We start from the raw sequence: 104,013 nt of genomic DNA, 5'->3' as shown, positions 1-104,013 counted from the left end.
GTGAGCAGAGTTACCAGGAATATATGCAGCCGGGCGCCTATCGATCAGCTCCGCTGGGGCAGCCAAAGGATGATGCTTATCGCTCGGTGCCGTCATCCTCCTATCCAGCTCAGCCTGCGGGAAGAAGTCCGTACACGCCTCTATCCCCCACGCCAGGCACCTTTGAGCATGAGCAGGCGCGGCCAACTTATCAGAATAGTTACCGGCAGGGTGGATATATTACGGGTGATAATAGTGGGGCGCCGTTTGGTCCTCCTCCTGGCGCTGGCCAACCGGGCCCGAAGCGCAAGCGCAATGGTTTGCGCACCGGCGCGATTATGGCTCTGACGCTGGTATTGGCGATGGTCTTTGGCGTCGGGCTTTTTGCTGGCTGGCAGTTTGGACGCACCAACAGTAGTACATCTACGGCGACTGTGCCCAGCAGTAATAATTCATCGCTGCAGCCTGGAACGGTGCCGCAGCCGACCGTGCCCGCGTTGACCAACAATAATATGCAGGCGGTTCGTGAAGCGGTGGTGGCCAAGACGCGACCGGCCGTAGTTCAGATTAATGTGCAGACACAGAAAGGTACGGCACTGGGTTCGGGTGTCATTATCGACAAGCGCGGCTATATCGTGACCAACAATCACGTGGTTGATGGTGTTACCACCGTTGATGAGGTCGTCTTATCGGATGGTACCCGTATCCGCAATGCCCAGGTCGTAGGTACTGATCCCGCAGATGATCTGGCGATCATCAAAATTAATCCGCCGACCAATATGGCCGTCATCTCGCTGGGTGATTCCTCCCAGTTGCGGGTAGGACAGGATGTGCTGGCGATTGGTAACCCGTTGGGCAACACTCAAACTGTTACCAATGGTATTGTCAGCGCCCTGGGACGTAATGTCAGCGAGGGCAATGGCGCTATCATTCCAAACGCCATCCAGACGGATGCGCCGATCAACCCGGGCAATAGTGGTGGTGCGCTGGTCGATTTGCAGGGAAACCTGATTGGTATACCGACGTTGACCGCAGTTGACCCGGAATTTAACTCTCCGGCCAACGGTGTTGGTTTCGCTATCCCATCCAATCGTGTTCAGTTTATCGCGACCCAGTTGATTAACAACGGTAGGGTGCAGCATACTGGTCGCGCGGCGATCGGCATTAGTCCCACACAGGTTGATCCGACTCTGCAGATGCAGGATAACCTGGCCGTTGATCACGGTGTCTATGTAACCAGGCTGACAGCGGGTGGGGCCGCTGAAAAGGCTGGCATTAAAGCTGGCGACGTTATCGTCCAGATCGACAATAAAGCCATCGATTCTATCCCTTCACTAGAAGATGCGCTGATTGCCAAGAATCCTGGCGATAAAGCAACGGTCAAAGTCTATCGCGGTACACAGCAAATAACCTTTACCGTTACGCTGGGTGAGCTAAATGCGGGCTAGTAGTTGATAGCTAGCTTCTCACAAAAAAGAGATGCCCCTTTATCACGAAGGGGCATCTCTTTTTTGTGTGCCTGAAAGCCAGATGGGACGCGCCTTCAAGCTGAGGCAAGGAGGAGGAGATCATGCCCCCGGCATGCTCGTCAGCACCTATGACACTACGCTCCTGCGGAGCTCAAAAGAAGTTTTATGTCAGGTGCAAAACGTATGCAAAGCGCACGTTTTGCACCTGACATAAAAAAGATTGGGGACGCCTGCGTTCCCAGGGGTGCTCTGATTCCAACATGCCGGGACTCAGACACTGAGAGGGACGTGTCCAGGTTGAAATTGCTCTTTATCATCTCTTGTAGGTATGTTTTGGAGCGTGAAGCGGGGAAGCTCCCGCAAGGGGAGCACCTACGACATGGCGTGAGCGCCGGCTGGCCAGCAAGACGCCCAGGAAGAGCACGATCCAGCCCAGGGCCATAATCAACCAGAAGATTGAGTCGAGCCCGAGAAAACGGGCCAGGGTGCCCGCGGCGCCATTCAAAATGGCGCCTGTAAAAATAAAGATATTGGCCCAGAGAATATTGCTGGTCTTTGCGCCGCCCATACTGGCCTGCTTTCGCAGCATTTTCCAGCCCGAGAGCAACGCCACTCCTGCGACCGCGACCACTCCCAGCGTATTGAGAAGAATGGTCATTACCAGCCAGGGGCCTGGATGTAGCGTGCCTGTGCCGGGGGTGCCCGCAATATGGCTGAGTCTGGACATATCGATGGTGGCATCCAGAACAAAGGTTGCGGCTATCAAACTGAGCAACAATAGAAAGCCCACACAGGCCCGGGAGACGCGCGGTTTACTGATCAGGGCAATACTTCCCATCCCCAGCCAGGAAGGCATGATGGCGCCTCCTAGAGCGTAATAGAGGCGGAAGAAATAAGTGCCGGGTTCTGAGGTTGGTCCCACGATGAGCATGGCTATGTAGGCCAGTGTTGCCACAAAGGCCATTAGCAGGGAAATGGACCAGTATAGCTGATAACTGTGGCGGCGTCCTATATATTGTCGTAGGATGACGAAGGCAAATATTCCAGTTACCAGCACATTAATTAAAGGCGGCACTAACAATAAAATTGTGTTCACTAGCTATCTCATTTTCTGAAAGTGGAGCTCTGACAATGATGGCATTGCGCATTGGATATGATTGCTGATTGGTTGCCATCCTTTACCGTATTCCTTTACTCAGAATATAGCATAAACTGCGTTCTTCGACAGTAGTAAATATGGCCGAAATGTCTATGGAGCGTCACAAAAAAGTGGCACCCACTGCGGATGCCACTGATTTCAGCTCTATCTGCTATCTCCACCGGTGCCGGTACTTTTGTTTAAAGATATAGAAGCCCAGAGCACCAACGATTACTAGTAAGAGGCCCAGACGCAGGCGACCCGGGCTATTGTCGATGCCGAAGAAGTGCAAGAATTGGAGCGGATCAGACTGCGTTGTATTTGGTTGTGCGGTCGTCGATTGAGCGGTGGACGGTTTCGCGCCGGGTACAGTACCGCTTGCTGGTGGGTGTGTTGTATTTGTCGTTGAAGACGTAGCATGCCCACCAGGTGGGTTAGTGGCAGATGGTCTGCTCATAGCGCTATTTGATGAGGTACCGGTAGCACTTCCTCCAAAGTGAGGCAATTGCAGCGTCGATAGCATAAAACAGATGCCGACGACGGCCACCAGGCTGCTGATCAGGCGTAGCGTGGGGCGCCAGTCGCGACCGGTGCTGGTGCGCCTGGCCTGTTGCAACCGCCGCTGGGGCAGCGAAATGGGGGACGACGCGACCGCATCTTCTTGCGGGGTAGCGGGCTCCTCATCTACCTCGGGGACCTCCCACGAGATATCGGCGGGCAAGGCGAACGAGCGCGGCAGCGTTGGTGCTGGTAACGAGCGTAGCAGCTTTACGGTCTGTCGCAACTCGGCAAACTCCAATTGACATTGCTCACAGGACTGCAGGTGCGCATGATACATGTTTTCTTCTGGTTCTCCCATGGAGAGCTGGTTGTCGAGCAATGCAGAGAGTTCTTCTGTTGTCAGATGCCGATCAAGTTCAGACACGCGTATACTCCGTTATATTATCCATCACTACTACTATTGGTGAGACGATAATTACGTGGTAAAAGTTCCTTATGTTGTTGTAAGTAGGTGCGCAAACGGGCGCGACCGCGAGAGATGCGTGAGCGAACCGTACCCATATTGGCCTGTATCGCCTGGGCGATCTCTTCATAAGAGAGTCCTTGAATATCGCACAGGACGACAGCAGTGCGCTGCTCAAGTGGAAGCTCCTCCAGGCCACGCTGGATAAGCTCCTGTAGCTCTTGCGTTAACATATATTCTTCTGGATTGTCCTCAGGTCCACTGACTGAGAGTGTATCCAGAGAGCCCGACGCATGTGGTTCTGTTTCATCGGTGAGTGATTCGAGCGAGGCGGTCGGATGACGTTGGACGCGACGCCAATGGTCGCATGCCAGGTTAGAACCGATGCGTAGTAGCCAGGCACGAAACGAAGCTCCTCCACGATAGGTGCGGATCGCCCTGAACGCAGAGATAAACGCGTCCTGGGTCACGTCCGACGCCGTATCGTAATCTCCGAGCATGCGAAAGACAGTACTGTACATGATGTGCTGGTACTGTTCAATGAGCTGATTAAACGCTTTGATGTCTCCTTGCTGGCTACGGGCGATGAGTTTCTCCTCTTCGTCTCGCGCAAGCTTATCCATGGGGCCCCTCGCTTATTGCTATTTGCGTCAGTTTACCATATTTTACGCGCCAGAGCTATTGTTTTACCCATTAAATCTGTAGGTTCGACCTTTACGGTCGATTGGTTTCCGCACCAATGCGTGACATTTGCCACATATATCCTCGCCGGAGGCGAAATTTTGGATTGTTAGCTGGCTGACGCGACACTTTACGTGTGGCACGGTATAATAGCAACGAATACCAATTATGAACAACACATGTTTACTACACCATGGGCATTCCAATCGATCTGGATACGCCGATTTTTGCCTGCAGCTGTGTGGCTGGCTGGACCGCCCATGTGCTGGAACAATATGCCCACAACCGTTTGATTCGTCCGCGTGCCGAATACGATGGTCCAAAATTCATACCCTATATTCCCCTTGAAGAGCGGAGCTAATAAGTCATCCTGCCAATAAAAAGCAAGAAGTGCAGCGTCTATGGTAACAGGCGCTGCACTTCTTGTTTTAGTTCCTCATAGCTCTGATAGCGTAGCGCTATATCTTCGCTCAATGCCCGGCTCAAGATCCGCTCCAGAGCTGGCGAGATAGTGGAATTCAATAAGCGGACCGGCGGATAAGCTGGATAATGGGGTGGGGCCACATTGGTCAGGGCGTGATGCATACTGGCCGCGAGCGCATAGATACAGGTACGCTGATCATAAATTTTGTCCTGGATTGGCAGGTAGGGTGAAACGGCCAGTTTGCGTGTGGTGCGCCTGCCGCGTCCATTGCGCTGCGGTTCTTTAGGTGGTGGAGGTGGAGGGACCTGGAAGCCGGTTAAGAAGACGCGGCCGCGCTGGGCTTCGATCAAGATCGTGGCGGGCGAGATATCATAGTTGCGCAGCGGTGGGCGCTGTTTTTCCAGGGTCATCAGGATATTGAGCAGGCTATTGATATAGCCCAGAACCTCGCGCTCTGGCAGAGGATGCAAAAGTTTGGCGAGGCGTTCGCCCAGGCTCTCGCTATCGATATAGTTGAATACCGCATAGTAGTGTTTTCCCTCGGCAAAGCGATCGAGCATATGTGGGAGCAGCGGATGATTGAGTCGGGCCAGCGGATTGGTAGCCTGATCATAGTATGCGACATCCCTGGCGCGCTGTGATAAGGGCTCATCGGTGCATTCCCAGCGTTTAAGGACAACGCGCTGCCTGGTCTGGGCATCGATGGCTACCGCGGTCATGATGCCTGTCTCCTCGGTCTGCTTCAGGAGCCGATTGATGGTGTAGCGGCCCTGGCGTACGGTGATGCCGATCAATGGACTGCTCTGCAATTTCGTGGGCGGCAGGGTGAGACGGCCGCAGTTGGAGCAGCAACGCTGACCAAAGCGGACCTGCGCATCGCAGTACTGGCAATAGCGATTGTCGTATTCCGCACCACAGAAAGTGCAGCGGCGCGCACCAGTGCGATTCTGTTGTCCGCAGATCTGGCACACGTAGCGCTGTTTGGCCGTGTTGACAGCCTGCGTATAGTGTTCAGCGAACTCGGTAATGCTGGCATAGCGCTGGCGATAATCCTTGGATAGAGCGCGGAGCAGGACGGCTGAAACCTCGACGGGAATGCGTGGATTCCATTTCTGAGGTGATGGTGGCGGCTCTTTCATGTGGGCGTTCCAGATATCCTCCAACAGCCGATAGACAAACGGTGGTCGCCCGCTCAAGAATTCATAGCAGCAGACCGCCAGAGCATACTGGTCGGAGTGGCGTCTGGGTGCGCCCTGCCACTGTTCCGGCGGCATATAAGCAGCGGTTCCGGTAATCTCACCCAGCGAAGCGTGGGTTTGCATACCCAGATAATAGGCGGTACCAAAGTCGGCCAGCAGGATCTGCCCATTGCGTCCAATCAAAAGATTTCCCGGCTTCACATCCTGATGCACCAGGCCATTCTCATGCACATAGCGCAGCGCATCGGCGGTCTGCTGGATATAGGGGATCAGCTCTTCCGCGAAGGTCTGGCGGCGACTGCCATCGGATCGGCGGAAAAGGTCATTAATCATGTGGGGCGCGTATTCCATCACAAAATATGGTTGTTGACTGCCGCTAATTTGACCAAAGTTATAGATTGGCAAAATATTCGGGTGCTGCATGGTCGCAATGCGGCGCGCCTCCTGAAAGAAACTGGCTTGCGCCTTCGCATTAAACTGATCCATACGTAGCACCTTGAGAGCCAGAATGCGGCTAAGCGGATTCGGCTCGCGCACTTTGTATACATAACCATAGCTGCCTGCACCAATAAAGTCCATTACTTCGTAGATACCAATCTGTGCGCCTTGAACCAGGAAATCGCAATATTGGCAGCAGACGGTGCCAGTGGGATTGTCATGTTTTACATGTGGATTGAGACAGCGGGCCAAATTTTTGTCCTACCCCTTCTGCTTAAAAATGAGAGCTGTATGAGAATGGTATTTACATCCACTCTCACTGTATGTACGTCTATTCGAGGTTCTGGTTACGCTTTCGGCCAAACCGCTTTTTCTGCCAGCAGGAATGGCTCGTTTCGTGGCTGCTTAGCGTATCACAAATAGAGCATAGATATTTTTTCATTATCGCCATAGGAAAGAGGTTGTGCAATGATCGAGCAAAATGATGAGAATTATCGTAGTATCGCCAATCCACAGGGACAGCTTGTGCGTATCGGGGCGGAAGCCATCGGCTTGAACGGCATCTTACATATTCCGCAGGATGCGCGCGGCTTAATTATCCTGGCCCATGGCATTGAGGATAGCCAGAAGAATCCCCATCAGAATGTAGTTGCTCTGGCTTCAGCCTTCCAGCAACATGGTCTGGCCACACTGCAGTTAGATCTGTTTTCCAGCGACGAACTGGCCCTGGATGAGCGTACAGCTTTTTTCCGCCAGAATATTGATATCATGCAGCAGCGTATAGTCGGGGCGGCCGAATGGTTTTTGGAGAATCCATCAACGGATAATCTGTCGATTGGTTATTTTGGCATGAATGAGGTAGGGGCGGCGGCCATCGCGGCGGCCACTACGCGTCCCGATATTGCGGCGGCCGTGGTTGCGGTTGGCGACTCGGGCGACCTCGGTAATGAGTATGCACCACGCGTGCTGGCTCCTACCCTGTTGCTGGCGGCCGAGGGCGATAAAGATGCGGTCGAACATAACAGGCGGCTGCTGGACCTCCTGACGTCCGAGAAGAAGCTCGAGATCGTTCCTGGTGAGGCGGCCCTGTTTGAGAACCAGCACGGCTTTGATGAGGTAGCACGCCTCGTAGGTGGCTGGTTCGCTCACTGGCTGGTCCCGATCGTGTAGATACGGCCTTTACGACGCTTCCTGCCTCGCCCCGCGCATACGCAGCCCAAAAAAGGAAAATCCGCTTTTGGCACCGCACTGCGTGGGGCGAGGTGTGTGACCACGAGGGATGTTTTCGTGAAGCAAGGGGAAATCGGGCGCGAGGCCCGAACCTACGATTTGTCGATCATGATTTCGGTTGATTTGACAAATCGGGCGCGAGGCCCGAACCTATGGGTTTTTGCCAATCATGACCTCGGTTGACTTGACAAATCGGGCGCAAGGCCCGAACCTATGGGTTTTTGCCAATCATGACCTCGGTTGACTTGATAATGGCTACCGCCTCATCGCCGTTTTTCAGATTGAGGGATTCGGCCGAGTGGCGCGTAATAGCCGAAACGATCTCCTGTCCATCCGGCAACGTTACGACAACTTCGGCCATCACGCTGCCCAGGGTGATGGATGTGATTTTGCCTTTGAGTTGGTTGCGTGCGCTGATCTGCATTGATGTGCTCCTTTTCAAATGGAATCTACAATTATGAGCAACTGACAATTGGTTGGCTAATTACAGAATAGCTGGCCTCCCAATATGAGAGGCCAGCTATTCTGGTTAGCAACGTAATACAAATCACGAGCAACAAAAGCTAAGGGTTTTCTTCTAAGAACTTGTTGATCTGCTCCATTTCAGCGTCGGTTAGACGGAACTCAGCGGCTATGATCATTTCCTCAATCTGCTCAACGGTGCGCACACCGACGATGGCGCCACTTACTGTTGGATTATGCAGCGTCCAGGCGACCGCTACGACACCAGCCGGGACGTTGTGAGGGAAAGCAATATCATTGAGCAGGTTGGCCAGCGCCAGGTTACGCGAGAGGCGTGGTTCCTGAAATTCACTATCGCGCTGGCGCCAGTCATCCTCAGGCATGTTGGCGATGCGCTCTTTGGTCATGCGACCACTCAGCAAGCCAGAGGCCATTGGCGAGTAAACGATGACGCCTATATCGTATTCCTGACAGTAAGGCAAGATCTCTTTTTCGGCTTCGCGATTGACCAGTGAATAGGGTGGCTGTAGCGTTTCCACCGGAGCAATCTTTTCGGCACGCTTCATCTGCTCAACATTAAAGTTTGAGACACCAATGTGGCGTACCTTGCCCTCTTTTTTCAATTTAGCCATCGCGCTCCAGCCCTCTTCGATATCGGGATCAGGATTGGGCCAGTGCATCTGGTAGAGGTCGATCGTATCGATTCCCAGGCGCTTCAAACTGGCCTCGCACTCGCGCTGGATCGAATTGGGATCGAGGTTATTGCTTACCCTGCGGCTGTCATCCCAGACTAGCGAGCATTTGGTAAAGATATAGGGCTTCTCTCGACCTTTAATCGCCTTGCCAACGATTTCTTCCGAGTGACCAAGACCATATACGGCTGCAGTATCAATCCAGTTGATACCCAGTTCCAGGCCACGTTTAATGGTGGCGATCGACTGTGTGTCGTCCTGGCTACCCCAGCCGAATTCCCAGTTGCCACCACCCATAGCCCAGGCCCCAATGCCGATGGGGGTAATTTGCATGTCTGTTTTGCCGAATTGGCGTGTATGCATACTACATCCTTTCGTGTCTATATCCATGATAATTATTTGTCTGTTTATTGTTATACGTAGCACTTTGCTATCAAGTGACAGCTGAAACGGCGTTTTGCCGCACCAAGACTCTTCAATTGTAGTATAATATTCCCGCCTGATGCAGCTATATATCAGAGGTTCTCGTGATACAATGAGCTGTGCCGTTTTTCAATTTCAAATATCCTCGGAGGATTTTATGCTCAACATTGATGCCGTGCGTACGCATTTTCCAGCGCTTGCTTCAGGAGCGACCTTTTTTGATAATCCCGGTGGCACTCAGGTGGCGCAAGAGGTGATCGAGCGCATGCAGCGATATTTCTTGCATTCCAACGCCAATCATGGTGGCGCTTTCCGCACCAGCCAGGCTTCGGATGCCGTGGTATGGGAGGCGCGTGAGGCGGTGGCTGCCTTCTTACACGCAGCCCGTCCAGAAGAGATTATTTTTGGTCAGAATATGACGAGCCTGACGTTCCATATCAGTCGCAGCATTGCGCGTCTGCTGGAGCCTGGCGATGAACTGGTAGTGACGCGCCTGGATCACGATGCCAATATCGCGCCCTGGCTCTTAATCGCCGAGGATCGCGGCTGCCAGGTGCGCTGGGTCGACTTTCATCCCGAGGATTGCACGCTGGACATGCAGGTGCTGGAGGAGGCGATCTCGCCGCGCACGAAGCTGGTGGCGGTCGGCTATGCATCGAATGCCGTGGGCACGATCAATGATGTCCAGAAGGTGGTCCAAATAGCCCACAGTGCGGGCGCGCTCTGCTTTGTGGATGCCGTGCAGTATGCGCCACATAAGAGTATCGACGTACAGGCTCTGGATTGTGATTTGCTAGCCTGCTCGGCCTATAAGTTCTTTGGACCCCATACAGGTATCCTGTATGGCAAATATGAGCTGCTGGAGCGCCTGACGGCCTATAAAGTGCGGCCAGCAGAGAATCATACACCGGATAAGTTTGAGACCGGCACGCAGAGCTTTGAATCGATCGCTGGCGTGCTGGGAGCACTGGAGTATCTGGCCTGGCTGGGAACAACCTATGGACCCGAGGACGGTGCGCAAGGATCGACACGCGAACAGGCGCTGAGAGCAGGTATGCAGGCGATTGAGAATTATGAGAGCTCATTGAGCCTGGCTCTGCTAGAGGGTCTGCAAACGGTACCAGGATTGCATATATGGGGCATTACAGATGCCGCGCGTATTGCATCTCGCGTCCCTACCTTTTCCTTTACTTTGCCTGGCTGGGATCCCAGCGCGGTGGCGGAACGCCTGGCCCGCGAAGAGATCTACGTCTGGAGCGGAAATTTCTATGCCCTGGCCGCCCTCGAACGTCTGGGACTGGATGAGCAGGGAGGTATCGTGCGCGTCGGCCTGGTCCATTACAATACGCGCGCTGAAATTGACCGCCTGATCGCTATTTTGAAAACTCTATAACGACCTCCCCATCATGTATAGAAAAAGGGAAGAGGATGGGCCTGGTAGTAAGCCTATCCTCTTCCCTCACGTGATCGAATGAGATGGTTGTTTAGTTGCCGAGGGCTTCCAGGAGCATGTCTCCTTCTTCGGGGGTGATGCGGCCTTCGGCGATCATGCGCAGGATGGCTTCGCGCTCCTGCTCGATATCGACCGGAGGCGTAGTCCCGCTGGAGGCTGGCTGGAGGTCTTCGGCGGGTGCGACCGGTACCTCAGGCTGGGCGCGCTCGTCAAAGCTTTGAGCCTGACTGGTGGCTGGTGTCTCCTGGGGCTGTCGTGATGGCTGTCCCTGAACAGGTGGGACCGGTGGAACCGGCGGTGTTGGCGGCATCGGCGGTCGCGCTGGTACATTCATGTTTTTGAGGGCCTGCTCAACAGCTTCCAGGGCGCCCTGAACCCCTTCGGAGGCGGCACGCTGAGCCTGATCGACAATGCGATTGATGCGCTCGGGGTCCATGCTCCATTGGCGCTCGTTGATGCGAAAATGGAAGCGGGCGGCTCGCTCGCGATCACGCTGGGCACGCTCGTAAGCCCGTTCACGAGCGCGCTGAGCCTGTCGCTCAGCCTTCTGACGTTGCTTCTCTGCTTTGAAGATGATCTTCTGATGCTCTGCCTGGTTGGCGACCTCGTTGACTATATCCGCGCTGATCGAGGCGGTGGCGCTATTGACGGTGGCGCTGATCTCGGCGCCCAAGTCGCGACCAATGTTGCCCATCTCACGGCCGAAATCGGCCATGCTACGGCTGAAGTCGTTCCACCAGGCACCGCCCTCGCTGCTACTGCTGCGTGGACCCTTCTCGCCGCGCAGGTGCAGGTCGCCTCCGACCATCAGCTCCAGGTGCGCGGCTCCATCTCCATAGACCAGTGTGGCGCGATTGCCGATAGAGTTGGATACGATGGAGCGACCGGTGATGTCTCCACCAATCGTGCCCTGGATGGTGACGTTAGGCTCGGCGGGCAAGACAACTGTGGCGTCGCTACCTACGCGCAGGTAGGAGGTGCTGCCCGGCTCAAAATCTGTCTGCAGGTACAGGTCCGAGCCGACGTTGCCAGTGTTGACGGGGCCATGCACATTTTTGAGTACCGCGTCCGAGCCGACTGATCCGGCACGAACTTCACCACCAATATTGGTGAGTGCCACATCGCTACCTATATTGCCCAGCGTCACGTTACCCTGTACGTTACTGATGCGTGCATCGCTGCCGACGCTGCCCAGCGTCACCTGGGCGACGTCCTGAATATTGAGATCGCTACCGATACGGCCAAGCGTAACGTCAGCCTGGGGACTCTGGCTGATCCGGCAATCGTTGCCGACGTTATTGATGGTCAGGCCGGCTACCTCCTGAATGGTCAGGCTATTACCCACATTGCCCAGCGTGACGGTGGTCTCTCGCTTGCCCGTGATCTGGGCATCATTTCCAACGTTGTCGCAGCGCAAAGTATTGATGTCTTGCCCGCCCAGATCGTTGCCGACGCTACCAATAGTCGCTTCCTCGACCTCCTGAAGCCAGAGATCGTTGCCAATTGCCTGCAAGTACGCGCCAGTGATATTGCTCAGGGAGACATCGCCATGCAAGCGCTCCTCAGAACGAATCTCCGCCACATCTTTGGCCGCTACGTCGCCATTGATGGTTTCCAGTGTCACAGCGCCACGGATATTTTCCAGGCTGACATCGCCATCGATATGGGTGAGCGTAACCTCGCCCTGAATCTCTTTCAGGCTGAGATCGTCGTGAATATTGCGTGCGATCACCTGGCGCACCTGCTCTATATTCACTCCATCGTGAGCTTCTACTACAGTCACGATGCTCTCAAAAGGTACCGACACCGTCAGGCCCTCCTGAGCATCCGACAGGTTGAAACTGGTATCGGACTGATCGTCAACGGCATAGTCGCCGTCGCTTTCGACCTCGATAGAGGACTGGTCCCAGCCACGCACATGTAGAAACTCATGGATGTTTGAAAAATTGACATATTCGATGCTGTTAGCAGAAAAAGACTTCTTCACAGCTATTTCTCCTTCGCTTTTAGGTTAGAGAGTAGAAAGCATCATTTATTCAACAAAGACTTCGAGACGTTCGCCCTGTTCCAGGTCCTGAATATCGAGCAGACGGCCAGTACTTCCATCTTCAATGGAGCGCAGGACATCCGTGATGGTGCGGGAGTCAAGCTGGGGAAGCAGATAGCCTCCCAGACGTACACTGGTTTTGAGCAATTGTACTGGCATACTGGCAATAACATTTTTATGCTGTTTATTCTGATTAAGGCTGGTGGCGCGAATACGCAGTGTGCGTTCACGGACAACTTCTGGCGGTCGGATGATCTCGGTTTCCAGTGTATCTAAGAGTTGGGCCGCCTCGACCGCACTGATCCGGCCGGATTCCACCAGCGCCAGGATGCGATTGCGTTCCTCTTTGGATAGCGCCATAGTCTTAGCCTTTCAACAGCTTCATGGCCTCTTCGACGCTGATCTCTTTGGCGGCCAGCTTATCCAGCACGGCCCGCCGATCGACGCGCCCATCAAATTCGGGGGTGCCTCCCAGGGCGGTCACGATATCGTCCAGGCGACTGCGAGCCGTATTGTAAGCAATGTTCATTTCAGCGGCCAGCTTCTGGATATTGCCACGATATTTTACAAGTAGCTCGACGAAATCCAGTTGCTCACGGGTGAGCCGACCGATCCAGCCCAGGCTAAAGCGTCCTTCAAGGGTGACGCCGCTGGCCGGGCACTCCAGGCGGGTGACAATCAATTCCTCGCCACTCACTGGATCTCTAGTAATCAATGGATACATACCGCTGTTTCTCCTCATCGTTGTGTGTTTAGAAAGACAAAGGTTACAAGCGCAACAGCAGGGCTGTCGCCAGACGCTCAGGCATGTAACTGCCCGGTTTTTGGGCCATGGAAAGCTGGTTTTTTAGGTTGGGCAACCTGTTCCAGTTGTTGGCCCAGATTGACCAGAGAGTGACCAACCTTGCTAATCATCCTGGCACCCAGGGTAGGCTGTGAAAGATTGCTGACCAACTGATTACGTTCAATGTCCTGACGGATCTCTCTATCCCGGTGAGCAGTTGTTGCGTTGAGCAGTTGTAATTCGGTATACATATCGTTTTCTCCTTTTCGGTAATAGCTGTCCGGCAGGTCAGCCAGCCCTTCTCATTCATCCGTCTTGCGTGGCTCACTACCGCCGCCCCACATACTGTTCAGTTTGGTAAAATTTGCCTTCAATTTGGTGGTTTTTTATTGATATGAGGAATGATACCATGTGATTTGATAAAAATCAATAGTTTTGTGGGGAATATTAATAATTGGTTGCATAAAATTACCTTTTTGGCTGCACTTTTTTGTAAGAGGGAAAAATAAGTGGGTCGTGCATATCAGCGATGGATAGTTTTTGCGAGTCCAGGAAATTGATAGCAGAGAGTATTGATTAATGGATAGCAAGAGCGTCGTAAGAGATGGTATCCTTTTTTAAATGATACTGCCAGGGAAGGGAAGTGGACTGTGACTGGCTGTTCATCTGTTGCGTCTGGCGGCAGGGGAAGCATGGGCAGATCATCTCACTATTTCTACTTAGAGTGAAGGGAGTCCGGCTATGTATCCGCATCTTCCAGATGATATCTCTCTCGAATGGCTGGTCAGCGAGGCGCGCAGGGGCAATCAACAGGCAGCCGACCGGTTATTTGATACCTTTTATCGCAGGATACGCCACTTTTTTCTAAAGGATCTGCATGTGAGTATCGAGACCGCCGAGGAGTTGGTGCAGGATACCTTTGAGAAGGCCTGGCGTAAATTGCCGACGTTGCATGAGTGCATTCGGTTTGAAGCGTGGCTGTATGCAATTGCGCGCAACGTGGCCCTGGACCATGTGCGAAAGTTGAAACGGCGTAAGGTACCGACCCCGATTGATCCAGACTTTGATCTGGCGGATGGTTCGCCACAGGTAGAGAGTGTGGTGCTGGCAGAGATGCATATCCGCGAGATGTGGGATGCCATGCCTGCCAAGCAGCGCGAATGCCTCTACTGGTACTATATGGAGAATTTAACGATGGAAGAAGTTGCGGTGCGTTTGCAGCTGGGAGCTGATACTGTCAAAGCATATATTAGTAAAGCTCGGGTAAAACTACGCGAAGGGCTTTATTCTTCAGAGGAGGAGCAAGTCAATGTCAAGGCAAAACGATGCAGGGCATGATCCGATGGAGGATGTGTTCATGCACGTCATGTGTGATCGCTGGGCTGAGAAGCTTGAGGTAACACGTGTAGAGCACCTCTCTGAGGAAGATCGCCACGCTTTTGATCTCCACTTACAATCGTGTTCTCGTTGTCAGGAACTGGTTGCGCAGTATCGGGTAGTTGACGACTATTTTTATCGTCTCATATTATCAGAACAAATGTCGGTAGCTGCGAAGGCACCGCCGCTCCCGACACCTGTGAGTCGCAAACAGCGGACCACGCATATCCTCGATACATTGCGGGACGTGTTTGGCCAGCGCATGTCTGCGTTTCAACAAACTTTTTCACTCCTCCTACAGGGTTCAGGCTTACTCTTGCTGCTGTTGATTCTGGGTACGATTTTTTTTCAGGTTCAGCTTGGGGGCAACCTGATGGTGCCGCTGGCCCTGCTGACGCTGGCCTTTGCCCTGATCATGCTGGGTTTTCTCAACAATCAGCAGCAATTCAAGGATGCTGGCCAGCAGCACTGGCGGCGCTCGGATCAGCAGCCCAATAATACATTGGCGTGGCGAGAATTCTCCTTGCCGATGCCAGCAATGGATAAAGATGGGCCGGTGCATATGAGCCATCGTTATCGCGCACAGCAGCGCTGGCGCGATCGACTGCTGCGCGACAAGTGGATCTGGGGTGTGACGGTTTGTTTGCTGCTGGCCATCAGTGTGGCCTCGCTGGGATGGCTCTCGCCGCTATCACGCCCCAATGATAGTGGTGGTGCGGTCGCCAGCGGTGCCCCGGTGGGGATTAGCGTGGATGGGAGCAGGGTATTTGATACCAATCGGGAGGATGGGGACCTGAAGCGGCAGGCGGCCAGCAAATTATTGGAGGGGGATGTTGATGGCGCGAAAGAGCTGTGGAAGCAGGCTCTGGCTCTGGATAGCAATGATGCAGAGTTGCTGATCTATCAAGAAAATCAGAGCGTCAAGGAATCCTTACAGCCTTACTTTACGCTGGTGGTGGGGACCGTATTTTCGCAACAACATATCGGTGGTGCGCGCGATATTTTACAAGGGGCCTACGTGGCACAGAAAGAATATAATACCCAGGCTGCGAAGAGCCACCGTCCGCTGTTGCGGCTGATGGTTGCTTCTGCGGATGTGGATGCTGCGAGTCCTACCACTACGGCCGAGGAAGTGGTGCAGGCCGCCCAGAAAGATCATTCCATCGTTGGCGTCATAGGATGGTCCACCAGCCGGAGCGTTGTTTCTTCTCTGCAGGAACTGGCGGCCGCCCACCTGCCCATGGTGTCGCCGACTGCCACCAGTGATGTGCTCTCTGGCCGTTCGCCCTACTTTTTCCGTGTCGTGCCACCCGATACGCAACAGGCGGCCCTGGCCGCCACCTATGCCAAACAGGTACTGCATGCACGCCGGGTTGTGCTCCTGAGCGATCCCGACGACACATATAGCGAGAGTCTGGCACAGGCATTCAGACAGCACTATGAGGATAGCACCCATAAGCTTATACACGCGCCGTATGACTACACCAAAGGCGATCTCAGTACCGTTGATCGGCAGATGGATGATATACTGCAGCAAAAGCCTGACCTGATCTATTTTGCCGGCTATGTCAACGAAGCCAGCGTGATGCTCAAGCGGCTCCCGTCCTGTCAGGCCGGTCAACCCTGTCTATCAGTATTGGGTGGCGACGCCCTCTATGTGGAAGGCGACTACTCGCTGGATGCCTTTAAGAACTATGGGCGGTTAAGCTTTACCTCCTTTGCTGCCCAGGAGCGCTCACAGCCGCAGCATCCTCAATTCTTTGCCGATTATGCCAAAGATTTTGATCCAGCGGGCCAATATCGACCAGGCACATACGGCTATAACGCGACCGATGCGGACGTGATTCTCGGTTATGATGCAACGCTGGTCTTGCTCAAAGCTTACGGACAATTGCAGGCCCGGGGCCAGTCGCATATAACGGGGGCGCAGATCCAGCAGGTCCTGCAGACGATCACCGTCAATGGCGTCAGCGGTGAGATTCATTTTGACCGCAACGGCAACCCGATTGCGAAAGATATTGTCATCTTGAAGGGCAGTGAAAATGGACATACTACGATCGACCATTCATTAGACAAATCGAAATAGAAGACAAATTGAAATAGACGGTAAAATTCCATAGGTTCGGAGCTTGCCTCCGATTTTCCGCTCGCTGCACGACAATGCTCTATTAAAGGCGAGTATGCCGGGAGCATGATTATAGATTCGGGGCTTGTCCTCGATTTGTCGCCGCTCTGAGGAGAGCGACAAATCGGAGGCAAGCTCCGAACCTATGAGGTTTCCGCTTTTCTTGTTGCGTTATATTGTGATATGCCGGTGGATGTTATGCGTATGTATAGACAGTGGCGAGTAAAATAAGAGAAATATTCGCTGGAAAAAAACATTGTTGTATTTCTATGCATTATGTTATGCGAATACTATTTTTTGATCGATTGTAGAAAATTAGCCCGATTTCACAGCGAAAAAAGGAGTTAGTATGCCGGACCCTATTGTTCTTTGCGATAACCTTGTAAAAATATATAAGGTCGCGGATCTGGAGGTGGTCGCGTTACAGGGTCTTGATTTAGAGGTGACGCCCGGAGAGGTGATGGCCATTGTGGGCGCTTCTGGTTCAGGAAAAAGTACGCTTCTGAATATTTTGAGTGGCCTGGATGTGCCCAGCGCCGGTAGTTGTATTGTGGATGGCAATGATCTGACCCGTCTATCTCAAGGCCAGCGCATCAATTATCGACGCCGCATTGTGGGACAGATCTGGCAGCAGAGCGGACGCAATCTGCTGCCGGAATTGAGCGCGCAGGCGAATGTTGAATTGCCGCAGATGTTGAGTGGTGTGAGCTCTTCACAACGTGTCAAGCGGGCCAGGGAGTTGCTAGAACTGGTTGGCCTGGCCGGAAAAGAGCAGAAGAAGCCAACGCAGCTCTCCGGTGGTGAGCAGCAGCGTACAGCGATCGCGGTAGCCTTATCCAATAATCCTAAAGTGTTGCTGGCGGACGAGCCGACTGGAGAACTGGATTCGGTAACTGCGAGCGAGATTTTTGAGCTCTTCCGCCGCCTCAATAATGAACTGGGCTTGACGATTATCACGGTCACCCACGATGCCACGATTGCGGCTGCGGTTGATCGCACGATCGCCATTCGTGATGGTCGCACCAGTACTGAGACGATACGCCGTGAAACCATGCTGGAGACGATAGAATCCCACATGCCGGCGGCCAGTGCGGTGATTGGTCTTTCCAGTAAGACGCATCGGGAGTCAATTCTGATCGACCGTGCTGGTCGTCTGCAGCTGCCAAAAGAAGCCATTGAGACGTTACCCTTTAATGGTCGCGCCGAAGTAAGGATCATCGGCGACCATGTCGAGCTCTGGCCGATTCTGGATCATGTGAATGGCAACGGTAATGGTAATGGCGCCAGTTATAAAGAGGTTCCACTAAATGTTCAGAGTGGCAAGAAGGAGCGGTAACATGGATTCAGCAGTTGCAACGGAGACTATCGTTGAGGCACATGGCATTACGCGCAACTATCCTTCGGGCGAAGGGGTGGTACATGCTTTGCGCGGCATTGATTTGGAGATCAAGGCAGGCGAGTTTGTGGCTTTGCGTGGTCGTTCCGGCTCTGGTAAAACGACCCTGCTCAATATATTGATCGGCCTGGATAGTCCCACCAGCGGTAGCGTCTTTATTCTGGGCAAAGATCTGTTGAAAATGGGCGAGACAGAACGCGCCCGCCTGCGCCGAGAGAGCATCGGGATGATGTTCCAGAATGCACACCTGTTCCCTTCTTTGACGGCTCTGGAGAACGTGGAGATTCCGCTACGCCTATCGCGCTTGCCGTCAGCTCAGCGCAATAAGCAAGCTATCGAAGCCCTGGAGCAGGTGGGTCTGGGGAAGCGCGCCAGGCACCGTGGTATGGAGCTCTCGGGTGGCGAACAGCAGCGTGTGGCCCTGGCGCGCGCCCTGGTGCATAAGCCCCGCTTCATCATCGCTGACGAGCCAACTGGCAACCTGGATTCGCTGACCGGTCGCGACATTACCTTCCTGCTGCGCGATATTTCGCATCAAGGTAATATCGGACTCCTGATCGCTACTCACGATCCCGTGGTCTTCAATACTGCTGATCGCCTGGTACGCATCCAGGATGGACAGTTGTCTGAGGGGTCGCTGGAAGAACATAGCTAGCAGCGATCAACCGACACAAGAACTGCAGGGGCACAGCGTCGTGTCCTTTCATATTTTAGAGCGTGAAAGAGAGCAGATCGTAGCCAACCTGGAGTGTGCCGTTGTAGCCGCGCTGGCGGGCCTCGTGTTGAAGCTGAGGACCATCCAGAGTGCGATAGAGATGTGAACAGATGATGTGTCGGGCCTGCGTGGCGACCGCCAGTTCAACAATCTCAGCGTCACTGATATGTCCGGCATCGATAATGGCCAGATCACTATTTTTGAGCAGATCAATCTCCTGTGCGTGGAAGTGTGAGTCCCCGGTGATAGCGTATGTCTTATTCCCCCACTGGAAGCGCAGCCCATGATTGCCAGCTGGCGGCAGACTAAGGAACTCAAAGTGATAATTGCCAATTGAGAAGCGCTCAGTGGTGATCTCATGGACCAGTACCTGGTAGCCGGGCTGCTGGAAGCTACGTGGCCCGAAGAGCTGCATCAAACCGTCTATTAACCGCTGGACGCCCGCCGGACCGTAGATATGCAGGTCGCTGCCGCGTGGATCGCGCTGCGACCACGCGCCGGCCTGGAGTATAGGGATGAGGTCCGACACATGATCGGGATGAAAATGCGACAGGATGATATGGGAAAGCTGGTGGTGGCGAACGCCAACCTCTAGCAGACGTTGCGCGATACCATGTCCACAATCGAAGAGAATAGGGGTCTGGTCCAGCTCTAGCAGCACACTGGAGGCCCGGCGCTCGTATTCGATCTGACAGGTACCCGTACCCAATAATGTCATACTACTCATAAGTTAATATCTCCTTTTTTATCATCAATACAGAAGCGTTGACCACCATTTTACTATACAAGGGACCTCTGAGCATCTATACTATAAACGAGTAAGATTCTCGTGCGGGAGAGGGAAAATTGGCCGCAAGAGCCGAACCTACGGGGCGTGCCTGGAAAGGAAAGGTCTCGTGTGAGGGGGAAATCGGCCGCAAGGGCCGAACCTACGGGTTGGCGCATATGTTGATTGGCATGTTATCGAGAGGATTGGCGATGCTGTTTCTGACTGAGCCGAGCGCAAAATATAAGGAGAGCTTCCTTGAGGGGCTGCGAGAATTTCAGGAGGAAGGAACACTGCTGCAATATAATCTTCCACGCCTGACGGCTGATTTTGATGATTATTTGCGGCATGTGAACAGGGTCTATAATCGGGCATCGTTGCCTCCGTATGTTGTGCCGGATACGCGCTATTGGCTTATCGAGGGGGATGGCGATAATGGGGTGTATGTGGGCAATCTGACTGTGCGCCATGAGCTGAACGAGCTGTTATTGAAGGTTGGTGGACATATTGGGTATCAGATCCGCCCCTCCTGGCGGCGTCGGGGTTACGGAAGGCAGATCCTGCGTCTGGGCCTGCAGAAGGCGCTAGACCTGGGAATTACCAGGGCTCTGGTTACTTGCGATGAGACGAACATCGGGTCCAAAAAAGTGATTGAATATAATGGTGGGCAGTTTGAAAATGCTGTGTATATTGAAGGCTCTACGGTGAAGAAGCTCCGCTATTGGATCGATATTGCTTGATCGACTGTAGGTGCGATCTTCCTCGTGTGTTAAGCGGGAAATCGGGCGCAAGGCCCGAACCTATGGTTTTTCGAAGAAAGGTGTAGGTAGGCACGTGTTGGATGTATCTCCCCTGGTTCCAGAGGCGCGCCCAATTGCTAGCGCGGCGGCACAGATATACTTGAAGCACCTGGAAGCGGCATGCATTGGTATTTTGATCCATGGTTCGGCCTTGAAGGGAGGCTTTATCCCTGGCTGTAGTGATATTGATTTTCAGTTGTACCTGGATGGCTCGATTCTGGAGGCGAGTGGGCAACTACCGCTGTCTCTGAGCATGGCTATTCAGCGCGATCTGGCCACGCTTGATCCAGCACCATTTCAATATATCCAGGCGTATGTGAAGTCTCCCCATGTCAAAACAGCGCGGGCGGCGCAGCTGGTCGGGCCAATCGCGGACACCTATCATATGCTCTATGGCCATTTGCCTGTGCCCGAGGCGACTGTTGAGCAGATTGTGCAGGGTTCCAGGCGCAGCGTTGAGCGGGTCCCGGCCGTGATTGCGGATACCTCAGAAGATTTGCTCAGCGCTGGCGGCGGACGCCTGGAAAGAAAGGTACGCTTTATGTGTACCGATGTCTGGCCGACCCTCTATAGCGTCCTGACGCTGCAGTCACAGCAGCCGCTGGCCATCTGGCGTCTGTCCAAGGATTCGGCCCTGCATCTGCTGCCGGCCCATACCCCGATGGGCCGTGGCATCCGGCGTTTCCATCAATGTGTGACGCTCTATTACAGCCATGAACATGTACTGGAGGAGGCGCTGGCCGTACTCGAAACCGGCGTAGCCTTCCTGCAGGCGGTTGAACAGTGGTATGAGGGGTATCAAGCGGCTCGGTAAGAAATCGGGCGCGAGGCCGGAACGTACGAAGGGACGTTTTCGTGCGTGGAAGGGAAAATCGGGCGCGAGGCCGGAACGTACGAAGGGACGTTTTCGTGCGTGGAGGGAAAATCGGGCGCAAGGCCCGAACCTATGTATAAATAATTATGGAGAATACGAGATGACGAAGACTGTTTTAATTACGGGTGCCGGAGGGTTGATTGGGACTGCGCTGCGCCAGGCGCTGGAGCCAGGGTATGCGATTCGTTGTTTCTCTAAACATGAGATTCCAGATGTGGATACGGTGGTGGCGGATATCAATGATATGGAGGCGCTGGTGGCGGCCTGTGAGGGCGTGGATAGCATTATTCATCTGGCTGCCAATGGCTCGCCTCGGGCCAGTTGGGAGAGCGTATTACATAACAATATCTCAGGTACCTATACCGTGTATGAGGCCGCGACCAGGGCGGGTGTAAAGCAGGTCATTTTTGCCAGCTCAAACCATGCCGTTGGCAACTATGATCTGGAGCATGCGCCGGATATTTATCGTAGCGGCCAGCCCGTGATTGATCATCTGATTCCGGTGCGTCCCGATAGCTATTATGGTGTGAGTAAGAGTTTTGGCGAGTCGCTGGGCCGCTACTACGCGGAATGCAAGAACCTGCGCGTGATTTGTTTGCGCATTGGCAGCGTGACGCGCCAGGATATGCCGCCCCGTCAGGTTCCGATTCCTCACCACTATCCTGAATCTCCAGAACGCCTGGCGGCGCTCTGGATCAGTCAGCGCGATCTGGCTCAACTCGTAGAAAAGAGTCTGGAGGCTGAGCAGATCACCTTTGACATTTTCTATGGTGTTTCGAACAACACGCCGCATTATTACGATCTCGATCATGCACGCGCCGTGCTGGGCTACCAGCCCCAGGACGGTGCGGATGTGCATGATGTTTTCGCGTCCTCATGAGATGGTGACGGTGCGTTGCTCGCGGGCGCTGGTCTGGGCAGCTTCTATGACGCGGATGACTTCGAGCACGGAGTTAGGATCGACAGGTAGGGGCGTGCCTTTGGTGAGGGCGTCGCGGACCCCGGCATAGTAGCGTTCGTAGGCGCCGGGGACGGTTTCAATCGGGCCGTCGAAATGGACGCCGTCCTCGCTCAGGTTGGTTGAGAGATGGCCCCAGCGCTCGCGTGGTTCACGACCCCAATCTGGATCTCCGGGCTGTTTGCCGGTCCGCAGTGCATCCTCCTGCGGATCGAGTCCCCATTTTTCGTAGGTGCCGTTGAGGCCGCTGACGCGCATGCGCTGTCCGGCGATGCGGGCGACCTGGCTCATCCAGAGGTGGGCAGTGATGCCACTGGCAAATTGTAGGGCGACAAAGCTATCATCGTCGACCTGAGCCCCCGGGCGGCGCTGGAACATTTCAGCGTAGACGCGCTTGGGTTTGCCAAAGAGGTAGAGTGCCTGATCAATCAGGTGGCTGCCCAGATCATAGAGCTGCCCTCCAGCCGCCTGAGGATCGGCGGACTCGCGCCAGACTCCCTGCCGGGGCGTGGGACGGTAACGCTCGAAGCGGGACTCAAAGCGGATGATAGGTCCGAGCAGGTTGGCGTCCAGTATCTTCCGCACGGTCAAGAAGTCATTATCCCAGCGCCGATTCTGGAAAACGGTCAGAAGCTGGCCCGTTTCGTGGCTGACCGTCAGCAATTGCTGGGCATCATTGACCGTCGCAGCCATCGGCTTATCGATCACTACCGGTAGCCCGGCGCGCAGCGCGGCGATCCCGAGCGGCACATGCATATTATTCGAGGTGGCCACCACCGCCAGATCATAGTTGCTGGCGTTCTGCCACAGGTCCGCTACCTGGCTCAGTATTTTTGCATTGGGATAACGTTTACGGGCGCTCTGCTGGCGCTCTTTATTGCCGGTCACGATCGCGGCCACCTTCATATCTGGTGTTGCGTCGACCAGGGGCGCATGAAAAACGGAGCCGGCCAGTCCGTAGCCGATGATCGCGACCCGTACGGGAGACGTGCCAAGGGATTCCTGGAATGCCATAAAGTTCTCCTTCAGTACTGATGGTTGTATCTATGTTCTAAATGTATTAAGCTGATGCTGGTCAGGTGTTCGCCAGCCTTCATCTCCACATGGTAGCACGAAACAGGAGGTATTTGTTACCTGTCGTTTGCCCCACAGAGCGTTTTAGCATGTATCATCATGATCATTTGTATAGCTATCTGTGCAAAGCACACTAGAGCTAGTGTATAATAGTAATATCAAAATACATAATATCTATGGCGTTATATGCATATATGTTATTTGATGGTTATTTGATGGCGAGCCAAATCATTAAGAATGGATATTTCATTGATGTGTAGTGGTATTTGTGCTGTGTGTAACTTCTGGTTCAGATCATTGCACCTGCTGTGCTGATCCAGTTAGCGATAAAGCATCCTCAAGACGGCGCAGAGACCGGCTCGCCTTTGCGTTTGCTAAGCTGTGGGATAGCGGTGACACATCAGGTTTAACTCATCTTGCAGAAATAGAATTGAAAGGTTACAGTGCGTACGGAACAAAAATTTCTAGATGAGCTATATATGTTGCGCGCGCGCGTAGCTGAGTTAGAGCGCGAGCGCGATGAGGCTCTGGAGTACGGGCAGAAGCAACGCATACAGCTCGAAGGCGAATTAGAGAGTTTACGGCAAGCCACGGCTCTCGGCCGGACGTTTTCGACCGATGAGCAGATAGTGGCGCTGAATGCCGTTTTTGGAACAATTGCCGATGGGGTGGTGATGTATGATCGTGCTGGCAAGATTATTTGTGCTAATCAGGCTTTTCATCAGATGATGGGAATCACTTCGCCCGCCAACTACTTGCAACTATCTATGCATGAGCGCTGCGCACGTATTCAGTTGCGGGATGGGCAGGGGGAATTGCTGCCTGAGGAAGCGTGGCCGCTGACCCGGCTAGCGCGCGGTGAGGTGATTGCCAGCGGAGAGCCGGTTGATCTGACCTTTGTGACCCTGGATGGTCGTGAGATCCAGACCGATGTCAGTGGTGCTCCGATACTGGATGGGGCTGGCGAGATTGTCGGTGAGGTGATTGTCTTTCATGATATTACCGCGCGTAAGCGATTGGAGAAGCGTACCAACGATGTCCTGCAGACTCTGCTGGAGATGGCGCAGGTGCTGGTTCAGGGCACGGATCGCACAGCGACTGATGAGCTGCAGTTGCCATCCTCTCTGCATAGTGTGCTACAGCGCTTGATGAAATTGGGGCAGCGGGTCCTGCGCTGCACACGCATGGGAGTGATGCTGCTTAATCAAGATCTGGAGTCGTTGCAACCAGTGGCGGTAGTGGGAACGTCCCCTGAAGAGATGGAGCAATGGCTGGCGACCTTTGCGGGCACGCGCCTGGATGAGCATTTGAGCGCCGAACAGATTGAGGCCATGCTGAGTTCTGGCCTACCGATTAAAGTAAATATTGCGCAGCTGTCTCCCTCTGGTCGCCAGCATTTTTATCAACTGATACCCATTATTATGCATGATCAGATTATCGGGATCATGGCGCTGGATGGTGGACAATATGGACAAGATCTGTCGGCGGATGAACTGGTGCTGATTCTGGCGGTTTCCAGATTGGTGGCGCTGGTATTAGAGCGCGAGCAGTTGCTGGAGGAGCGGGCTGCATCTCAGGCTAACGAACTGGCCCTGCTGGAGGCGAATCGCCGTATGGATGAGTTTTTGAGCATCGTCAGCCATGAGTTACGGACCCCATTAACCACCATCAATGGCAATATTCAGCTGGCAAAACGTCGCGTTGATACGCTACCCGTGCCCGATGGGGCGCCGGCCGGGTATCACGAAAAGTTGAAGCTCATACATGAGCTGCTCAGCAGGGCAGAGCGGCAGGTACACATCCAGAATCGGCTGGTGGGGGATCTGTTGGATGTGTCACGTATCCAGGGCAATCGTTTGCAGCTTGATATGGATGATACGAACCTGGTAGAGATTGTCCATAATGCTGTGGAAGATCAGCGTTCTGCATCTCCGGGACGCGTCATCCTGCTACACGACAACGTTGGAGATGCGCGCTCTTTACCTGTGCATGCGGATGCCGATCGCATCGGCCAGGTGATCACCAACTTTTTGACCAATGCTCTGAAATATTCGGCTTCCGATCGCGTGGTCGAGGCAAGCATCGAGGTCATCTCTTCATCTGTGAAAGTGTCGATTCGGGACGAGGGGCCTGGCTTGCCACCCGAAGAGCAGAAGATGCTGTGGGAACGCTTCTATCGCGTGCCGGGGATTGTAGTTCAGAGTGGCTCGGGCGTTGGGCTGGGATTGGGCCTGCATATCTGCCAGACAATCATTGCACGCCATGGCGGTGAGGTGGGTGTGGATAGCGAGGTGGGGAAGGGCTCAACCTTCTGGTTTAAGCTGCCGCTGGCCTCAGATTTTGTAGCAAGCAAACAATAACAACAACGACATAAAAAATGCGGCACCACAGCGGTGCCGTATTTTTTATGTCGTTGTTGCTTACCTATCTGGATTCCGATCTTGTTCCTCTTTGTTGGGCTCGTGACTGCCATACATATTGGTGCGCCAGGGCGATTCAATCTCTACATCGGAGACCGCCGGCTGTTCGGACGATGCTTGCACCCTGGGCGAGCGGGCCAGCATCGGGTCCTCGTGATGCTGTGGATAGCGCTCTGTGCGCGCATCTTGATCGCCCAGCGGGGTGCGATCCATAGCGGCGTTGCGGCCACCGATGGTGTCGTGGACCGGATCTAGCTCGTGTGCCACGGGTGCGCTGGGATTGGCCTGCGCTTGAGAGGTGGCACGGTCGTGCTCAGCCTGCGCCCTCAACGCGTCGGCCTGCTGTTGAGCCGCCTGGCGCGCCAATTCCTGCTGCTGCTGGCGCGACGCCTCGCTCTCTCGCTGCGCCTGCTGATCGCGTGCCGTTTCCTGCTGGATAGTCTGCTGGCGCGCCTGCAACGCCTCCTCATTCATCATCGGGTCTGACTGCATCGACGCGGTCTGATTGGCCGTGGCCTTATTTCTGGCGACCGCGCTCTGCTCGTGGAACAGATAGTGTGACTGCATCGGATCAAGGGCCCCCTGGGGTGCCTCTTCAACCATGCGCGCAAAGCGTTCCATATCTTCTTGCAGCGATTCCTGGAAACGCTGATCAATGCCCAGGTTATTCACAACCTTACCCGCCACGCCGGCCGGTGGAGTATAGGAGATGTAGACATCGATTCGCGTGCGATCGGGTCCCAGGGGAGTAAAGCGTACCAGGCCAGAGTTTGCCAGGCCACTGGTGGAGCGCCAGCCGACCTGCTGGTTCGGGATCCAACTTTCGTTGACGGCATCCCATTCATGGGTGCCGGCGATCTGCGCTACCCAGTGGCTGCGCTGCTCATCATAATACGTCACTTCTTTTACAAAGCTCATAAACTTAGGAAAATCATTGAAATGTGTAAAGAGCGCGTATACCTGCTCTACTGGTGCATGAACGGTTACAGATACATGATGTTCTGACATAACTTTCTCCTCCTTACACCCACATAGCAATTGGACATCTTAACCGATAGTTGGGTTTTATCCTGATAAAGAACGAAGTGACCAGGCATGCTTGTCTGCTGTGCGTTAGCATACCTGGTCAAAAACTTTTTCGCAGATGATTTCCGCCTGGTGCAACCACGTCTACCCTGTATACGAAATAGCTACCAAAACGGATGTTTTTCTTAACCTATTGCGCGGTAGGTGGTTTGGTAGAGGGTGGCTTAGCGGAGATGTCAGATTTGCTGCCCCGGCGCGCGGTCATTGGATCTTGTAACCAATTGGGGTCGCGTACCCGTAATCCATCGCGATCGCCCAGGCCGTGGGCCCTGGCTGCATACGTATGGAGTGGATCAAGCGGGATAGTGGCCGCCTTGCGTAGCGCGGCATCTCTTTCTAAGCGCTCCTGCTGCCGTTTCTCTGCTTCACGGGCCAGAATAATTTCTCGTTCACGCTGGAGCTGACGTTCGCGCTCTCGTTTGCGTTTGAGCTCGGCCTCCTGCTCCGCTTTCAGGCGCTGACGGCGCTCGGTCTCTTGCGCGATCTGCGCCTTGCGCTCAGCCAGAGCCTGCGGGCTCATCATCGGATCTCTCTCCATCGCCGCTTTCTGACGAGCAGTAACCTCTCCTCTATGGGCCGCGCTCTCGGTATGGAAAAGATAATGAGAAGACATGGGATCGAGCGCTCCAACTGGAGCCTCTTCAACCATACGTGCAAAATTACTCATATCCTTTTTGAGTATCGAGTCAAAGTAGGTATTAACGCCAAAGCGATCGCCCAGCTCACCTAGCGAACCTGTGGGCGGCGTATAACGAATATAGACATCAACCGTAGTACGCTCAGGACCCAGTGCACGGAACTTGACACGGCCAGAATTCCTGAGGCCACGCGTTGACCGCCAGCCAATTTGTTGATCCGGTATCCAATCCTCGTTAACAGCATCCCACTCATATTGTCCTACAACTTTGACAACCCAGTGGCTGCGCTGTTCATCGTAGTAGGTAACCTCTTTAACAAAGCCCATGAATTTTGGAAAATCATTGAAGTGTGTAAAGAGTTCGTAGACCTGGTGTAAGGGAGCTTTAACAATAACCGATGCAGAATGTTCTACCATAATTGTTCTCCTTTTTTAGAGGGAGATGCACATTCTAATATGAGACGTTCTACCTGGTTACTATATCCGATAATGCCACAGAATCCTTTGTTTTATGAATGTTGACAGGTCTGATATGCCATCAACAGTACTAAGGATTTCTTAGTATAGCATATTGATTCAAGATAATCAATCATGTCTATTTTTGACCACCTCTACCACCGTTCTAACACGTATAAGAATAATCGTCGGGCGTGATGGTGGAGGATACTTTACAAATGAGATGGAGAGAATTACACTTTATTTGTAGGTGATTGGTTGCTTTTTATTTGTCGATTTGCTGGTGCTTTTGCGAGGTGTATTTTGGGCTATGATGAGCGGAAGGATCTGTTCGACGATGAGTTCAAGATTGTGGATCTGGATAGCCTGGATTCGTCCAGGGGCGGACTGCTGCATGGACGGTATTTCTCGGGGCGCAGTCGTTTTTTCCTGACCATTCTGACGCTGCTGGGGGCGGTCGTGCTGGTGCTGGCTCTGTTGTGGCCGAATATTATGGCGCTCTCGCAATCGCTGATCAGTTCACCCACAGCGCGGGCTACGACACCAGTTACCCATATCGTCGATCGCACGCCGCCGATGGTGACTATCGCCACTTGGGGCTCGATTACGGTAATGAGGGGCGCGCCAGGATATAATGCCGATCAGGGTCGCCTCTTTGCCTTTGAGACCCGTACGGGGCACGTGCTATGGCGCAGCAATCAGGATATCCGTACGTTTGGGGTGGCGGACGCTATGGTGTATGTGCAGTGGAGCGATTATTCGCTGCATGTGTTGAATGTGCGCGATGGTTCTCAGATCTGGCAGCAAAAGTTGGTGAGTGGCGCTGCCATCACCTCGGAGGCGAATGGGCTGCTCTTTGTAGCGCCCGATTCCGCAACGGTGATGGCCTACCGACTGAATGATGGTACCCTCGTCTGGAGCCACCAAGGCGTTGGCTCACTGTTGCAGGTTGAGGCTGGCCTGGCCTATACCTTCACCAACGGGCCTGCCTCCAGTGGCATTATTTCAGCCTTCCATGTTAGCGATGGCAGCCTGGCTCGGCGCTATCCGGTGGCCGATAGTGCGCCGCGCGCCATTATCATTGAGCAGGGCGTTATCTATACCCTCCAGAACAACCTGCTCCTGGTCGCTGTGCGTGTGGCCGATCAGCAGCGCCTCTGGCAGCGCCAGATGGAGAGGAACGCTGACCTGGCGCGCATCGCTGATGGGCAGATCTACCTCAACGTATACGACGGACAGGGCAGAGACAACTGGATCGATGTCTGGAGCGCTACCGATGGGTCCTCGCTGTGGAGCTACCATTACGGCTTTGTGGCCTTCTCAGATGAGCAGAATGGTATCGTTTATGCCAGCGCACACAGCAGTATCAGCGCGCTGCGCGCCAGCGATGGCAGCCTGCTCTGGCACCGCGAGACCAAATTTTTGGACCCCGATATCCAGATCAACGATGGCACCGTCTATATTAGCTCCTTTAGCGATGGTATCTTTAATGCCCTCAATGCTAGCAGCGGCCAGATGCGCTGGAGCTACTCCATTGCCTACAACGGGGATGTGCAGCTGGATGTGCTCGGCTTTATTGCCCATATCGAACATGGCATTGTCTATATCGTATCGATGAATGACTTTTCTATCAAGGCCATGCGCGCCAGCGACAAAGCATTGCTGTGGAGCAGCCATATCTCTCTCATTCATCAATAAACGCGCCTACCAGTGACCTTCGGGCTATAGGCGAATGAATTTTGCACCTGCCGAAAAAGTTGCTTTTTGCGCTTCCACCAGCCTTCTCAAGTCGCTTCAAGCTGTTGCCTCCCAACGGTCTCAGCACGAAAAACATGCTATAGTTTTCATGTATTGCATTGTTATCGGATTGCATAGTATGAAGTAATCGCTGCGGATCACTCACCAGGCAGTAGAAATGCATTGCATCTAGCTGTTAGGATAGAAGAGCTTGAGAGCAAGTATCGCATCGCATAGAGAAGAGGATTATCCATGACCTGGCAAGGAGCTTTTCGCGTTTTTATCCGCGTAATTTTTATTTTTGCGTATATTGCGTTCCTGGCGGCATCGATCCGGCATGTCGCCACTTTTTTTCATAATTTTGAGTCTGATCCTACCGATTGGATTAACCCCTACACATTGGCTGTGAGTATTGATTTGACCGCCCTGGTATTGACTGTCGGGGTGATGTTCTTTCGCGGCAATATGCCCTGGTATGCCCAGATGTTTACCTGGCTCTTTATTGTTGCCCTGACCGCCTTTAGCTGGTTTGTGAACTGGGAATACGCCATGACGTATCAGGGGAACGACCTGCGCGTCAACGATACATTGAGGTTGCTAAATCCAATTCTGGCCTCGTCGTTCGCCTTTCTGAACCTGGCCTACTCAGTGGTGGCGGAGTTCTTTAACTCCAAGGGTGAGACCGCCGCTGAACTAGCGGCGAAGGTGGATGAACTGGAGCTCCTGGAGGAGCAGCAGCGGCGCCTGGCCCAGTATAAGCAGCGCACGAAGCAGCCCAGCGTGATTGAGCGCGTGAAGAACACAGCCCTGGAGGCGCGAGCGGCCGTCAATGAGGTCTGGACGGCGGAGCAAGCAGGCAAACAGCAATCTGTACGCAACGGCGTCAGCGTTGAAGAGAGGGCGGTGGCCGCTAGAGGCGCGGCCCAGGTGGCGGCGCAGCCTGTGACGATGGCGGCTGAGCCGGAGGTGGTCGAGCGGATGGCCAGCGAGCCAGCCGCGGCGGTTGAGCCGCAATCTGTGGCTGAGGATGTTGAGCAGGTGACCACTGCGGCCGCCTTTAACCAGCCCGAGGCCATGCCATCCGTCGAAGCGACTACACCCGGCGAGGAGATGATTGAAGAGGTGGCGCAGAGCAGAGAGAATGAGCAGCAGCATACTACTGAGCCCCTGGCTGAACCTCTGGCGATTGAAGCAACACAATACAGCATTGATGGGAGTCAGGATAGTGGCCCACTGGTGGCCGAGGGCGCTAAAGCGGGCGCATCTGGCAACGCTTTTCTTCCGGCCTGGGCTGGCGGAGACGACGCCAACGCCTTCCTCACGCTGGAGGATATGCCGCCCTACATCCCCTCTAATGACACGGGCTCGTTCCCAAAACTATCGTCAAACACCGGCAAATTGACGCGCCGCAAGCCGATGACGGTCGCGGAGGCCGCCGAGGCCCTGGCACTCTCCGAGCGGCGCGTGCGCGAGCTGCGCAGCCAGGGCGTGCTGGTCTCCGACGAAACCAATAAGATCAGGGTAGCCAGTGTCAACGCTTATCTGAGTAAGCGCCGAGCCAAACAATAGGTACCGCCTCTCGCAAGGCAAGAAATCACGGAGATGATTTTCGAGCGTGGAGAGCAAATCGGGCGCAAGGCCCGAACTTATGTGGCGGCGTACGCGCCGCCACGAGGGTGTCGCTATGACTCCCAGACCTCATCCAGGTGCTGCGAATAGTACGTCAGGCCGCGCTTGAAGTACTGGAGCTTTTCATCGGTAGTAGTCTCCAGCAGGTTGGTCAAGACGATCTCCATGGCCTCCCTGTATTGCTGCGAATTGTACAGAGCCATGGCCAGGAAGGTCTGCAGGGCTCGGTTTGCGGGGAACTCCCTCACACCTCGGCGCAGCGTTTCCACTGCCTCCTGATATCTGCCCAGCCCACGGTACGTACTGCCCAGGCCAAGTAAGCACCTTTCCAGGTCTGGACCCGCCAGTCCCAGGTCGATGGCGCGCACGTACAAAGGAATGGCCCCCTGTTCAAGCCCCAGATTATCATGCGCCACACCCGCCTGGAAGGTGATTTCGGCATCATCTGGATAGGCCGCAAGCAACTCCATGAGGAGCGTCCGTGCTCGCTCCAAAATCTCCTGGTCCTGTTTGGCCCGGCCCTCCTCGCGCAATTGAATAGCCTCTGCTAAACGATCTCGTTGTATCATGTTCGATTTCTTTCTTTCTTTCTTTCTTTCTTTCTTTCTTTCTTGCTGTGTTTGCCTGCCAATTTTAACATGGATACTTTGCGATGTATAGTTCAGCTTTAGCTGCGGCCCAATGCAAATTTGAAACATGACGCGGCAAGCTTTTATTTATGAAAGAAGCAACAGAAGAGGAAAATGAGGATAGGTGAAAAACTTAGATCGAGTGCATTGTTTCTCGAATTTCCCGATAGCTTGACGTTCTGAGGCACTATCACGGTTTTTCCTCAGCGCATAGTGGTAACGTAAACCAGAACGTTGTGCCGTGACCTGGTTCGCTTTGTACCCCAACACCACCTTGATGATGCTCAATGAAGGCTTTACACAGAAAGAAGCCCAGGCCCAGGCTCAGGTCAAGTTCCTGCTGGACCGCACTCCCTTTGCCACGGTAGAAGCGGTCCCAAAGGCATTTTTGCTCCCTGTCAGGAATACCTGCTCCTTCGTCATGAACCGAGACGTGTACCATGCTCTCCTCGACCCTGAGTCGCACCATCACTGGCTGATCATTTGGAGACGAAACCAGAGCATTCTCGAGGTATGTGTCTACAACCTGCTTGATGCGCTCAGGATCAGCCACAACAGGGGCCGTTTGCGCCATCGGGAGCATATCGAGAACAATGGGATGCGTGGGAGCTGATGGCTGATGTTCGGCCACAACCTCCCTTATAAAGGTAAGAGGAGCGTGCTACACCACCACACCATACAATACCTGTGAAATGGAATATGGTATGTAAAGATCCTGAATGCAGTGAAAAATATAGTATCTTCTGAATATAATCGGTAATTTTTTATTAATATATGTATATTCAAATTTACTATTTCTATGCTTTAGTATACTATGTATAGGTATTAACCGTATTACGATACGATATTTCGTAAGAGAGCTACGGAGAGTGCAATGTGCCAGATGGATAACGGAAAAAATCCGTCAATTCCGTATTTGGAACTGACATCTGCTATATTTCTCTTCCAGATGCATAATACCGTATCAACCACGTCTTGGTGAAGAAAGAAAGAGTATTGTTATGAACAACATTGAGCAAGACTATCGTACATCTTTGACCAGCGAAGAGCAGGTTGAGCTTCCGCAGCATCCGAGTAGCGTACGTGAATTGGCAGAAGAGGAACTTGCTGGAGTCCATGGTGCCTTTGGGCCATACGGTCCTAACTACGGTGGAGGCTATGGCTACGGTGGAGGTGGCTACGGTGAGGGCTATGGCTACGGTGGAGGTGGCTACGGTGAGGGCTATGGCTACGGTGGAGGCGATGGTGGTGGCATAGGTATAGGTCTGGGTCTAGGCATAGGCTTAGGTGACCTTTTATAGTCCTTGATTGCAATTACTCGATAGCGCGCGGATTAATCGCGAAGCATAAGCAATAGTGGATACGTCCATTGCAAGGGACCCTCCCAACATGGGGAGGTGCCCCTTTTTCATTATTGACTAGTTCTTAATCCAGCCCCAATGTTATTGTGTTGGCTTTAATCCTCTACCCACTCCAGGCTTACGCTTAATGAAAGGGCAGCTCTTGACCCTGGCTGACCGTGAGATAGAGGAAATCTTCCTGATAGCTTGGAGTGTCACTTGCTCTGTACTCAATCAAGCTGGCATGTTCACGATAGACAGTGTCTTGCAAAGGAAGATGGTTCGAGATCAGAACAGTGTAGGGACCAGGTGCGGACAGAAATTTCTGTAAATAACGTGAAGCTCGTAGAGCAATCATTCAAAGAGAAACGTCCCCGGAATCCACAACATGCTGGGGACGTTTCTCTTGTCAAATCACTCTTGACGACGAATGGCGGGTACGATCAAGGCTATGAGCGCAAGCAAGATGTTTCCCAAGCTAGCAACAAGAAACACGAGGCTGGGGCCAAAGCGATCCGTTGCTACGCCAGTGAGGGCATATCCCAATGGGAGAAGGCTCCAGGCCCCAAGCTGATCAATGCTTGAAACACGTCCCAGCAATTCCTTCGGCACAAGCTCTTGCATCAGTGTGACCCAAATGAGACCAAATGTCCCCAGTCCAAAGCCGATCAATGTATTTGCAAGGATGGCAAGCCAAGGCGCGTAGGCTTGGGGAATAGAGAGACCCAGGAGAAGTTCAGCACAACTCGCCAGTGCGACGGCACCATACATGACGGTTCCTCGTTTGGGGATGTGCCGTAGCTGCCCCAGAAGAAGCGAAGCCAAAATGGAACCCAATGCCAGGGCCATCCCCAAGACGCCAAAGAGCCAGACATTGCCATGATACGCCGTCTGAACCAGCTTCGGAAGCGTAACCTCAAGTGGACCTGAAAAAAAGATGTTGCCTAACGTCGCAAGAGGAAGCCCCACCAGAAACCAGGGCGAGTTCACAACAAAGCGCCAACCTTCGCGCAAATCATCAATGATACTTTGCAGTGGATGTGTGTTGCTTGCTTTCTCTTGAGAATCCTCTGCTGTCCCTCCCCGTGAGGAAGAGGCGAGAGAAGGCATCGAGAGCAAGCAAACAGCAGAGAAGATAAATGAGAGTCCATCAAAGGCAAAGGCTCCCATAGGACCTACCAGCGCGACGATGCCCGCGCCAAAGGCTGACCCTAGTAAAGTGCTTACGTCACGGCTAAAAGCTGTGAGTGCATTGATTGGATGCGCTTCCTCAGCAAAACCAAATTCAAAGAGCAGATTTCCCTTAAAATAAAGGAGTTTTGTATTATTAGGTCGCAAGAGGCACATGCCGCGCAACTTAAAAAAGAAGGAAGCTTTTCCGGAAAGCAGTCCCTGTCTGAGAACAGTACTCTAGATCCAAAGAAATTGAACATAAGTCAAGATGGTAGAACACAAGCATGACTACTACTGAGCTGTTAGAAGTCCCTATCACAACTGGGCGCAGCAATATGTTAGCAGCACGCGTGCTGTGCTGGTCTATGCTCTTGAGCCTGCCTGGGCGGATCTGTTTGGCTATCCGGCAGGACAGGGATTGAGTGGAGCTTGCCTGGATTGGTTGTGCCTGTATCTTCCTGGGCATGATCGTAGGTGGTCTGCGCCTGCGTACACAGGTCAAGAAAATGCTCACCTCAGCTTGACTGATCTGATTTGACTGACTTGCCTGGTTCATTGACCACGCATGATGAGTGAGAAAGGAATGCATAGTGATCATGGAAAACAACTTTGGTCATCGCTCAATTGAGAAAGAACTGTTCATTAACGCCACCCCTGAGCGTGTCTTCCAGGCCCTGACCGAGAAAGCTGAGCTGGAACGCTGGTTTGCGCAGACCGCCGAGCTTGATTTGCGGCCAGGGGGTGCGATCAGCTTCTATTGGGGTCCGGGCGTGTTTGAATCTGGCCAGATGGTCGCGCTTGCCCCGCCCCATCGCCTCAGCTATACCTGGGAAGCCATGGAGCCAAGCCCGGTCACGATCACCTTTCAATTGAACGCGGAAAACGATGGCACGCGTCTCCGCCTCGTCCAGACGGGCATCGGCGAAGGCAAGGATTGGGATCACTATTACCATCTCAGAAACAACGGCTGGAACGTTCATCTCACCCATCTGACCACCTGGCTCGAAACCGGTATCTGCCCTTCCCCTGGGCCCATCAAGCGTCCCTCGTAACATGCTTTACGCCTGTGGGGAGTCCAGCCTGGCAAAGAGGCGCGCTCGGATGAGCCGTTTTTGAAATGCAACTAAAAAGAAACACTGATATTCAAAAAAGAATTAATGAGGATCGGTCTGGGTCCAGGTGGGACGATGGTGACCTTAGCGAGAGCAATTCTCTACTTGCTAGATGAGAACAAGAAAAACAAAGAAGAACGGGATGAATACTTCACTCTTTCACAATAGTGCGAATAGGGACTAACAGGACCTTCTGCTTCAAGAACTACGCAGATTAATGCTCCGTCCCTCAAAGATGGTGGAATGTCTGTGCACATCGTTCATTCCCTTTCTCGTTCGTTACCCGCCAACCACGTTCCAGTCTATTTTTCCTGTGGCCGACCAACGTTTCTCTGTCAGAGGCGTCTACTGCACGGCGCTCGGGTGTGTGCTTTGAACCGGAGGACGCCCTTGCTTGGGGAGAGCGAACGCATTCTTCCTGAAGTCGAGGACATTCCACCAGATTGATGCCGCTGTCGGTAAATCGTTTACCAGTTACTTCTTGATGAAGGAGACGTTTTCTAAACATGTATGCATTATCTTCAATACATGCATGTTTCATATTCGAAGAATGAGAGGAGAATTCTCATGAAAGTTGGTTCCTTTGTCGTTGCAGCGGTTGGAATTCTTGCCATCATCGTTGGCATTGTTCTGAAAGTGACTGGCCAGGCGCATGGTCTCACAATCCTGGGAGTCGGCGCTGTGCTGTTGATCCTTGGCCTGGTTGGCGCTTTTGTTCTCAAGCCCAAGGCTCAGGGGTCCTAACAGCCTCTCAGTTCACGAGGAAGCCTTCCCCACTACTCACAAGAGGCAGGAGGAGGGCTACCTCTTGTAACAGGGAAGGAAGACTGGACCCCACAGGATACGCAACGTGTAAAAGCTAAAACTCTCAGTGTGAAATCTGTACCATTCTTCGGGTAAGCAGGCAATCTAGGCGAAGCGGCATGTGTGGGTGAAGCTCTCTTTTATTAGGGGGAATAAGTGCCCACACAATTTCGCGTCTCAAATTTGCACTTACTACTAGTCTCGTGAATTTATCTTGTCGGTTTTATTCCTCTTCCAGTACCAGGTTTACGCTTGATAGGATCACGGAAATCTGTATGTGGTGCTTTTCCCGCAGCCATACCATTAAAAGGGACGTTGTCGCCAGGCGAGAACTTGCGTTTTTGCTCCTGGATCAAGGTGTCGTTGAGATGCATGTACTGTCTGATGGTGGCCATATCCTCATGCTCCAGCAGTTCTTGCAAGGTGAAAATGTCGCCGCCGAGCATCAGAAGAAAGCGCACCGCGAATGTATGACGGAAGATGTGCGGGCTAATTCGTTTATCATGCGGCAGATCGCTTCGTGTCAATGTGCTTGAGAATTGGCTTCCAGAGCAAGGGGCGCGCCCAGCAGGATTCGAACCTGCGGCCAACCGCTTAGAAGGCGGTTGCTCTATCCACTGAGCTATGGGCGCGTGTAAGAAAGAGGATACAAATACATTCTCTGAGACTCCATGATAGCAAGGATGCTTGCGGCTTGTCAAGTACCTTTGGCACCACTTTTATCGCCTCTTTCCGCTTTGCTGCGACTGGTTGCGTATTATGTTGTTGTCGCTGGTGGTCCTGGAGGAGAGCTGAGTGAGAGCTTGATAATTTCGCGCTGTGAGGGGAGCAGGCCTGCCGGGAGCTCATCTGGCTTGAAGAAACGGGCCTCAAGCACCTCGCGGTTATCGAGCTGCTCCCGGCCCCCGAGGAAGGTGCCGCGATAGCTGGCCTCGAGGCGCAGGCGGTAGCCGCTCACCACGCGAATCAGGGAGGTCACCTGGATGCTGTAGCCGGTCTCCTCGAGCACCTCGCGGCGCAGCGTATCCTCCAGGCGTTCATTTCTGTTGGCGTAGCCGCCGGGCAATCCCCAGGCCGCCTGCATCCAGAAGCGGTGGCGCAGCAGCAGGATGCGTCCCTGCTCATCGAAGATCACGCCCGACACCCCGACAATAAATTTGGAATGCACAAACCAGAGAAAATACCACTGCGGTCGGCCCCGCAGCAGTTTCCACAGCCTTAACAGCAGCTGATTTATCATAGTATCTCCAGCCATTCTATTTTGGGCGCAACCACTTTATGCTATACTGATGAACATTACCACCAATTGCACCCTCTTTCATTCTATTTTGACATACCCTCAGAGAGTTGCAAAGGGTAGCAACCACCAGAGGCGGCAATCGCGCATATCTGCCGCACCGCAGGCGGGCCGATCACAGCTTAACGGGAGCCTGCTGATCCCGTTTGAGCCTGGTGAGCCTTGACATCGGTTGTGAAACCACATATAATACAATTAAATCCGAGTACACAAGTAAGGATTAAAACTTTCGAAGAAAGCGATCGGCTTTCTTTGAACACTGATAGAATCAGCCAGCAAGTGGAGTGAGTCATGAGTCAAGCATTTGAATTGGAACAGGGTAACTACAGTGCTGGGTTCCATGTAGCAGAAAATTATACATATAAGTCCCAAAAAGGACTGACCCGCAAGGTCGTCGAGCAGATCTCTGAAATGAAAGGCGAACCCAGTTGGATGCGCGACTTCCGCCTCAAGAGCTTCGATCTCTTTGAGAAGCGCCCAATGCCTACCTGGGGAGCTGATCTGTCGGCCATCGACTTTGATGATATCTATTACTACATCAAGCCAGTCGCCCAGCAGGGTAAGACCTGGGACGATATTCCTTTAGAGATTAAAGACACTTTTGATCGCCTGGGTATTCCACAGGCTGAGCAGAAGTATCTGGCCGGCGTCACCGCTCAATACGAGAGTGAGGCCGTCTACCACAAGATGCGCGAAGACCTTGAGAAGCTGGGTGTCATCTTTACCGATATGGATACCGCTCTGCGTGAATATCCAGACATCGTCAAGGAGCACTTCGGCTCGATCATCCCGCCATCCGACAACAAGTTCGCGTCGCTGAACAGCGCCGTCTGGAGTGGTGGTAGCTTCGTCTACGTGCCCCGCAACGTTCGTGTTGAGATCCCGTTGCAGGCCTACTTCCGCATCAACGCCCAGAACATGGGCCAGTTCGAGCGCACACTGATTATCGCCGAGCCAGGCTCCTACGTCCACTACGTTGAAGGATGTACCGCCCCCAGCTATACCAGCGACAGCCTGCACAGCGCAGTCGTAGAGATCAAAGCCATGGAAGGTGCTCGTGTCCGTTACACCACCATCCAGAACTGGTCGAAGAACGTTTACAACCTGGTCACCAAGCGTGCCGCCGCCTATCGCGACGCCACCATGGAATGGGTTGACGGCAACCTCGGCTCAAAGGTCACCATGAAGTATCCGGCCGTCTTATTGATGGAGCCAGGAGCTCGCGGCGACGTCTTATCGGTCGCCTTCGCTAACGATGGCATGCACCAGGATGCTGGCGCCAAGATCACCCATCTGGCACCGCACACCACATCGCAGATCCTGTCGAAGTCCGTCTCGAAGGGCACCGGCCGCGCCTCCTATCGAGGGCTGGTCCGCATCAATCCAGGTGCGCACCACACCAAGTCCAGCGTACGCTGTGACGCCCTCCTGCTCGACGAGAACGCCCGCACCGACACCTATCCAACCATTCGTGTCGAAGAGAACCAGACCGAGATTGGTCACGAAGCCACCGTCTCTAAAGTCGGTGAGGACCAGCTCTTCTACCTGATGAGCCGTGGTCTCGACGAGTCAGAGGCCTACTCACTGATCGTCAACGGCTTCATCGAGCCAATCACCAAAGAGCTCCCCATGGAGTACGCGGTCGAGCTCAACCGCCTCATCCAGTTGGAGATGTCCGGTAGCGTAGGCTAATCGGTGAGCGGTCAGACCGTCAAAACATCAAACACATGTGAGAGCTTACCACCCCTGGTAAGCTCTCATTTTGATTCCACCCATACGAACCCCATGGGTTCGGACCATGCGTCCGATTTGCCCCTTCCCACACGATCCCCATCCCCCACACGACGCAATAGGTTCGGACCTTGCGTCCGATTTGCCTCTCCACGCACGATCCCCATCCCCCATAGGTTCAGACCTCGCCTCCGATTTGCCCCCGCCCGGGGCCGCATCGCCCCCGATGATTCCGGCCACGTAATATGGTGTTGCGAACGTTGTCGTGCGGGGAGGTATAAATCGGACGCAAGGTCCGAACCTATGGGTTTCGTGTATATTGTTCAAATCCGATTTGGGGCTTGCGGTGGGTTACATTTTGTTTTGTTTGGTTTTATACTAGAGGTAAATAACATATTTGTGTGTATTTGCGAAGGAGCAAGGAGTTGATGGTTTTTTCTTCTGATGCGAGTTGGATCTGGGATGAGGGTGAGGTGTCGCCGCGCAATTTCTGGTTGCGTGTGCGGCGGTCGTTCCGCGTTGCGTCCGCGCTGAGGCGGGCGACGCTGTTGATTACGGCGGATAGTCGCTATGAGTTATTTGTGAATGGGGAAGATGTCGGTAATGGGCCGGTGCGCTCGTTTCCGTGGGCTTATAGCTATGATGAGTATGATGTGACGGCCTGGCTGCGGGGCGCCGGAGAGGAGAACGTGCTGGCGGTCCGCGTCGTGCATTGGGGTGATCATACGTTTCAATATATTCGTGGTCGCGGTGGTTTGTTGTGTGAACTGGTGCTGGAGTTCGCGGACGGGCGCAGCGAGCGCATCAGCAGCGATGCCAGCTGGCTGGTCGCGCCTGATCTGGTATTTGATCGCCATACGCCGCGTATCGCGGTGCAGCAGGCCTTTGAGGAGCAGTATGATGCCCGGCAGGAGGATGGCTGGCAGCTCGCCGGCTATCAGGCCGAGGATTGGCGGCCTGCGACCATCATTGGACCGGTGGGTACGGCTCCCTGGCATGAGCTGGTGCCGCGCGGTATTCCGTTTTTGACGCGCGATGTCGTGCTGCCCACGCAGGTGCTGGCGGCCGAGCTGGCGCAGCCGCCAGCTGGCTATCGCTGGAGCTTTGATCTGCGCCACCGTGTACGCGATCTGGGGCTGGGACTGCGCGGCGAGGACCTGGGGACGCGCGGCGTCGCCTTCGTCACCGAGATCGTGGCCGAGCAGGATTGCCGGGTGATGCTGGTCCAGATGAGCAATGCCGATTATGAGGGACGCGGCAGCAGCTGCAATGGTCAGCTACTGGCGGGTGAGCTGGAGCTGCACGCGGGACGCAACCTGTTCGTCGTCGCCGGTACCGAATGGCCAGCTCTCTATTTCCAGACCGATGCCGCGCTGACCTTTGATGCCTCGCGTCTCCTTCCCGCTGATCATGAGGCGCCCTGGGCTTATTTAGGACCCTTCGATGAGCGCGACGCCACCTACTCCCAGTTACTGGCCGCCAGCAGCCCTGAGCAGTTGCCTGCGGTTCAGGCGACCGCGATCGCGGCCAGCGAGAGCATGGAGGATATTGCCCTGCTGACGCGTGGCCAGCACTTTGCCCTGCCGCCAGCTGGTTTCTGCGCCGCCAGCATCGCCGGACCCCAGCCGCGTCAGCAGCTAGCATCTTCAGGAGACGTGCCGCTGGTTGAGTATACTTCTGCCCTGCTGCACCAGAACGCCGACTATACCCTGCTCTATCCGCAGCAAGAGGGCGATGTCCATCTGATCGTCGATTTTGGTCGTGAGCTGGTGGGCTTCCCCGTCCTGGATCTGGATGCGCCCGAGGGAACGATAGTGGATGCCAACTTCTTCGAGGGCATTGACGCCAGCGGCATCTTCTGGACCGACATGCTGCGCAATACGTTCCGCTACACCTGCCGTTTCGGTCGCCAGACCTTCAGGTCGCACCAGCGCCGTGGCTACCGCTATGCCTCTCTCACCTTCCGCTTTCCCGCCTCGGCCAGCGCTCCACTCAAGCTGTATAATGTGCGCACCCTGCTCAACACCTATCCAGTTGAGCGCCGTGGCAGCTTCGCCTGCAGCGACGCCTTGCTCAGCGACATCTGGGACGTCGCTGCCTATACCGTTCAGCTCTGTATGGAGGACACCTATGTGGATTGTCCCGCCTATGAGCAGGTCTTCTGGGTTGGCGACGCGCGCAACTCAGCGCTGATCAATGCCGTCGCCTTTGGTGCCTATGACCTGACCACGCGCTGCCTGCTGCTGACCGCCCAATCGCTCTCGCGCAACCTGGACAGCATCAAGCCGGAGCATCTGCGCAAGCGGGCCCACCTGACCACCGATCATGTGGCGAGCGGCTGGTTTAGCGAGATCCCCATGTGGACCTTCCTGTGGATCTGGAATGTGCAGGAGCACTATCAGATCACCGGCGACCACGACGTGCTGGCCCAACTCTATCCGGCAGTGCGCGAATGCCTGCAGCGCAGCCTGGAATTCCTCTCGCCCCGAGGCCTGCTCAACCTGCCAGATGTCTGGAACCTGGTTGACTGGTCGGCCATGGACCTGACGCGCGACGGCGAGGTCACCTCCTCCAATGCCCTGCTGGTCGAGAGCCTGCGCCGTGCCGCCGCGCTGGCCGAGGTCCTCGCCGCCACCCGGCCAGAGCAGGAGGCCGAACTGCGCAGCGACGCCACCAGCTATCGCAACGCCGCCGAGCGCATTTACCAGGCCATCAACGCCTACTGCTGGTCCGAGGAGCGCGGTGCCTACGTCGACACTGTGCGCGACGAACAGGGCTATACATATCATCAGGCGCTGGCCGCCGAGTATGGAACCGCCCTCGATACCTGTGAGCGCTTCCTGGCCCGCACCCGCATCAGCGAGCACACCAACACTCTGATACTACTCTGCCACTGCGCGCCCGCCGATCGCCGCGAGCGCATCCTACCGTTGGTCGAGGCCGCCCGGCAGGGCAAATTCATCGGCAGCTCACCCGCCGAAGCCAGCAAATTCCCGGCCGAGCAGATCGTACCCGTGGGCAGCCCCTGGTTCCTCTTCTTCACCGCCGAAACGCTCTTCGCGCAGCAAAGGCTCGATGCTGTCATCGACCTTATGCGCGAACAATGGGGCCGCATGCTCGAAAAGGGCGCCACCACCTTCTGGGAAACTTTCCCGAACCTGACCAGCCCACACTGGAGCCGCAGCCTCTGTCACGGTTGGTCCGCGGCCCCCGCTTACTTCCTCTCCACGCAGGTCCTGGGCATCCAACCCGCCGCCCCCGGTTACAGCCAGGTGCGCATCGCCCCCCAGACTTCCGGCCTTCAATGGGCCCGTGGCACCGTTCCCACCCCTCATGGCGACATCTCCATCAGCTGGACCCACCACAACGCCACCCTGGACCTCGATGTGCACCTTCCTCCCGGCACCACCGGCGAAATCGTCCTCCCCGACGCCAGCTATCCTATCACCCCCGGCCAGAGCCGATATAGCCTTCCTCAAAAAATATAAATATAAGAAACACGGGCTGAACATCCTCTTGATGTTCAGCCCGTGTTTCTTGTTATTGCTCACAAGTAAGATTATTGGAGGCCGTAAGAGTGTTTGAGGCGGCTCACTCCTGAAGCATTATTGTTAGTGAGCGTGAGCGCGGTCCCGCTACCATTGAGCGTCTCCATGCTATAGCCATCTCCATTGCGTAGTCCTGGCCAGTACACCGAGCCCAGATGCCAGGAGTTCATGAGGTCTGTGCCAGCCTGTACATAGGCGATATAGCCGTTATTGATCGGACCATTGTAGTTCCAGCCATTGGTCATCGGGGCTCCCCACTCATCAACAACGGTACGAGAGGCGCAGGAACCGATACGGGCCTTGAAATCATTGATCCAGGCGTCGTAGCTTGTCTGATTGGGATTCCAGAAGCCATAGTTGTGGAGTGAGACGAAGGTCCCGTCTAAGCGGCTGTCCGCGCAGACAGTGGTAACGTGGTCATTATAGCCAGCGCCGCTAACAAAGATCTGGCTTCTGGAGACTAAGGGGTAATTGCTGATCCACTGAGCGACGATGTTGGCCCATTCGCTATCGCTGTAGCCGTGTGGCTCGTTCATCGGCTCGAAGTAGACCAGTTTGTTGCTATGATACTTGTTAGTGACAGTTTTCCACATTTGCCAGAAGGTTGTCAGATCGTCAATCTTGCCGTCCTTGAACGAGCCAGTGCCCTCCCAGTAGCTCAAGATCACCTTGAAGCCCTGGTCCGTAGCGGCTTTGATCGCGCCAGTATACGCATTCCAGAATTGGCCGTTCACGGTATATGGATTGATCGGCAGTCTCACGGTGTTCGAGCTTAGATTCGTCGCGAATCCTTTGATGATCGCGCGCGATTTTGCATAAGTCATCGCATAATTGTCCGAGGCCGAGAGGCCTGAAGGAACCACTGCATCATTGGCGAAGTTATCTCGCGGGTCAGCCCAGTTCACGCCTCTGAACTGATCAGGTGTAACTGTATTCCCTGTAGACGCATGTGCGGTTGGTATGTTGACCACCTGCGTCACTAAAAGCATAGCTATCATCAGGGCCGCCCCCACCACACACGCAAGCTGCATTTTACGCTGCTGAAACATAATATTCATACTCCTTGTATATCAGACACCATCAATGTGTCCTTTAGACTGAAGATATATCGAATATCTCCTTCCGTCCTTGAAATCAGTCCATCTATCAGCTCATTGTAGAGCGCATAGATTAGGAAAGTAATGAAGTTTTATGTACTGAAAACCTGCTAAAAGCAGGCCTATGCAGCAAAAAACTAAATACTTGTGGCGATCAACATCCTCCTTTCAAAACAAACACCAGAGCATAGTGGTATGCGTAGCCGCCTGCCTTTAAATATACGGTTCCATCCACGCCACACGATTACCGGGTGGCTGGTGGTGCGGACGAGTTCCTGATGATCAGGCTCGTCGATAGAACCGCGCGGCACTCAACAACCGGAGTTCCACCAATCAGAGCGATCAGATTACGGACTGCCTGCATGCTGATCTCCTGGATCGGTTGATGAACCGTCGTCAAGCCACCTGCGATCAGATCTGCATTAGCGATATCATCGAATCCCACCAGCGAGATGTCACCAGGAATACGCCGGTGTAGCGTATGTAGGATAGTCGCCACCGCGCCAGCCGTAACATCATTCGGCGTAAAAATCGCGGTAACGGCATCTGGTAGCTGCAACAACCTCTCAATCTTCTCCTGCTCGACACCAATCACATGCCATTCAGGTTGGAATGTAACCTGAGCCTCGCGCAACGCCTGCTCATAGCCCTGGTAACGAGCCAGGAAATGTGGATGCTCAAATACCGGTGATGACTCCACATACGCGATACGCCGATGACCAAGATCCAACAGATGCCGAACTGCTTGATAAGCGCCCGCGCGATGATCCACATCAACAAAGCCAACGGTATCCGGAACCTCCTGCGTCCACACCGCCACCACCGGAAGTGGAGACCGTGCAAACAGACTCAACAAAAGCTCCTCATGGTGTGGCGTAGATGAGCGCACCAGCAGACCCTCAATGCGTCCATCCAGATAGCGAGCCACATCCGCGATCGAACTGCTCCTCTCCCGTGGATAGACAACCATTCCCGGCAGATGACATGTGGCTACCGCCTCCATCAGCCCGATCAGGAAAGCCCCATCTAAAGTCAGCGCCGCCGCCTCCGGATACGTCTCCTGACCCAGCACAATCCCAATCTCACGAGTACGCTGAGTACGCAAATTACGAGCAACGGCGTTTGGAATATAGCCAAGCTGTGAAGCTGAACGCCGCACACGCTCAATCGTATGTGCCGGAATCTGGTGAGCCGCGGCACTCCCACTCAGAATCTTCGAGACCGTCGAGATACTAACGCCAGCATGAGCCGCTACATCTCGCATCTTCACAATGGCCATTTCCACACTCCTCGTGAGCAAAAAAGATTGAGAAATCGATTGCGTAACTCTAGTGTTCAAGATTACCCAAAAATAACAATTATGTCAAGACCACTCTTTTGAAGATCCAACTACTGCAAAATAAAACCAGCACCTCTATTATTCTATCTAACCGTAATGGTAGAGCTTAATATCAAGCCACGATAGAAATGATCCTTTAACAAACAAAGCGGTACAAAAAAACAACAAAAGCCACAAAACACGTAGATTCGGCCCTTGCGGCCGATTGTGCCCCCCTCACGATCCGTTCACCTCAACATGACCATCGCGAATAGCTTGCCGTTTTACGTCATCCATGAAAGAATAATAAAATAGTAAGAGTAACAAAGGTACCCCAGACATCGTGTTTCTCTTAAAATAAAAGTTAAAGGGAATATGTATGCAGATTGATATTCCAGAGAGCTGGCACGCTCATCTAAACGGCGAGTTCGAGAAGCCCTATTTTCAGAAGCTGGTCCGGTTCGTGGATGACGAGCGCCAGCAATACGAGGTTTTCCCGCCCGAGGCGGATGTATTCTCGGCGCTGCGCCATACACCTTATGATGATGTTAATGTTTTTCTGTTAGGGCAGGATCCCTATCATGATAATAACCAGGCCCACGGCCTCTGTTTTTCGGTGCGGCCAGGTATCAAGCCGCCGCCATCGCTGGTCAATATGTTTAAGGAGTTGCACGATGACGTAGGGTGTCGTATTCCCAATAACGGCTACCTGGTTCCCTGGGCGGACCAGGGTATGTTGATGTTGAATGCCGTCCTGACCGTTCGTGCGCATCAGGCTAATTCGCATAAGAATCACGGCTGGGAAAAGTTCACTGACCACGTGATCAAGGTCGTTAACGCCAAGGAGAGCCCGGTCATCTTTGTTCTCTGGGGTGGATACGCGCAGAAGAAGAAAGCCTTGATCGACACCAGCCGCCACACCATCGTCGAAGCGGCCCATCCATCACCCCTTTCGGCCCGCAACGGCTTTTTTGGCAGCCGCCCCTTCTCAAAAATCAACGCCGCCTTGCGGGCCGCCGGAAAACCAGAAATCGATTGGCAACTCCCCAATCTTTAGCAAAAGTCTTCTCTTTTGAAAAAGCAAACGTGTAAGCTAGTGTATAGGTTCAGATGTGCGGGGATGGACTGCATGCATGTTATCTGGTCCATCCTCTTTATTTTTTATATTAAGAGAGAAGTTTATCTATGTTGCCAAAGACAAAGGGATTCTGGATTCTACTGGCTACCATTCTAGGTTCCAGCATGGCCCTCATCGATGGTAGTGTGGTCAATGTAGCCTTGCCACGCATCCAGGCCGACTTAAATGCTACCGCTGCCAGCATGCAGTGGATCGTAGAAGCTTACGCCTTATTTCTGGGCTCGTTGATTCTTGTTGGCGGCTCCATGGGAGACCTCTATGGGCGTAAGCGCCTGTTCGCGATCGGCATTGCTATTTTCGCTCTGGCCTCAATATGGTGCGGCCTGACCACTGACATCACCCAGCTGGTAGTGGCGCGCGCCGTTCAGGGCATTGGTGGCGCGCTCCTGACCCCCGAAAGCCTGGCTATTTTGCGCGCCTTTTTCGACGAAACCCAGCGTGGCAAAGCCATCGGGCTCTGGTCCGCCTTCTCAGCGATCACCGCAGCGCTGGGACCCGTCCTGGGCGGCTGGCTCGTGCAATACGCCTCCTGGCGCTGGATCTTCTTTATTAATCTGCCGCTGGCCCTGATTGTGTTGATCGTCCTGGTCGTCTTTGTGCCCGAGAGCCGCAACGAGCAGGCCAATCGTCACCTGGATATCGCCGGAGCCTGCCTGGCCACGCTGGGACTGGGCCTGCTGGTCTTTGGCCTGATCGAGGCCAGCACCTATGGTATCTTTCATCCGCTTGTCCTTGGCTGTGTGGCGGCCGGCGTGCTGGCCCTGGTTGGCTTTATCTTTGTCGAGCGGCGCAGTCCGGCCCCGATGATGCCCTTGCAGCTCTTTAAATCGCGCGTCTTCAGTGGCACCAACCTGCTCACCTTCTTCCTCTATGGAGCGCTGGGCGCCACCCTCTACTTTCTGCCCTTCAACCTGATCCGTGTCCAGGGCTATTCAGCGACGGCCGCCGGCTCCGCCCTGCTGCCTTTTACGCTCTTGGTGTTCTCGCTCTCACGCTGGTCGGGCGGCCTGGTTGCCCGCTACGGTGCGCGCCTGCCATTGATCATTGGCCCCTTGATCGCCGGCATCGGCTACATCCTGTTCGCCATTCCAGGCATCGGCGGTAGCTACTGGACCACCTATTTCCCCGCCGTCGTTGTCTTAGGCCTGGGCATGGCAGTCACTGTGGCTCCCCTGACCACGACCGTCATGGGCGCGGCCTCCGATCAATACGCCGGCACCGCCTCAGGCGTCAACAACGCTGTGGCACGCGTCGCCAACCTGCTGGCCATCGCCGTCTTTACCCTGATCGTGCTGGCCACTTTCAATATCGCCCTGGATAATAATCTGGCCGCCCATCACGTATCGGCCGCCGCCAGCCACGCCCTGGACGCGCAGCGCAGCAGACTCACCGGTGCGGAAGTGCCAACTAATTTTGACCAGGTGACCAGAGAGATTTTGCAGCAAGTCATCTCCGACTCATTTCTCTTCAGCTTCCGCATTGCCATGTTGATCGGGTCCGGCCTGGCTTTCATCAGTGCGCTCTGCGCGACCGTGATGATCCCACCTCGGAGCAAGTTGAAGCCAGAGCATGAGAAGAAAGAGAGACAGTGTGGCGATAATGCGTGTACACTAATGTATGCCCATCGCGATGTTGACTTAGCACCTGGGGTTGACGGATCCGCTGGAAAGGCGGATGATTAACACTGTTGTTTTCTTATAGTTAAATTGTTAGTTGGAGCGATAATTTATGGATGATGCACAGTCGCTATCTATTTTAGCATTAGACGTTGGCACCTCATCGACGCGCGCCCTGCTCTTTGATGCGCATGGGAACGCTGTGCCCGATATGGTCTCGCAGCATACCTATCAACTGACCACGTCCCCCCAGGGGGAAGTGTCGGTGGATGCCGATTACCTGGTGGATGTGGTAGCCCAGACCATCGACGAAGTATTGCAGAAGGCCGGTCAAAAGGCTTCCTCAATCCACGCGGTCGCCATCGATACTTTCTGGCACAGCCTGCTGGGGGTAGATGAGCATAACCATCCCTTGACGTCCGTCATTACCTGGGAGGATACACGCGCCTTTGACGTTGCCCGCGAACTGCGCAAAGAGTTCGACGAGAAGGCAGTCCACGACCGCGTCGGCGTGCGCTTCCATGCCAGCTACTGGCCCGCCAAGCTCCGCTGGCTGGCCCAGAACCAGTCGCAGGTTTTTCAGCAGGTCAAACAGTGGATCTCCTTTGGCGAATATTTACATCGCAAGCTACTGGGCAAATCGGTGTGCAGCCTCTCAATGGCCTCGGCGACCGGCATGTTGACCACCAAAACCATGCAATGGGATACCGAGCTGATGAAGGCCCTGGACGTGCGCCGCGAGCAATTTCCCGACATCGGGGATGCTGGCGATGCCCTTAAAGGCTTGCAGGGGGATTATGCTACTCGTTGGCCGGCTTTGCGCGATGTGCCCTGGTATCCGGCCATCGGCGATGGGGCCTCCGCCTGCATCGGCACCAGTTGTATTACTACCCAGAACTGGTCCCTGACCATGGGCACCTCCAGCGCCATCCGGGTCGTGATCGATCCTGCTCAGATCTCGGCTGCCCCGCTGGGTCTCTGGCTCTACTTTATTGATGCCAAACGTGCCATTATGGGAGGAGCAATGAGCGAGGGCGGCAACCTGCTGGCCTGGCTTACTGACTCTTTCAATCTGCCTGCTCTGCAGGATGCCGAGCCTAAAGTTGCCGACCTCAAGCCTGACAATCATGGTCTGACCATCCTGCCCTTTATCTCGGGTGAGCGCAGCATCGGCTGGCACGCTGAGGCTCGCATGACCATCTCAGGCCTCTCTATCCATACCACTCCCGAAGAGGTCCTGCGCGCCGGCATGGAAGCGCTCGCCTACCGCCTCAGCGTAATCCACGGCCAGCTCTCGCAGGCCCTGAATATGCAGGCCTCCGATCACCGTCTGATGGCGAGCGGTGGCGCGCTATTCCACTCACCGCTGCTGCGCCAGATCATCGCCGACACCACCGATACCGCCATCTACCCATCGCGCGAACAAGAGGCCTCCGCCCGTGGTGCGGCCCTGCTGGTTCTGGAATCCATGGGGATCATTCCCGATCTAGCCAGGCTCCAGCCCCATGTCACCGATCCCACGCAGCCCGACCACCAGACCGGCGACATCTACCGTCGGGCCGTGGCACGCCAGGAAGCTCTCTATCAGCGCCTCCTCGCCGATTCATAACATCGGCGTTTGTCCTATTGGCCCCACCGCATGTGGGGCCCCATGGCATCTCCTGTACGGTATCGCCCATACATAGGTTCGGACCTTGCGTCCGATTGCCCCACACATGGTGGGGCGTGTTCCCGGGCGCTCCATTCCCCCGTGGCATCGCACCTCCCCATATATCGTGCCCAAACGCGATCCACCCCTCCGTACGGTATCGTGTTAAAGGGAACGTTATAGTAGGGGGAGGAAAAATCGGACGCAAGGTCCGAACCTATGGGGTTATGGGATCGTTTTGACCGAAATACCGGGCTATCCGTTTTTCAACGCGGGCCCATTGGGATGTGGGGTAGGTGGTCATGATGTGGCGGTCGGGCCGCACGACCATCACCATTTGTGGATCTCCTTGAAGGAGGCGCGGCAGCTGGCCGCTGCCATCCCATATGTATGTGGTGCCAGCGTCGGTGGATAGCTTACGCGCCCGCTTCAGGGCAGCCTGTGTGGGACAGAGATAGATGTGGTGGGCATTGAGCCGGCTCCAGAGCGCATTGTTGCCTGGCCGCGTAGCCGCACCATCTTCATCCCATAGTCTAAAGATACAGAAGTGATTGCCCAAAACCTGGTCCAGTGGGAATCGCTGTCCTGTGGAGGTGCAGACCACGGGCTGCGGCAGTAGCTGCCCACTGTACCGGCCAGCGAAGCGCAGTCCGGCGCGATAGGTGGGCTGTGGCTTGACCTGCATCTCAGACAGCCAGCGCCGCAGCGACGCAATGCGTTGAATATTCAGGAAGACATGGTCGCGCAGAAAGGCCAGAACTGGCTGCGTGGGCATAATGAAGTTGCCGAGCAGGGACGAAAAAGTGATCATGCGTATGACGTGGGGACGACGCTCCTGCTGGTAGGTATGCAAAAGCTGTGGCGCGGCCTGCTGCTGGAGGACCAGCGCGAGTTTCCAGCACAGGTTATAGGCGTCACGCAGCCCGCTATTCATACCCTGGCCCCGAAGGGCGGCATCAAATGGGCCGCATCGCCCAGCAGAAAGACACATCCCACGGCAAAGGACTTGGCAACCGTAGCATGAAAGGTATACACGGTCTTGCGCAGGATACGTGCTGATTGCGTATGTTGCTGCGTGGCGGTCGGCTCCGGTAACGTCTGCAGTGCCTGTTGGATTGCGCTGGCAATGCGTTCATCGTCCAGCCATTGCTCCTCATGTTCGTGAGCCTTCAGCATAAACTCCCAGCGTCGCCCTCCATTGGGAGATGGGACAGTAACCGCCGGTCGCGCCGGATTGCAGAAGAAGATAATCGGGTCCTTGCCGTCTCCGTTGTCGATCGTGTCCACGACCAGCCAACGTTGGGTGCGCTGTCGGCGTGGCTGGCGGCTTTGCCTTTTGGAGATATGGTGGGGCTGGCTGATTGGAGATAAGAAGAGTTCGTGCAAACCAGGCGCGCGCAGCGCGATTTGTAGCTGCTGGCGGATACCACTGCGGCCACCATCGCACGCCAGCAGATAATCACAGTCAATAGTCTGCATCCGACCATCCTGAGAGCGCAGCTGCAGGCGCACGCCATGTGCATCCTGCGTGAATGATTCAAGCACCTGCCCAAAGCTGGTGGACACAGAGGGGAAGCGCTCCAGACCACGCAGGAAGATAGTTTCGAGCGCCGGTTGATAAAAGGTCGAGATCTGTGGATGGCCATATGGCTGCTGTGTTGGAGCGATCCTGGCCAGGTAGCGCCCTTGTGAGACATAGTGGGCCTCGCGCTTGAGCAATGCATGGGCACATATCTCATCCGCCAGCCCGATCGCCTGACAGATGCGCAGCCCCTCATCATCGATTGTAATGGCCCTGGGCTGCTCACCCAGGCCAGCATTGCGTTCCAGCAGCAGCGTCTCAATCCCCGCCTGACCGAGCAGGTTGGCGGCTACCAATCCGGTTGGACCCGCCCCGACGATAGCCACACGCACAGCTAGCTTCCCTTCCGTAGTGCTAAGGCAACATTCGCTCCCCCCGTGCCCCGTCCACCCACAATCGCCACCCCTGGTCGCTGGCGGCTTTCTTCTGGCAAGAGATACGCTTGATCGCGGATAAGTTGAAACGTATGCTGGGGATCAAGTTCCTCACAATTGAGAGTGGGCGGAATACAGCCATGCTTCAGGGCCAGCAGCGCCGTAATGGCATCGATAGCACCGGCGGCGGCATAGCTATGGCCAAACATGCTGCGCGGCACACTGGCTGGAATGTGTGGCAGCAGTGCACCAAACACCTGGCGCAACGCCTCACTTTCCCCTTGATCCGAGGCTGGCAGGGCGCGGCCATCCAGGCTCAGATAAGTCACATCTTCAGTGGGGATATTTCCGGCCTGCAAAGCCTGGCAGATGGCCCTGGCATAGCGCGTACCATCTTCTGAAGGAGGCTGCAGGCCACAGGCATCGTTGGTCTGTCCATAACCGAGTATCTCGCCATAGATGGTGGCCCCGCGCGCCCTGGCATGTTCGTATTCTTCAAGGATGCAGATACCGGCCCCTTCGGCCAGGATGAGCCCGGAGGCCCGGCGATCAAAGGGACGATAGGCCGTTGGATCATCACCGGTCACATATTGACCCTGCTGCGCCAGGATGAGCAGGATAAAGGGATTGAGAAAGGCCTCGTTGCCGCCCGCAATGATGATGTCCGCTGCTCCGCGCTGGATGGCCCTGTACGCCATGCCCAGCGCATCGAGTCCACCGACGGTGTCGTTGACGGGTGTCTTGCAATAGCCCTGGATATGGTGGCGGATGGCTGTTTGCCCGATGGTGGCTACATGGAGCCAGGCAATGGCCGTGTAGGCGCTCACAAAGCGTGGTCCACGCGTATAGAGCGCTTCTATCTGCTGCAGGACAAACTCGACGCCACCCATGGTATTGGCGATCACCGCCCCCACGCGCTCCGCATCCTCCTGGTCAAGGTGAAGATGCGCATCCTGCAGCGCCTCCTGAATGGCGGCCAGCGCGAAATGCGTCATGCGATCGGTACGATGAACCAGCTTGCGCTCAATGTAGTCTTCAACCAGGAAGTTACGCACCACGCCCGCCACACGAATGGGAATCTCGCCCTCGTGGCGAAGTGCACTAATACCTGAGATACCGTTGCTTGTTGCGTGCCAGAATGCCTGCTGACCGATGCCATTGGGAGCCACCACGCCCAGACCACTAATCACAACGCGTCTCTGTTGTCTGTTATTCATGCCACCCATCCCAATCCGCTCTCCCCAACAACAATGCACTATTGACGCCTCCGAAGCCACTTGAATGTGTCAACGCCAACCTGACGTTGGCTGGCCGCGAACTATTGGGCACATAATCCAGGTCGCACTCGGGATCAGGCACCTCCTGATTGATGGTCGGCGGGATAACCTGCTGATCCAGTACCAGGGCTGTCACGATGGTCTCGATGGCACTGGCAGCCCCCTGGCTATGACCTAGCATCGATTTTGTTGCGCTGATTGGGATGCGGGCCGCATGTTCGCCCAGCACCGCCTTATATGCGGCCGTCTCAGCGCGCTCATTGGGCTGCGTTGAACTGCCATGGGCATTGATATAATCAATCTCTTGCGGCGTAACCTGTCCCTCGGCCATTGTTTGTCGTAAGAGGCGCTGCAATGGCTGACCCGAAGCTGGTAGAGACGTCATATGATAGGCATTGCTATTTGAAGCGAAGGTCAGGATCTCGGCGTAGATGTGGGCTCCGCGTTCCAGAGCATGCTCGCGCGCCTCCAATAGAAGGACGCCGGCTCCCTCGGCCATCACAAAACCGTCACGTCCATAATCATAGGGACGGGAGGCGCGGGTAGGGGTGTCATTGTATCTGGTACTGAGGGCTCCCATCACGCAGAAAACGTCTAATACCGCATAGCTGATCGCCGAGTCTGTACCACCGGCCAGCATCAGATCGGCCTGTTGCTCCTGAATGGCCCAGAACGCCTGTCCGATCGCATCCGCTCCCGCCGAGCAGCCTGTGGCAATCGCCAGGCAGGGACCATGTAGATGATGGTGGGCCGCGATACTGCTGGCGGCCGCATGCGACATCATCAGCGATGCTGGTAGCGCTTCCTGCGTCACCAGGCGCGGAGGCCGCGCGCCCTGGTCGGTCATACGAACCCACTGGCGTTCCCCCTCTTCTACACAGGCCAGGGCCAGTCCCATCATCACTCCCATGCGCTCACGTATCGTGCTGGTCAGAGCGCCGCCTACCTGAGCATCTTCCAGCGCCAGATTGGCGGCAGCCAGCGCAAACTGCGTAGCGCGATCCATTGACGTAATCTCATCAGAGGTCAGGCCCAGTTGTAGCGGATCAAAGTCGTCTACCTCGCCCGCAACTTGAGAAGGTAAGAGATTGGCATCGAAGCGCGTAATGCGCCGCAACCCTGAGCGGCCAGTCAGGCAGGATTGCCAGAACGGTTCTTTCCCAATGCCATTTGGGGCTACTACTCCCAGGCCAGTAATCACAACGCGCCGCAATGGCGAAGTCAGGGTTGCATCCATTCGCTTCTCCCGTTGCTCTATTGTTGTAGCTGTTTAAGTGGACCTCTTTTGGTATTGCTTGCCGCCAGGAATGCTTCTATTAATGGAGTCACCGTCTCCGCACGAGAATACATAAAGAAACGCTCCCTACCAGAAACGACATGGTAGCCCGCACAATTAGGTAAGTGCCGGGCCAGCCAGCGCGTCTTTGCTTCTGGCGATAGGACATCATCGGTACGGTTGATCAATAAAACGGGCATGGTGAGCCCGTTGAGGCGCTTGCGGATATCAAAATTGTGGATAATAGGTAGGACCGAGCATTTATAGACAAAAGGCCACTGAGTGATCTTGCAGAACTGTTCCTCGATCAGATGGCGGGGTAGGGAGGGCGCCGTACGGTTATCCATGCTATGCGACATAATATAGTTGATGACATTGGCGCGCAAAATAGAGGCGGGCAACACATGTTCTACAGGTAGGCGATAGAGCAACTCATGCAAGAACCAGATAAAAGGATGTGGTGTGATCCGATAATCGCCCCCCTGAGCAATAATTGTTAGTGAGCGGCAGCGTTGCGGATAGCGCAGGGCAAACTCAAATAGCACCATCGCCGCATCCCCATGCCCTACCAGATCCGGACACTCTAAGCTCAGGCCATCCAGAACCTGGCGCAACTCTTCCGCCCGATCATTGAGGCCAAACGGTGTCGTACGCATCTCCTGGCGGCGGTACAGGATCACGCGCCTGGACTTGCTCATCTGGCGCACCTGGCGTGAATAGACAAATTCCAGGTGCTCAAGGATGGGCACAAAAACGAGAGGTTCACCCCTGCCAATATCGATGAGCGGCAACTCGATTGTACCAATTGAACGTTGCTGCCAGAGTGACTCTATATAACCCACATCCTCATGAAATGTTGCATCATCGATCCAGCGATCTGTCGAAGTGGTCAATGGTTGCCTCCCCTTAGTGTTGATAACGTATATTCTGATTCTTTATGCGTGATTGGTCGTGCATCTCTATAGATATGTCTTTGCAGGAAAAAATGGAAGAAACCATGCAATTACTAAACGTATGTACCATACTATTCTACAGCATTACAATTTTGCACCATGCCTGTAGCATACAAAAATACCCTGGTGCGAGTGCAGCCAGCGGTGATCTTTCCAGGCGTATGGAATGGCCTATAATACTACTGTACCATTTTGGTTGAGAAACTGGTGTTTTTATGCCTTAATTGCCCCCTTCTTGTCGTTCATATCCTATGATTCCGTTTAATTCTGCTGATATTCGCATTATAGAGGCGCATCCCAACGTTCCTCACAACAAAAAGCACCTGAAAGTCCTGGCAAGATTTTCAGGTGCTTGATCTGTAATTCTGGTAGCCTACGAACGTCTCTTTTCGGATTCCCTTAGCTTCCGGATGGCTTGCTTCATTTCCTTTTCCGCCTGTTCGCGCGAAATAGTCTCTACACCCTCTAATTCATCTCCGGATGAGGAACGTTTCGGAGCGGCTTTCGCAGCCTTTTTGGCCGCATCCATCAGCTCTTTCTTCTCTTGCTGCTTCTCTTTTTCTGAGATGGGCTCAGTCTCTACTTTTGGTAGCTCATCTTTATGCTCGCCCATGTGATATTTCCTCCAGCGTAGTAACTATACCTCTGGGGAAATCCCTTTCATCTCAGCCTATCCTTCGTTTTGCCAGTCATGATAGCACTTACTTGATAGAAAAGCTCCGCGCATTTGATATGCTATGTATCGAGCCTCTTGAGATTGTTAGCGCTGCGTGACTTCTATTTGATACGAGTGGTTAGAGTTGAAAGTTTCTCAGCTACGGCGCGGGCTATATCACTGGCGGCCAGACAATATGGTATAAAAGAAGGAACTAGAGAGGGGGAAAACTATGTCGCTCATCGATGAAAGCCAGCCCGCTGATCCTATGCAGTCGCCAGCACAACAGTGGATTGCGGCCTTTAATGCTCATGATGTGGAGGCCATTGTTGCCTTCTATCGTGAGGATGCTGAGCTCTACGACGCTGGTATGAAATATCCCCGGCGCGGCAAGCAGGCTATTCGAGGCTGGTTTGAGCAACGCTTCCGCACCATGCCCACCATTACCTACACGCCAACTGAATATGTATGTGCCAGCGAGACGCGAGCCGTGGTTACCTGGACCACGCAGGGCCAGAGTCCCACACCGGGAGGGCATCGCTGGCTACGCTGGCTCTCTCGACCTTTTCAGGTCGACGGCGTGAGCGTGTTTATGCTGGCCGACGGTTTAATTGTCAGGCAGCAAGGTTACTACGATCACCTGGCCGTAGTCCAGCAGATCCTCCCGCCGCTGCGCTGGCTATTGCCTGTGCGCTTCTAACCCAAACCGAGTGCCCATAGAGCGACAAATCGGGCGTAAGACCCGCATCTATGGGATGACGCCCATAGATGCGGGTCTTACGCCCGATTTAAACATGGACAAACCTATTATTTTGTAAGCAGGGTATGTTCCTCAGAGATCTCCTCCAGCGAGCGTCCCATCGGTTCGGGCAACGTAAACACTGTCAGGATGAGGCCCAGGAGTGAGACGACGCCGGCAATCAGCATCGCGCCAGGAAGCTTATATTGCGTCAGAATGATCGGGAAAGCCAGGGCGCCAATAAAGGCTCCAACTTTACCCAGGGCGGCAGCAAGACCATGGGCCGTACTGCGTACCATCACCGGAAAGATCTCGGCTGGATAGACAAAGGTGGTCACGTTGGGACCAAACTCGGTGAAGAAGTAGCTGACGCCATATGCTAAAAGGAATGGTACCGTAATCGTGGTCAACTGCGGCACAAAGGCCAGCAGCAGATAGGCCAGCGCCATCATTCCAAAGCCAACGCACTGAATCCATTTGCGGCCCAGGCGGTCAATCGTGAAGGCGGCCAGAATATAACCCGGTACAGCCGCGACCAGGAAGATGATCAGCGTATAGAGCGTATTGGTAATCAGCTGAGCATGAGGGTTAAGCAACTTAAGAACTAAAGGACTTGAGATAGTTGTCCCGTAGTAAGCGATATCGAGCAAGAACCAGGTTCCGGCGGTGCCGATCAACCACTTCAGGTAGCGAGGCGTAAAGAGCAGGTAGAGCCAGGATTTCTTCTTCTCTTTTTTCTTTTGCTCTCTGCTCTGAGCTTTCTTCTCCTGTACACGTACGTCGTTGGGAGAGCCAATAACCTGTCCTACGGTGTGTGTGGCCGCCTCAAGATCCCCATTTATTGTCAGGGAGAAGCGTGGAGTTTCAGCAATCTGACGACGCAGATAAAAAGTTGCCAGTGCTGGAATTGCTCCGATACCCAGCATCAAGCGCCAGACCAGATCATTGTCTAGATGCAGACTCAGTAGAATGATCGCGATCAATGGAGCCAGCACCAGGCCAACGCCTTGCATGGAGAAGACCATGGTAATCAACTTACCACGATCCTTACGATTAGCATACTCGCTCATCAATGTCGCACTCAAAGGGTAATCTCCGCCGATGCCCAATCCCAGGATGAAGCGGAAGATTAAGAGACAGATCAGGTTAGGTGCTAAGGCTGAAGCAATGGCTCCTGCGGCTAAGACAATCAGAGTAAAGCCATAGATGGCTTTCCGGCCAACGAAATCTGCAATGCGACCGAAGATGATAGAGCCGAGTGCTGCCGCAATCAGTGATGTGCTACCAATGAGAGAAACTTCAAATGTATTGAGATGCCAGAGAGGGGTCAGGATAGAGAGGGCAACTCCGATAATAAAGAGATCATAGGCATCTGTAAAGAACCCCATCCCTGAAGTAATCATGGCTTTCAGGTGAAAGCCAGAGAGAGTGCTATTATCTAATTGTTCAAGCACAGCGTACGAATGTGCACGGTTTGTCGAATGCGTATCTAGCGACTTATCTTCGACGATCATAAAATTGTCGTCTCCTCGTTAACATTTCCAATGGGATAGGTTTAACATACTGAACCATCCCTGTTTCATTGTAGTGCTTCTATGTTATCTAAATGTTAAGGGTATGTTAAATGGGTTAAATTATTCTGGAAATCAATCATTCACACGGTTTAAGCTAATTTATGTATCATATGTGAGGATAGCCAAAAAAGCCTCACAGAGGCAGGTTGTCGGAACTTAAAGAGGCTGGCCCGAAATGAGAAGAAGAATATGTCAGCGGTCAGATCCCTGGTGTGATTTCTATTAATGGAGTGGGGAAATAAAAACGTGGCGGAATGTTGTAAAGACACAAGTCCTATCACAACGTTGTAACGGGACTTATGCGCTTTCTACCAGTGTATCATATCGATCAAGTGCCATGCTAGACGAGCGATTCCGCAGCCCCGATCCCCCCTCATAGATTCGGGCCTTGCGCCCGATTACTTGAATTGTACCAGGCCAATGCCTCCGCAACGCTCACCACCGAGCCAATGATAGTCAGGGCTGGCGATTCCAACTGAGCCTCGGCCGCCCGTTCTGCGATATCCGCCACCGCAGCTGTTACCATGCGCTGCTGCGGTGTTGTCCCTTCTTGAATTACCGCCGCTGGTGTCGCCGGGTCCAGTCCTCCCTCGATCAGGTGGCGGGTGACATCGGGCAAGGCTTTGACGCCCATCAGCACTATTAAAGTCCCACCCAGGCTGGCCAGCGCTCGCCAGTTCACAGCGGGCGAAGCCGAACGCCCCTTGTGTCCAGTGACGACAGTGAAAGATGTCGTATAGTCGCGATGGGTTACTGGAATGCCCGCATAGGCCGGCACGGCGATGGCCGACGTGATGCCGGGCACGATTTCAAAGGGGATCTGTGCCTCGGTTAGTGCCAGCGCCTCCTCACCACCACGCCCAAACACAAAAGGATCGCCGCCCTTCAGGCGTGCCACGATCAATCCCTGCCGCGCATGGCCCACCAGGATCGTATTGATCTGTTCCTGGGGCATGCTATGGCAGCCTGGACCTTTCCCGACATAGATCAAGCTTGCATCGGACCGCGCCTCCTGGAGGAGGTCTGGATTGATCAGGCGGTCATAGAGTACGACATCGGCGCTTCTCAGGTAGCGCAGACCTTTAACTGTCATTAATTCAGGATCGCCAGGGCCTGCTCCAATTAAATACACTTTGCCCGCTGTGCTGCCAGCGGGCTCAGCATTGTTATTGAACGCGGACGATTGTACGTGGTGCCTCTGAAAAGCAGAATCGGTATCAATGCTCATGTTCTGCCTCTTTCATATCATGGATAATGGTCGACACGGAGATATCGATGTGGTAGCGACGCAATAGGCGCACGGCGCTGTCAAAAGCCTTGATCTTATCCTGTTCAATTAACAGATCCAGGATATCCGAGATAAAGTACTCACCAAAGAACTCATCCCGTTGTGCATAGGTCAGGCCGCCCTGGCGCAGATAGGTTCGCACAATAGAGGCCAGGCGCATATATGTCGCATATTCCACCGGAAAGAGTGCTTCGAGCTGTTGCCGAATACGCTTCGCCAGGCCAGGGCTGGTTCCTCCCGTGGAAACGGAGATTGTCAGCTGGCCCCGGCGTAAGATTGAGGGCACAATAAAATTGCAGCGAGCGGGTAGATCAACGATATTCACGAGTTGATTATTCTGCTGTGCTTCATGCCAGATAGCTTCCGCCAGCTCAGGCTCATAGGTTGCCGTCGCTACTACCACAAATGCTCCCGCCAGATCTCCATACTCATAAGCTTTATGACGCAGCGTCACATTAGGACTGCGCGCCAGGTCATGCAGCTCTGCGCAAAATTCTGGATTCAGCACGGTGACATGCGCTCCGGCGGCACTGAGGGCCGCGGCCTTCTCAGCCGCGACCGCATTGCCACCTATGACCAGTGCTGGTTGGTCATGTACATCCAGCATGATGGGATAATAGTCTGGCATCGTCTCTTTACCTTGCCGCTGGTTGTGCCGTCACACGCTCTTTCAGTTGCTCAATACCAACGCGATGACAGAAATCGCCGAAGCCCTCCTCTCCACTCTGGCGCTCATCGCGCCACAGCGTAAAGAGCGGCTGCAGGAGCGCGGGAATATCTTTCACATTGACATTCTGCGCATAGACCGTATTGAGGCGCGTATTCTGCCAGTCGCCGCCGACATGCACGTTATAGAGATCTTTGGAGCGTCCCACAAAACCCACATCCCCCATATACGGTCGCGCACATCCATTGGGGCAGCCCGTCATACGGAAACTGATCTTCTCACCTGCCAGTCCCAGCTCGTTCAGGTTCGTCTCCAACTGCTTAACCACTCCTGGCAGGGCGCGTTCTGCCTCCGCGACCGCCAGGCCACAGGTTGGTAGGGCGGGACAGGCCATCGCGTACCGATACGCGCCGATCGCCTCGGGATCGGTCATGATCCCGAACTCCTGCAAGCGTGCCTCGATGGCCGCGCGCTGCTCAGAGGGAATATCGATCAGCAGAATATTTTGCTGGGGGGTCAGGCGAATATTCGGACGGAACTCCTGTATCACAGTCCGCAGTCCACTCTTCAAGCGCAGCGTCTCAGTATCTTTCAAACGGCCGTTTTCAACATGTAGGCCCAGGAACCACTTGCCATCGAATTGCTGGTGCCAGCCCAGATGATGATCCACATCATGAAAATGCACCTCACTGGGATCGCTCAGCTGATAGCCCAGGCGCTCTTCTACCTGCTGCCGGAACCAGGGAATGCCCCGCTCCTCAACCACATATTTCATTCGCGCGTGGCGGCGATTGGCACGATCCCCATAATCACGCTGCACCGTAATAATGGTCTCCGCTACTTTGAGTACCTGCTCAACCGTCACATCGGCCAACGGATTGCCCAGGCGCGGAAAGGTATCTTTCTTCCCATGGGTGGCTCCCATACCACCGCCGATGACTACTGTAAAGCCAACCAGCTGCTCATCTTCCACACGGGCCACAAAACCAATGTCCTGCGTAAAGACATCTATACAGTTATCCCCGGGATAGGCCACACCAACTTTAAATTTTCGCGGCAGATAAGTTTGGCCGTACATGGGCTCAACAGTCTCGTCTGTATCCTCGCTGGAGTGAACCTTCTCGCCATCCACCCAGATCTCATGATAGGCCGAACTCTTTGGTGCCAGATGCATAGCCAGCTTATGCGCGATTTCCTGAATCTGAGCCTGCGCACGGCTAGAAACAGGAGCGGGGCAGGCCATCACATTTCGATTAACGTCTCCACAGGCTGCCAGTGTCGAAAGCAACGACTCATTGATCTTATGGATCGTAGCGTGGATATTCCCCTTGAGGATGCCATGCAGCTGAAAACTCTGGCGCGTCGTAATGCGCATCGTCTGATTGCCATAGCGTTCCGACAAATCATCCTGTACCAGATACTGCTCCGCCGTCAACGCTCCCCCGGGGATACGCGAACGGATCATAAACTGATACGCCTTCTCCGCTCCAGCCGCCTTACGAGCCTGGCGAGCATCTCGATCCTCCTGCTGGTACATGCCATGGAACTTAATAAGCTGCACCTGATCCTCTGTGAAACGAGGCGTATCCTGAGCCAATTCCTCAACAATCTGACCACGCAAGTAATTGCTCTCAACCTTAATATGCTCTACCTTACTACCTTCACCAGGCCCAAGGTGTAAGAGAGTCTGTTCCTGTTCGCTCTTATCCTGATCGGGTGTGCTCATTAACATCTCCTTTGAGACTGCGCGACTATCATCAAAAAACCAAAATGGAAATCAAAGGCCGTAGGTCCCTTAGCAGGGGCAGAACCCCGACACATCCATCAATCGCCCTCTGGAGCGGGGATGCAAGGGGCGGCCAGCCCCTTGACAGGGGCGCGGGGGCTGTGCCCCCGGCTTCTTCCCCCTCCCGGCCGCCGCAGGCGGCCGGGGAACACTCTAAAATTCCTTTATAGTCGCTTTGTACTACCAAATATGGCAGATTTATCCCTTGCATTTTAGACGGTTATGTTGATATAGTAGATCAACAAACTAGTATTGTAATTACTATAAGGCCAGGGGATCACTCTGTCAACCTTTTTACAGTCATTAAACATTAAATTTCATTGAAATATGTAAGGAGTAAACACATGGATTTTCTCCTGAGTTGCATCTCGACAAAGCATTCTATGTTGAAAAATCACTGGGCTCAGAACAAACAAGCCCAGCAAGAACAACAAACGGAATGTCCTGTCACTGTACTGGGTAGCCTGCAAAAGCCGAAAGATGACCAGGGTGGTTTACTCTGCCTCCTCAACGACAGAGGTGAGGTCCAGGCCAGCCTGGCCCTGTCAATGCCTGCAGGTATGGTAGCCGCCAGCGACGGCTTCCTGGTCTCTACCATGTACGATGTACATCGCGTGTCGCGAGATCTGTCCTCGGTACATGCTGCAACCATCAGCCTTCCTTCATTTAACTTGTTGCATTCTCTATCGCGTAGTCAGCGTGGCTACCTGGTGGCCAGCACCGGCCTGGACGTCATCGTCGAGTTCTCCGAGGGCGGCGAGCGCCTCTGGGACTGGTGGGCGATCGAGCATGGCTTTGAATTGACACCTAATGGAGAGCCTCGCTACATCAATAAAGATGAAGACTATCGAGGCGTCAAATTTGGCACACTGGCCCAAACCACCCATGTCAACTCGGTCGCTGAACTGCCTGACGGAACAATCCTGGCCACCCTCTTTCACCAGGGCAGCGTGATCGCCATTGATCGAGAGAGCGGCAACTGGCAGGTAGTTCTGGACGGATTGGACCATCCACACTCGGTCCGTATACTTAATGAAGACTACATCACCATCGCCGATACTGGTCGGGGACGCGGCCTCCTGGTCAATATTAAAGGACTTAGAGGAACGATTGAAGCACAGGTAGATGCACAAACCAGCTGGTTGCAGGATTGCTCTTACGATTATCGTAACGATCTCTGGGTGCTGGTCGATGGTAAGGAGACGCGTATCGTTTTGCGCACCGGCGCTGCCGGTGAAAAGCCCTATGGGCAGATCGAGTTGAACCCTGAATGGCGCCTGTACGAAGCCCTACCGCTCTAAGCTGTCAAAAGTTCTTTCGTTCTTTACTATCATATAAACTGTAGCATATATTTGGCAAGCAGGCATAATTTATATGCCTGCTTTTTTCTGATCATTTTCTGGTCTGGAACTGGTCAGGCGTCTATCTGGCCATTGGTCAGCCCGACGGGCAACGCTTTAGGGCGCTCACAAGTGCTGGTTAACTCGATATGCTTGCTTTCCAGCGAGGCATCCAGATAGGCTTGCATAGCATCCAGCACGTGATATGCCAGCTCACCGCTGGCCCGATGTGGTCGGCCGCTACGCATAGCCTGAGCCATATCCGCCACGCCCAGTCCACGGCTGTTCGAGGTATAGCCATGGGTCAGTTCGACATCTTGCCACTGTGGATTCTGGCGTGTCCAGATTTTAACCGGGCCACCAAAGGTATTGGGATCTGGCACACTCAACGTCCCCTCGGTGCCATAGATTTCAATCAAAGGCGCATGGTTGGCCCAGACATCGAAGCTGGTCACCAATGTTCCCACCACTCCGCTGGTGAAATCCATCACGCCAGCAATATGCGTCGGCGTCTTGACCTGGATCTTCTGACCATTCTTTGGCTGGCTAGTAATGATGCGTTCCGGGAATGTCACTCGCGCTGAACCGGTCACACGATTAATTGGACCCAGCATCGAAACCAGGGCCGTCAAATAGTAGGGCCCCATGTCAAAAAGTGGGCCGCCCCCGGGCTGATAGTAGAACTCAGGATCTGGATGCCAACTCTCATGGCCATGACTGAGCATGGAGGCACTGGCCGAGACGGGTTCTCCAATGGCCCCATCATCGATCAATTTGCGGCAGGTTTGCAGACCGCCACCCAGGAACGTATCGGGTGCGCTGCCAACCCGTACCCCTTTTGCTTTAGCGGCCTCTAGAATCTGACGACCCTCGGTCCGATTGACGGCCAACGGCTTCTCGCCGTATACCGACTTGCCCGCCTGAATAGCTGCCAGCGCCACTTCGGCATGAACTTTAGGAATAGTAAGATTGACAATAATTTCAATCTCAGGATCGGCCAAAATTTCCTCAACGCTACACGCGCGAGGAATACCATAGGCAGCGGCCTGACTGCGAGCGCGATTCATATCTATATCCGCGCATGCGGCGACCTCGATATTATCAAAATGCTTTCTGGCTTCAAGATAAATACCACTAATTTTGCCACAACCGATGATGCCCAGCTTGGTTCTCGGCATTATGCTCCAACCATCCTTCTAATGCTATTCACTATCGCTACAGGTTTATGCACTAAGCCTGCTGTTAAAATGCAGTGTACACTATTTTTTTCAAGAATGGCAGGGCCAGCAGTTGGTAAAAAGTTAAAAAAGACAAGCACATAAAGGCATGGATGCTTGCGCGGATTTGTCAATAAGAGGCGAATGAAACCTCACTTGACAAATATACAGGTAATATGGTACCCCAATAAGTGTACGTTTTGAAACAAAAAAGATTGCGAAATGAGCATAAGAAGTATCGAAATGAAAGGAAATGAAATTACGGATCCAGGTATCAACGCTACATATGAGCGCCGAGAGCAAATTGCGCGCACCCTGGAGGAGCATCCGCGCCTCTCTGTACAGGATCTGAGCGAGCTCTTTCTGGTCTCTGCCGTCACCATCCGTAAAGATCTAACCTGGCTACAAGAGCGTAAACTGATTGTACGTACACATGGAGGCGCTATACTGGCTCGTTCAATCTATGCCGAGCCCGCGTTTGATATCCGCAGGCAATTGCAGAGGGTAGAAAAAGATCGTATCGGGTTGCTGGCAGCGCGGCTGGTACGTGATGGAGATTCTATCGCGATTGACTCCAGCACGACCGCGCTGGCGTTGACACGCCATCTCCTGAATAGGCAAGAGCTGAGTATTGTTACTAATGGTGTACGAGCAAGCATGGAACTGGCTGGTTACCCTGGCATCTCGGTATTGACGCCGGGCGGCATGTTGCGCCGCGAATCATTTTCATTGGTCGGTAGCTGGGGAACCCCCGTTTTGCAGCGTATCAATATCCAGACGGCTTTTGTAGGAGCTCGTGGCCTGACCCTGAGTGAGGGCCTGACCGAAGTCAGCAGCGAGGAGATGACCTTCAAGCGTGCTCTTGTTGAGGCTGCCCATGAAGTTGTAGCCCTGGTGGACCATACGAAATGGGGCCAGGTAGCCTTCGCTACCTTTTGTGAGGTCGAGCGCTTAAAAATGGTGATCACCGACGATAAGGCCCCCGCACAGATGATCGAACAACTGCGCAACGCTAACGTACAGGTATGGATTGCTGAAACATAACATCACAGCAATCCATTTTCCAATTATGAAATGGTAATTTTTTAAGCACATTTTGCAACTATTCAGTCATTCTCGTTGAATAGTCACTATATTTCAAAGATGGATCGTTATTATTCGATGAAAAAGGAGAGTCTCGTGGTAACAAATGCCTGGAACAAAGAAGAAGCGACTCAGGCGCGCAACGCCCTGGAAGAGCTGGTTTATCGTTCCCATTTGCTGGGCAGTGATCGCTCGGTCGCTAACTGGGGTGGTGGCAATACCTCGATCAAAACAGTCGAAAAAGATTTTCGTGGCCGTGATGTTGAGGTATTATGGGTGAAAGGCAGCGGCTCAGACCTGGCTACTATGGAAGCCCGCCACTTTACCGCGCTTAACCTGGAAGATATTCATCCCTTGCAAGAGCGCGACCAGATGTCTGATGAGGATATGGTGGCGTACCTGGGACACTGCATGCTGGACCCCAAACATCCCCGCCCCTCAATCGAGACACTCTTACATGCTTTTCTGCCATATAAGCATGTTGACCATACCCATCCTGATGCGATTATCAGCCTGTGCTGCACAGAAGGAGGCAAGGAAATCGCCGAAAAAATCTATGGCGACCGCTTTGTCTGGGTGCCTTATATTCGCCCGGGTTTTTCATTATCAAAAATGATCGCTGACGCCGTACGCGACAATCCCCGTGCCGAACTGGTGCTAATGGAGAAGCATGGACTGGTAACCTGGGGCGATAGCAGCGAAGAAAGCTATTTTCATACTATCTCAGTTATTAACGAGGCCCAGCGTTATATTGAAGAGCAGGCTGCGGCACGCAATCAGCCGCTCTTTGGCGGTCAAAAATACCAGTCGCTGACGACCGAAGAGCGGCGCAGCCTCCTGGTACAGGTTCTCCCCGTGATTCGAGGTGAGGTCAGCCAGGAGCAGCGCATGCTGACAACCTACAACGATACCCCCGAAATTTTACAATTCGTCAACAGCGAAAACGCGGCGCAACTATCCCGGGTCGGTGCAGCCTGCCCGGACCACCTGGTGCACACCAAGCGTGTACCGCTGTTTGTCGATTGGGCACCGCAGGCTGGAGATGCCGCGGGCCTGATCGAGCGCGTTAAGGCTGGTATTGCCACATATAAGCAGGCCTATGCGGAATATTTCCAGCAGTACAAGAGCGCTGGCGATAGCATGACAACTCCCGCTCCACGTGTTATCTTGATCCCTGGTATTGGCATGATCAACACAGGAAAATCGCGCGCGATGGCTCGGATCAGCGATGCGCTCTACCAGCGGGCCATCTCGGTTATGAAGGGAACCGAGGCCCTGGGAACCTTCACCTCGCTCAATGCGCAAGAATCTTATGCTATTGAGTACTGGCCACTGGAACTCTATAAATTGACTCTGCAGCCGCCCGAAGCTGAGTTCTCGCGCCAGGTAACCTTGATCACTGGTGGGGCCGGTGGTATTGGAAGCGCCACAGCGCGCCATTTCCTCAACGAAGGCGCTCATGTGGTGCTGGCCGATATCAACCTGGAAGGAGCCCAGAAGGTCGCCGATGAGCTTAATGCCACCTATGGTGAGGGCCGTGTCCTTCCCGTCAAGGTTGATGTCACAGACGAAAACGCCGTTATTGCCTGTTTCGCTAAAACCATTTTAACCTACGGTGGCGTGGATCATCTGGTGAACAACGCCGGTATCGCGGCCTCCAGCCCGTTCGACGAAACCTCGCTGCAGGACTGGAACTTTAACATCAATATCCTGGCCACCGGCTACTTTCTGGTTGCCCGCGAGGCTTTCCGCCAGATGAAAATCCAGGGCCTCGGTGGCAGCATGGTCTTTATCACCTCCAAAAACGCCGTCTACGCCGGAAAAAATGCCGCCGCCTATAGTACCGCCAAGGCCGCCGAGGCGCACCTGGCCCGCTGTATTGCTGTCGAGGGAGGCGAGTTTGGCATCCGCGTCAATTCGGTCCTACCAGATGCCGTATTACAGGGATCGGCCATCTGGAACTCGCGCTGGCGCAATGAGCGGGCGCAAGCCTACGGCGTTGAGCCTGACCAGCTAGAAGAATACTATCGTAAACGCACTACCCTGCTGGTTAACGTTTTTCCCGACGACATTGCACATGCAATTACTTTTCTGGCCTCCTCTAAATCCGCCAAGACCACTGGCTGCATGATTACTGTAGATGGTGGCGTACCGGCCGCTTTTACACGTTAGTTGAAAGGGATATGACCGCTCGCTACTGGCCGATAAAGGGACTTCTGCCTGCCTTTTTGGATAGGCAGAGGTCTATACAATACCTGGGCTTGGTGCGATAATAGTGGCAAGCTTGCTAGCAATCAATCAGTTTGAACTATGCGCATGTTCGCTATTGATTGTACTGGCAACTACTGTATTTATTCACTGAGCGAGCAGTGTACAGTTAAAACAGTGATGTTTGCTAATCGCTATCTCGCTATAATGCAATTAGAGAGAATCGTAATCATTATGACACTACAAATTATCCATGTTGGACTTGGTGGGTGGGGCCAGAACTGGGCCCGGACCGTTGTTGCCGAAAATAAGGACGTTGAGACTACCGCATGGGTGGAGATCGACGCAACAGCCCTGGAGGCCGCACGCGAGCGCTTGAATTTGCCCGCCGATCGTTGTTTTACATCGCTGGATGAAGCGCTCAAGACTGTGCCAGCGGATGCAGTGCTGGTGACAGCTAGTTTGCCAGGCCACGTGCCCAGTGCTCGGACCGCCTTATTGGCTGATAAGCACGTATTGATGGAGAAGCCATTCGCTCCCACAGTAGCTGAAGCGCGTGAGTTGGTCGAACTGGCCGAGCAGCGCGGGCGCCTTTTAATGATCAGTCAGAACTATCGCTTCCAGCCAGCCGCGCGAGCCGCTGCAGCAGCGGTAGCTGAGCAGAAAATCGGGCGACTAGGTAGTATCAACCTTGATTTCCGACGCTATGACAATATCGCTCCTGTTGCTGAGCATCGTCACTACCACATCTGGGAGCCATTGCTGGCCGATATGTCGATTCACCACTTTGACCTGATGCGCCTGGTTATTGGGCAGGAGCCGGTTCAGGTCACTTGTAAAACCTGGAATGCCGCCTGGAGCAAATATGATGAGCCCGCCGAAGGTGCGATGACCATTACCTTTGATGGTGGTGCGGTCGTCAACTACCGTGGTAGCTGGGTGAGTACTGCTCCCAAGACTAACTGGTCCGGTGAGTGGCGTATGGAAGGCGAAAAGGGCGAATTGATCTGGACCAGCCGTGGCGAGTTGCCCGAAGGCGCTGCCATACGCTTGTTGGGCGAAACCGAACTGACGCCCCTTGCTCTGCCCGAGTTGACCGCGCTTGATCGTTCCGGTAGCCTGGCCGCCTTTGCCGAGGCCGTCAGTACCAACAGCATTCCCGAAACATCGGGCCGCGAAAACCTCAAGACCCTGGCGCTGATGTTCGCAGCCATCGAATCGGCCAAAACTGGCTTGCCAGTCAACGTCGCATAATAACCGCTCTGTTTTTCAGAACGCCAAGAGAAGCACGGCCCCCGGCTGGCGCTTCTCTTTTTTATGCCATTATAAATTCGTCTAATTTAACGAAAAGCATCAATAGCCGTAGGTGCACTCCTTGCGGGCGCTTCCTACTTTCCCAATCAAAAAAGTACCAGGGAAAGAATTTGCAAAAAATTATAATATGATTCATATCTAATTTTTAGAATATAAACGTTAAAAAGCGCCCGCAAGGTGGTCACCTACGTATGATAAGATAGGGTAAAGGCAACCATATTGGGAGAAGGTAAGGGATGAAATCGAGCACACGACCACGCATCGTCAAAATACATTCAGAGAACAATGATTTTCAATATGCCGAGACGTTGCGGCGCAAGCGTGAGAAACGGCTACGCCAGCGGGAATTCTTTGTAGAGGGGGTGCGTCCCATCAACCAGGCGCTACAATATCACTGGCCGGTGCGCGCCTTCTTATATTCACGCGATAAGCCATTGTCGGACTGGGCCGAGAATATTCTGCGAAACTCGCAGGCCGAAGTGCACTATGAGTTGCCCTGGTATCTGCACGCCAAACTGAGCAATAAATCCGAGCCATCCGAACTGATCGCCCTGGTAACCATGCCAGAGGATGACCTTGCTCGCATTCCGCTGAAAGACGACCTGCTGGTCGTTGTCTTCGATCGTCCCTCCAGTCCGGGCAACCTGGGCACCATTATTCGTTCCTGCGATGCTTTAGGCGTCGATGGTATGGTGATTACTGGCCATAGCGTAGACCTCTACGATCCCGAGACCATTAGCGCCACCACCGGTTCTTTCTTTGCCCTACCAGTGGTGCGCCTGCCATCGCAAAAAGAACTGCTACCCTGGATTGAGACCATTCGGCGGCAGTTGGGGCGTGTTCATGTAGTGGGGAGCGATGAAAAAGGGGACTGCGAGCTGACCGAGCACGATTTTACGCAGCCAACCCTATTAGTAGTGGGTAACGAAACCTGGGGCATGAGCGCGGCTTATCGCGAGCTATGCGATACCGTGGTCAGTATTCCCATAGCTGGCTCTGCCTCATCGCTCAACGTCGCCTGCGCCACCTCGATCTTATTATATGAGGCCACGCGCCAGCGCCGTTCCCTATCCCGACCGCACTAGATAGATGCAAAAAAGCTCTCGACTTCCTTTTGTGCGTGGAAGTGAGAGCTTTTTGTCTGTTTATTACTAGATGATCTCCAGGCCATCCAACTCAGGTAGCGCTGGATGAGGGGTATGGGGCTCATTCTGGTACCAGTATGCGACCGAGGCAATGTCGTCCTGTAAAGCGAGGTAGCGACCACCGCTACGCCATCCCAGCGCCTGAATAGTTACGCGCAGATCCTCCTCAAAGCGAATGGGATCCATAATATGCCAGCGATACATGCCAAAGCGCTGCTGGCTATTGTAGAGCCCATCTGGCTGAATGACCTGTGGAAGTCCCAGGAAAGCAGTTGAGAACGTTCCATACTGCCCCTGTGGATGCTCGAAGTTCCAGGCACCGCCAAAATAATCTTCGGTGCCAGTGCCACAGATGGTCGGGAACTCCTGATCGCCATCAAGGTAAAATTTGATCTCTCCTTCACCCCACCAGCCTCGATTGTTGACCTGCCAGGCCAGGTAGGTACCCACATAATGTCCACGCCCCCTGACGTTATCGAGCAGGGTATGGACCTCTTTATAGGCCAGAGGATTACTGCGCTGCCAGCGGGCATGAAAATAGCCCGCGTCTTCAGGCACAGCAGTCAGAGTATAGGTAATTTGAAAATAGAGCACCACTTCTGTATCGCTCAGATTCTCAATAGTCCAGCGAGCGCTCTGGCGAAACGGCATCTCCCAATAAGAGTTCATGCCACCCGCTGGATTGACAGCGATGGGCAATGAATTGATATTGCAGCGCTCACCCCAGCCATTGGCAAAAAAATCGCCGTAGGGACACTCGATCGAGGGTGCCTCTTCTCCATCCCAGTAGGCGCGCAGAATCAAATGCCGCCAATGAGCTGGAAAAGTCGTCATCCAGATATGCTGAATGGCTCCTGGACCTGTGATCTCAGCCAGCGTAAAGGTGCTATGCGGAGCGATTTTAATCGAAGGAGAAACCTTCCAACCCCTGCCAAGGTCACGGGCGTGAAACGCGCCCGTGCCTTCAGTTGCCATTCCTCCCTGACCTTTCTCACCACTAAAGTTCTCAGCACTGATTGATCGTGTCTTAGCATGTGAGAGACGGGAAAGGTTGCCCAACCCTATCCCCAGACCGTTAAAGCCATCGCGTATCTCTGTCATCTTCTGGCTCTTTCTAGCTCCTTCTAGCTCTTGAAAAGCAGCTTGAGAAGCAACGAAACTACGAAACAATGGATTCCTCTTGTTTGGATTCCTCCTGTTCGGCCAGTTCCTGTTTGGATCGCCGAGAGGGCCTGGCTTTTTTAGCTGGCTGGGCCGCACGCTGGAATGCCTGGAATGGACCACTATGGTTCTGAGGCATATGCCCACGGAGGTGTGTGCCTCCCTCTTCATATTCCTCAAGCTCAATGGTGCCATACTGGTGAAACTGGGCTACTAGCTCCCCACGCTCGTATGGGATCAACACATCGAGGGCGACAAATTGCTCCACCAGAGTCTCGCTGATGCAGCGTAGTAGATTCTCGACGCCAGTACCCTGCATAGCCGAAACCTCTACTTTTGGTAGGGTGGTGGCAATGCCTTGCAGCTCCAGCTGATGGTCGGCGGGCAAGAGATCAGCCTTATTCAGGGCAAGCACCATGGGCAGGCCACCGCCCCCGATCTCCTCCAGCACCTGCTCTACGGCCTCGATTTGATGCTGCACATGGGGATGCGAGGCATCGACCACATGCACCAGCAGATCAGCCTCGGCCACCTCTTCCAGCGTGGCCCGGAAGGCGGCTACCAGCGTCGTTGGCAGGCGCTGCACAAATCCTACCGTGTCCGAGAAAAGTATCTCCTGGCCACCAGGCAAGCGTACCCGTCGCGTAGTCGGGTCCAGCGTCGCGAACAGCTTATCCTCAGCCAATGTCTGGGAACCAGCCAGCCGATTCAGCATTGTAGACTTACCGGCGTTGGTATAGCCGACCAGGGCAACTACCGGGGCACCAGCATATTTGCGGCGCTCGCGATGTAGTTGACGCTGGCTGCGTACCTGTTCCAACTCCTCCTCCAGCTGATCTTTCTGGCGGCGCAGCAAACGGCGGTCAACCTCAATCTGTTTCTCACCTTCACCACGCTGATTGGTGCCACCACCACTCTGTCGAGACAGGTGGGACCACTGGCGCGTCAGGCGCGGCAGGTCATATTCAACCTGGGCCAGTTCAACCTGTAGCCGACCTTCGCGAGTACGGGCGCGCTGACCAAAGATGATCAGGATCAAAGCCGTACGGTCCAGCACCTGTGTTTCCATCTCACGTTCCAGGTTGCGGTGCTGATTTGGTCGTAATTCAAGGTCAAAGATTACCGCATCGCAATCGTGAAAGCGCAGCAGCTCGGCCAGCTCTTGGACCTTGCCCGAGCCAAGCAAAGTACCTGGATGAGGATGATCCATGCGCTGAATGACGCGATCTACGCATTGGACTCCAGCTGTAGACGCCAGCTGTTCCAGCTCATCGAGCGATTCATTGATCGGCCAATCGGTCTCAACGGTTTCCACGCTGACCAGGATAGCACGCAGCGGAGCATCGGCCAACAGGCCACGCATGGGTTTCTGCTCGTTATTATTTTTTTCTGCTTGACGAATAATTTGTTCCGGCAAAATTGGCTCCTTTCCGTCATCGGGACGGAATAAAACTCTATCTGTAAAGGCTATGGCTGTATGTGTCGTTGCGTGACGCCTGCCGGGTCGCTGCCAGATATTGTTACTTATCTATTGTGCATCTAACAGCGCTCTATGCTATTGTTGGTGGAGACCTGATGATGGCAGAAAATCTGTGAGCTTATGTATTATATGGGGAAAATTCTTGGTTGAAAGGTCGCTAACAACAAAGAAAGTCTTCATCACCAGGTCACCGCAAAGCAGCTTTTCTGGGCATAACTACCAGAAAGGACAGACAAAAACAGCCTGACACGTGCAGAACGGTTGTTCATGGTTAATTAAAGACTATCACTCGTTGCTTCTCCTATAAAATGTAGTAAATAAATTATACCCGAGGACGCCTCAAAAGTCAATGCAGACATAAGATAGAGTCTAAAGCCAGAGGGGGTCGTGCCTTCGGCCCCTGACGCTACGCGCCATCGACTCAATAAAAACAGGTGTGGCTGCGTGTGCGGCCGCCCGAAAGGGGACGTGCAGGTTCCTCATCAGTATGGATGTTTGACACACTGGCAAAAATAAATTGATGAGATTTGAGGGTAGCTGCAATTGCTGGGATAAAGGCAATTGGAAAAAAGATATCATCTCACGTTTATATAAGTGTGCGATCCTGTCCGGGAATTGCTGGTTAGCGGGATGCACAGTCGTTAGCATCATCCATATACTCTGCTCTATCGTCAGGGTGTAGTTTTCATAAAGGGACGGAACACATGTTTGGTATCAGCCATACGGGGTTCCTGGCACCTCATTCTCTCTTATTCCAACGCTATCAAATTGTTGCCTTAGCGGGTCAGGGTGGTATGGGAGCTGTCTATCAGGCTCTGGATACCTATGAGCACAATCGTGTTGTGGCTATCAAAGAGATGAGCCAGGCCAACCTGCGACCCGAGCAACTTGCTGATGCACAGCAACGCTTTCAGGGCGAGGCCAATCTACTGGGTTCTCTGCATCATCCCAATCTGCCCCGGGTCTATACAGCCTTCACCGAAAATGGCCGTTCGTACCTGGTGATGGAATTTATCTCAGGTAAGACACTGCTGGAGTTGCTGCACGAGAGTTCGACTGGCTATCTGCCCGCTGGCCAGGTCATCGCGTATGCGCTGCAATTATGCGCTGTATTGAGATACTTGCATGAGCATGTGCCACCGATTGTTTTTCGCGATCTCAAGCCCAGCAATGTCATTGTTACGGATCAAGGACGAGTCTATCTGATCGATTTTGGTATCGCGCGCCTGTTTAAACAGGGCCAACGTTTTGATACCGAGTCATTCGGTTCAGTTGGTTATGCGCCACCGGAACAGTTTGGTCATGGGCAAACCTCACCGCGCTCAGACCTGTATAGCCTGGGGGCAACACTGTTTTCCTGCTTGACCGGCCGACATCCGAACGACAATCAACCAACGCCATTCCACTTCTTGCCGGTCAGATACTATAATCCATCCATACCGGTAGAACTGAGCAACCTGGTCCAGCAGCTGGTCGCTACCGATGAAGCCAGGCGGCCAGCCAGTGCCAATGAGGTATACTGGCAGTTGAACGCTTTGCAGCGACATGGCGTGTCTACTATCGTATCCATGCATGGAAGCGATCCATTCTACGATGCGAAAACAGCCTATGCCGCACAATTTGGCGGCTGGATGCAGCGCTATAATAACCTGCCCGGCAAAGCCGGCCTCTGGTTAAGCCTGGTCGTTATTCCATTCCTGGCTCGCATATATGGGAATGCCAAAAGCAAGCTTGCCTGCATGTCCCTATCACATCTCAGGAGCCGACTGGCAGCTTTCCCGGGCAACTTACTGTATGTGATAAGGAACTTCCCGACCTACCTGCCACTGAGCTTCACCCCGCCGGTCTGGTCCTGGCGTTTTGGTCTCCTTTTCCTGGCTCTCATTTTGGCCATGGTCGGAGGCAGTATTTATGCTATGGTTGGATTGCAGGCATCTGTGCACCTGGTAACCCTGTGCCTCTGTCTCTTGTTGCTGGGTCTTGTTGTGCTGGCACGTAGCAGCAAGACCATCCAGAATACCCTGACCAGGAATATTCTGACCGCTTTAATCATAGGTCTGTTGGCTGTTTGCCTGGCGTTTCCTGCCTTTGCAGACGTGCAGTCAGCCCTGAACGCTATTCGTTTCGGCCAGGTTCTGGGTGCGATCATCTTCTTGCTGATCGGGATCTCTCTCTGGCGCAACGATAGGTATGCGACCTGGGCCAGCCACCTGGCATTGGGCCTGATGGCGCTGTTGTACGCCTGTCTATCCTATAGTTATGGAAGCGACGCGCTGGGAACCCTTTTTGCTGGAGCCTCACCAATCGCCATGCAATTGCTCAATGGCCTGCTGATTCTCTGTCTAGCGGGTTGTGTCCTGTGCTCTTTCATGCGTATCATAAGAGCTTATGGCTCACTGGACCGGGTGATGATTTTTATTATCGCCGTTATCGCAGTTCCTTTGCAACTCCACCTGGGTAGTCTCAACGAACTGGTGCAGACTCCATTGGTGGCGCTGATGTACTGGATGGGCAAGCCTGGCACAAATCAGGATATGGTGTTTAACGTCTTACCAGGCTGGGGACCACTATTCATAGCTCTACTATGGATCTTCATCGTCTCCGGTTCAACGCGCCTGGCTCGACTCTCGTTGGCGATACTAGCCATACCCTGCGTGCTCTTGCAAAACACACTGGAAAACACGCCTGTTGCTCATCCTGTGCCAATTCTGACAGGGCTGTTTGCCACATCTTTTACATCCCTGCTCAACGTCAACCAGATAGTGGCATATGGACTACTGTCGTTGCTGGTTGTCCAGTTCCTGCGCTCGCGTAGCTTTTTTACTGGCGTCGAACGCACCATTATCTATCTGGTCGCCCTGTTGACGGCCCTGCTGCAGGCTGCCGTCTGGTCTCATGCATCATCATCTTCCCTGGCGGCAGACCCGCATGTATTACACGGCTGGCAGATTTCGTCGCAGGTTGGAATGGAGATCGTCGTAGGAAATCAGGTTGGGGCCGCGATCTTTCTCTGGCTTATCATTGGCGTTGGTGGTGCTGTTTTGGGACGCCTTATCTGGCGCCGCATGAAATCTGCCAGCCTGAACAATAGCAACTACCTATGGCAGCAGCAGAGCTGGAACTGGCTGCTGATTATTATACGCCTGGAACATCTCATAGTATGGATGACCACGTTGGCGCTGGTGCTGATCCTGCCCTTTTTTGGAACCGCTTCGGCTCCGCTCTCATTTGTTCTGGGAGGCAGTGTGCTAGCCATAGACATCAACCAGCTGCTCTGGTGGTTCCTATTGTTCTTGTTGGTGGTTGGACTGTTTCGCCTGGTGCGCCCATTTAATGGTTGGGATCGCTGGCATATGCTTTATAACACCCTGACGCTGGCGCTTCTCTTCTTTGGGCATAATAAGAGTGGAGTGGACCCACACAACACGAATATCATCGCCTGGTTTGCCACGCCACATCTCGCCTTGCCCTTCTATGTCGCAACCATTGGACTGATCGTGGTGGCGCTGGTCAGCCTGCTCTGGCTCAAGCGCGCATTTCTGCCCACCGAACAAACCATACTCTGGATCTGCTTCGGGCTGGCGCTCTGCTGCACCTTCCTGCAAGTTATCAACCCCATCTTTTTACTGGTGGCCTGCACCTTGCTATTCCAGGGAATTCTTTTTGTCATACGTGTGGAGCGCGTCCACTAACTTCCGTTACGATCAGGAGCGTTTTTTCTGGATCAAGTATTGATTCTCGATCAAATTGGACTGCAATAATGTATTTCCCGTGGTGCGGCTCCAGACCTTGATATCCAGTGGGGCTGCCGGATCATTGGCGATGACCAGCAGGGTCTGTCCGGGTTCAAGGCTAACCATGGCATCCGCGATATTTTCCAATAAGCGGCTGCAGCCTTCCGTCCCTAGATCAAGTATGCGATCTGGTCTGATCGTTGTGTTCGTGCATTCCATGTTAGAAGCCTTTCGCGAGAAATAAGTATAAAAATATGTCTCAGAATGTATGTTTAGTTTCCTATGTGACTCATCGTGATTGGCACATCAGGTGCATACGATGAGATTTTACTAATTGTAACATATGTGAGAGCCCAGATGGGTGTTTGTTTTTGACAATGTTGATCAAGTTTCTGTGGATATTCGAGCCACCTGATCTGAGTTACTTTCAGTTTGTGGAGAGCTATCCCCTGACAGCCAGTGGCAAGGTGCAGAAGTTCGTGCTGCGTGAGCAGGCGATCAAAGTACTGGGCTTAGAACAGGTAGCAAAAACGAAGACTGCCTGAAGAATGGCATAGATATAGGCAGGGCAGCCCTGGCAAAGTGACATCTAAACCTTGACAAAAGAGAATAACTATAGCTACACTTAAGGTAGGTACTATCAATAGAAGTTGCACCTTGTATCTTCTATCGCTGGATATACCTGTTATAGAGTGTCAAATAAGGAGTAAGTTCACTTTGCGACAAACGCAGCATAGTTTTATGTCTATGATGAATACGATGCGTTTCTGGATGCCGTTGTTTCAGATGATGATGATGGTATGCAGCAGAGTGTCATGCGTCTCTCCTTATAAATCTCTAGGGTCCCTGACAAGGTGAGCATTGCGGAAGCTTAGATATAGAGAGGAGCGCAGATGACACAATCTGCGCTCCTCTCTTTTTTTATTGATTGTTGGTTATTTTTTTGCGAGGTAAGCGCTATGACATATAAGCATTCCGGGGAAGATACAGACGAGAGTAGCTCAACCCACTACTATATTACGACGGCCATTGATTATCCCAATGGTGCTCCGCATATCGGCCACGCGTTAGAGAAAGTCGTGGCTGATGTTGTGGCGCGCTATCACCGCCTGTGTGGACATGACACCTTTTTTAGCATGGGTATCGATGAAAATAGCCTGCATGTGCTCTTAAAGGCAAATGAGAAAGGCGTGGAACCGCACCTCTGGATTAACACAATGGATGAAACCTTTCGGCGGGTCTATCAAACGTTAGACATCTCTTATGATTACTGGATTCGGACCACTGAAGAACGTCACCAGCGAGCCTCACAGGAAATGTTTCGACGTGCGGTTGCCAAAGGGGATATCTATAAAGACATCTACTCAGGCTGGTACTGTCCAAATTGTAATAACTTCTACACAACTGAGGAACTGGTGGGAGGTCGTTGTCCCAATCATCCCTCGCTGTCGCCAGAATGGCTGCATGAAGAGAACTACTTTTTTGCACTGTCCAAATATAGCGAGCGCCTGCTGGAACATATTGAGTCCCATCCAGAATTTATCGTACCGGCCACCCGTAAAGCAGAGGTTGTCTCGCTTATCCAGCAGGGATTACGTGATTTCTCCGTCTCGCGTCGCGTACGTCCAGGCACTGAGAACTGGGGCATTCCCATCCCCGACGATCCACAGCACGTCATTTATGTCTGGTTTGATGCGCTAACCAATTATCTGACGGCTGTAGGTTTTCCTGACGATGAGCAGAAATTTCAGCGTTACTGGCCTGCCGATGCCCATGTCATAGGCAAAGATATTACCCGTTTCCATTGTCTCTACTGGCCAGCTATGCTGCTTTCGGCCGACTTGCCGCTGCCAAAGCAGATTCCAGTGCATGGTTTTATGTCAATTGAAAACCAGCGCATCTCTAAAACGCTGGGCAATGTCATTGATCCCGTGGCGCTGGTAGAGAAGGTCGGTGTAGATGCTGTACGCTACTACCTGACCCGTAACTTCTCATTTGCTTCGGATGGAGACTTCTCACGCGCTGGCCTATTGCGTTTCTATAATGATGAACTGGGAAATGATCTGGGAAACCTGCTGAATCGCGTCGTCTCTATGATTAAGCGCTATCGCCAGGGCACTGTTCCCACTGCCGGTAGACCCGGTATTCCTGAACTGGAACTACAAAACATGGCCAGCGTCACGCTCCAGAAAGCGCAGACCGCGCTCGAAAACTGGGAGATTGGCCAGACACTGAGCACGATATGGAGTTTTGTACGTCGCGTCAACCAGTATATTGAGCACAGCGAACCATGGAAGCTAGCAAAGCAAACGGGAGAAGAGCAGCACCTGGACACCGTCTTATATTCTGCGGCAGAAGCAACGCGCATCCTGGCTATCCTGCTGGCCCCCTATATCCCCGGTTCAAGCCAGCGTATCTACGAGCAACTTGGACTGCCAGCTTTTCAAGCAGGTGCCTGGGAACAGGCTACCACCTGGGGTAGCATTCCTTTCTCCCAGGTTGTAGCTGGCCCCCTCCTTTTCCCTCGCCTTGATCCCGAAGTAGCCGTAGCCTTATAACATCTAATCTATTCTGCTATCTCATGCATAAATGAGGTAGCAGAATAGAGGCAAAATGTGTTTTTGACTACAAAGTGTGTTACGTGCTATAATAATGTTTCATTGTATATCACTTTGTTTGATAATACTTTGACTACTGCGTTCCATTAAGTATGGATGAAAATATAAATAGAACTTGTTCCCGTCATTCCTAGAAGGCAAGGGACACTATGGGTACATATCTGGTAACATTCTTCTCTTTTCTTATTGTTCTCTTTGGCGCAGTTTTTGTACATCTCTGGTTAGGACTTCACCGAGAGCGTAAATATGGTCATAGATATGGACGTCAGAATAAGCCAGGTTTACCCCAGTTAGATGACATCATCTTTAAATAAATGTTCAATGTAGTACAGATATAAATAATTTCATCCTCTCTACTGCATCTAGTGGTCGTTTGCACTAACAGCGGTAGAGGGGATGTTTCGTTTTTTGGAGTGCGCTGGTAGACTGATAATGTGGCACATGAAACTAATTATTTGGAGTATTCATTCGTTTATTGTGCAATTACTCAGGTCCAACGTAAGCTTTGCTTCACGTGGTGGAAGGGAATGAAAAAACGTATGTCAATGGCGAATATAGTTCCGCATATGTTTGCAATGTCATCAATACAGGGCCAGCCTGCGCAGATTGGTGTGGCGCCGGAACAGTATGTGGCGTCAGAGCTAGCGGAGATTGCTGAAGGCAAGCCTTCCTATAGTCTATCGGTGGTCTTGCCTGCGTATAATGAAGAGGCCGTCATCGAGAAGACGGTAACAACAGTGGCTACTGCTCTGAGAAAATGGACCGATAACTTTGAAATTATCGTGGTGAACGATGGCAGCAAAGATCACACCCGCGACATTATCGAGCGCTTGATCGGAGATGAGCCGCGCGTGCGCTTGATGCATCATTCACAGAACCGAGGCTACGGAGCCGCCCTGATAACTGGCTTTCATACTGTTAGCAAGGACCTGGTCTTTTTTATGGATGCGGACGGCCAGTTTGACATCTATGACCTGGAACGCTTTTTCCCACTCATTGAGAAATTTGACGCCGTCTTAGGCTATCGCAATCCCCGTCATGATCCCTGGATTCGTAAATTGAATGCCTGGGGATGGAAGCAACTGGTGCACCTGGTACTGGGCGTGCGGGTACGCGACCTGGACTGTGCCTTCAAACTTTACCGCTCAGAGTTCTTTCAAACTCTGACTCTGGAGACGCGTGGGGCCATGATTAACGCGGAAATTCTGTATAAATTTAAGCGAGCTGGCCACACGTATGCCGAGGTCGGCGTCAAGCATTTACCACGCCGGGAGGGGCAGGCTACCGGCGCTAAGCCCGCAGTAATCGTGAAAGCCCTGCGCGAACTCGTCTTTTATGCCCGCAAATGGAAGCGCGAGGAGTGAACACAGAAGAAAATGTAGCAACTTTCATGGGTTGGTGTCTCAAGGCGCTGCGTGCCTTGAGACACCAACCCATGAAAGTTGCTTTTAACTTTTTAAGCCCCAGCGATTAGCCCTGCGCCGAGCTTTCTGCGCTTCTTGAGAATTACCCAGAGATTCATAGACCTCAGCTTTTAAGAGCCACGCACGAGCATAATTTTTGTCCATTTCGGTTGCCTCGTTCAAGGCATCCAGGGCCGCTTTATTGTGTCCCAGGCGAATCAGTCCTTCCGCCTTATTACACCAGGCCACCGCGCTGCGTGGATTGATCAATAAAGCCCGTGTATAGGCATCGACCGCCCCATTAAAATCATGCAAGCTAGAGCGAGCATTGCCCAGGCCATTCCAGGCGTGGAAGCTACGCGCATCAATTTTCAGGGCTTGCTCATAAGAGGCCCAGGCCTCCTCGGGCATATTCATATCCAGCTGGGTGTCCGCTTTACCATTCCAGGCCGCGACATAGAGTGGATCGATAGCCAGGGCCCGTTCAAAATGGACCAACGCTTGCTGATAGCGTTGCAGCCGGTTAAGCACCAATCCAGCACTCACCCAGACGATAGCATTGTTGGGCTCGATCTCGGTCGCGCGCTGATAGGCTTCGAGCGCTTTACGATAATTGCCCTGGTTGTAGAGTGCCGTTCCCTTGCCATTCCAGGCATAAAAATTAACATGATCCATGCGTAGCGCCTCCTCGTAGGCCATCAAGGCCTGCGAGTACGCCTGCTGTTTCAGATATTGATCTCCCTCACGGCACTTCTCCCGCACACTGCCCGTACTGATATTCCCTCGCGACTGATACTGTACATTCTGGCTGTAGCTGCTGCTCGGGAGCATCTGGCCCTTAGTGCCACGTGGCGGTGGTGGATTAATGCCGTTGTTAGACTGAGCTGAATGCGTCATATGGCGTGGCACATTGATGGAATCATCCAGTACCGAGCCAGACGATGAATTGCGCATTTTTGTGTTTGGCCGATAAGCATAGTCAAAGGCGCGCATAAACTCCATCATATTCGCGTAGCGATCCTCAGGACGGCTCGCGAGTGCACGCTGCATCACTGTATCCAGTATGGGCGGCAACTCTGGATTCAACGTCGTGACCATTGGGATAGAACCACCGCGTGGATCGAGGGGATGAAAGCCTGTCAGCATTTCATAGAGCACTACCGCGCTGCCGTACTGATCACTGCGTGGATCGACGATGCCGCTGCTTTGTTCTGGTGCCATATAGCCAACAGTACCGCGTACAGTGATCGTTTTACCGACGCGTGCGCCGGGTTCAAGCGAGCGCGCAATACCAAAATCGGTAATCACCAGGCGATAATCCTCCTGGTGGATCAAAATATTTTCCGGCTTAATATCACGATGAATAATTGGGCGTTGGCGGGTATGAGCATAGTACAGGGCATTGGCGAGCTGATGGAAATTATGAATAACTTCCTGAATTGGTAAAGGGCCATCGACCTGTGCCAGTCGGGTTCGTAAAGAGCCAACCGTATACAAAGGCATAACGAGAAAGACGCTAGAGCCATCTTTACCATAATCGAGTATGGGAACGATGTTAGGATGATCCAGCGTCGCAGCGATCCGTGCTTCACGCAGGAAATGATCGCGTTCATTGGGCGTAGTTTTACTGGGCAACAGCACCTTGATAGCAATGTGACGAGATAGATTTTGGTCTATACCACGAAATACTGCCGCGTAACCACCTTTACTTAATAAGGCCTCCACTACATAACGACCAGCCAGAGCGGTGTCGAGTAACGGCAGTGCACATGCTCTACAAAATAAATCGCTGTCCCGGTTGTCATATCCGCAGTCAACCTGATCGGCGCAGCGTCGCATTCCCTCCTCCGTGTTGCGAGACACCCTTCTTAGGTGTCGAGATCTAAGGGCACCTGGTCAGTGGCACCGATGTATTATTCTTGAGATGGTTGTAGGGACGGGGACAACCTGTCAATGACGGCATTGACCACTATCAGCAAGGATAGCATTACCGCATGCATAAACATAATCCTTGTACTAGAGTCCCTATGCTTGTTCGGTTTGTTGATCGAGTGAGCGTGCCCAATCCCGACACGTAATCGCTTCTTGCTTGCGCCCCAGTTTTTCGAGGACAACCGCCTTATTATACCAGGCATCAGGTTCCTCAGGAGCAAAGGATGTTGCTTGATCTAACGCAGCAAGAGCTTCTTCGAGCCGACCAAGTGCAAAGAGCGAAAGTCCTTTATTATTCCACGCGGCAATATAATGCACGTCCAGCGCCAGGGCGCGGTCAAAGGCCGCGAGTGCTTCCTGGTGACGTTGTAACTCATGCAACAGACTTCCTTTATTATACCAAGCTGAGATCAGTCCGTCATCATATTGCAAAGCATGATCATACGAGTTTAAAGCATCTTCGAACATCCGTAGTGCTGCTAATACATTGCCTCGATTATACCACGCGCCAGCTAATGTTGGGTCAAGTGCTAACGCTCTATCATAATCATTAAGTGCTTCCCCAAAACGGCGCATATCGCGTAGATCATTGGCTTTATCGAACCAGTTCGTGGCGCTATCAGGCTCAATCTGCGTGGCTTTCTCATGCAATGCCAGAGCCTGTTCTGGTTGTTTTAAGCGCCGCAGAATATTGCCCTTGGTATCCCAGAGGGAGGCCTGGCTATCATCTAATGCGAATGCCCGATCGATAGCCTGTAAAGCCTCATCGTAGCGATGCAGGCTATAGAGGGTATCGCCCATGGCCTGCCAGACCGTCGCCTGTTGAGAATCCAGCAGCAAGGCCCGGTCAAAGGCGACCAGCGCTTCTTCCGCATATCCCTGCTCCGCCAGCGCCATACCACGTCCACTCCAGGCATAGACATAGTCAGGATCAAATGTCAGAGCCTGATCATAACAATACATCTCTTCGTCGTAGCGTTGCAGGTCATGCAGAACACTGGCGCGTGAAGTCCAGTGTTCGGGATCACGTGGACTGAGCGCGATGGCCTGGTCATAGGCCTGTAGAGCCTCTTCTGGCCGACCCAGATGCAGCAATGTTGCCCCTTTGCCGCTCCAGGCTTCAACTGAAGCCCTATCCTGGCGGGTTGTCATGTCGTAGGCCATTAACGCTTGCTCGTAATTCCCATGCTCATAGGCCATGTTCCCTTCCGCCAACCAATCTCGCACGGCCGGGGTCGGCGTTTGCCTGGGCGTGGAAGCAGGCTGGGAAGTGCCAGTTGGGACAGCTATACGAATCTGGGTTGTCTCCTCATCGCCAATATCACTCGTAGGTGGTGTCTGTGGAAAGAAATCACTGGAGAGGCGATTGATAATGCGCGACAGCGGGGAGGGCTGTTGGGGCGTGGCTGCCGCTGCCGTTTTCACCATATAAACGATCGGGCCATCCTGTCCGTAGTCAACGACACGGATACTACCAGGATCGCTGACATGTGTCGATAGTGAGACCGCCAGTTCCGCATCCTGTAAAAAGTTGTCCCGTTCCTGTGCATTTGTGTCTCTAGGAATCAATGCACGTACCGTCACTGCCTGTTGATTCAGCAGATCAGTAGCCTGGAAGGTGACCGTCCCACGATCTTTGCCAATCAAGGATTGGATTTCGTAACGGCCCTGTAGTACAGTACCTCTGGTTGGAATACCACACTGTGAACAGAAGCGTGCCTCATCTCGATTGTCAAATCCACAGCCTTTGAAGTCCAAACACTTCCCCATGACCGTCCTTCCTCCCTGTCCTACACATAGATATTGTGCATAAAATATATCGTTTCTCTACTGTAGCGAAAGCATTGCTGCCTTGTCAATACAATATATAAAAGAGCGCTCGCTTATCTCGTCCCGGTTGGACGCGAAATTGGAGCACATGAGTATGCCTATTTTCCCTTAGTGTACCACCAGTTGCAATGCACTGCTGTGCTTCTGGACATCCTGTTAGCCCTTTTTTCTTGTTCTGGTAGTATCTCCTTATCAAGGATGATTTTTCTATTGACTTAGTTAAATGTTTCTTCTATACTCTCACGTGAGATGGTCTTGAATGGAACATTTTTTTATACTTACCAGTTTTCACACAGCGCTCTAAACATACTCTCTGTTGTATATACGCTCACCATCTCGCTTTTGATCTATCATTTTGCAATATGGATGTTGTTCTTCGGCTTCTGTAGCCAGCAGAGACCAATTTTGTCTGGATATTGAATAAGGAAGAAATAATGACTGAAAAAACATGGTGGGATGGCGAGGTGGTAGCATTATATATTGCACCAGCCGCTAATGAGCCGATGCAAGAGGTCGAAAATGTTCTTTTAGTAGCAGAGCAAGGTATTGTTGGAGATCGTTATTATGCCAGAACTGGTACCCACTCTGGTCCTGGTGAGCAAAACTACGAGGTCACTTTAATTGAAAGCGAAGCTTTAGAAAGTGTCCAGATGGAAAATAAAATCTCGGTAACCGCCGCCGATATGCGGCGCAACATTGTCACCCGGGGTTTTGCTCTCAGCCATCTGGTGGATCGAGAATTCCGCATTGGCGCAACGGTCTTGCGCGGCATCGCTCTCTGTGAGCCATGTCCTCATTTAATGGAGCAGACCAACCATAAGGTCGCCGTTGGTTTTATTCATCGTGGGGGATTAGGGGCAAAGATTATTTCTGGTGGCACCATCCATGTTGGTGACTGTATTCACGACTAGCATCAAACCTCTGCATCGGCACACGGGCGTGCCGATGCATTCAGCTTTTTTTTGCTTTCCATAAAAATCTGTTTCAATCGTGATATTCTTATGCTTTTATGCTTCTTATACTCTTTTTGTGTTTTTGTGCATATACCCACAAAGGTATTTTTATGCTATATAATAAAGACTGAAAGAATGTTAGCTGTTTAAAAATGTAGGTTTGGCGCGCGCACGCTTTGGTGCCACTATCTGTCTCCCTACACAAAATACTCCTAAAAGGACCTGATATGACTATGTACAAAGATGTATTTGGAGCCCGCGCAACTCTAGAGGGCGCTTATGGTACAGTCCACTACTATCGCCTCGCCGCTCTGGCGGAGCGTGGTGTGCAAGGTCTTGATCGACTTCCATTTACGATCAAAATTATTCTCGAAAATTTGTTACGCCATGCTGGCAATGATCTGGTTACGGAAGAAGATGTACGCTCACTGGCTGCCTGGACGCCCGGAAAGGCAGCATCCAGCGAAGCTGAATATCCCTTCCTACCAGGGCGCGTCCTGTTGCAGGATTTTACCGGCGTGCCCGCAGTCGCCGATCTGGCCGCTATGCGTTCCGCTGTGGCGCGACTGAATGGTGATCCTCAGAAAATCAATCCGCTGGTTCCCGCAGACCTGGTTATCGACCATTCTGTCCAGGTAGACTCGTTTGGTTCTACTATGGCATTTGCTCGCAACGTAGAGCGTGAATATGAGCGCAACAGCGAGCGCTATGCTCTGTTACGCTGGGGCCAGCAAGCCTTCAGTAACTTTCGTGTTGTGCCTCCTGGAACCGGTATTGTGCACCAGGTGAACCTGGAGTACCTGGCTTCGGTTGTTATGACTAGAGATGATAATGGTGAGACCGTTGCTTACCCGGATTCATTAGTAGGTACCGATTCGCATACGACCATGATCAATGGACTGGGTGTACTAGGTTGGGGTGTAGGAGGTATCGAAGCCGAGGCCGTATTGCTGGGTCAGCCGCTCTACTTGTTAACACCTGAAGTAATTGGTATGCGTCTGACGGGTGCCTTGCCAGAAGGTGCGACAGCAACCGACCTGGTATTGACTGTCACCCAGATGTTACGTAAGCGCGGCGTGGTAGCAAAATTTGTCGAGTTTACTGGTCCTGGTCTGAGCCAGCTTGGACTAGCCGATCGAGCTACTATCTCAAATATGTCGCCAGAGTTTGGCGCCACCGCCACGCTCTTCCCGGTGGATGAGGAGACACTGCGCTATCTGCGTGATACTGGTCGGGATGTCAAACTAGTTGAGCTGGTCGAGCATTACACCAGGGCTCAGGGACTTTTCCGCACCGACGAGACTGTTGAGCCTCAGTTCGACGATTTGATCGAGCTAGATTTGAGCACCGTTGAGCCTAGCCTGGCGGGTCCTCGTCGGCCGCAGGATCGTGTGCCGATGAGTGCGCTATCCCAGACGTTCCGCAGCGCGTATGCCGATCGTTTTAAGACGGCAACTCAAGCTACCCAGGCAGCGACGGCTACCGCCACCGCAGTGGCCGAGAAGCCGACCAGTCAAGAGGTCACCGTTGAGCTTGGTCATGTACAGACCCAGTTGACCAATGGTTCGGTGGCCATTGCCGCCATTACCAGCTGCACCAATACCTCGAATCCTTCTGTGATGATTGCCGCAGGTCTGGTGGCCAAGCATGCTGTCGAGCGCGGTCTTTCGGTCAATCCAGCCATCAAGACCAGCCTGGCCCCTGGCTCACGTGCCGTAATCGATTATCTGGAGAACGCCGACCTGATCCCTTACCTGGAGGCCCTGCGCTTCCACCTGGTTGGTTTCGGCTGCACCACCTGCATCGGCAATAGCGGTCCACTGGCCGAACCAGTGGCCGAGGCGGTACAGGATAACGACCTGGTTGTTGCTGCTGTCCTGAGCGGAAACCGCAACTTTGAGGGTCGTATTCACCCACAGGTGCGCGCCAGCTTCCTGGCCTCTCCGCCGCTGGTCGTTGCCTACGCTCTGGCTGGCACAGTTGACATCGACCTGACCAGCGACCCGATTGGAACCGACGCCAACGGCGAAAAGGTCTACCTGCGTGATATCTGGCCCACTCAGCAGGAGGTACGCAACCTGGTACAGAAGGCCGTCACGCCCGAAGTATTCTCGAAGAACTATGCTCATGTATTTGAGGGCGATGAGCACTGGCAGGCGCTCTCCAACGCGACCGGACCCCTCTTTGAGTGGGATGCCAACTCGACCTATATTCAGGAGCCTCCCTTCTTCAAGGACATGTCGCCCGAGCCAGAGCCGGTGAAGGATATTACCGGGGTGCGTGTGCTGGTCATGGTAGACGATTCCATTACCACCGACCACATCTCGCCAGCTGGCAGCTTTGCCGAGAAGAGTCCCGCGGGCCAGTACCTGATTGAGCATGGGGTCGCCAGGCGCGACTTCAACACGTATGGAGCTCGTCGCGGTAATCACGAAGTGATGGTGCGCGGCACCTTTGGCAACATTCGCCTACGCAACCATCTGGTGGAAGGTAAGGAAGGCTTCTATACCGTTCACTTACCCGATGGGGCCGAACAGACCATTTACGAAGCTTCCGAGCAATACCGGAAGGACGGAGTTCCCTTGCTCGTTATCGCTGGTAAAGAGTATGGATCTGGTAGTTCACGCGACTGGGCGGCCAAAGGACCCTTGCTGCTCGGTATTCGTGCGGCCATTGCCGAAAGCTTCGAGCGTATCCACCGCAGTAACCTGGTTGGTATGGGCATCTTACCTTTGCAGTTCCAGCAGGGTGAAAGCAAAGAATCGCTCAACCTGACTGGTCGTGAGACTTATGAGATCGTTGGTATCGCCGCAGGTTTAAAGCCACGTCAGGAAGTGACCATTAAAGTCACACGAGAAGATGGTTCCACCTTCTCCTTCCAGACTATCGCACGCCTGGATAGCGCGATCGACGTCACCTACTATGAAAATGGCGGTATCCTCCCAACCGTTCTACGCCGCCTCTTACAGGCTTAATCCCCTGTAAGCTACCTTATAGAGTGGCAGAGGAGAAAGCAGGGATGCGAGGGTGCTGCCCTCGCATCCCTGGCTATGTATTATTATGTATATCTCAACGACAAGACTACAGCGTATGCAGCATGTACAGCGCTTGCTTGATCAGCTGCAACCAGATGCTTCCCCGCAAGTGGTCTGTGCTCCTGGCACCAGGCAGCCACAGGATACGATCATTATCTTTACGGGCTCATTTAATCCTCCCACAGTGGCACACCTTGCTCTGCTCAAGCAGGCCCAGCGCTATGCGAAGGCGCAACTCGAGCCGACTCATCTCTATGCTGCTTTTAGCAAGCGCACTGTAGATAAAGAGGGGGTTGAGCGACCTTTATTGCTGGATCGCGTCATATTGCTGCAAGATTTGTTGTGCACGCGCCTACCCCAGACTGGTATTCTGCTCTTCAATCGTGGACTGTATGTTGAGCAGGCCCAGGCCATCCGTCATTCCTTCCCAAAAGTGAAGCGCATCCTGTTCTTGATGGGGTTTGACAAGATTGAGCAGATTTTTGATCCCCGCTACTACGAGGACCGGGATGCTTCGCTAGAGGCACTCTTTAATCTGGCCGAATTGTTAGTGGTGCCACGAGGATCGGCTGGGGAGGACGCTCTGGCTGAACTGTTGCAGCGGCCACAGAATCAACGTTTTGCGCGCTATGTGCAATCCCAGCCATTTGATCCAGCCTATCGTGATATTTCTGCCACGCTGGTGCGTGAAAGAGGAGCGAGCTATCAGCATGACATCACGCGCGAAGTGCGCCGTTTTATGCGCGACACGCGGGCCTATGACCGGCCGGTAAAGCGGGCAGATGGTAGCGAGGTAGATATCTACAACGAGCGTATTCAATATTTGAGGCAGCGGCTGGGGCCTGTATCGTAGCCGATACAATAGTTGCCGGACGTAATTCCCGTGAACAGTGGCGCGTGATCAAATGAATCGATCACGCGCGTGTCAGGCGAAATACCATGATCGTATTGCCGATTTGTAGTTGATCACCCTCATTCAAAATGCAGCGGATGACAGGCTTCCCATTAACAAAGGTGCCGGTAGCCGAGCGATTATCTACAATTTCATACTGGCCCTGCGCGACTTCATTGATGGTTGCATGGTGTCGGCTGACGGTCAAATCTTCCAGGAAGATATCGCATTCGCGGCTGCGCCCAATCGTCATGCCTGATAACAGTTCGATACTGCGCACGCTGCTCCCGCTATTGGTAAATTGCAGACGCGCGATGAGTGTTGAATCCGGTGCAGGCGTCTTTCCCATATGGAGCTCGCGTCCACGCGAGGATGGAAGTTGAAATGGACGGGTCCCCTCATTGGCAAAGAATGTCATTTGAGTGTTACCAAACTGAAGTTCATCTCCACTATTGAGTAACTGCTCAACAACAGAGTTTCCATTGACAAAACAATCCCCACTACCATGATCATCACGCAGTGCATAGCCATTATCTGTAAACAGAATGCGAGCCTGCTTGCGATGAACCGTGATATCTTCCAAAAAGATATCACTATCGCGGCTTCTCCCGATGGTTGTACACTCTTTCCACAATTCGATACGCTTACCAGCCAGAGAGCCTTTCTGGATGACAAGGTATGCTCCCGATGTTTGTTCTTGCGACATATGGTTCCACTCTATTTTGCTGCCTGAAGCGGGCTTGCAAGGATTTATCGATGGGTTTTTCATCCACCATTGGACTGAGTATAACGAATGAGATCTTCATGTGTCAAGAATCATGTATTAAAACCAGTGGTGGTTTTCATTTGCCCCTGAAATAGAGCTTTTATAGAAATAAACCTTCTGTGGCACACTTTTCTCCGACGTTGTATGATGGATTTGTTGGCTTTTTCCTCCAAAATATTGTAATGAAGCGCATATACCAATAAGGAGAAATGTACCCATGTCAGTTCAGCCGGGCCTATCAGTGAAGATTGAGTTTGATGTCCCTGCACAGATGCGCGACGGAGTTACGCTACGTGCCAATGTGTATCGCCCCGAGGGGGAGGGGCAGTGGCCAGTACTGCTGACCCGCTTACCATATGGAAAAGATTTTCCCAGTGCGGCAGGCGTGCTGGACCCCGTTCAGGCGGCTCGTCGTGGCTATGTTGTGATTGTGCAAGATACGCGAGGTCGTTTTGCCTCGGATGGTGAGTGGTCACCTATGCGTAGAGAGGCCCTGGATGGCCTGGACACGATCGCCTGGGCCTCTCAGCTTCCATATAGCAATGGCGAGGTAGGCATGTTTGGAGCCTCCTATTTTGGCTTCACCCAGTGGTCAGCCGCCGTGCATCAGCCGGTCGCCTTGAAGACGTTTATCCCCTATATTACCTGGAATGATCCTCTCAATGGTGTCATGTTCCGTGGTGGAGCCCTGGAACTGGGTACGACCGCTTCATGGCAACTGGCAATGGCAGCTAATGTATTGATGCGCCGCCATGTCATTGAGCGCGATCCTGTTCAGTTGGGTACAGATATGTATACATGGGCAAAGACAATGGATACGCTGGGCTCCCAGGGCTACTGGTCATTGCCTCTCAAAGATTTTGCTCCTCTAAAATATAAGAATATGGCGCCAGACTTTTATGATGTATTTGAAAAGCCGATGAGCCCTGAACTGGTTGAGCCGATGACCATTTTAGGTAAGCATGATCAGGTTACTGTGCCTACCTTTAATATTGGTGGCTGGTACGATATTTTCTTGCAGGACACACTGGAGAATTTCCGTATTATGCGCGAGGATGGCAGTACGCCAGCCGCAAAGCAGAGCCAGCTCCTGATCGGCCCATGGATTCATGGTGGTTCTTCAAATCCAGTGGGCGAAAAGAATTTTGGTTTTGCGGCTATGCCCGGTCTGCTTGATCTAAAAAGCGATATCATGAGCATGCAGCTACGCTGGTTTGATCATTTCCTGAAAGGACAGGATACCGGTATCCTATCTGAAGCACCGATCAAGTTGTTTGTTATGGGAGCTAATGTCTGGCGTGATGAGCAGGAATGGCCGCTGGCCCGCGCAGTCGAAACCCGCTATTATCTACATAGCGCCGGTCAGGCCAACACATTGGACGGGGATGGCACACTCTCTACCGAGGTTCCCGAAGTTGAGCAGCCTGATACCTATACCTATGATCCTGCTAATCCTGTTATCACCAGAGGTGGCGCACTACTGATGACACCGGAGTACCCCGGTGGTGTCTTTGACCAGCGACCAACCGAGCAACGACCAGATGTTCTAGTTTATACAACCCCTGCCTTAATGCAGGATGTGGAGGTGACAGGCCCCATCTTAGTGCACCTGTGGGCAATTTCCAGTGCTGTTGATACCGATTTTGTGGCGCGCCTGGTTGATGTGTACCCGGATGGCTATGCCCAGAACCTCACGGATGGGATTATCCGGGCACGCTATCGCAATTTTTCAACTGATGCCGAACCAGCGCTGATAGAGCCAGGGCAGGCCTACGAGTATGTTATCGACCTCTGGTCTACCAGCAATGTGTTTAAACAGGGACACCGCATCCGTTTAGATATCACCAGCAGCAATTTCCCGCGTTGGGATCGCAATCCCAATACCGGCCATGTGCTGGGCGCCGATAACGAACTGGTTATCGCCCATCAAACCTTACTGCACGATGCCGCGCATCCCTCTTTTGTGGCACTGCCCATCATTCCTGTAACTGCCTAAAAGTTTCCTTCCATCCTCGCGATAGCCATCGCAAGGATGGTTCACAAGCCTGGGGGGGCATGCGCCCGTCTGCACTGAGAAGCAGGTCGCTCCAGTGCAGACGGGAAGCGTACCCTCTTAGTGCCCATGCAGTACGAGTAGCATGGCGACCAGGATAGCTACCGCGATCAGCAGCAAGAATACCAGGCTCAGCAGAATGAAGGCTAGAATTGGCGATAGGCGCACGAAACGTAGTGGCATTGTTTTTTGCAGGCCAGTAATGGTCGGAATGGCAGAGAGCAGGGCTGGATGGTCGGTAATAGCTTTGCCTTTGAGGACCAGAGAGACCGGCACCTGCCTGTGCTGGGTACGTTCGGGCTCTTCTAACGTTGCAACCTGTGCTCCCCCGCGTTGGAGCTCTGTGGCTGCCTGATGCGCTACTTTTTCCTGTGGAGGCATAGGCAGAGTTGTCGCCTCGCGTGGTTTTTGAGCAGCAAATGTCCTGGTTTCCCGCGAACCCTCACGCTGAATGGTGGCCGGTCGGTTAATGCTTTGATAAGACTGGCGGGCACGTAGAGCCGATTGTAGGGCCGCATCATAGGTCTGCGCAAACTCAAGTATGTTAGGGTAGCGCTGCTCTGGCTTTTTCGCCAGGGCTCGTAAGAACACTTCATCCAGCTCCCTGGGCAAGCTCGTATTAAATTTACTGGGAGGCTCAGGCGGAGTATGGTGATGATGGTGCAATAACTGGGCCGCAGTGCCCTCAAAAACAGCGCGCCCGGTCATCAACTGATACATCATAACTGCCAGTGCATACTGATCTGCTGACGGACCGACGTGGACCGACGTGGCCAGCGATGGATCATCAAATTGTTCAGGGGCCATATACAAAGGCGTGCCCACCGAACGATGGAGGGAGCGTCCCGCCCGATAGAATGAGGCCAGACCAAAATCAGCCAGTAAGAGATGTGGTCTTCCGTGTGGAAAAATATTTGCTAGATAAGGATATTGATCATTTTTTAGCGGGCCGCGCTCAACGCGAATTAAAAAATTTGTTGGTTTAATATCACGATGAATGATACCATGATCATGTGCATATTGCAGTGCCGAAGCCGCCTGCAGAAGATAATAGCCAGCCTCTTCAGCGGAAATAGGCCAGCCGAAACCAAATTGTTGCGTGCGCTGTTGCAGCCAGTTCCAGAGCGAGCCCTCTGAAATGTATGGCATCACCAGGTACGTAATCGGACCAATACCTGTATCCAGATTTTCCTCGCCGAAGTGATAGAGCGGCAAAATATGTTCATGTTCCAATTCGGCAACAGCACGTGCTTCGCGCTCAAAGCGTTCGGCCGCCTGTTTCCCCTCGGGCGTATTGGGAACGGCACGTAAATCCCCGCACACCACCTTGATGGCTACTCTTCGCCCGATACGTGTATGTTGAGCCAGATATATATCACCCATACCACCATTCTCGACGAGTCGCTGCAGGCGATACCCTCCGAGATGTTTCCCCACCAACATGTTCATCTCAAAAATCCTTTGTGATTTTAAGACGGTGAGAGTATAGAAACAAAGAAAGATAGGTACTCTCAACCAGTAAATCATACTCTTCCCTATTTTCAGTATACAGGAAGACCATAAATGTTTTAGGGTGGAATAAGACAATAGTGCTACATTGCATGTTCCCTGTGTTGATGCCCTCTAATGGGGGCATCAACACAGGGAACATGCAATGTTTGAAAGCTATAGGGTTCGTGCCTGCGGCCCCTGACGCTACGCGCCTACGGCGCTCAAAAAAGTGCGGCCGCGCCTGCGGACGCCTGTACGTGGGCACTTTGCTTTCCCATACGCGGGAAAGCAAAGCACATTCTTATGTTAATTGCCTGAGGATATCCTGTAGTTCATAGGTGAGATCGGTACGCGAATCGGCGACATGCTGCAGGATGGGTACCGCATCCTGGTCCTTGTATTGTCGCACCAGAGAACTGGCGGTGCGTACAACCGAGGCGCGTGGATCATAAAGCGCTTCGCGGGCTATTGCCTTGCTCTGGGGCCTTTCGCCTCCTGGATCGAGCAGTTTCAATGCCTCCAGACCCTGTGTTCGCACATATGGATCGACATCTTTAATGGCATCCCAGACGCCCTGGATCACACCCGGGTCCCCGATCTGCCCACTGGCATGTACCACCGCAGCATAAACTATGCTACCAGGGATATTAGGATCGCCCGGAGGCAGGGTATCGCCCCTTTTGGGAATTTGTTTGCGCCGCTCAATGTCAACCGTGCGAGCCAGTAACTGGAACATGGGGGTGGCAGCCCTGCGATCGCCAATGCGACCCAGCGTATCGCAGAGCGCACCGATGGTTAAAGCATGCGCGCGATCCTTGAGTGTTTTTGTCGCTTCCAGGCGTTCAATGATAGGAACCGTGGCACGTGGATCTTTGAGGTCCCCTAGAGTGCGCGCGGTTGGTATGAGCTTCTCTTCTGCTGGATTCGCGATTGTTTGCAGCAAGACATCGCGCCCCGGACCATTCATCCAGCGCTCAACTTCATTCATCAAGGGCAGAACCTGGTAGATTGGTTCCAGGATACGCGGATCCGTGATGGTGTTTTTGCTGATTTCGCTCCAGTAGCGGCCCATCAGAATACCCAACTGGTGCAGTGCCACTGCATGTTGCCAGTCTGGATCATAGGTCGCGCTGTGCAAGAGCGCCTGCGCCACCGCAGGGAAGCGGCTACTAAAAATTGGAGGCAGGGTTTCATTTGCTGTCGAAGTGACAGGGAAATTATTACCGTCTGCCAGCGCCTGCTGAAAAATCAGGGCCGCATTAGTCCTTAAGCGAGGAGCAGCCTGTTTATTTCCCAGGTAACGCTCGAGTGGAATGGTGCGGTATAGCGGTACCGCGATATAATTTTCCAGCCCCACCGCGTGTTCCAGGCCACTATCAATCAGCAGATCATAGAAACGTTCTTGCTGAAGTTCCAGGCAGCCCTCGACCACATCGACCTTCGCCCAACCCCGAGCCTCCTTTAACGCGCCGATCAACGCCTGCATCGAGGCTACCGTAGCATGTTTGACCAGCGCCTGGCTCGCATACATAGAGACATCCGGATCAGTGGCCAGCGAACCCAGATATTGTGCCAGATCGATAGAAACCAGGCTGCCATCATCTTTGCGGCTGGCGAAACGTGCCTGTGGTCCAGTGCCTGCGATCCCCATCGTGCGATAGTTACCAAGCATAAGGATAGCATAGCGCCGGGCGCGCCCTTGTTCTGTCTCACCTGGATTGGCATTGGGCGCTAGATCAGCGGGGTCCCCCTGTTCAATAATCGTCAGCCAGGTTGGAATTAATGTACCCCCGCGATCAATTTCATGTAAGAATGGAATTAAAATATCTCGCCATTGGGGTATGGGGCCAATATTAAGGAGCGGAATCAATTGCCTGGCAGTCTCCTCAACCGACTGATTTTCCCAGCGCAAACTGGTAATGATGCGCGTAATTTCTGTGCGCAGCGTGCTTAAGCGCTGCTTCAGCTCAGGCGACTTCTTATCTACTTCTGGATAGGTTTTGCGGGCGGCCAGATGTTCGATCGTTCCGGCACGTTCGCGGTTTCTGGGTGAAAGTGGAGTGGCTGGTTCAACCTCAATCTGTTCAGATACTCCATCTTCAGTCTCGGCAGGATTTTTGTCACTGCTCTGTTCGAGATACAAAAACCCCTCTGTTTCTGTCTCATTTTCTGTTGGGGGAATGGGTTGCGCCTGTTGGCTGTCTCTTTCAGACATACACTGTGGCCCTCTCTTACCATGGTTGGCATACGCTACACATTAGTATGATAACATAGCTACCTATTGCGGTATCCTAAGATGGATGGTTGGTAAAGAGGGGATGTCACTCACGCCTGAGCTCGCCTCTTTACTGTGTACATATTGTGCAAAAAGTGTTCATCTATTGCACCAGGGTATGTTGCCAATTCTCTGTTTGCATGCAGCCTGTCAAGAACAGTGCCGTAAAAGTGCTGAGCATAGGGTGTTGTGGTTTTAATTGTACCGTTCAACGTCAGACTGGTCAAGGGCATACCAGTATATTTCTCCACGAATCTGGCCGTTTTATGTGCTATAATGCCGTTTGCTTCTTGGTTTCTTCTATATACTGAAGAAGAATTCTATTAGAGGGAGTTGCTAAGAAGGAGATGGACGTGCTTAATTCCCGATTTTTCCACACAATGGCAGCATATATTCGTGATCTTGTGTGTTGTGAAGATGTATGCATGTTCTTATATTGCCCCGATGCAACCCTCTGTCATCCCTTCTTAGCGCAAGCAACTGCTAAACTTGATTTCTCTGCTCGTTGTTATGGTTCAATCCACGATGTGCGTTTGCTAGCAGGAGAACGCGTGAGGGCTATGTGCGATATCGCTATCCAGACCGATTCTGTTTGGAGGCTTGTCAGGCCGCCGGGATATCAAACAGATAAAAAGCCGGTTCATATACTGATCGCTCCCCTCAAGCGTCCGGGTGGCATTGTGGGCATCATTGTCTGCACAACCACCGATGCAGACGCGTTTGGACCTGGTGAAGGGCAGCTCTTATCCCAATTTCTACCCATGCTGGCCAGGCAAGTAGAACAGGCTTTGCAGCACCTGTGCATCGTGCAGCCCTATCAGCTAGATACCAATCCCACTGACGCTTCTTCTACACTCTCATTACTCGAAATGGATAGACCGGAGGGGAAATTATCTGAGCAAGACGCGCTGCTATCCATGATTGGCCATGATTTTCGCGCACCCTTAAGCGTGATCAAAGGGTACATAGGATTGCTTCAAACCTATGGCTTTACAGAAGAAGATAAGGAGGCAGCAGATGCCATATCGCTTGAGTCTCAGCGCCGCTATCTACTGTCAGTAATGGAACAGGTGCAGCACCTTGAGGTGCTGGTTGATGATCTCTTGGACCTGGCACGTATGCAATCGGGACATACAACATTGCGTCCAGGGCCGCTGGATCTCGTGCCTCTCTGTCAACGCCTGGCCCGGCAGATGCAGGATCGTGTAGCGCTGCAAGAGACAGCGCAATTCACGATCCAATGTTTGTCAGACGCTGAACTTCCCGCTGCCTGGGCCGATGAGCACCGCGTGCGCCAGATCCTGGAGAATTTATTAGAGAACGCCATCAAATACTCGCCTGAGGGCGGATTAATCGAGATTCTCGTCTATTCCAATTGTGTTTTCCCCCTGGCTGATTATCTGTTATTGGAGGATCACGCCCTGATAACTAAAGCTGAGATTCCACAACTATGTATTACTGTAAGGGACCATGGTATTGGTATTCCATCCTGGCAGCAGTCTGTTGTGTTTGAGCCTTTTTTGCGTCTACCACAGCCAGCGGCACGCCAGATTAGCGGCGTTGGCCTGGGCTTATATATTGTGCGAAAACTAGTAGAGGCCATGGATGGAACGATTGCCTTGCAAAGCAACGAAGGTCAGGGAACCACTATCACCTTAACTCTGCCAGTGGCTACCACTGCAGCATCGATAACTGGCGCAATATCAACTACAGATAAAGTTTTGCTGTAAGAAGAGCTGTAATGGCGCAACTTATTGTTTTGCATTTATGCACGTATGAGCTTGAAAAATAGATTCCCGACTTAAACAATCCATACAACTACCGACCTTTTATGGTACTAGTACTTGTTGCGCCTGGAAACTCATCAATCATTAGAAACGGCTGTGTTTTTTCGCCCTTCAAACCAGTGGAATCAGGGTGTTATGAGCTCAAGCATATTGCCAGCCTCAACAGTTTGCTTAGAAAAAGATGAGTCTACCTTAGAAAACGCTGAAAATTTTTATGCATGGGTTGTCCTGGCCTCAAAGCACCTGTTATCCTGTACACATTGGATGTTAAGTCTTTTGTGAGAGCAAAAAGCACTGACAAAAGTAGTAAGTATTTTGCACCCTAAGATATTCAAAACGTATTCATAATCTTTACACATCTCCCGGTCCTAAGAAAAAGTAAAAAATGATTTTTTGAAACTCATAGTGTAAAGATGGCACATCGTACACTCGAACTATGAGAATCAAAAATGAAAGAAAAAATTGGTCGTCTCATGTGTATCTAAACTATCAGATGAGTCGTGTTGTTAGTAGTAGGTTGAGGGAGAGTCCTACTTTGACCTCAAGATGAGTACCAGGGAGAAAATATGTGTAGGGAAGAGAGTTCTGGGGATCCCCCCTGTACTCTTACGTCCTGAATAAGTTAAGGGTGTTAAATCTCACACTCTTAGGAGGAGAAAGATAATGCAGACACAAAAAGGGCGTGGCCGTGGATTCGCTTCAATGAGTCCAGAGAAGAAACGTGAAATAGCAAGCAAAGGCGGGAAGGCCGCCCATGCTTTAGGTACAGCTCACAAGTGGACAAGCGAAGAGGCCCAGGCGGCTGGACGTAAAGGTGGTTCAATCAGTCGCCGGCGTTCAAAGTATAATGTTCAGGCGTAGAAGTTATCTCAAAAAATAAGGGAAAGGCTGGTATGTCAACTAGCCTTTCCCTTATTTTTTTCCTCTTCTTTACATCTTTAAGGTATATTCAATAGTAGAGGGATATAAATGATGATTCCTCTATTATTAGCCAGGCCGCTCAGGCACGAGTCTGACGGTTTAATGAGATGGAGAGGTTTTATGAAGAATGTAGATTTAAAAGTTGAAGGGAATAAACTGATTATTGCGGTCGACTTAGATCAAGAATACGGTCTTTCCTCGAGTGGAAAATCCATCACAATCGCCAGCACCGAGGGGAATATTGCTGTGCCCGGTCGTGAAGAGATCAAGATAGGATTAAACATTTATAAGCCCCGCCCCAAAAGTGCGTAGTTATAACGTTTAGTACCCACAAAGGCGTAAGTATTATTCGCCTCGAATGTACTTTTGGTTTGTATAGACCACAGTGTAAATTTAGCAGTACTTTTTGAGTGTTATCTAGTCATTAACGCTAATGGACTGATATAATCGACCACAGCAAGGCTCAAAAAATCTTTGCCAGGTCGAGAGGAGGGATTCTTATCTCGTACGAAACACGTAACACGGGTGATGCTTCACCATCGGTGGTTGCCGATGTCGAGCCGCAGAACGATTCATCCCAACAATCTTCTAATAAAACGCCTCGCAAGCGTCGTATGGTCTGGGGAGGGCGTTTCCTCCGTTTTAATCTTAGCAATTTTCGCTTGAGTGGAGGCCTATCTCTGCGTCGTTTCAGTGTGGTTGAGGGCGCGTTTCTGCTGATGCTTGCGCTCATGACTTCCCGTGTTTTAGGAGTCGTACGTCAGGTTATCTTTAATGCCCTCTTCGGGGTCGGTCCTGATGCAAATGCATACTATGCGGCGGCACGCTTACCAGATACCCTTTATAATTTGATTGCCGGTGGCGCTCTCATTCATGCTTTTATACCAGTTTTTCTGGCTTATGAAAAAGAAAAGGGTGATAGGGAGGCCTGGCATTTAACCAGCCTGGTGTTTAACCTGCTACTGGTGATGATGACTGTGGTGCTGCTGCTTGGTGAATATATTGCGCCCGTCTTTGTCAATCGCATACTGATTCCCGGCTACTCACCGGCGGAAAGAGATCTGACCACTACATTAACGCGCATTATGCTGGTGCAGCCATTGATCCTGGGACTGGGCACAGTCGTAACGGCTATTTTAAATAGTCGACGTCAGTTTCTCCTCCCAGCGGTCTCGCTGGCCGTCTATAATGTAGGCTTGATTGGAGGATTGCTGGTTGCCAAATTTGTGCCGGGCGTCGGCATTTATGGTCCGACCTACGGCACGCTGGTGGCAGTGTTACTGCAATTGGTAGTACAGTTGCCAGGCTTATCAAAGCAGCAGGTGCGCTACTCATTCACCTGGGATTTCCTCCATCCCGGGCTACACCAGGTACTGATCCTGTTATTGCCCAATGCGCTAGCTATTGGTGTGGCCTATATCGGCAACATCATCGATACCCATTTCACATCCTACCTGCCCGATAGTGCCAGTCTGGCTGCCCTCCATAATGCTGAGATGTTGCAAGCCCTGCCTGTAGCTTTGATCGGGCAGGCCATTGGACAATCCTTATTGCCGCATCTGGCGGTCGAAGCTACCGCGGGCCGCTATGTGCGTATGAGCCAGATGGCCTGGAAGGTGATAGGAGCCTCGATTGCTATGACGCTGCCAGCGGCTATAGTGCTGGCGCTTTTTGGCAAACCTATGATCCATTTACTCTTCCAGCACGGAGCCTTTGATCCTCACGCCTCCGAGCTAACCAATCTGGCCCTGTTGGGGTATGCCTGTGCCTTACCCGGCCTGGCGGCTGGCAATCTGCTCTCAGGTGGTTTCTTTGCCTTGAAAGATGCCTGGACTCCATTTGTGACCAACACGTATGCGCTCCTGATACGCTGGTTCATGCTATACTTTTTATTTCAGTTTTTACATGGGACCGTGGCTATTCTCGTTGTACCACTGGCACTGGCGATTGCGGCGGGTTCCGAAGCCATTATCATGGCTGGTTTGCTGCTGTTCCGTTTGCGCCGCTATCGTAAGCACGACAAAGGCATGCAACGCCTGGATCGACGACGGCGTTATCTGAAAACTCAAAAACAAACTCCCGTTCAGCTTTCATTAGATCGCGAATGTTAAATCAGCATTCTCCAAATCTATCTACGAATGCTTAAAAAAAAGCGGATGAGACTTTGATAGAGTATTCGCTTGTTTTTCATTTTGGGACTTTTTGACCTCTCATTCGGTGACAAATATCTCTACTGGTGCTGAAAAAACTGAGTTATGCTCTCTATGTGAGTCGAGAGAGGACAGAGTCGGTTGGAAGATGGGGCAGTGGAATGGTTTGGAAAGTAGTTATTGGGTGTTGAGGATGTGGGTACCTCTGTTCCTCCTCTCGCCTTGCGCCAACCCTTCTATTATAAGGGCTATCTATGGGCGAGGCTTGAGAGGTAATAAGAAGTAGGTGGAGGTCGCCAACTATGAATGCACAAAGAAAGCATTTTCGTGCATTAGAGCACAGAACTCTAACAGATGCGTGTTATACAACTACATACCCACATGTGGAGAACAAAGTGCCAGGACAAGAAGAGGACAGCGCCTATTTGAAAGCGCTGGTATTGGCACGGACAGACGGAGAAGCCCGTATCGCCCTGGTAGAGCAGCTAAAAGCTCAGGTTGAAGCAGGGGTATACTCATGCAATAACTACCAGCTGGCCCGACTTCTGCAGGCGTCTCCGACTGCTACAGCATTGATGGGGCTGAAGAAAAATGAAATCTTTGTTACTCATAAAAATAAATAAATTGCGCCTAACTTGTATTCAAAATGGATGCGATTCCTCGTGCACAGGAAATCGCGTCATCCTTTTGCAGACGTGCGTTGACGTGCCCGAGCTAATTTATAATATGTATTGCAGAAAAAAGCTTATATAAGCTTTTTTCTGCAATACATATTATAAATTATGGATGTGAATGTTTTTACAGATTGCTGATCAATCGAAAAAATAGCAGTATACCCTGGCAGTCCTATTTTTGTATCTAAATGCACAGTTTTAGCGGAGATCGTGTATAATTTTTGATTGGATGCCTGTCTGGTTGTTATCAAAGACCAGCAATATTCGTAATCACAAATGGTAAATTTTTTGTGTGTGCAGACTGCCGATTGATAAACCACACCATCCACAGGAAGCGCCTGTAGGCAGGAAGGCGTTTGTAGTATTTGACAAGTGAGGATACGCGCTGAATTGTATCAAGGACTAACGCCTAAGGAGGGCAGACGCATGAACTCCGAACCTCAGCAATCTCAGCCTGTTGAAAATGCGTCACTGCAGGATCTTACTCCAGTTGAGGGTGATATCGTAATCCGCACCGATAAGCTCAATAAATATTTTGGCGACAAGCACGTGCTCAAAGACATCAACTTCGAGGTCAAAAGGCGAGAAGTGGTGGCTTTAATTGGTCCCAGTGGATCTGGTAAAAGTACCCTCATCCGGTGTCTGAATGCCCTGGAAAAGGCTACAAGCGGCGAAATTTACATTCAAGGAGAGAGGCTGAACCCGAATCTTCCGGTGAAACAGTTGAGTCCTATTCGTCGTGAATTGGGCATGGTCTTCCAAAATTTCAATCTTTTCCCTCATATGACGGTGTTACAAAACGTGATTGAAGCACCATTATTAGTGCGTAAGCTTTCCAAAAATCAGGCAGTTGCCCTGGGTGAAAGTTTACTGGCCAAAGTGGGATTATTAGAGAAACGGGATGTCTATCCTGGCCGTCTCTCTGGTGGTCAAAAGCAACGTGTCGCAATCGCACGTGCCCTGGCGATGCAGCCTCGCGCCCTACTCTTCGATGAGCCGACCTCCGCACTGGACCCAGAATTGGTTGGTGAGGTGCTTAAAGTAATGAAAGACCTCGCCTATGAAGGTAGCACCATGGTTGTGGTCACCCATGAGATGCAATTTGCTCGCGATGTCTCCGACCGTGTCGTTTTTATGTCTGATGGATCGATTGTTGAACAGGGCGACCCGGACGAGTTGTTCAAGCGACCCAAAGAGAAACGCACCCAACTTTTTCTTGAGCGTGTGCTTTCAGTGCTACCCTAAACGGCAGCGCTCTCTTCATTTTGCAGTTTTCATTTTTTATTTTCTTATTTGGACTAATGGTGTCTTTAGAAAGGCATAATAATGGCTCATGATGTAAATCGACGCGTCTTTTTGCAGCGCGCAGGTCAGCTTGGTGGTCTGGTAGTTACCGGCAGCGCGCTCGAATCTATCCTGGCGGCCTGTGGTGGCAATATCCCCACCACACCTGCGGATAATAGCAACAAAACCGCTAAAATTGGAAATAAAGGCTTGAAAATTTCTGGCATTTTTCAGTGGGGGGCTACCTCTGATAATGGTGCTCCATATGTCTATCGCGATCCCAAGACCAGTAAATTAATAGGTTTCGAACTCGAGATCGCGACCGCTATTGCCAATTTAATGGGTATCACGCAGAAACAGGTCGAGACCGACTATGCGCAGCTGGATCAGTCCCTGCAGGCCAATGCGTTTGACGCCATTCTCAATGGTTGGGAAATCACGGATGACCGCAAGAAGACCGAGATTTTTTCACAACCCTATTATCGCAATGGTCAGCAAATTGTCGTGCGCGCCAACGATAGTCGTTTTGCTGGCAAGGCAACCAACGACAACCTATCCCTGAAGGACCTGGAGGGCCTGACGGTTGGTACTGGCGCGGGTTACAAAGCCGAAGAATTGCTGGCGGCCGACAAGAAAATCAAGCTCAAATCCTATGATCCAGATTTACCTTTTAACGATCTGGCTCTGGGACGGATCGATGCCGTTTTGATCGACTTCTCGACTGTCACATACTATGTACTGGGATATGGTTCTGGCGGTGCGGTGAACAAACAATTGAAGCTGATTGGCAAGGCCTTTGATTCCAGTGATTATGTCATTGCATTCAACCAGAATAATCCAAATGCTGCGACCCTGCAGAAAGAGATCGATCAGGCACTGACCGAACTGAAGAATAATGGCACGCTGAAGGCAATTTATCAGCGCTGGGGACTCTGGACTGACCAGCAGCCCGCCATTGGCGTCAAATAAATACAATAACATTTCTGCTTTTTTGTGGTATGGAGTGACAAAATGGATGTAATCTGGCCTGCTCTACCCAGTTTTTTAGTAGGTGCGCGCAATACTATTCTCTATTGTATTGTATCCTTCCCTCTAGCTCTGGTGTTGGGATTACTCCTGGCATTAATGGACGGTTCGCACTATATCTGGCTACGTAATCCGGCCCGCATTTTTATTGAAGTGGTACGTGGAACTCCGATCGTGGCTCAGATA

General features: G+C 52.8%; 82 protein-coding genes, 1 tRNA gene and 3 pseudogenes (1 of these 86 running past the window's edge). 44 read left to right on the top strand and 42 right to left on the bottom strand.

The features are described from left to right. The coding region (locus JMI88_RS07525; protein WP_308438798.1) for a S1C family serine protease at positions 1-1,427 on the top strand (1,427 nt) is incomplete at its 5' end. Between the two features lie 334 nt (positions 1,428-1,761). On the opposite strand, the gene JMI88_RS07520 is transcribed toward JMI88_RS07525, so the two are convergent. The 3 genes from JMI88_RS07520 to JMI88_RS07510 form a co-directional block, all read right to left on the bottom strand. Beyond that, complete coding sequence (locus JMI88_RS07520; protein ID WP_201361174.1) at positions 1,762-2,544, bottom strand: hypothetical protein; 783 nt, start codon at positions 2,542-2,544, stop codon at positions 1,762-1,764. Positions 2,545-2,758: 214 nt separating this feature from the next. Further along, the gene (locus tag JMI88_RS07515; RefSeq protein WP_201361173.1) at positions 2,759-3,511 is read right to left on the bottom strand and encodes an anti-sigma factor family protein; all 753 of its coding nucleotides are present in this window, start codon (positions 3,509-3,511) and stop codon (positions 2,759-2,761) included. A gap of 17 nt (positions 3,512-3,528) precedes the next feature. Next, the gene (locus JMI88_RS07510; protein ID WP_201361172.1) at positions 3,529-4,173 is read right to left on the bottom strand and encodes a sigma-70 family RNA polymerase sigma factor; all 645 of its coding nucleotides are present in this window, start codon (positions 4,171-4,173) and stop codon (positions 3,529-3,531) included. 239 nt (positions 4,174-4,412) lie between these two features. On the opposite strand from JMI88_RS07510, the pseudogene JMI88_RS07505 reads away from it, so the two are divergent. Continuing rightward, positions 4,413-4,592: pseudogene (locus JMI88_RS07505) on the top strand (citrate/2-methylcitrate synthase); the annotation flags it as partial. Positions 4,593-4,630: 38 nt separating this feature from the next. On the opposite strand, the gene JMI88_RS07500 reads toward JMI88_RS07505, so the two are convergent. Continuing rightward, positions 4,631-6,544, bottom strand: coding sequence for a protein kinase domain-containing protein (locus tag JMI88_RS07500; RefSeq protein WP_201361170.1), 1,914 nt, complete (start codon positions 6,542-6,544; stop codon positions 4,631-4,633). 216 nt (positions 6,545-6,760) lie between these two features. Here JMI88_RS07500 and JMI88_RS07495 point away from each other — a divergent pair, with 216 nt between their 5' ends. Then, positions 6,761-7,462, top strand: coding sequence for a dienelactone hydrolase family protein (locus JMI88_RS07495; RefSeq protein ID WP_201361169.1), 702 nt, complete (start codon positions 6,761-6,763; stop codon positions 7,460-7,462). 271 nt (positions 7,463-7,733) lie between these two features. Here the strand turns inward: JMI88_RS07495 and JMI88_RS07490 are convergent, their stop codons facing one another. Beyond that, entirely contained in the window at positions 7,734-7,946 is a 213-nt protein-coding gene (locus JMI88_RS07490) for a TOBE domain-containing protein (RefSeq protein WP_201361168.1), read from the bottom strand. Between the two features lie 139 nt (positions 7,947-8,085). Beyond that, complete coding sequence (locus tag JMI88_RS07485; protein WP_201361167.1) at positions 8,086-9,039, bottom strand: aldo/keto reductase; 954 nt, start codon at positions 9,037-9,039, stop codon at positions 8,086-8,088. Between the two features lie 217 nt (positions 9,040-9,256). Here JMI88_RS07485 and JMI88_RS07480 point away from each other — a divergent pair, with 217 nt between their 5' ends. Next, on the top strand, positions 9,257-10,492 hold the full coding sequence (locus JMI88_RS07480) for a cysteine desulfurase-like protein (protein ID WP_201361166.1): 1,236 nt from the start codon (positions 9,257-9,259) through the stop codon (positions 10,490-10,492). A gap of 91 nt (positions 10,493-10,583) precedes the next feature. Here JMI88_RS07480 and JMI88_RS07475 read toward each other — a convergent pair whose 3' ends face one another. The 4 genes from JMI88_RS07475 to JMI88_RS07460 all read right to left on the bottom strand — a co-directional run bounded on the left by JMI88_RS07475 (position 10,584) and on the right by JMI88_RS07460 (position 13,634). Continuing rightward, positions 10,584-12,539: an SHOCT-like domain-containing protein gene (locus JMI88_RS07475; RefSeq protein WP_201361165.1), complete on the bottom strand. Its 1,956-nt coding sequence runs from the start codon at positions 12,537-12,539 to the stop codon at positions 10,584-10,586. Positions 12,540-12,584: 45 nt separating this feature from the next. Next, positions 12,585-12,959, bottom strand: a complete 375-nt coding sequence (locus tag JMI88_RS07470; RefSeq protein ID WP_201361164.1) for an SHOCT-like domain-containing protein — start codon at positions 12,957-12,959, stop codon at positions 12,585-12,587. 4 nt (positions 12,960-12,963) lie between these two features. After that, positions 12,964-13,323, bottom strand: coding sequence for a DUF2089 domain-containing protein (locus JMI88_RS07465; RefSeq protein ID WP_201361163.1), 360 nt, complete (start codon positions 13,321-13,323; stop codon positions 12,964-12,966). Between the two features lie 77 nt (positions 13,324-13,400). Continuing rightward, positions 13,401-13,634, bottom strand: a complete 234-nt coding sequence (locus JMI88_RS07460) for a hypothetical protein (RefSeq protein ID WP_201361162.1) — start codon at positions 13,632-13,634, stop codon at positions 13,401-13,403. Positions 13,635-14,124: 490 nt separating this feature from the next. Here JMI88_RS07460 and JMI88_RS07455 point away from each other — a divergent pair, with 490 nt between their 5' ends. The 4 genes from JMI88_RS07455 (at position 14,125) to JMI88_RS07440 (ending at position 18,936) form a co-directional block, all read left to right on the top strand. Beyond that, entirely contained in the window at positions 14,125-14,721 is a 597-nt protein-coding gene (locus tag JMI88_RS07455; protein WP_201361161.1) for an RNA polymerase sigma factor, read from the top strand. Continuing rightward, positions 14,693-16,846, top strand: coding sequence for a branched-chain amino acid ABC transporter substrate-binding protein (locus tag JMI88_RS07450; protein WP_201361160.1), 2,154 nt, complete (start codon positions 14,693-14,695; stop codon positions 16,844-16,846). Before JMI88_RS07455 ends, JMI88_RS07450 begins: the two co-directional genes overlap by 29 nt. A gap of 388 nt (positions 16,847-17,234) precedes the next feature. Then, positions 17,235-18,221 (top strand): ABC transporter ATP-binding protein, encoded by a 987-nt coding sequence (locus tag JMI88_RS07445; protein ID WP_201361159.1) that lies wholly within the window; start codon positions 17,235-17,237, stop codon positions 18,219-18,221. A gap of 1 nt (position 18,222) precedes the next feature. Continuing rightward, complete coding sequence (locus JMI88_RS07440; protein WP_201361158.1) at positions 18,223-18,936, top strand: ABC transporter ATP-binding protein; 714 nt, start codon at positions 18,223-18,225, stop codon at positions 18,934-18,936. Positions 18,937-18,991: 55 nt separating this feature from the next. Here the strand turns inward: JMI88_RS07440 and JMI88_RS07435 are convergent, their stop codons facing one another. Further along, the gene (locus JMI88_RS07435) at positions 18,992-19,723 is read right to left on the bottom strand and encodes an MBL fold metallo-hydrolase (protein WP_201361157.1); all 732 of its coding nucleotides are present in this window, start codon (positions 19,721-19,723) and stop codon (positions 18,992-18,994) included. Positions 19,724-19,974: 251 nt separating this feature from the next. Between JMI88_RS07435 and JMI88_RS07430 the strand changes: the two genes are divergently transcribed. The 3 genes from JMI88_RS07430 to JMI88_RS07420 all read left to right on the top strand — a co-directional run bounded on the left by JMI88_RS07430 (position 19,975) and on the right by JMI88_RS07420 (position 22,316). Continuing rightward, on the top strand, positions 19,975-20,502 hold the full coding sequence (locus tag JMI88_RS07430; RefSeq protein ID WP_201361156.1) for a GNAT family N-acetyltransferase: 528 nt from the start codon (positions 19,975-19,977) through the stop codon (positions 20,500-20,502). A 94-nt stretch (positions 20,503-20,596) separates the two neighbouring features. Further along, entirely contained in the window at positions 20,597-21,376 is a 780-nt protein-coding gene (locus JMI88_RS07425) for a hypothetical protein (protein ID WP_201361155.1), read from the top strand. A 160-nt stretch (positions 21,377-21,536) separates the two neighbouring features. Next, positions 21,537-22,316, top strand: coding sequence for an NAD-dependent epimerase/dehydratase family protein (locus JMI88_RS07420; RefSeq protein ID WP_201361154.1), 780 nt, complete (start codon positions 21,537-21,539; stop codon positions 22,314-22,316). Here JMI88_RS07420 and JMI88_RS07415 read toward each other — a convergent pair. Continuing rightward, on the bottom strand, positions 22,311-23,408 hold the full coding sequence (locus JMI88_RS07415; RefSeq protein ID WP_201361153.1) for a Gfo/Idh/MocA family oxidoreductase: 1,098 nt from the start codon (positions 23,406-23,408) through the stop codon (positions 22,311-22,313). The genes JMI88_RS07420 and JMI88_RS07415 overlap by 6 nt on opposite strands. Before the next feature lie 539 nt (positions 23,409-23,947). Here JMI88_RS07415 and JMI88_RS07410 point away from each other — a divergent pair. Then, positions 23,948-25,828, top strand: a complete 1,881-nt coding sequence (locus tag JMI88_RS07410) for a sensor histidine kinase (protein WP_201361152.1) — start codon at positions 23,948-23,950, stop codon at positions 25,826-25,828. A 60-nt stretch (positions 25,829-25,888) separates the two neighbouring features. On the opposite strand, the gene JMI88_RS07405 is transcribed toward JMI88_RS07410, so the two are convergent. Beyond that, a complete protein-coding gene (locus JMI88_RS07405; protein WP_201361151.1) occupies positions 25,889-26,896 on the bottom strand; it encodes an SRPBCC family protein in 1,008 nt (335 codons plus the stop codon). Between the two features lie 208 nt (positions 26,897-27,104). Then, positions 27,105-28,028: an SRPBCC family protein gene (locus JMI88_RS07400; protein ID WP_201361150.1), complete on the bottom strand. Its 924-nt coding sequence runs from the start codon at positions 28,026-28,028 to the stop codon at positions 27,105-27,107. Between the two features lie 342 nt (positions 28,029-28,370). Between JMI88_RS07400 and JMI88_RS07395 the strand changes: the two genes are divergently transcribed. After that, positions 28,371-29,765 (top strand): outer membrane protein assembly factor BamB, encoded by a 1,395-nt coding sequence (locus tag JMI88_RS07395; RefSeq protein WP_201361149.1) that lies wholly within the window; start codon positions 28,371-28,373, stop codon positions 29,763-29,765. Positions 29,766-30,056: 291 nt separating this feature from the next. Continuing rightward, positions 30,057-31,373 carry a hypothetical protein gene (locus JMI88_RS07390; protein WP_201361148.1) on the top strand — a complete coding sequence of 439 codons (1,317 nt, stop codon included), beginning with the start codon at positions 30,057-30,059 and terminating at the stop codon, positions 31,371-31,373. Between the two features lie 113 nt (positions 31,374-31,486). On the opposite strand, the gene JMI88_RS07385 is transcribed toward JMI88_RS07390, so the two are convergent. Both JMI88_RS07385 and JMI88_RS07380 read right to left on the bottom strand, forming a co-directional pair. Then, positions 31,487-31,999 carry a tetratricopeptide repeat protein gene (locus tag JMI88_RS07385; RefSeq protein WP_201361194.1) on the bottom strand — a complete coding sequence of 171 codons (513 nt, stop codon included), beginning with the start codon at positions 31,997-31,999 and terminating at the stop codon, positions 31,487-31,489. A gap of 253 nt (positions 32,000-32,252) precedes the next feature. Beyond that, positions 32,253-32,693 (bottom strand): sensor histidine kinase, encoded by a 441-nt coding sequence (locus tag JMI88_RS07380; protein ID WP_201361147.1) that lies wholly within the window; start codon positions 32,691-32,693, stop codon positions 32,253-32,255. A 370-nt stretch (positions 32,694-33,063) separates the two neighbouring features. Here JMI88_RS07380 and JMI88_RS07375 point away from each other — a divergent pair, with 370 nt between their 5' ends. Then, positions 33,064-33,363 (top strand): mersacidin/lichenicidin family type 2 lantibiotic, encoded by a 300-nt coding sequence (locus JMI88_RS07375; RefSeq protein WP_201361146.1) that lies wholly within the window; start codon positions 33,064-33,066, stop codon positions 33,361-33,363. Between the two features lie 184 nt (positions 33,364-33,547). On the opposite strand, the gene JMI88_RS07370 is transcribed toward JMI88_RS07375, so the two are convergent. Further along, the gene (locus tag JMI88_RS07370; RefSeq protein WP_201361145.1) at positions 33,548-33,760 is read right to left on the bottom strand and encodes a hypothetical protein; all 213 of its coding nucleotides are present in this window, start codon (positions 33,758-33,760) and stop codon (positions 33,548-33,550) included. A 56-nt stretch (positions 33,761-33,816) separates the two neighbouring features. After that, entirely contained in the window at positions 33,817-34,740 is a 924-nt protein-coding gene (locus tag JMI88_RS07365) for an MFS transporter (protein ID WP_201361144.1), read from the bottom strand. A gap of 431 nt (positions 34,741-35,171) precedes the next feature. Here JMI88_RS07365 and JMI88_RS07360 point away from each other — a divergent pair, with 431 nt between their 5' ends. Continuing rightward, positions 35,172-35,627: an SRPBCC family protein gene (locus JMI88_RS07360; protein ID WP_236022845.1), complete on the top strand. Its 456-nt coding sequence runs from the start codon at positions 35,172-35,174 to the stop codon at positions 35,625-35,627. A gap of 627 nt (positions 35,628-36,254) precedes the next feature. Next, positions 36,255-36,431, top strand: coding sequence for a hypothetical protein (locus JMI88_RS07355; RefSeq protein WP_201361143.1), 177 nt, complete (start codon positions 36,255-36,257; stop codon positions 36,429-36,431). Positions 36,432-36,700: 269 nt separating this feature from the next. On the opposite strand, the gene JMI88_RS07350 is transcribed toward JMI88_RS07355, so the two are convergent. The 3 genes from JMI88_RS07350 to JMI88_RS07340 all read right to left on the bottom strand — a co-directional run bounded on the left by JMI88_RS07350 (position 36,701) and on the right by JMI88_RS07340 (position 37,731). Next, positions 36,701-37,018 (bottom strand): tyrosine-type recombinase/integrase, encoded by a 318-nt coding sequence (locus JMI88_RS07350; protein WP_201361142.1) that lies wholly within the window; start codon positions 37,016-37,018, stop codon positions 36,701-36,703. Positions 37,019-37,050: 32 nt separating this feature from the next. Next, positions 37,051-37,123: transfer RNA gene (locus tag JMI88_RS07345), tRNA-Arg, on the bottom strand. A 125-nt stretch (positions 37,124-37,248) separates the two neighbouring features. Further along, a complete protein-coding gene (locus tag JMI88_RS07340) occupies positions 37,249-37,731 on the bottom strand; it encodes an NUDIX domain-containing protein (protein ID WP_236022844.1) in 483 nt (160 codons plus the stop codon). 348 nt (positions 37,732-38,079) lie between these two features. On the opposite strand from JMI88_RS07340, the gene sufB reads away from it, so the two are divergent. Together sufB and JMI88_RS07330 are read left to right on the top strand one after the other, a co-directional pair. After that, positions 38,080-39,480, top strand: coding sequence for a Fe-S cluster assembly protein SufB (gene sufB / locus JMI88_RS07335; RefSeq protein WP_201361141.1), 1,401 nt, complete (start codon positions 38,080-38,082; stop codon positions 39,478-39,480). A 467-nt stretch (positions 39,481-39,947) separates the two neighbouring features. Beyond that, positions 39,948-43,007, top strand: a complete 3,060-nt coding sequence (locus JMI88_RS07330; RefSeq protein ID WP_236022852.1) for a family 78 glycoside hydrolase catalytic domain — start codon at positions 39,948-39,950, stop codon at positions 43,005-43,007. Between the two features lie 71 nt (positions 43,008-43,078). Here JMI88_RS07330 and JMI88_RS07325 read toward each other — a convergent pair whose 3' ends face one another. Both JMI88_RS07325 and JMI88_RS07320 read right to left on the bottom strand, forming a co-directional pair. Next, on the bottom strand, positions 43,079-44,116 hold the full coding sequence (locus JMI88_RS07325) for a cellulase family glycosylhydrolase (RefSeq protein ID WP_201361139.1): 1,038 nt from the start codon (positions 44,114-44,116) through the stop codon (positions 43,079-43,081). Positions 44,117-44,408: 292 nt separating this feature from the next. Next, positions 44,409-45,443 (bottom strand): LacI family DNA-binding transcriptional regulator, encoded by a 1,035-nt coding sequence (locus JMI88_RS07320; RefSeq protein WP_201361138.1) that lies wholly within the window; start codon positions 45,441-45,443, stop codon positions 44,409-44,411. 418 nt (positions 45,444-45,861) lie between these two features. Between JMI88_RS07320 and ung the strand changes: the two genes are divergently transcribed. The 3 genes from ung to JMI88_RS07305 all read left to right on the top strand — a co-directional run bounded on the left by ung (position 45,862) and on the right by JMI88_RS07305 (position 49,845). Next, complete coding sequence (gene ung / locus JMI88_RS07315) at positions 45,862-46,539, top strand: uracil-DNA glycosylase (protein ID WP_201361137.1); 678 nt, start codon at positions 45,862-45,864, stop codon at positions 46,537-46,539. A gap of 128 nt (positions 46,540-46,667) precedes the next feature. Next, the gene (locus JMI88_RS07310; protein WP_201361136.1) at positions 46,668-48,302 is read left to right on the top strand and encodes an MFS transporter; all 1,635 of its coding nucleotides are present in this window, start codon (positions 46,668-46,670) and stop codon (positions 48,300-48,302) included. Positions 48,303-48,348: 46 nt separating this feature from the next. Continuing rightward, on the top strand, positions 48,349-49,845 hold the full coding sequence (locus JMI88_RS07305; RefSeq protein ID WP_201361135.1) for a gluconokinase: 1,497 nt from the start codon (positions 48,349-48,351) through the stop codon (positions 49,843-49,845). Positions 49,846-50,101: 256 nt separating this feature from the next. Here the strand turns inward: JMI88_RS07305 and JMI88_RS41215 are convergent. From JMI88_RS41215 to JMI88_RS07275, 6 genes and pseudogenes are all read right to left on the bottom strand, one after another. Beyond that, positions 50,102-50,497, bottom strand: a pseudogene (locus JMI88_RS41215) (hypothetical protein); the annotation flags it as partial. Positions 50,498-50,740: 243 nt separating this feature from the next. Continuing rightward, positions 50,741-51,792: pseudogene (locus JMI88_RS41210) on the bottom strand (FAD-dependent monooxygenase); the annotation flags it as partial. Positions 51,793-51,800: 8 nt separating this feature from the next. Further along, positions 51,801-53,057 (bottom strand): beta-ketoacyl-[acyl-carrier-protein] synthase family protein, encoded by a 1,257-nt coding sequence (locus tag JMI88_RS07290; RefSeq protein ID WP_201361132.1) that lies wholly within the window; start codon positions 53,055-53,057, stop codon positions 51,801-51,803. Continuing rightward, positions 53,050-54,354, bottom strand: a complete 1,305-nt coding sequence (locus tag JMI88_RS07285) for a beta-ketoacyl-[acyl-carrier-protein] synthase family protein (protein WP_201361131.1) — start codon at positions 54,352-54,354, stop codon at positions 53,050-53,052. Before JMI88_RS07285 ends, JMI88_RS07290 begins: the two co-directional genes overlap by 8 nt. 17 nt (positions 54,355-54,371) lie before the next feature. Next, a complete protein-coding gene (locus JMI88_RS07280; RefSeq protein WP_201361130.1) occupies positions 54,372-55,286 on the bottom strand; it encodes an alpha/beta fold hydrolase in 915 nt (304 codons plus the stop codon). A 433-nt stretch (positions 55,287-55,719) separates the two neighbouring features. Then, positions 55,720-55,959, bottom strand: a complete 240-nt coding sequence (locus tag JMI88_RS07275) for a hypothetical protein (protein ID WP_201361129.1) — start codon at positions 55,957-55,959, stop codon at positions 55,720-55,722. 274 nt (positions 55,960-56,233) lie between these two features. On the opposite strand from JMI88_RS07275, the gene JMI88_RS07270 reads away from it, so the two are divergent. After that, the gene (locus JMI88_RS07270; protein WP_201361128.1) at positions 56,234-56,701 is read left to right on the top strand and encodes a nuclear transport factor 2 family protein; all 468 of its coding nucleotides are present in this window, start codon (positions 56,234-56,236) and stop codon (positions 56,699-56,701) included. Between the two features lie 107 nt (positions 56,702-56,808). On the opposite strand, the gene JMI88_RS07265 is transcribed toward JMI88_RS07270, so the two are convergent. From JMI88_RS07265 to JMI88_RS07250, 4 genes are all read right to left on the bottom strand, one after another. Beyond that, entirely contained in the window at positions 56,809-58,254 is a 1,446-nt protein-coding gene (locus tag JMI88_RS07265) for an MFS transporter (protein ID WP_201361127.1), read from the bottom strand. 433 nt (positions 58,255-58,687) lie between these two features. Next, positions 58,688-59,542, bottom strand: a complete 855-nt coding sequence (gene cobA / locus JMI88_RS07260) for a uroporphyrinogen-III C-methyltransferase (RefSeq protein ID WP_201361126.1) — start codon at positions 59,540-59,542, stop codon at positions 58,688-58,690. Then, positions 59,532-60,230, bottom strand: coding sequence for a precorrin-2 dehydrogenase/sirohydrochlorin ferrochelatase family protein (locus JMI88_RS07255; RefSeq protein WP_201361125.1), 699 nt, complete (start codon positions 60,228-60,230; stop codon positions 59,532-59,534). The genes cobA and JMI88_RS07255 overlap by 11 nt, the downstream gene beginning before the upstream one ends. 7 nt (positions 60,231-60,237) lie before the next feature. Next, positions 60,238-61,995, bottom strand: a complete 1,758-nt coding sequence (locus JMI88_RS07250) for an NADPH-dependent assimilatory sulfite reductase hemoprotein subunit (RefSeq protein WP_201361124.1) — start codon at positions 61,993-61,995, stop codon at positions 60,238-60,240. Positions 61,996-62,399: 404 nt separating this feature from the next. On the opposite strand from JMI88_RS07250, the gene JMI88_RS07245 reads away from it, so the two are divergent. Beyond that, complete coding sequence (locus JMI88_RS07245) at positions 62,400-63,356, top strand: aryl-sulfate sulfotransferase (RefSeq protein WP_201361123.1); 957 nt, start codon at positions 62,400-62,402, stop codon at positions 63,354-63,356. 113 nt (positions 63,357-63,469) lie between these two features. Here the strand turns inward: JMI88_RS07245 and JMI88_RS07240 are convergent, their stop codons facing one another. Beyond that, on the bottom strand, positions 63,470-64,573 hold the full coding sequence (locus JMI88_RS07240; RefSeq protein ID WP_201361122.1) for a Gfo/Idh/MocA family protein: 1,104 nt from the start codon (positions 64,571-64,573) through the stop codon (positions 63,470-63,472). Positions 64,574-64,855: 282 nt separating this feature from the next. Here JMI88_RS07240 and JMI88_RS07235 point away from each other — a divergent pair, with 282 nt between their 5' ends. The 4 genes from JMI88_RS07235 (at position 64,856) to JMI88_RS07220 (ending at position 70,302) form a co-directional block, all read left to right on the top strand. Beyond that, positions 64,856-65,656 carry a DeoR/GlpR family DNA-binding transcription regulator gene (locus JMI88_RS07235; protein ID WP_201361121.1) on the top strand — a complete coding sequence of 267 codons (801 nt, stop codon included), beginning with the start codon at positions 64,856-64,858 and terminating at the stop codon, positions 65,654-65,656. A 117-nt stretch (positions 65,657-65,773) separates the two neighbouring features. Then, positions 65,774-67,867, top strand: a complete 2,094-nt coding sequence (locus tag JMI88_RS07230) for a bifunctional aldolase/short-chain dehydrogenase (protein WP_201361120.1) — start codon at positions 65,774-65,776, stop codon at positions 67,865-67,867. A 270-nt stretch (positions 67,868-68,137) separates the two neighbouring features. After that, entirely contained in the window at positions 68,138-69,157 is a 1,020-nt protein-coding gene (locus JMI88_RS07225; RefSeq protein ID WP_201361119.1) for a Gfo/Idh/MocA family protein, read from the top strand. A gap of 296 nt (positions 69,158-69,453) precedes the next feature. Further along, a complete protein-coding gene (locus JMI88_RS07220; RefSeq protein WP_201361118.1) occupies positions 69,454-70,302 on the top strand; it encodes an RNA methyltransferase in 849 nt (282 codons plus the stop codon). 66 nt (positions 70,303-70,368) lie between these two features. On the opposite strand, the gene JMI88_RS07215 is transcribed toward JMI88_RS07220, so the two are convergent. Continuing rightward, positions 70,369-71,463, bottom strand: coding sequence for a glycoside hydrolase family 172 protein (locus JMI88_RS07215; protein WP_201361117.1), 1,095 nt, complete (start codon positions 71,461-71,463; stop codon positions 70,369-70,371). Positions 71,464-71,521: 58 nt separating this feature from the next. After that, positions 71,522-72,940 (bottom strand): GTPase HflX, encoded by a 1,419-nt coding sequence (hflX, locus tag JMI88_RS07210; RefSeq protein WP_236022842.1) that lies wholly within the window; start codon positions 72,938-72,940, stop codon positions 71,522-71,524. A 767-nt stretch (positions 72,941-73,707) separates the two neighbouring features. Here hflX and JMI88_RS07205 point away from each other — a divergent pair. Further along, entirely contained in the window at positions 73,708-76,695 is a 2,988-nt protein-coding gene (locus tag JMI88_RS07205) for a serine/threonine-protein kinase (protein WP_201361116.1), read from the top strand. A gap of 12 nt (positions 76,696-76,707) precedes the next feature. Here JMI88_RS07205 and JMI88_RS07200 read toward each other — a convergent pair whose 3' ends face one another. Further along, positions 76,708-76,956: a sulfurtransferase TusA family protein gene (locus tag JMI88_RS07200; protein WP_201361115.1), complete on the bottom strand. Its 249-nt coding sequence runs from the start codon at positions 76,954-76,956 to the stop codon at positions 76,708-76,710. Between the two features lie 152 nt (positions 76,957-77,108). Between JMI88_RS07200 and JMI88_RS07195 the strand changes: the two genes are divergently transcribed. From JMI88_RS07195 to JMI88_RS07185, 3 genes are all read left to right on the top strand, one after another. Continuing rightward, on the top strand, positions 77,109-77,282 hold the full coding sequence (locus JMI88_RS07195; protein ID WP_201361114.1) for a hypothetical protein: 174 nt from the start codon (positions 77,109-77,111) through the stop codon (positions 77,280-77,282). Positions 77,283-77,696: 414 nt separating this feature from the next. Continuing rightward, entirely contained in the window at positions 77,697-79,295 is a 1,599-nt protein-coding gene (metG, locus tag JMI88_RS07190) for a methionine--tRNA ligase (protein WP_201361113.1), read from the top strand. Between the two features lie 599 nt (positions 79,296-79,894). Further along, positions 79,895-80,719 carry a glycosyltransferase family 2 protein gene (locus tag JMI88_RS07185; protein WP_236022841.1) on the top strand — a complete coding sequence of 275 codons (825 nt, stop codon included), beginning with the start codon at positions 79,895-79,897 and terminating at the stop codon, positions 80,717-80,719. Between the two features lie 84 nt (positions 80,720-80,803). Here the strand turns inward: JMI88_RS07185 and JMI88_RS07180 are convergent, their stop codons facing one another. Continuing rightward, positions 80,804-82,597: a serine/threonine-protein kinase gene (locus JMI88_RS07180; RefSeq protein WP_201361112.1), complete on the bottom strand. Its 1,794-nt coding sequence runs from the start codon at positions 82,595-82,597 to the stop codon at positions 80,804-80,806. Positions 82,598-82,783: 186 nt separating this feature from the next. Continuing rightward, positions 82,784-84,460, bottom strand: coding sequence for a tetratricopeptide repeat protein (locus tag JMI88_RS07175; protein ID WP_201361111.1), 1,677 nt, complete (start codon positions 84,458-84,460; stop codon positions 82,784-82,786). Positions 84,461-84,954: 494 nt separating this feature from the next. Between JMI88_RS07175 and JMI88_RS07170 the strand changes: the two genes are divergently transcribed. The 3 genes from JMI88_RS07170 to JMI88_RS07160 all read left to right on the top strand — a co-directional run bounded on the left by JMI88_RS07170 (position 84,955) and on the right by JMI88_RS07160 (position 89,361). Next, on the top strand, positions 84,955-85,431 hold the full coding sequence (locus tag JMI88_RS07170; RefSeq protein ID WP_201361110.1) for an MOSC domain-containing protein: 477 nt from the start codon (positions 84,955-84,957) through the stop codon (positions 85,429-85,431). A gap of 269 nt (positions 85,432-85,700) precedes the next feature. Beyond that, entirely contained in the window at positions 85,701-88,448 is a 2,748-nt protein-coding gene (acnA, locus tag JMI88_RS07165) for an aconitate hydratase AcnA (RefSeq protein WP_201361109.1), read from the top strand. A gap of 115 nt (positions 88,449-88,563) precedes the next feature. Beyond that, positions 88,564-89,361: a nucleotidyl transferase family protein gene (locus JMI88_RS07160; protein ID WP_201361108.1), complete on the top strand. Its 798-nt coding sequence runs from the start codon at positions 88,564-88,566 to the stop codon at positions 89,359-89,361. A 61-nt stretch (positions 89,362-89,422) separates the two neighbouring features. Here JMI88_RS07160 and JMI88_RS07155 read toward each other — a convergent pair whose 3' ends face one another. Further along, positions 89,423-90,106, bottom strand: coding sequence for an FHA domain-containing protein (locus JMI88_RS07155; protein WP_201361107.1), 684 nt, complete (start codon positions 90,104-90,106; stop codon positions 89,423-89,425). A gap of 277 nt (positions 90,107-90,383) precedes the next feature. On the opposite strand from JMI88_RS07155, the gene JMI88_RS07150 reads away from it, so the two are divergent. Beyond that, a complete protein-coding gene (locus JMI88_RS07150; protein WP_201361106.1) occupies positions 90,384-92,162 on the top strand; it encodes a CocE/NonD family hydrolase in 1,779 nt (592 codons plus the stop codon). Between the two features lie 117 nt (positions 92,163-92,279). On the opposite strand, the gene JMI88_RS07145 is transcribed toward JMI88_RS07150, so the two are convergent. Together JMI88_RS07145 and JMI88_RS07140 are read right to left on the bottom strand one after the other, a co-directional pair. Beyond that, a complete protein-coding gene (locus tag JMI88_RS07145) occupies positions 92,280-93,668 on the bottom strand; it encodes a serine/threonine protein kinase (RefSeq protein ID WP_201361105.1) in 1,389 nt (462 codons plus the stop codon). A gap of 343 nt (positions 93,669-94,011) precedes the next feature. Further along, a complete protein-coding gene (locus tag JMI88_RS07140; RefSeq protein ID WP_201361104.1) occupies positions 94,012-95,925 on the bottom strand; it encodes a HEAT repeat domain-containing protein in 1,914 nt (637 codons plus the stop codon). Between the two features lie 485 nt (positions 95,926-96,410). Here JMI88_RS07140 and JMI88_RS07135 point away from each other — a divergent pair, with 485 nt between their 5' ends. From JMI88_RS07135 to JMI88_RS07100, 8 genes are all read left to right on the top strand, one after another. Then, the gene (locus JMI88_RS07135; protein WP_201361103.1) at positions 96,411-97,715 is read left to right on the top strand and encodes a sensor histidine kinase; all 1,305 of its coding nucleotides are present in this window, start codon (positions 96,411-96,413) and stop codon (positions 97,713-97,715) included. Between the two features lie 720 nt (positions 97,716-98,435). Next, positions 98,436-98,633, top strand: coding sequence for a KGG domain-containing protein (locus JMI88_RS07130; protein WP_126551677.1), 198 nt, complete (start codon positions 98,436-98,438; stop codon positions 98,631-98,633). Positions 98,634-98,813: 180 nt separating this feature from the next. Beyond that, positions 98,814-99,005 carry a hypothetical protein gene (locus JMI88_RS07125; protein ID WP_201361102.1) on the top strand — a complete coding sequence of 64 codons (192 nt, stop codon included), beginning with the start codon at positions 98,814-98,816 and terminating at the stop codon, positions 99,003-99,005. 230 nt (positions 99,006-99,235) lie between these two features. Then, the gene (gene murJ / locus JMI88_RS07120) at positions 99,236-100,804 is read left to right on the top strand and encodes a murein biosynthesis integral membrane protein MurJ (RefSeq protein ID WP_201361101.1); all 1,569 of its coding nucleotides are present in this window, start codon (positions 99,236-99,238) and stop codon (positions 100,802-100,804) included. A gap of 341 nt (positions 100,805-101,145) precedes the next feature. Continuing rightward, entirely contained in the window at positions 101,146-101,466 is a 321-nt protein-coding gene (locus JMI88_RS07115) for a hypothetical protein (protein WP_201361100.1), read from the top strand. Between the two features lie 477 nt (positions 101,467-101,943). Further along, on the top strand, positions 101,944-102,762 hold the full coding sequence (locus JMI88_RS07110; RefSeq protein WP_201361099.1) for an amino acid ABC transporter ATP-binding protein: 819 nt from the start codon (positions 101,944-101,946) through the stop codon (positions 102,760-102,762). 81 nt (positions 102,763-102,843) lie between these two features. Beyond that, on the top strand, positions 102,844-103,770 hold the full coding sequence (locus tag JMI88_RS07105) for a substrate-binding periplasmic protein (RefSeq protein WP_201361098.1): 927 nt from the start codon (positions 102,844-102,846) through the stop codon (positions 103,768-103,770). Between the two features lie 42 nt (positions 103,771-103,812). After that, positions 103,813-104,013, top strand: partial view of an amino acid ABC transporter permease gene (locus JMI88_RS07100; RefSeq protein WP_201361097.1) — the start only. 471 nt of this gene lie beyond the right edge of the window; 201 of the gene's 672 nt are visible here — the first part of the coding sequence; its start codon is at positions 103,813-103,815; its stop codon lies beyond the right edge, outside the window.

The organism is Dictyobacter formicarum (assembly GCF_016587435.1).
Note: the sequence above shows the minus strand (reverse complement) of the source record. Positions and strands in the feature narration are given on the sequence as shown.

Coding starts and splice junctions, on each gene's coding strand:
- JMI88_RS07240 (WP_201361122.1), bottom strand. CDS start 64,573: ATGCCGAGAACCAAGCTGGGCATCATCGGTTGTGGCAAAATTAGTGGT.
- JMI88_RS07440 (WP_201361158.1), top strand. CDS start 18,223: ATGGATTCAGCAGTTGCAACGGAGACTATCGTTGAGGCACATGGCATT.
- cobA (WP_201361126.1), bottom strand. CDS start 59,542: ATGAGCATTGATACCGATTCTGCTTTTCAGAGGCACCACGTACAATCG.
- JMI88_RS07290 (WP_201361132.1), bottom strand. CDS start 53,057: ATGAATAACAGACAACAGAGACGCGTTGTGATTAGTGGTCTGGGCGTG.
- JMI88_RS07355 (WP_201361143.1), top strand. CDS start 36,255: ATGAAAGTTGGTTCCTTTGTCGTTGCAGCGGTTGGAATTCTTGCCATC.
- JMI88_RS07305 (WP_201361135.1), top strand. CDS start 48,349: ATGGATGATGCACAGTCGCTATCTATTTTAGCATTAGACGTTGGCACC.
- JMI88_RS07375 (WP_201361146.1), top strand. CDS start 33,064: ATGAACAACATTGAGCAAGACTATCGTACATCTTTGACCAGCGAAGAG.
- JMI88_RS07430 (WP_201361156.1), top strand. CDS start 19,975: ATGCTGTTTCTGACTGAGCCGAGCGCAAAATATAAGGAGAGCTTCCTT.
- JMI88_RS07415 (WP_201361153.1), bottom strand. CDS start 23,408: ATGGCATTCCAGGAATCCCTTGGCACGTCTCCCGTACGGGTCGCGATC.
- JMI88_RS07450 (WP_201361160.1), top strand. CDS start 14,693: ATGTCAAGGCAAAACGATGCAGGGCATGATCCGATGGAGGATGTGTTC.
- JMI88_RS07265 (WP_201361127.1), bottom strand. CDS start 58,254: ATGATCGTCGAAGATAAGTCGCTAGATACGCATTCGACAAACCGTGCA.
- JMI88_RS07150 (WP_201361106.1), top strand. CDS start 90,384: ATGTCAGTTCAGCCGGGCCTATCAGTGAAGATTGAGTTTGATGTCCCT.
- JMI88_RS07255 (WP_201361125.1), bottom strand. CDS start 60,230: ATGCCAGACTATTATCCCATCATGCTGGATGTACATGACCAACCAGCA.
- JMI88_RS07155 (WP_201361107.1), bottom strand. CDS start 90,106: ATGTCGCAAGAACAAACATCGGGAGCATACCTTGTCATCCAGAAAGGC.
- sufB (WP_201361141.1), top strand. CDS start 38,080: ATGAGTCAAGCATTTGAATTGGAACAGGGTAACTACAGTGCTGGGTTC.
- JMI88_RS07160 (WP_201361108.1), top strand. CDS start 88,564: ATGCAGCATGTACAGCGCTTGCTTGATCAGCTGCAACCAGATGCTTCC.
- JMI88_RS07480 (WP_201361166.1), top strand. CDS start 9,257: ATGCTCAACATTGATGCCGTGCGTACGCATTTTCCAGCGCTTGCTTCA.
- JMI88_RS07460 (WP_201361162.1), bottom strand. CDS start 13,634: ATGTATACCGAATTACAACTGCTCAACGCAACAACTGCTCACCGGGAT.
- JMI88_RS07485 (WP_201361167.1), bottom strand. CDS start 9,039: ATGCATACACGCCAATTCGGCAAAACAGACATGCAAATTACCCCCATC.
- JMI88_RS07225 (WP_201361119.1), top strand. CDS start 68,138: ATGACACTACAAATTATCCATGTTGGACTTGGTGGGTGGGGCCAGAAC.
- JMI88_RS07420 (WP_201361154.1), top strand. CDS start 21,537: ATGACGAAGACTGTTTTAATTACGGGTGCCGGAGGGTTGATTGGGACT.
- JMI88_RS07235 (WP_201361121.1), top strand. CDS start 64,856: ATGAAAGGAAATGAAATTACGGATCCAGGTATCAACGCTACATATGAG.
- JMI88_RS07275 (WP_201361129.1), bottom strand. CDS start 55,959: ATGGGCGAGCATAAAGATGAGCTACCAAAAGTAGAGACTGAGCCCATC.
- JMI88_RS07370 (WP_201361145.1), bottom strand. CDS start 33,760: ATGATTGCTCTACGAGCTTCACGTTATTTACAGAAATTTCTGTCCGCA.
- JMI88_RS07320 (WP_201361138.1), bottom strand. CDS start 45,443: ATGGCCATTGTGAAGATGCGAGATGTAGCGGCTCATGCTGGCGTTAGT.
- JMI88_RS07435 (WP_201361157.1), bottom strand. CDS start 19,723: ATGAGTAGTATGACATTATTGGGTACGGGTACCTGTCAGATCGAATAC.
- JMI88_RS07270 (WP_201361128.1), top strand. CDS start 56,234: ATGTCGCTCATCGATGAAAGCCAGCCCGCTGATCCTATGCAGTCGCCA.
- JMI88_RS07130 (WP_126551677.1), top strand. CDS start 98,436: ATGCAGACACAAAAAGGGCGTGGCCGTGGATTCGCTTCAATGAGTCCA.
- JMI88_RS07170 (WP_201361110.1), top strand. CDS start 84,955: ATGACTGAAAAAACATGGTGGGATGGCGAGGTGGTAGCATTATATATT.
- JMI88_RS07135 (WP_201361103.1), top strand. CDS start 96,411: ATGTTCTTATATTGCCCCGATGCAACCCTCTGTCATCCCTTCTTAGCG.
- ung (WP_201361137.1), top strand. CDS start 45,862: ATGCAGATTGATATTCCAGAGAGCTGGCACGCTCATCTAAACGGCGAG.
- JMI88_RS07470 (WP_201361164.1), bottom strand. CDS start 12,959: ATGGCGCTATCCAAAGAGGAACGCAATCGCATCCTGGCGCTGGTGGAA.
- JMI88_RS07405 (WP_201361151.1), bottom strand. CDS start 26,896: ATGTCAGAACATCATGTATCTGTAACCGTTCATGCACCAGTAGAGCAG.
- JMI88_RS07230 (WP_201361120.1), top strand. CDS start 65,774: ATGAAAAAGGAGAGTCTCGTGGTAACAAATGCCTGGAACAAAGAAGAA.
- JMI88_RS07455 (WP_201361161.1), top strand. CDS start 14,125: ATGTATCCGCATCTTCCAGATGATATCTCTCTCGAATGGCTGGTCAGC.
- JMI88_RS07125 (WP_201361102.1), top strand. CDS start 98,814: ATGAAGAATGTAGATTTAAAAGTTGAAGGGAATAAACTGATTATTGCG.
- JMI88_RS07390 (WP_201361148.1), top strand. CDS start 30,057: ATGACCTGGCAAGGAGCTTTTCGCGTTTTTATCCGCGTAATTTTTATT.
- metG (WP_201361113.1), top strand. CDS start 77,697: ATGACATATAAGCATTCCGGGGAAGATACAGACGAGAGTAGCTCAACC.
- JMI88_RS07325 (WP_201361139.1), bottom strand. CDS start 44,116: ATGTTTCAGCAGCGTAAAATGCAGCTTGCGTGTGTGGTGGGGGCGGCC.
- JMI88_RS07445 (WP_201361159.1), top strand. CDS start 17,235: ATGCCGGACCCTATTGTTCTTTGCGATAACCTTGTAAAAATATATAAG.
- JMI88_RS07110 (WP_201361099.1), top strand. CDS start 101,944: ATGAACTCCGAACCTCAGCAATCTCAGCCTGTTGAAAATGCGTCACTG.
- JMI88_RS07285 (WP_201361131.1), bottom strand. CDS start 54,354: ATGGATGCAACCCTGACTTCGCCATTGCGGCGCGTTGTGATTACTGGC.
- JMI88_RS07140 (WP_201361104.1), bottom strand. CDS start 95,925: ATGTCTGAAAGAGACAGCCAACAGGCGCAACCCATTCCCCCAACAGAA.
- JMI88_RS07105 (WP_201361098.1), top strand. CDS start 102,844: ATGGCTCATGATGTAAATCGACGCGTCTTTTTGCAGCGCGCAGGTCAG.
- JMI88_RS07180 (WP_201361112.1), bottom strand. CDS start 82,597: ATGCGACGCTGCGCCGATCAGGTTGACTGCGGATATGACAACCGGGAC.
- JMI88_RS07115 (WP_201361100.1), top strand. CDS start 101,146: ATGAATGCACAAAGAAAGCATTTTCGTGCATTAGAGCACAGAACTCTA.
- JMI88_RS07145 (WP_201361105.1), bottom strand. CDS start 93,668: ATGAACATGTTGGTGGGGAAACATCTCGGAGGGTATCGCCTGCAGCGA.
- JMI88_RS07220 (WP_201361118.1), top strand. CDS start 69,454: ATGAAATCGAGCACACGACCACGCATCGTCAAAATACATTCAGAGAAC.
- JMI88_RS07310 (WP_201361136.1), top strand. CDS start 46,668: ATGTTGCCAAAGACAAAGGGATTCTGGATTCTACTGGCTACCATTCTA.
- JMI88_RS07465 (WP_201361163.1), bottom strand. CDS start 13,323: ATGTATCCATTGATTACTAGAGATCCAGTGAGTGGCGAGGAATTGATT.
- JMI88_RS07360 (WP_236022845.1), top strand. CDS start 35,172: ATGGAAAACAACTTTGGTCATCGCTCAATTGAGAAAGAACTGTTCATT.
- JMI88_RS07205 (WP_201361116.1), top strand. CDS start 73,708: ATGTTTGGTATCAGCCATACGGGGTTCCTGGCACCTCATTCTCTCTTA.
- JMI88_RS07510 (WP_201361172.1), bottom strand. CDS start 4,173: ATGGATAAGCTTGCGCGAGACGAAGAGGAGAAACTCATCGCCCGTAGC.
- JMI88_RS07175 (WP_201361111.1), bottom strand. CDS start 84,460: ATGGGGAAGTGTTTGGACTTCAAAGGCTGTGGATTTGACAATCGAGAT.
- acnA (WP_201361109.1), top strand. CDS start 85,701: ATGACTATGTACAAAGATGTATTTGGAGCCCGCGCAACTCTAGAGGGC.
- JMI88_RS07410 (WP_201361152.1), top strand. CDS start 23,948: ATGTTGCGCGCGCGCGTAGCTGAGTTAGAGCGCGAGCGCGATGAGGCT.
- JMI88_RS07495 (WP_201361169.1), top strand. CDS start 6,761: ATGATCGAGCAAAATGATGAGAATTATCGTAGTATCGCCAATCCACAG.
- JMI88_RS07215 (WP_201361117.1), bottom strand. CDS start 71,463: ATGACAGAGATACGCGATGGCTTTAACGGTCTGGGGATAGGGTTGGGC.
- JMI88_RS07200 (WP_201361115.1), bottom strand. CDS start 76,956: ATGGAATGCACGAACACAACGATCAGACCAGATCGCATACTTGATCTA.
- JMI88_RS07245 (WP_201361123.1), top strand. CDS start 62,400: ATGGATTTTCTCCTGAGTTGCATCTCGACAAAGCATTCTATGTTGAAA.
- JMI88_RS07185 (WP_236022841.1), top strand. CDS start 79,895: ATGTCAATGGCGAATATAGTTCCGCATATGTTTGCAATGTCATCAATA.
- JMI88_RS07340 (WP_236022844.1), bottom strand. CDS start 37,731: ATGATAAATCAGCTGCTGTTAAGGCTGTGGAAACTGCTGCGGGGCCGA.
- JMI88_RS07330 (WP_236022852.1), top strand. CDS start 39,948: ATGGTTTTTTCTTCTGATGCGAGTTGGATCTGGGATGAGGGTGAGGTG.
- JMI88_RS07250 (WP_201361124.1), bottom strand. CDS start 61,995: ATGAGCACACCCGATCAGGATAAGAGCGAACAGGAACAGACTCTCTTA.
- JMI88_RS07400 (WP_201361150.1), bottom strand. CDS start 28,028: ATGGTAGAACATTCTGCATCGGTTATTGTTAAAGCTCCCTTACACCAG.
- JMI88_RS07490 (WP_201361168.1), bottom strand. CDS start 7,946: ATGCAGATCAGCGCACGCAACCAACTCAAAGGCAAAATCACATCCATC.